Genomic DNA, 87,544 nt, shown 5'->3' with positions numbered 1-87,544 from the left:
TTCATGTAAGGGATGTGAGTGCAAAATCATGGATGTTTTTAGGAGGGACAAGAGCATCTGGCCGCGCAAAGCAGCGGTCAGTTCCTTTTCCTGCCACATACGAGGTTTAAAACACAAAGAGAAAGCGAGTGCATGGCATTTTTATTCCGCATAGTAGCGACTTATATGACGAAAAATTAAAATGGATTCATACATATAATATGATACGCTTTAAATTAAACAAATTTTCTTAAATAAACTAATTGTATTGTATGCTTTATACATTGTAACAGCATACAATATTTTCTCCATTAAAACATACAAAATCTTTTACACTTTTAGAGGAAGGCGCTTGGCTTAAAGCTTGCTTATCAGAAACAAATTATACATCGATTACAGTTATTGCTTTCAAACTTACAACAAAGAAAAAATACGCTAAAATCTTTCTCAAAATGAAGATTTTTTTCGACGAGCATAGGAAATTTATGTTATGATAAAAAAGATAAACTTTCATAAACTAATCAAGAATCTATAAAAGAAAGCAAGGGATCAGATTTTGTACAGAGCAGCCATTCCAAACTTATTTACGCTCGGAAATTTATATAGTGGATTTCTATCTATCGGCTACGCTTCATTAGGATACTACAAATCAGCGGCAATTTTAGTTTTAATCGGAATGATGCTAGATAGCCTCGATGGAAGAATTGCACGCCTACTTCGCGTCGATTCACAGCTCGGAAAAGAACTTGATTCATTAGCAGACGTAGTTACATTTGGTGCTGCACCCGCAGTATTGATGTATTACACATCCTTCTCTAATTACGGTATTATCGGATTATACATAGCAGGACTTTTCCCTCTATTTGGAGCATACAGATTAGCTCGCTTCAATGTAACACCATCATCAACATCTATGAAATATTTTACTGGTGTACCAATTACAGCTGCAGGTGGCCTTGTTGCCTTCCTTACTTTATTTTCACATACGATTCCAAAAATCGTACTCATTACAGTATTCGTGACATTCGCTTTCCTTATGGTTAGTCGTATTCGTATTCCAAGCATGAAAGATGTACCAATTCCAAAATATAGTATTATCGTGACACTCTTTTTAATTGGAGTCATTTATACGCTGTATAAAACAAGCTACGGTAATATTTCAGTGTTTTTATTCATCGCTATTCCGCTTTATATTTTGTATATGCTGTCACAATTTCTGAGACAACGTCCAACACAAAAAAAACGAGCAAACAAAGAATAATAAAGAAACCTTCCTAATCATAAGGAAGGTTTCTTTTTCATTTCGTCACAAGTTCTTTTTTATACACTGGCGTTAACGGTTCATTTCCTTCTAATACTGCTAAAATATTGCGTACTGCCATTTCTGCCATTGCATCGCGTGTCTCAATCGTTGCGTTTCCAATATGCGGTGTTAGCACAACATTTGTTAATTCTTTCAATCTCTCTGTAATTTTCGGTTCAAATTCAAAGACATCCAGCGCTGCTCCTTCAATTTCCTTTGTTTCTAAAGCATGAGCAAGCGCGGATTCGTTCATAATTGGCCCACGTGCCGCATTAATAATATAAGCCGTTTTTTTCATTAGTCTAAACTGTTCTTCAGCAATCATGTGATGCAACTTCGGATTATACGCACAGTTAATCGTAACAAAATCCGCTGTTTGTAATAGTTCTTCTAGCGTTACATATGTTGCCCCTAATTCTTGCTCCGACTCATATTTACGACTTGGTCCTGTATACACAATGTTCATCCCAAATGCTTTCGCTCGCTTGGCTACTGCCTTTCCAATTTCTCCAAGACCAATAATTCCAATCGTTTTCCCGTATACTTCACGCCCTAAGAAAAAGAGCGGTGCCCAGCCATTAAAACCAACTGTACGACATAGTGTATCTCCTTCTGGAATACGGCGCGCTGCCGCTAACAGAAGTGCAAATGTTAGCTCTGCTGTTGCCTCTGTAGAAACTTTAGGTGTGTTCGTGACCACTATATCCTTTTCCGCTGCATATTTATAATCAATATTGTCATATCCAGCTCCGTAGTTTGCAATAATTTTTAAATGCGGTGCTGCATCGATGACTTCTTTCGGAACTTTTGTTGAAAGTAAGCTTAATAATGCATCTTTATCTTTTACACGTGCTACTAGCTCTTCTGTGCCAATCAATTCTTCTTTATCATACATTTCCACATCGTAATCTCGTAACAACTGTAGTCCGATTTCTGGAATTTTTCCTGCTATTAAAATTTTCGCCATGTTTAAGCATCCTTTCTTTTTCACATAAAAATATGCTCATTCAATATTATTGTAAAAAATTCCGCCGAAAAAAGACAAGGAATTTGATCACATTATCATTAATCTAATCACTCTTTTTTACAAAATCGTGAAAAAAAGGCTGAATCTATTCAGCCCCTCACTACTATATATTCATTTTAATTTTTGACATTTAAGTCGCTGCTATGCAGAATTTAACATGGCCGCGACTTGCTTCCTTCTTTTGTTATAAACCTTGCATGTGGCAGAAAAAGGCCCTGACCGCTTCTATGCATGGCCAGATGCTCTCTCCCACCTAAAAAGAAATAGGGCTTTTAGGTCTAATTTGTATTTATATAGAAGTTTGTTTCACTTTATTTATCTCTTCCTTGTCCCAGCTTCACATCAATTGTTCCTTCTGCTACTGTATCACTAATTTGTTCTTGTATAACCGATTGCTCTGACTGATCTTTTTGTATGGCATTGCTCTGATTTGTTAACTTCCCAGTATCTTTATATTGTTGTTTTGCCATAAGAAAAACCTCCTTTTTTATTCAACGTTAGTGTAAACAAAGAAGGAGGTTTTCATCCTGCTATTCGCGAGCAGTAAGGAATAAAGCCTTCACTTCTGATGAAAGTTTCACTTTATCATAAAACATTCTCTTTTACATATTCGAGGGGTTTCATGCTTCGAATTCTTTTTGCAAATGTTGCAATATGCGTCACACCGTGATTACGAAGCGATTCTATATTTTCTTGTACGTAACTTCCTAAATCATTCGGAAAATGTGCATCTGACGAGATGGTAATCGGAACACCATGATGGACTAAACGCTGTAAAAATAAAGGACTCGGGCACATTTCCCTTACAGGATATCGATAATATAATCCAGCATTCACTTCCGTAGCTGTATTCGTTTCAATTAACGCTTTCGCAATTTTTTCGTAATATGGTAATTGCTCATTTTCATCTATGCGATAATTAAACACTTTTATATTATCTAAATGTGCAACAATATCAAATAAGCCAGAACGTATTGCTTTTTCTAACGTTTGAAAAAATGTCTCATATAACGCATGCAAATCATGCTGTCTAAAATAATTATCTGTATCTGGATTATCAAATCCCCATCCATTAATAAAATGAACAGAACCTATTACATAATCCCAATTTCCTAACGTTAATAGTTTCGCTAGTTCTTCTTCCCCGCCTATGAAATAATCTGCCTCTATCCCAAGCCGTAATGTCACGCCTCGTTTGCTCCATCTTTCTTTCGCCTCTTCAATTGCCATTGTAAAGTTTGTAATCGATTCTACCCTAACTTGATCTAGCCATTCTTTTTGCAGCTGTCCTAATTCTGTATTACGAATATCGACATAGCGCTCATAGTATTCCTTAGCTTCGCAAAAACGATATAAGTGGTCAACTATTCCAACTTCTCGTATTCCTTTCTGCACTGCTTCCTCTAAATATAAATCAATCCACTCCTGTGAAAATGCGCCTTCCTTTACACGCTTTTGCAAACGTTCCCCAGCTTTCAATATCCATTCCATTGAATGTTTCTCTTCCTCAATCGGTGTAAAATACTCGAGCGCTTCATTTGTACGAGATAACCACCGCATAGAATACGGTCCTTCTTCTAAATGAAGGTGATAATCTACTTTCATGTTTCTCCCCTCCTATAAGGCATCAATGTCTTTTCGTTCGCCCACTTTTGATAATTGACCTTGCCGCTTTTGTAATTCTTTTGTTATTTCTTGTAACGAGACATTTTTTTCTACGAGTAACACTAAGCAATGATACGTAAGATCCGCAACTTCTTTTATCAACTCGTCTTTTGTATTATTTTTCGCTGCAATGATAACTTCCGTACATTCTTCCCCTAACTTCTTTAATATTTTATCTTCTCCTTTTGTAAATAAGTAATTTGTATATGACTCAGAAACAAGATTATCTTTTCTCTGCTCAATCGTTTCATACAACTGTTGCAACACATCGTTCATTTTCTTGCCCCCTTATAGCACCTTATTATGAAAACATGATTTTTCTCCTGTATGACAAGCTACACCTATCTGCTGGACAACTACCATAATCGCATCTTGATCGCAATCTAAATATAATGATTTAACATACTGAAAATGCCCTGAAGTTTCTCCCTTATTCCACAAACCTCTTCGTGAGCGCGAATAAAACCACGTCGTTTTTGTCTCTACTGTTTTCTCATACGCTTCTTCATTCATATAAGCTAACATCAAAACGTCTTTTGTACCCTCTTCAATCACAACAGCTGGCAATAATCCTTTTGAAAAATCTGGTTTCACAATCTCACCTCAATTTGTTCTTTTTGCAACTTTTGTTTCGTTTCTTGAATCGTTGCCTCGCCGTAATGAAAAATGGAAGCTGCTAACGCGGCATTTGCCGATGTTCGCTGAAAAACCTCTGCAATATGTTCAATGGATCCACATCCCCCCGAAGCAATCACCGGAATACCAACCGCTTTTGAAACTGTTTCTGTTAACAATAAATCATAGCCATCTTTTGTTCCATCAGCATCCATGCTCGTTAACAGTAATTCACCAGCCCCTAGGCGTTCCACGCGCTTTGCCCATTCGACTACATCCATTCCTGTATCAATGCGGCCGCCATTTACATATACATTCCATTTGTTTTCTCCACTCTTCTTCGCATCAATTGCAGCAACTATACATTGAGAACCAAATTGCTCTGCACCTTCTTCAATTAATGCTGGCCTTTTCACTGCCGCTGAGTTTAATGAAACTTTATCTGCACCTGCCCGAAGTAATCCATACATATCTTGAACAGTGGAAATCCCGCCTCCTACTGTAAGAGGAATAAATACTTGATTTGCTGTACGCTCTACGACATCAATCATTGTTTTCCTATCTTCGTGTGTTGCTGTTATATCTAAAAACACAAGTTCATCCGCACCCGCTTCGTTGTATGCAGCAGCGATTGCAACAGGATCTCCAACATCTTGCAATCCTACAAAATTTACTCCTTTTACAACGCGACCATTTTTCACATCTAAACACGGAATAATTCGCTTCGTTAACATGCTCCTGTCACCTGCAATGCTTCTTCTAACATAACTTTTTTATCATATAGTGCTTTCCCTATAATCACGCCGTACAAGTTCATATTCTGTAACTTCTCAACGTCAGCAAGAGAACTCACACCACCAGAAGCAACAATTTGAAGTGAAATCTCATCTTTTAATTTTTGTAATTGTTCGAAATTTGGACCGGCGAGTGTTCCATCTTTAGAAATGTCAGTAAAAACAAGTGTCTGTACACCTACTTCCTCCATTTCCTTTGCTAATTGTACATATGACGTTTCAGATATATCTAGCCATCCTCGCGTTGCTACATATCCATTTTTCGCATCAATTCCAACGATAATTTTGTCGCCGTATAAACGAACTGCCTCTTCTAAAAATGTGCGATCATTCAATGCCGCCGTTCCAAGAATTACTTTCATCACTCCAACTGATAAAAGTGTTTCGATCCCAGCAAGCGAACGAATCCCTCCTCCAACTTGCACTGGAATGCGCACTGCTTTGCAAATGTCTTCAATGACAGAAAAGTTCTCTGAACGACCAGCAACTGCGCCGTCTAAATCGACAAGGTGCAATGCACGTGCACCTAGTTGTTCAAATAACAACGCCTGAGCAACAGGGTTTTCATTCATTACTGTTTCTTGTTGAAATTTCCCTTGATATAAACGAACGCAACGCCCATTTTTCAAATCAATAGCTGGGAAGACCTTCATGACTCGATAACCTCCTTAAAATTTCGTAACATTTGAATTCCTATTTCTCCACTTTTTTCAGGGTGAAACTGAGCTCCGAATACATTTTCTTTTGCAACAAGCCCTGGTACAAAATTACCGTACTCACTCCCACCAACTACAACTTCAATTGGACATTGTACATAATAAGAATGAACATAATAAACAAAGGGCTCTTCCTCTATTTCATTCCATAAAGGATGTTCCATTTTCTTTTGCAGCTGATTCCATCCCATATGGGGAATTTTATACGGCACATTTAATTTCCTTACTCTTCCTGGCAGCAAACCTAACCCTTTCGTTCTCTCAATCTCTTCACTTTCTTCAAACAAAAGCTGCATGCCTAAACAAATTCCTAAAAGCGGTTTTCCTGTTTGAGCAACCTTTTGTATAACAGAAATAAGTCCTTTTTCTTGTAAACAGCGCATCGCTCTTGGAAATGCACCAACTCCTGGCAAAATAACACCATTGCTATTTACAATTCTTTCTGCTTCATCTGTTACAACATACGTTGCACCAATATGCTTTAATGCTTGCTCGACACTTCGAATATTGCCCATTCCATAATCTACAATTGCAATCAAATTACAACAGTCCTTTCGTAGAATTTACCCCGGCAATTTTTTCATTTTTCTCAGTAGCCTCACAGAGTGCACGTCCAAATGCTTTAAAGAGCGCTTCAATTTTGTGATGCGTGTTGCTTCCATATAAAACACGTACATGTAATGTGATGTTCGCCGCATGAGCAACTGCCCGAAAAAATTCTTCTGTTAGCTCTGTATCAAAGTCACCAAGTTTGGGATTTGCAAATTCACCATCAAATACCAGATGCGACCTTCCGCTTATATCAACCGTAACAAACCCTAATGCTTCGTCCATTGGTACATAAGCTGTACCGTAACGGTTAATTCCCGCTTTATCACCAAGTGCTTCTTTTAAACAATTCCCCAGAACAATTCCAACATCTTCTACTGTATGATGAGCATCAATATATACATCACCATCGGCTTCAATTTGCAATCCGAAACGACCATGCTTTGCAAATAAAGTCAGCATATGATCAAAAAAACCAACTCCTGTTTGAATTGAAATTTCTTGATTCCCATCTAATTGCAGTGCTACTGAAATTTTTGTTTCTGTTGTACTTCTCGTTTGTTTTGCAGCGCGCATCACTTTTCTCCTCCCTTAAAACGAATCTCAATTGCTCTTGCATGGGCTTGTAACCCTTCTTTTTCCGCTAAATTGACAATATGATGTTGCACCTTTCCAAGAGCCTCTTTTGTATAAAATAAAAAGCTCGATTTTTTCATAAAATCATCAACAGATAATGGGGAAAAGAATCTTGCTGTTCCGCTCGTTGGTAACACATGATTCGGACCTGCCATATAGTCACCTAACGGCTCCGGCGCATATGGACCTAAAAATATAGAGCCTGCATGTTGAATTGACGAAAGAGCTGTCATTGGTTCCTTTATATGCAGTTCTAAATGTTCCGGCGCGATTTCATTCGAGAGATGAAATGCTTGCTCCAGCGATTCTACAACAAGAATTGCTCCGTTTCTATTAATGGATTCACGAGCTATTTCACTTCTCGGTAGGTTCATCAATTGTTTTTCTATTTCCCTATTCACTTCCTGTGCTAATTCCAAACAAGTTGTGATGCAAATAGCAGTTGCTCGTCTATCATGCTCTGCTTGTGATAATAAATCAGCCGCAATATATGCCGCATTTCCCGTTTCATCAGCAATAACAACAATTTCAGAAGGACCAGCAATCATATCGATATGAACGGAACCAAATACTTCACGTTTCGCTAATGCAACATATATATTTCCTGGTCCGACAATCTTATCAACACGCGGAATCGATTCCGTTCCGTATGCTAACGCAGCAATTGCTTGCGCTCCTCCCGCCGTATACACCTCATCAACCCCAGCAACTTTTGCGGCTGCTAAAATATGAGGGTCTACTCCTTCACGGTTTGGCGGTGTTACCATGACAATTTTATTGACGCCCGCAATTTTTGCTGGCAAAACATTCATTAGAACCGATGATGGATATGCTGCCGTTCCCCCTGGTACATACACGCCAACGGTTTGTAGCGGCCTAACAACTTGACCTCGAATTATCCCTTCTTCCTCTGTATCAATAAATGCCTGTCTTTTTTGCTTTTCGTGATATGAAATGATATTCTTTTTTGCTTCTTGCAATGCTGCTAAAAATGCTGAGTCGACACGTCTATATGCGATTTCCAATTCTTCTTCTGAAACTTGAAATTGAGCCAACTCTACTCCGTCAAAAGCCTTTGTATACGAAAAAAGCGCTTCATCTTTCTTTTCCTTTACATTTGTAACAATTTCCTTCACATCTTGTTGAATCGTTACTTCTACTGTATTTGCTTGTTCGCGAAGCTGTTTCACTTTACATAAAATAGTAGAATACTCCTCATATATAACGTCCATCTTTCCTTCCCCCTTTACTTCTTTTCTGCTACAACATTCTCTATTTTATTTATAATATTGAATATTTCGTCTTTTTTCATTTTTAAAGATGCTTTATTTACAATGAAACGTGCTGAAATGCCGCAAATTTCTTCGAATACGACTAAGCCGTTTTCTTTCAACGTTTGTCCTGTTTCTACAATATCGACGATTGCATCTGCTAATCCTAATAAAGGAGCAATCTCAACAGAACCTTCTATTTTAATAATCTCTACATCTTCTCCCTTCTTACGAAAGTATGCAGAAGTAATATTCGGATATTTAGTTGCAATCCTTTTTTTGTTATAACCATTTGGATTATAAGACAAAGTGGAAGCAACACAAACTTTACAACAGCCTACTCCTAAGTCAATCATTTCATATATATCATTCTCATATTCAAGTAAAATATCTTTCCCAACAATACCAATATCAGCTATACCATGCTCGACATATGTTACGACATCAACTGCCTTTACAAGAATAAATGAAATGTTTGCGTTCTTACTTTGAAAGACGAGCTTCCTTCCTTTATCTTTTAGCTCCGAACAATCAATACCAATTCGTTCAAATAGGGGAATTACATGTTTTTCTAACCTTCCTTTTGTTAACGCAATTTGAATGTTACGCATGAGGATTCTCCTTTTTTCCGCATAATCCATTTCCCTTTCCATACATACTGAGTTAACGTATCTCCTGATACATCAATTACCGTTTTTACATCGAGTTTTCTTGCAAATTGAAAAGTATCTTGTAAATTGTCTAACATGGATAGTTCTGCTTTCACACCATCTTTCCTAAATAAAGTACGTAATTTCTCTGCTTCTGAAATCACATCTAATGAGTAATATATGAGAGCGTCGATTTGTTTTTGATATGGTGTTTCCTTCCGTTCTTGTAAAGTCCGAACAATTTGATTTACTTGTATCGCTAATCCTACTGCAGATAAAGACCCTCCAAAATTCCCAATAAGTTCATCATATCTCCCGCCACTGACAATCTCTTCTCCAATATCACTTATATATCCACGAAAGATCACACCCGTATAATAATGAAGATGTTGAATCATCCCCAGATCAATCGAAATATACCCACCATACCCAAGACGTTCCATGTTTTCATATATATCTTTGATCCGTGTAATGGCTCGCTGCATCTCTTGACTGACAGCAAGTTTCTCAGCTTCTTCAACCACTTCTAATCCACCAAATAAACGAGGTAACTTTTGTAATAATTGCACCGTTTCATCTTGCATATCTAATTGCTGTTCTTGGAGAAACTGAGACAAAGCAGCATAATTTTTACTCTCAATACATTCTCGCAATGTATATTCATCTTCTTCTCGTAAAGACAACTTTTTCACAATGGACTTATACAGTTCCACTTGACCAATTTCAATTTTAAATGATTGAATACCTACTGATTGCAAGGCGACAATTGTGCTTACAATACACTCGATTTCAGCACGTATATTATCGATGCCGATAATCTCAATTCCAGTTTGTGTCATTTCGTTATATTTTCCTGTTAAAGATTCATTTGCCCTAAAAACATTTCCACTATAGGTTAATTTCAAAGGAGCTTCCATTCTTTTTGTTCCAATTACACGTGCCAGCGGGATTGTCATATCAGGTCTAAGAACGAGGATGCGTCCCTCAGAATCAAAAAACTTATACATCTTCTCCTCGTCAATCGGACGATTTTGAAACGCAAATACATCATAAAATTCGATCATAGGTGTCCGTATTTCTTCGTATCCCCTCTCAATAAATGTACGCCTTAACCTTTGTTCAGTCTCCTCCATTAATGTACATTCTTGAAACAGAAAATCTCTCGTTCCGTTTGGATTGGCTCGTTTCCATTTTTTCATCATCACACCTCCACTTTCTTAACACATGTATTTAAAAAATCTACAAAGATAACATATTGAACATGATTCTCTTATATGTCCCTTTTTCATTTCTTGAACTTCGCTCACTAGCGGTTTCATCTTCACCATAACTCATACATCCATAACTTAGCGCTTAGAAAACGAAAAAAGAGCTATGTAGATAAAAATACCTACATAGCTCTTTGGAGAATGTAGGTACAACAGGAATAACCCTTGTACCTACACGTTTTTTCACGCTAGGTTCAAGGGTTTACGTATGATGATGTTGTGTAAATAAAATGACTGATTGGAAAGTAAACATTGTCATTACTCCCTTTCTCCTCTTAATTTTAGGTCAGTATACTACCAATTAAACTGAAAGTAAATAATTTTCTTTTAACTTCCAACAAAATGTGGCATTCATTTTGTAATTCTATCCATTAACGACATATTTTCATTTCATATTCAGTAATCGCATTCTCATACTGAAGTGTAACCCCAATATCATCTAAACCGCTCAGCAACTTTTCTTTCCACATGCGTTCAATAGAAAAAGAAAAACGATTCTCAGGAGTTATTATTACTTCATTCTCTAAATCTATTTCTATCATTGTCTGCGGAGCTATAGATGCAAGTTGCTTACGAATGTCCTTTTCCATTACAATCGGAAGAATTCCATTTTTTGTACAATTCATATAAAAAATATCCGCAAAACTTCCCGAAATAATAACCCGAAATCCGTAATCTGCAAGCGCCCACGGGGCATGTTCTCTAGAAGATCCGCAACCGAAGTTTTCTCCTGTAATTAAAATCGTAGCTCCTTTTCGCTCAGGAGCGTTCAGCGGAAATGCAAGGTTTTCTTGACGGTTATCTAAATAACGCCATTCATCAAACAGAAACTCTCCAAACCCTGTCCTTTCAATCCGTTTTAAATACTGCTTTGGAATGATTTGATCGGTATCAATATTATCATGCATCAACACCGCAATTTTCCCTTTATGAATATGAAATGGCTTCATCGTAGTTCTCCTTTCTCACATCAACAAAAGAACCATGAATTGCTGCGGCTGCAGCCATAGCTGGGCTAACGAGATGTGTTCTTGCTCCTTTTCCTTGCCTTCCTTCAAAATTCCGGTTTGAAGTAGAAGCACAATGTTCACCTTCTGGCACTTGATCTGGATTCATGCCAAGACACATTGAACATCCAGGTTCTCGCCATTCAAATCCCGCTTCTTCAAAAATAAGGTGTAATCCTTTTTTCATTGCTGCATCTCTCACTTGTTTTGATCCTGGGACAACAAGAGCTCGCACGCCCGTTTTTACCTTCCTCCCCCTTACAACCACAGCAGCAATTTCTAAATCAGACAAACGGGAATTTGTACAAGAACCGATAAACACGTGTTGAATTGGAATATCCGTTACACGTTGTCCTGGTTGAAGGCCCATATATGCATAGGCACGTTCATCGTTTTTATCATTCGGTGCCGGAAGTACCTCGTCAATGCGAAGGCCCATTCCTGGATTGGTACCCCATGTTACATACGGCGCCAAATTTGACACATCAATTGTAAAGACTGCGTCATACACTGCATCTTCATCCGTGTATAATTCACGCCAGTTTTCCACTGCTTGTTCAAATTCTTTCGGTGCATATTGGCGCTCTCTTACATAAGTAAACGTCGTTTCATCCGGAGCAATCATGCCTGCTTTTGCTCCTCCCTCAATCGCCATATTACAAAGCGTCATTCGCTCTTCCATTGTCATTTCTTCTACAGCGTCTCCATAGAACTCTATTACATGTCCTGTCCCAATAGACACACCATATGTAGCAAGTAAATGTAAAATAATATCTTTTGCATATACACCATTTGGCAGCGTTCCTTTTAATTCTACTCCCATCGCTTTCGGCTTTCGCTGCCACAAAGTTTGAGTCGCTAATACATGTTCAACCTCGCTCGTACCAATCCCGAACGCCAGCGCTCCAAACGCTCCATGTGTCGCTGTATGACTATCGCCGCACACAATCGTTTTTCCCGGTTGTGTTAATCCAAGTTCCGGCCCAATCACATGCACAATTCCTTGCCCTTCATCTCCCATATCCGCTAATTGTACATGGAATTGTTCGCAATTATGACGAAGCGTATCCATCTGTTGTTTTGCGATTTCATCTGTAATGTTCCATACATCCTTTGTCGGGACATTATGATCCATTGTCGCAAACGTTAAATCTGGACGCCGTACAGTTCGATTTGCAAGCCGCAAGCCCTCAAAGGCTTGCGGTGATGTTACTTCATGAACGAGATGAAGGTCAATATATAATAAATCCAGTCCATTCTCATCTGTTGCTACAATATGCCGTTCCCATAGTTTATCAAATAGTGTCTTTCCCATTATCGCCATCTCCCCACTAGTGCCTGCTCTTCCATCGCCTGTAATACATACTTTGTAAACGAAGTTGTCGTTTCATTCCCGCCTAAATCTGCAGTACATTTTCCAGAACGAAGTACTGTAGAAATAGCTTCTTCAATTGCTTCTCCTTCTTTTCTTAATCCAAATGATTGCCCAAGCATCATTGCGACTGAGCGAAGCATAGCGATTGGATTCACTTTATTTTTCCCAGCAATATCTGGCGCTGATCCATGAATTGGCTCATAAAGAGATGGGCCATTCTCCGCATGACTTGCAGACGGTAACATGCCTAATGAACCTGCTAATACAGATGCTTCATCACTTAAAATATCACCAAATAAATTTTCTGTAACGATCACATCAAATCGCCTTGGGTTACGAATGAGTTCCATTGCAGCAGCATCTACTAATAAATGTTCTAGCTCTACCTCAGGATGACGAGCTGCTACTTCTTCTGTAACTTGTCTCCACAGTTTACTAGATTCTAAAACATTCGCCTTATCAATAGAAGTTACTTTTTTACGACGTTTTTTCGCTAATTGAAATGCATAGGAAACAATTCGTTCTACTTCACGTCGATGATAAGTAAGTGTGTCTGTTGCCACTTCTTCTGTCCGCTCTTTCGGAAACGAAAAATAGATGCCACCTGTTAATTCCCGAACGACAACAAAATCAACTTGCTCCGCTGCTTTTAACGGTGATAAGTGCGCTGTTGCTTCTTCTACAGAAACTGGGCGAACATTCGCGAATACACCTAAGCCTTTTCGCAGAGTTAGAAGCCCTTGTTCAGGACGTTCTTTCGCATGATCCCAATATGGTCCTCCAACTGCACCTAATAATACCGCGTCACTTGCTAAGCATGCTGTTAATGTGCGGGACGGAAGCGGCTGACCCAATGCATCGATTGCCGCTCCTCCAAATAATTCATCTTGCAGATAAAACTGATGACCATATAATCTTTCTACCATCTCTAGTACTTGCTTGGCACTCGTCATAATTTCCGGGCCAACACCATCACCAGCTAAACATACAATTCGTTTTTCCATCTTCAAGCACTCCTTTACGATTTTGTAAGTGATCGCAATGCTTTTAATTTCCCGGCTGCATATACGTAAGCACGGGCCGAAGCTTCCAGTACATCTTGCGCTACGCCAAAACCAGAAATTTGATGCCCATCTTCTTTCAATTCAACATGAACATGGGCTAACGCATCTTGTCCTTGCGTAATGGATTGAATACGATAGTCAGCAAGCTCACATCGTAAATGAAGAATTCTTTGAATTGCATTATAAATAGCTTCAATACTACCAGCTCCAGTCGCCGCATCCTCTAGCTCATTCCCTTCACTATCTTCTAAGCAGACGGTTGCACTTTGAATGCTGTTCGATACAAAATGAACTTGCAACTGTTTAATATCGTACTGTTGCTTAGCAAATGTAGTTTCTCCTAAAACAAGCGCTCGCAGATCTTCTTCTGTAATTTCTTTCTTTCGATCCGCTAACCGTTTAAATGCACGAAATGCTAAATCCCTCTCTTCTTCTGTAAAATCATATCCTAACTCTTTCATCTTCTCTGTAAAAGCATGTCGTCCAGAGTGTTTCCCAAGTACAAATTGATTTCGTTCTTCTCCTACAAGAGAAGGTGAAATAATCTCGTAAGTAGATGCTTCCTTTAAAACTCCATCTTGATGAATACCAGATTCATGGGCAAACGCATTGGCACCAACAATTGCTTTATTTTTTGGAACAACCATTCCCGTTAATCGACTTACAAGTGTACTCGCCCTTTTAATTTCTTTTAATTGTATGGAAGATGACGCCCCGTAATAATCATTTCGAATATGAAGTGCAACTGCAACTTCTTCGAGAGCAGCATTACCAGCACGTTCTCCAATGCCATTAATCGTTCCTTCTACTTGAAGTGCACCGCCTTCAATTGCCGCTAATGAATTGGCTACTGCCATGCCAAGATCATCATGACAATGACAAGAGAAAAGAGCTTTCTCATAAGATAGAACATGTTCTTGCAAATATCGGAAAAGAGAATAATATTCTTCTGGATTTGTATATCCTACTGTATCAGGAATATTAATGACATCCGCCCCGGCGCGAATCGCCACTTCTACAGCTTCCGCTAAAAAAGAAGAGGTTGTGCGCGTTGCATCTTCTGCTGAAAACTGCACCGCTGGAAATAATGATTTTCCAAGTTTTACTGAGCGATAAATTGTATCTAATACTTCCTCCTTTGACATACGGAGCTTATATTTCATATGAATATCACTCGTTGCGAGAAAGACATGTAACCGGGGAGATACACCTCCTTTTAACGCTTCATATGCAGTACGAATATCACTTTCCTTTGCTCGGGCCAGACTCATAACAGAAGCATTTTGAATGGTTTCAGCAATTTGCTTAACCGACCGAAAATCACCTTCGGAAGCGGATGCAAACCCCGCTTCCATCACATGAATGCCAAGTCTCTCTAATTGCTTTGCAATTTGTAGTTTTTCTTGTTCATTTAAGTTTACTCCAGGTGATTGCTCCCCATCGCGAAGCGTTGTGTCCATGAACAAAATTTGCTTCATATTACTTAACCTCCATTTTCACTCTCGGCTTTACAAACGGCATCATCTCACGCAATTTCCGTCCAACCACTTCAATTTGATGCGCATTCTCCTCTTCATTAATTGCATGGAAGTTTTGTCTTCCTGCTTTATGTTCCGCAATCCATCCTCTAGCAAATGTTCCATCTTGAATATCTTTTAGCACTTCTTGCATCGCTTGCTTCGTATGCTCTGTCACAACGCGAGGCCCCGATACGAAATCCCCCCACTGTGCTGTATCCGAAACCGAGTAGCGCATATTTTCTAATCCGCCTTCATACATCAGATCGACAATAAGCTTTAGTTCATGTAAACATTCAAAATAGGCAAGTTCCGGTTGATAGCCGGCTTCTACTAATGTTTCAAAACCTGCTTTCACAAGAGCAGTTGCTCCTCCGCAAAGTACTGCTTGCTCTCCGAATAAATCTGTTTCCGTTTCTTCTTTAAATGTTGTTTGGAGTACACCAGCGCGAGTTGCTCCGATTCCATCTGCATACGATAGTGCTTTTTCATAAGCGGTTCCTGTTGCATCTTGGTAAACTGCAAATAATGCTGGCACAGCTGCTCCTTCCACAAATGTGCGGCGTACAAGATGCCCCGGTCCTTTTGGTGCTACAAGGAATACATCTACATCTTCAGGTGGTGTAATTTGATTAAAATGAACGTTAAATCCATGAGCAAACACAAGTGAATTTCCTTCTTGCAAATTTGGTGCAATTTCTGTTTCATATACTTCTGGCTGCTGTTCATCTGGAAGCAATACCATTACAACATCTGCTAGTTTTGTAGCTTCAGCAACCTTATATACAGAAAATCCATCTTCTTTCGCCTTTTCCCATGACTTTCCTTGCCGTAGACCTACCACAACATCAAAACCGTTATCGCGTAAATTTTGCGCATGAGCATGACCTTGAGATCCATAGCCAACAATTGCTACTTTCTTTCCTTTTAATACATTTACTGTTACATCCTTTTCATAATAAACTTTTGCCATCTTCTTTCTCCTCCTATATTTTAAAAATTAGTTAATTAACATTACTTGTTGTTTATCTTGCTTTTTCATACTTCTTGTAAAAGCCGTTACTCCTGTTCTTGCAATTTCTTTTAAACCATATGGACGTAACAATTCAATAAGCGCTTCTACTTTATCTTGCGTTCCTGTTACTTGAACAACAATGGAATCCTTTCCAACATCGATAACAGCAGCGCGAAATGGCTCGATTAAACTATATAATTCCGATCTTGAAGCAATTGATGTAGACACTTTAATGAGTGCAAGTTCTCTTGCAATCATTGCTTCTTCTGTAATATCAGATACTTTTAATACATCAATTTGTTTATGAAGCTGTTTAATCAACTGTTCGACTTGCTGGGCATTTTCAACATGAACAACAAATGTCATTCTTGAAATATGGGCCGATTCTGTATGGCCTACTGAAATACTTTCAATATTAAATTGCCTCCTCGCCATCACGCCGGTAATCCGATTTAAGACCCCACTTTGATTCCGAACTGTCGCTGTCACAATCCGTTTCACTATTCCACCCCCTCCATTTGATGAACACCTTTGCCCGGGGCAACCATAGGCGTAACTTTTTCTGATTGTAAAACGCGGCAGTCAATTAGCACCGGTTCTTGTAAATTCATCGCCTCTTTTAATTGTTCTTTTGCTGTTAATAGATGTTCAATCCGGATCCCTTTTATTCCATACGCATGGGCTAACATGACAAAATCTGGTTGACAAGAAAGTACTGAATGCGAATAACGCTGATTATAAAACTCATCTTGCCATTGCCGTACCATTCCAAGTGCTTCATTGTTTAAAATAAGCACTTTCACAGGAAGGCAATGTTCCTTTAAAACACTTAATTCTTGTAATGTCATTTGAAAGCCGGCATCACCTACAATTGCTACAACGAGTTCATTTGGCTCGGCAATTTGCGCCCCTATCGCAGCTGGCAAGCCAAACCCCATTGTTCCAAGACCTCCAGATGTGATCCACTTATCAGGTTGTTTTAGTTTATAATATTGAGCGGCCCACATTTGATGCTGTCCAACATCCGTCGTTATAATGGCATTTCCATTTGTAACTTCATAAAGCATTTGAATTGCAGCTTGCGGTTTTAACATTTGTGAATCGTCTTCATAACAAAATGGATAACGATTCTTTCTTTTTTGCAGAAGTCGTAGCCATTCTTTATGATTTTGTTTCTCTCCTTTACACGCTAGCAACGCTTCTAAAGCATACTTCGCACTGGCTACAATTGGAATTTCCGCCACAACGTTCTTTCCAATTTCTGCAGGATCAATATCAATATGGGCTACCGTTGCTTCCTTTGCAAAATACGTTAAATTTCCCGTCAGACGATCATCAAAACGGGCCCCTATATTTATTAACAAATCACATTCATACAAAGCCATATTTGCTGTGTATGAGCCGTGCATGCCCCCCATCCCTAAAAACAATGGATCATCTGCTGGAAATCCTCCAAGACCAAGCAATGTATGAACAACCGGAAGATGATACATTCGAGCAAATGCGGTTAATTCATTTGCCGCTTTCGCATGCAGTACACCAGCTCCCGCTAAAATAAGTGGTTTCTTTGCCGTTTCAATTGCTTGCATTAGCTTTGTAATTTGTAATTGATTCGGATGATAATTCGGCTGATATCCAGGTAAATCCATCTCAGCATCGCTACATCGCTCTCCGGTTTCTACAACCATATTTTTCGGAAGATCAATGACGACCGGACCTGGTCTACCTGTTGCAGCAATATGAAATGCTTCTTTTATAATTCTTGGTAAATCCGATACATTTCGCACTTGATAATTATGTTTTGTGACAGGCATCGTAAGTCCGATAACATCCGCTTCTTGAAAGGCGTCACTCCCTATGAGCGTTGTTGCAACTTGACCAGTAAACACGACGAGCGGTAAAGAATCCATCATCGCATCCGCTAAACCAGTAATGACATTTGTCGCTCCCGGCCCGCTTGTAGCAATTACAACACCAGGCTTTCCAGTAATTCTTGCATACCCTTCTGCCGCATGGATCGCTCCTTGCTCATGCCGAGTTAAAATATGAGGAATTTCACAATCGTAAAGTGCATCATATAGCGGCAAAACAGCTCCTCCTGGATAGCCAAAAATGACTTCTACCTTTTCCTTTCTAAGCGCATGTAACAACAGCTGTGCACCGGTTGCCATTTTCTCTTCCGTTTTTGAAGACATCGTTTCTACAAACCTCCTTTATAAAATACCTATATAAATAAAAAAGTCTTTCGCCCACACTTCAGCTATGTGCTGAAGGGACGAAAGACTCGTGGTACCACCCTTCTTTGCAAGAAAGATTCTTGCCTCAGTGACTCTAATAGAATCAAGCTAATAACGGAGCTACCGTCCAAACCTAGGCAAGTGCTTCAGTTTGGCACTCAAGGGCGATGTTCGTCAACGTGAACCATCGGTTTCCACCAACCACCGACTCTCTGTGAGGCTTCACAATCAACTACTACTCCCTATCAACGCTTTATCCATCCGTGAACGGAAGTTTCACTTTATACTTTCATAATTCCTCCTGTGTTTGCCGAGGTAACAAGCTTTGCATATCGTGCTAAATAACCAGTTTTTACTTTTGGCTCTGGAGAAATAAATTGTTTTTTTCGCTCTTCTAATACTTCGTTAGAAATTTCCCAATGAATACTGCCATCTTTTACATTAATGATGACCGGATCGCCGTCTCTCACATATGCAATTGGTCCTCCTTCAGCCGCTTCAGGCGATACATGCCCAATCGCAATCCCCCTTGTTGCTCCGGAGAAGCGGCCATCGGTAATCAACGCAACCTTTGTTCCAAGTCCTCTCCCAACGATTGCTGATGTTGGAGCTAACATTTCCGGCATACCAGGTCCTCCTTTTGGACCTTCATAGCGGATGACTACAATATGCCCTTCTTTCACAATGCCACTATGAATCGCAGCAACAGCTTCATCATGAGAGTCAAAGCAAATTGCTTTCCCAACAAATGAACTAACTGATTCATCAATCGCTCCAACTTTAAGAACAGAGCCATCTGGTGCTAAATTTCCAAAGAGAATGGAAAGACCACCTGTTTTACGATAAGGCCGTTCTTTCGGACGAATTACTTTTTCATCTAAAATTTTTCCATCTTCTACTGTTTCATAGATGCTTTTACCTGTAATTGTCATGCGCTCAGAATGAATTGCCCCTGGAATTTGCGATAGCTCTTTAATAATAGCTGCCACCCCTCCAGCTTCATGTACATCATGCATAGAATAATGAGAAGCCGGGCTAATTTTCGCCAAGTATGGAACACGCTTTGCAATATCATTAATACGCTGCAAGTCATAATTAATTCCTGCTTCATTCGCGATGGCTAACATATGTAAAACGGTATTTGTTGATCCACCCATCGCCATATCTAATGCAAAGGCATCATCAATTGCTTCTTTCGTAATAATGTCACGCGGCTTTATATCACGCTTAATTAAATCCATTAAATGAGATGCAGCTTGACGAATTAAGTTATGTCTTTCTTCACTTGTAGCGACAATTGTTCCATTTCCAGGAAGTGCAACACCGAGCATTTCCATAATGGTATTCATAGAATTTGCTGTAAACATCCCTGAACAAGAACCACACGTTGGACATGCTGATTTTTCCATATCAATCAGCTGCTCTAAACTTAACTTCCCTGATTTATGAGCGCCAACTCCTTCAAATACAGATGCTAATGAAAGAGGAGTGCCATCTTTTGCTTTTCCAGCTTCCATCGGTCCCCCTGAAACAAAAACAGAAGGAACATTCGTCCGAACAGATGCCATTAACATTCCCGGTGTAATTTTGTCACAATTCGGCATAAACATAACTCCATCAAACCAATGAGCTTGAATTACAGTTTCTGCCGCATCTGCAATGATCTCCCGGCTTGGAAGTGAATACCGCATTCCAATGTGACCCATTGCAATTCCATCATCTACACCAATGGTATTAAATTCAAAAGGGACACCTCCTGCCGCGCGTATGGCAGCTTTCGCTACATCAGCAAGTTCCCTTAAATGAATATGTCCTGGAACAATATCTATATATGAATTACAAATTGCAATAAATGGTTTATGAAAATCTTCTTCTTTAACGCCTGCCGCATGAAGCAAACTTCGATGCGGCGCCCGGTCAATACCTTGTTTAATCATATCGCTTCGCATCGGTTATTCTCCTATCAACTTACTTGATTTTCTTCATAAATTTTTTCACCATCTTCTACAACTAGCTTACGGAATTCTTCTAATAAACGATTTGTATGAATTCCTGGTTTCCCAGCACCAATTTCTCTTCCGTCAACCTTTGTTACCGCAATAACTTCAGCTGCTGTACCTGTTAAAAATACTTCATCCGCTACATACACATCATGGCGAGTAAATAATTCTTCCCTTACGTCATAGCCAAGCTTCTCACCAATTTCCATAATCGCGTTTCGCGTAATTCCTTCCAGTGCTCCCGCAGAACTTGGAGGTGTAATTAATTTATTTCCTTTTACAATAAAGACATTGTCACCTGAACCTTCTGCAACATACCCTTGCTCATTTAACATCAGCGCTTCCTGCACACCAGCAAGCTTCGCTTCAATTTTAACTAAAATATTATTGAGGTAATTCAATGATTTCACTTGTGGTGGTAATACGTCTGGTCGATTCCGTCTTGTTGCAACTGTCACAATCGGGATGCCCTTTTCATAATATTCCGCTGGAAACAGTGCGAGTTGTTCCGCAATTACAACAACATTTGGCTTTAAACACGAATTGGGATCTAAACCAAGGTTTCCAGCCCCGCGTGATACAACTAGACGAATATACCCATTGGATAATTGATTACGCCTTATTGTTTCAACAACAATATTGGTCACTTCTTCCAACGTATATGGAATTTCTAGTAAAATGGATTTTGCTGATTCGTACAAACGAATGAGGTGTTCTTTCAACCGAAAAACATTCCCGCTATAAACACGAATGCCTTCAAATACCCCATCACCATATAAATATCCATGATCATAAACAGAAACTTTTGCTTCATCTTTTGGAACAAATTCTCCATTTAAGAAAATCCATTGCTCGTTCACTTGAAAGCGCCCCCCTGTATCCTTGAAATTTTTATTGTTTCCTAGTTTACGCTCCCTTTTCAAATAAATCAAAGAAATTTTTGAAAATTTTAAATCTTTAAACTTAAGGACAACCCGTTATATATTGATATATCAACATTGTTAACGTTTACAAAATGTCAAAAAATATTTTTCGACATTTTTTTCAACAAAAAAATAATTTTTAGCGAGAAGGATTTTTGTCTACAGATGCGAATGTATTGTATTCAATAAACGGACGTCCTATCTTTTTTTACGAAAAATAGTAGTAATAAAGCGAGGTGGAAAAATAAAAAATAAAATTTGAGGATAACACTCATATTTTTTCCTTATTACTCATAATCCTATTTTCAAAAATCATTTTGACAAATTTAAGGGGGCTAAATCATATGGCATGTTTACAAATTAAAGGAACAAGACAAGAGGTAATGGAAATGCTTCAGTTATTTGATTTAATGAATACAAAAGGGCTGTGTAAATTAGAGGATTATGTAGAATTACTCCCAGATGTAGAGCAACATAAAATGACACAAAATCCGATGTATATCGCTTCTGTTGATGTACAATCAAATGATTATACGATGCAAGATGCGCAAAATGATCGCTTTGTATGCGATATGTTAACAGGAGTTTATAACGACTAGTTTATTCCTTCTCCTGCCACACATGTGAACTCTTCTGCTATTTAGTGAATATTCTTCCGAAAAAGGAACATATTACTAGATGGCAGGAGGTGAATAACATGGCGAAAATTGGCGTAGAAAATTCTTTAACAAACGTACAACAAGCCTTGCAGCAAAAAGGGCATGAAGTAGTCTCATTACAATCTGAAAATGATGTGCAAGGATGCGACTGCTGCGTTATAACTGGTCAAGATTCTAACGTAGCGGGGATTAGCAATGCTGTAATAAAGGGATCTGTTATTGACGCAAGAGGATTAACAACCGAAGAAATTTGTCAACAAGTCGAAAGTAGAATTCAATAAAGCGAAATCTTAAAGAGTAAGGAACCGTAAAGAAAGCTTCACTTTGCGATCCCATCACATGCTCGAAGATGGGAACTTCGTTCGGAAATACATTAAAAGAAGGCTACCATTTATTAATAAGTAGCCTTCTTTTCTATATTTAACTAACGGGAAAGTAACATATACTGGATGAAAGCCCTACCTCTCTTCCATCATTACGGCTCCAACGACCGCTCCTGATACACTAGTATGTGTATACAGTTTACAAATACAATCCATCATATTCGTAATCACTAAAGTTGTTGGCATGATCGCCCGATCTTTAGCAATCCAGTGACTTGTACTAGTAAAGAATAACCAATATATACTAGCTGTAACCGAGACACGAAAATAAATTATACATCATTAAAATAACAATGTCAACAATTTCTTCAAAATAAAAACAGGCTAACATATGAGCCTGTTTGCTAAAATTGCGCTTTTTCCTTTAGTACGTATACAACAAATCCGCTCACTAACATACATAAACCGACAACAAAATTTTTAATGTTAATCATTGATACCTCTCCCTTAGTCCTTCATAAATCATCATTCGCTATATATTTTCATTTACCTTATATTCATATCATTTTTAAGCACACTTCATCTACTATATCATAATTCCCTTAAAATGCAAGTATCTTATTAAAGCTTATTTACCAATTTCTGCATAGCACTTGGCACTGTTTCTAATGCTTTTTCTATAAGATGTGTACCACTATGTAAGTGCATTACTTGGATCCCTTTTTCCCCAACCACTAAAAATGCAACAGGATTAATGGAAACCCCAGCACCACTTCCGCCTCCAAATGGATGTAAGTTCTGTGCCTCTGTTTTTTGTTCATTTACATTAAAATCACTTCCACCTGCGCCAAAGCCAAAGGCAACTTTGGAAACGGTTAAAATAATACTGCCATCTGCTGTTGATACCGGCTTACCGACAATCGTATTCACATCAACCATTTCTTTTAAATTTGTCATTGCTGTTTTCATTAAGTTTTCAATTGGATGTTGCATCATAGAAAGCACCTCTTTTTCCTTTCAATTCCTTTTTATCGTTTCCAAAAACGATAAAGACATACCAATTTTTACAACTTAATAATTTTGAAAGTAAATCTTCCTTGCAGAACATCCTTCTCCAAAAGATTACTTGTGCTAAAAGCATGGCCTACTGTTTGCGAGCAATAGGATAAAAAAACAGAAGTAGCTCATACTAAGCATGTAGCTCTTTATGAAAGGAGATATCACATTGACTGATAAACATGAAGAACGTTATAGAGAAAACGAAGATCATTTCGAAGAAGAATATGCGGCTGAAATTGCACCGAACGGTGTGCCTTATACTGACGACAGAGAACGAGAAACGACAAAGGCCGGCGGAGGAACAGCTGGATTTATCGCACTTGCTCTTGCCGTCTTATCTTTATTCACTTTCCCAGTACTCTTTGGGCTTCTTTCTGTCCTAGTTGGTATCTATGCTTATAACCGCGGCGCTACTGTTACAGGTGGAATCGCTGCAGTCATGGGCGGCATAGCAGCAATTGTCGCATTAATATTCCGAGCAGCTCTGATTGGTTTATTCTTCTCTCTTTTTTAAACACAATAAAAGGTATCTTGCTCATGCAAGATACCTTATCCTGTAAATACATCCTCAGATGGATAGCGAATTTTTTGTTTTGCTGGCCGCGCAAGTGAAAATACAAGTGTTAGCGGCCCAATTAATCCGCAGAACATAACAAACATAATCACACATTTTCCAAATGCTGATAATTTAGCCGTAATCCCCATTGTTAATCCAACTGTTCCAAATGCTGAAATTGTTTCAAATAAGACTTCTATAAAACTAAAATTTTCAGTAAGCATTAGTATAAATACTGCCACAAAAATTAAAAATTGACTGGCAATGACAATCGCCAACGCTCTCGTCACTGTCGACATTTTTATCGTACGACGAAATAAAACCAAGTCTTCTTTTTTCTTGAAAAATGAAAGCACAGATGTAATTAAAATAACAAAAGTGGTGAGCTTAATACCGCCTCCAGTCGAAACGCTGCCTGCTCCAATAAACATGAGCACCATCGTAAAGAATAGCGTTGACTCTCCCATACTTCCGTAATCAATTGTATTAAATCCAGCTGTACGTGGTGTAATTGCTTGGAAGAACGATGCCCACAACTTCTCACTAAATGATAAAGAACCTAATGTTTTTGCGTTATTATACTCTAATACAAATATGATAAGCATTGCAGCTGCAATTAACACAATCGTACCAATAATCATGATTTTTGAATGAAGCACTAGTTTTCGAAAACTGCGGCTATACCATATATCAATGAGTACGGTAAAACCTAAACCGCCTGTTACAATTAACGAACAAATACCAATATTAATAATAGGATCGCCAACATATCTCGTTAAATTATCTGGCCATAATGCAAATCCAGCATTATTATAAGCAGCCACGACATGGAACAAGCTGTAATATAGTCCTTTCCCAAGTCCAAATTCAGGAACTAAGCGAATAGATAAAAATACAGCACCTATTAATTCAATACAAATCGAGAAGAAAAACACACGTTTCACTAATTTTACAAGCCCGCCAATGTTCGTTTGGTTTAATGCCTCTCCAATAAGAAGGCGATGACGCAACCCTATCTTTTTACCTAACACCCAAACTATTAAAATAGCTATTGTCATTAAACCTAAACCACCAGTTTGTATAAGAAACATAATGACAACTTGTCCAAATATAGTAAATGTACTATTCACATCTACTACACCTAAGCCAGTTACAGTCGCAGCTGACGTCGCTGTAAAAAATGCATCTACCCAGTTAATAGACGTTTTTGTTGAAATTGGTAATTTCAACAATATTCCCCCAACGATAATCAAAGCAAAAAAGCCAATTGCTAAAATTTGCGGTGGACTTAATCGTATAAAACGATCGTTTAAGTCTCGTTTTTCTATCATTTTCATAGCACTAACTCCCTTAATCCGTCCTCCAAAATATGTAACATAGTTGAGCATAATCTTTTTTCTTATGAATTTCAACTTTTATTTCCAATTGAACTACCCCCACCTACCGTTTCACGCTTGAGGTGAGGATCTTCTCGCCAGATATGATAAAAAAATAGAAAATTCCTAATTCCTTCACTCCAAGTTCACATTGAATTCACATCAGTCTTTTATAGTATAACTATCGAAGCTGTTCCTCCCTAATAATGAGACATCCCCAATGTCTCGAACAGCTTTCTGTCCCTAACTTAAATTGACATAAATTGTCCCCCTTCCTATGCCATCTTGTAATAAAGATGGCTTTTTTTTATTTCACTACTTATATTCCCTTCTCGTATATATCCATTTGAAATTTCCAACCAATAAGTCCCCGTTAAGCAGAATACACCCTAACCGCTACTTGCCTTCTCTTTGTGTTTTAAATCTTGCATGTGGTAGGAAAAGGCCCTGACTGTTTCTATGCGCGGCCAGATGCTCTTGTCCATCTAAAAAACAGGGTTTTTAGATCACTTTTTCTTTATATATACAAAGAAAAAAGAAGTGAATGTACTTCACTCCTTCCTTGATTTGCTTCCTTTTTTCGAACGATATTCTTTTCCTTTGTTATTATCACCACCACTAAACTCTGTACCAAATTCCTGTTGATATTGGCCGGCTTTAGGCGCTCCTTGATTGTCGCTCCCTTTACTACCATTACGATTCGTCATACAACTTCCTTCCCTTCTTTATCATAATATTGTTAGTATGCTTCGTTTCATTCAAAATACACATGAAAAGCCTTCGCTGGGGTGCGAAGGCTTTAACGGTTCCCTAATGCAAGATACATAAAAGATTTTCCCTAAATTAATTTTTGTGAAATAGCAATCATAACCTTCATCTCTTCTTCAGATAAAGTTGAAAATCGTTCTTTCAAATACAACTTGTTCTGTTTTTCCATCTCAGCTACTAACTCTTTTCCTTTATCAATAATCTCCAAATACACAACGCGGCGATCTGATGTACTACGCGAACGCGTTACGAGTCCTTTTTTTATTAATTTTTCTGCAACAGCCGTAATATGACTATTCGATACATTCAATTCATTCGCAACACGAGAGACCATTTCTTTTTGGTTTCGATTTAAAATACGTAACACGAGAAATTCATTCCACGGAATATAATCCTCAAAAATTTTGTTCATATCATTACGGATTGTACGAAACATAGCAAAAAAATTTGTCGACAAATTCTCGATGAGCAACTCGCGATTGTTAACCATTTTATACAGCACCCCTATGTATTTAATATAGTTAAATAAAAACATTATGAACTATATTAACGTACTTTTTTCATTTTGTCATCCTTTTATTTGGAAATTCATGTATCTTTTCTTTTTTGTATGGATATAGATGATAAAGGTTGCTTTTAAAAAATGCTGTAAATAGAATCAGCGCGAAAACAGGGTGCTTCTATGCATCCTATTTTCATTTTATCCCGCTATTCGTGGGCAGTAAGACCTCCCACTGATGAAAGTTTCACTTTATTACAAATTTCTTTAGACTGGATTACATTTCATATCGCAGACGAATGGATAGATGATGTTACTATTTCTAATACAGCAGAGCTATTAATTGTGTTGTTCTTTTTTACACTCGATAAAATATGGCTTACCGATAAAAAGGAAAAGTAATTTTACAAGCTTTCCACAAAAAAACTTGATACAATATGAGAAAATATAGAAAGGAGTGTCATGTATGACATTACAACAATGGTTTGAAAAAGGCATGTCCTTTGATACATATGTAAATAATATGACAGTAAACCAGTACGAATTACTACACATTTACAATAACTTCTTAATTCCTAATGAATTTCTTCCAATTTTAGAAACACGCCAAAATGACAATTTAAAGGTTATCGTTTTAACCGCAGATTGGTGCGGTGATGCCCTTCTTTGCGTACCAATTATGAAACGCATTTGCGAAGTTGCTGGCATCGAGATGAGTTTACTCATTCGTGATGATCATTTAGAGTTAATGGATCAATATTTAACAAATGGTACAGCACGTGCAATTCCAATTTTTATTTTTACCGATCAAGATGGGAATGAACAAGCCGTATGGGGACCTCGAGCACCAAAAGTACAAGAGCTGGTTACCTCTATGCGTGCAACACTTCCTAATAAGGAAGATCCAGAGTTCGAAGAAAAACAGAAAAACATGTATGCAGAATTCCGTAAAACATTAGCTTCTGACACAGCAATTTGGGAACACGTAATGGAAAATATAATAGAAAGAATAGCAAAATAAAAAACTGCCAAATGGCAGTTTTTTCATTATAAAACAAAGAAATAAAACACCGCAGCAAGAATGAAACGGTAATATGCAAATGGTGTTAATTTCACACGAGATAATAATTTTAAGAATGAAACAATCGCTAACATCGCAACTACAAAGGCAGTAATAAATCCGCTCGCAAATAACGGAAGGTCTGCTGCACTTAATTCATTCCAACTCTTAATTAAATCAAGACCTGTTGCTGCAACCATCATTGGTACTGCAAGAATAAATGTATATTCAGCAGCTGCTGTATGAGATACACGAGCTAATAACCCACCACTAATCGTAGATCCAGAACGTGAAAACCCTGGCCATAGTGCTAAACATTGGAACATTCCAATTGTGAATGCTTGTTTATAGGTAATCTCATCCAATGTTTTTGCTGTGCTTGGTTTTGAAAACTTCTCAGCAATAATCATTAAAATACCACCAGCAACTAGACTAATAACAACCGGTCCTGTTCCAAATAAAACTGCCTTAATTTTGCTATGAAATAAAAAACCAAGTAAACCAGCTGGAATCATTCCGATAATAATATGTAATAAGTTTAAAGATGGCCCTTGCTTTACCCGTCCAATTCCAACTAGTGACCATAATCGTTTCCAAAATACAACAACAACCGCTAAAATGGACCCTAATTGCACAACAACTTCAAATGTTTTTGCCTTATCTCCTTCAAACCCAATTAAATGCCCTGTTAAAATCATATGTCCTGTTGATGATACAGGTAAAAACTCCGTCAATCCTTCAACAGCACCCATGATTAATCCAATTAACCAATCAGCCACATTCGTGCCTCCTTAATACCTTTTAATGCTTTATTCACACTTTATCATAATACCTCATCTTTACAAAACACGCATCGTTTTTTTCAAATTCATTCTAAATACATGGATACGTATTACTTTTCTAAATCCTTATTCAATAGTATGATTAAAGCGGTTTGTTTGTATGTTAGAAAGGAGTATATATGAAAGAAACTACATTGATATCACAAAAAATAAAACAATTTGTCTTATTATTTTTCCCTATATTTGTTACACAAATATCATTATTTTCCATGAGTTTTTTCGATACTACGATGTCAGGTCATGCGAGTGCTACGGACTTAGCTGGTGTTGCAATTGGAACAAGTATATGGATTCCAATTAGTACAGGATTAACAGGTATTTTAATGGCAACCACTCCGATTGTCGCCCATCTTATCGGTTCCAAACAAAAAGAAAAAGTCGCTCCCGTTGTGACACAAGCTGTATATTTAGCGATTTTTGTCAGCTTTATCGTTATACTTATTGGTTTTTTTGCAGTTTCACCTATTTTACAGGCCATGCATTTAGAGCAACAAGTAGCTCAGATTGCTAGTCAATTTTTAAGCATTATCGCATTTGGTATCATTCCACTGTTTGTTTATACCGTACTCCGCGGTTTTATTGACGCCTTAGGAAAAACACGGACTACAATGATTATCACTTTACTATCTTTACCGATTAATATTGTGTTGAACTATGTACTCATTTTTGGTCATTTCGGTTTCCCTAAACTCGGAGGAGTCGGAGCTGCGATTGCATCTACAACCACATACTGGTGTATTTTGCTAATCACAATTATCATTGTTCGCACGAAAGAACCGTTCTCCCCCTATGGTATCTTTCGATGTCTATATCGTCCCTCTCTATCTAGTTGGAAGGAATTATTAAAACTCGGAATACCTATTGGATTTGCAATCTTTTTTGAAACAAGCATTTTTGCTGCTGTTACGTTATTAATGAGTAATTATAATACAACAACAATCGCTGCTCACCAGTCGGCAATAAATTTTGCGTCTCTTTTATATATGACACCACTCAGCTTATCTATGGCAATGACAATTTCTGTTGGATTTGAAGTGGGTGCATCTCGGTATAAAGACGCTAAGCACTATAGCTTTATAGGGATTGGCTTGGCACTAGCTTTTGCATTTGTTTATTCGCTCTTACTATTTGTATTTGATGAAAATATCGCTTCTATTTATACAAATGATCCTGTTGTACACGACTTAACGAAACAATTTCTAGTATTCGCTATTTTATTCCAATTTTCTGACGCCGTTGCCACACCAGTACAAGGGGCACTTCGCGGTTATAAAGATGTAAATGTCGCTCTTATTATGACGCTCATCGCCTATTGGGTCATAGGTCTGCCGCTTGGTTATATCCTTGCAACCTATACACCTTTAGCCGCAAAAGGATATTGGATTGGACTTATTTTAGGATTGGCTTTCGGAGCAATCTTTTTACTCGCTCGTCTATTACAAGTACAGGAAAAATATATTACAATAAGAAGCCGCTAAATAGCGGCTTTTTGACATTTTAAAAATACAAAAAGAACAATTCTCTACTTTTTGCATACATTTATTTTTCTAATATATTAATTTTTATCTATAATATTAAAAAAAAGAATAGGATTCCTTATCAAAGAGAGCTATAATAGATTTTGATATTTCTAAAAAGGAGATTAATTGAATATGAAGAAAATTATGATTGCACTACTACTACTCTTTTCTTCTATGCTTCCTATCAAAGCAGTCAACGCAGAGACAAATCAGCCAGATCATTTGATAACTGTCAATGTCGCGACGAATAAGATGGCATATTATGAAAAGGGTAAACTTATTAAAGAGTTTACAGTTGCTACTGGCAAAAGCAGTACAAAAACGCCATTAGGAACGTACAAGATTGTTAACAAAATTAAGAATCGTCCATACTACAAAAGACACATTCCTGGCGGTGATCCACGTAACCCATTAGGAGATCGTTGGCTCGGTCTTGATGTAAATGGAACGAAAGGAACAACATATGCCATCCATGGAACCAATAACGTAAATGCGATTGGAAAATGGACTACACTTGGTTGTATTCGCATGTATAATGAAGATGTGCGTTGGTTATTTGACCGCGTTCCTGTCAATACAACTGTAATTGTTACAAACAAATAAGCAACAACATATAAAGCAATTACTGTTTCATATGAATATATAGTTACATAATGCTTTTTTTTGAGGAAAAAGGTTCTTACGAAAGAACATTTTTCTTCATTTAGAAACTATATTAAGAACTCGTTATAATAGGATATTTAAACATTACTTCCCTTTTATTTTTAAACTCCCCCTTCTCTACAATCTCTTTTCCAATATTTTTTCCTTTTCATTCAAACCTTACCATATTTAGTGTATATTTCTTCCTTATAGCGCGTAACCTATCCATACAGTGAAAGGAGTTGCAACAATGGACGAAACAGAAGAACAACAATCTTATCAAGAAGAGTTTGCACCAGAAATTTCACCTAGTTATCGCCAAGATGTACATCCCCCCTCTCGTTTTTCGAATATGACGTTTTTAGTAGGGATTGTCGTATTTGCAGCTGTATTATTATTGCTAATTACCTTCGTATATTTTAGATAAAAGACAGGAGGAGTAATATGGATAACAACCGAGCAAGTACAAGCAAACGAGTTGTAAAAACGCAAAAGGGTTACGCCGGAGACTCTTTGGACAAACACCGGGCTATCGAAAATGCAAATCTTGTTTTGGCTAAAAAGGAGATTGGGCAACAAAACGAGAATTTATAAAGCGAAATAGCAAAAGAAGTCCCTAAATTAGGGACTTCTTTTGTATGATTAATGAACGAGAGAGGCGAAACAAGTGATAAACTATACGGACTACATTCAAAAAACACTCCCCCATTTACCTATCCATTCCTTTCATAAAGATGAAAGCGGCTGGGATAATGTTGCGATTCTCGTAAATGATGAATGGTTATTTCGATTTCCTAGAAAAATTGAATATGCGAAAAAAATTCCCCGTGAAAAGCAATTGTACAAAGCACTATTTTCTAAACTGCAAGCTAAGCAGATTGAAGTACCGAACTATCATATTTTATATGAAAACGAAGCAGATTCTATTCCTGTTTGTAGTTACTATAAAATGATTCACGGTGAACCATTCAAATCTTCTTACTTACATAATCTCTCAGCCAATGAAAAAGCGCACATTGCCGCGCAACTAGCATCATTTCTTGCTGCTTTGCATACGGTTCCTACTACACTTGCAAAAGAATGGGGATTTCAAGTTGAACAAACTATTAAATATTGGAAGGAATTATATATAAAACTAAAAGATTATCTGTTTACCACATTTACAATAGAAGAAACTAATCGATTGAATACACTATTTCAAACATTTTTAGAACAACTATATACACTTACTTCCTTACAAACCGTTATACATGCCGACTTCACACATAATCATATTCTATTTCATCCTCATACAAAGAAAATTGCTGGCATCATTGATATAGGAGACGCACAAATTGGTGATCCTGCATTTGATTTTGCTGGATTATACGCTGACTATGGGCATGATTTTACATTAGAAGTTTACAACAACTATATTGCCTTAACGAAGAGCAAGGATAAAACCTTTTTCGATCGGATTGTCTCCTTTTATCAATACAGCCCTATACTCCATGATCTCATTTATGGTTTCGAAACAAATAACGAAAAAATAATCGAAAGAAACAAACAACAATTATTACATATTTTAAACAAATAAAAAGGTGCTTCTTTGCACCTTTTTTCCTGTTCATGCTCCTCATCTCGCGTTCACCATTAAGAAAGGTGATGTACAAACTCTGTACCAAAACGAAGGCACACCTCAACATCTTCATCTTCTGGCGTTAATTCCACCTTTAACCCTTCGAGTACGACTTTAGCTCCGCATTCTTGTAATTTTTCAATTAAAATGTCAACAGCTGCTCCGTATTTCGGATATGCAGAATCACACGAACCAAACACTGCTGCTATTTTCCCTGTTAAATCCACTTTATCCATTTCATCATAGAAATCTAAGAAATCATCCGGTAAATCGCCGTCTCCCCATGTGTATGCCCCTATTACAATTCCATCATACTCTTTTAGAATAGACGCTTTCGGTGACGACATAATATCAATGACTTCAATTTCTTTTCCCGCCTCACGAATCGCCCCGGCAATATGATCTGCCATCTCCTCTGTATTTCCACTCATACTTGCAAAAATCATTACTAACTTACTCATTAGACTCTCTCCCTTTATTATGTATCTTATTCTATTTATTTTTTGCACTCTTTTATAATAGACAGATGATAATGATAACCGTTATCAAATATAACACTACTAGATTAATTGATAACAATTATCAAAGTCAATGACCATTTTTGAAAAATTGATGAAAAGATACAAGCTTGTCCGGAAGACATACATATACTATAAATGAGCATAGTTCTTTCTTAACCCTCTCTAACGGAAAGAAATAGAAGCAACTGCGAATATCGCAGTTGCCTTTTTTTATGCTGGAATATACAGTGAAACTTCCATTTATCCCGCTATTCGTGGGCAGTAATACTCCCACCTCAAAATTCGGCAAAAGCAAAGAAGTTAAGTGGGAGATAAACTGCCCGTAAAAGCCCGATTGGTAAGGGCTAATAATCAGTGGGGGATGAAGAACCCCCCCACTGATTAAAGTTTCACTTTATCCTTTCAATAGTTCCATCGCCGTTTGCAAAAATAATTGTGCACCACGAATTAACGCTGTTTCATCTACATCAAATTTCGGATGATGATGTGGGTAGCATGTTTCTTTCTTTTTATTCCCTGTTCCTAGTTTTATAAAACAGCCCGGAGCCTTTTGTAAATATGCAGAAAAATCCTCTCCCCCCATAGAAGGTGACAGTGAGGTAATACTTTCTTTTCCAAACAATGTAATTGCACTATTTTCTACTATTTTTGTCACATACGAATCATTTATGACTGGATTATATCCATACCGATACGTATATGTGTACGCTGCATCATGCGCTGCTGTAATTCCTTTTACAATTTGCTCAATTATCCCTTCAGATTCTTGCCTTAATCTGTTCTCAAAGCAACGCACCGTTCCTATAATCGTTGCTGTCTCGGGAATAATATTATCAGCTGTTCCAGCATGAAATTGTGTAACCGAGACCACTCGTTGTTCAAATGCATCAGTCCGCCTTGAAACAAGATGCTGTAAATTTGTAATAATTTGTGCACCAATTACAATTGGATCCACTGTTTGCTTCGGATGAGCAGCATGTCCTCCTTTTCCTTTAATTTCAATCGTAAATACATCAGGTGATGCCATCATCGGTCCATAAGAAATTCCTATTTGTCCACTATTTAGTCCTGACATGACATGTAAACCGATCACATAATCTACGCCATCCATAACACCTGCCTTGACCATCTCTTGTCCTCCACCAGGGTATTGTTCTTCAGCGTGTTGAAACAAAAGACGAATTTCCCCTCCCCAGTCATTATCATGATTTGCTAAAGCTTCTGCCGCGCCTAATAAAATTGCTGTATGTGCATCATGACCACAAGCATGCATAACTCCTGGTATAGTTGATGCATATGGCTTCATTGTTTGCTCTTGAATTGGAAGTGCATCTATATCTGCGCGGATTGCAATGGTCTTACCTGGACCTTTTCCTTTTCGCTTCGCCATTACACTGCATGCTGTTGGTCTTGTTAGATCAAAATAAGAAAATGAATCCAATGTGTCATATACAAACTGTGATGTATGTCTTTCCTGAAATGACAATTCAGGGTGCTGATGCAAATAGCGTCGCCACATTCGAATATTGTCTTCAGAAAGGTAAGATAACCAATCTACTTGAGATGTTTTCATCCGCTTCAACTCCCTATTCTATTTTTAACAATCTTATTCCATCATGAATGACCGTATTCCCTTGTTTAATGAGAGTTTCAGTACTATCTTAGTTAGAAGTGGCATATTCTTGTCTCTTTCCTTTGCAAAGGAATTACAATTCTATCTGGAATGTAATATAATTGTTAAGTTAGGGATTTTCTTTTTTAACATTTAGTGCTACTATCAGAAAAGAGCCTTTTCGTCTTACATTTACCTAAAATGTGGAAATTTTTTGTTTTTTAAAGTGATGTAGGATATGATACTTACATACGGATACTATTTCAAAGAGGGGGACAGACATGAAAATATTAAAAGAAATATGGTCTCAACCACTCACGCAATGGATTGCAAAAACTTGTTACTACCTTGCGATTTTACTTGCTTTACTATGGTTGTATGGATTCCAAGATACAAATACAAGTACATTTATTTACAATGAATTTTAGGGTGGGAGCGTTATGAAGTTATTAGAACAGATTGAAAAATGGGCGCTTGAAACGCCTGACCAAACTGCTTTCGTTTGGCGAGATGCGAAAATTACGTACAAACAATTAAAAGAAGACTCTGATGCATTAGCACATTGGATTTCTTCTCAATATGAAGATGACCGTTCACCAATTATGGTATACGGACATATGCAACCAGAAATGATTGTCAGTTTCCTAGGGTGTGTCAAAGCTGGTCATGCGTATATTCCAGTAGACGTCTCAATTCCAGCTGATCGTGTATTGCGTATTGCGGAAAGTTCTGGTGCAAAGCTGCTTTTATCTCCAACTGATGTTACAGTGGCTGATTTACCAGTTGATATTATTGATGGAAATAAATTAGAAGATATTCTTCTTACTCATAAAGGAAATGTCCCAAATCCTGAACATGCAGTAAATGACGAAGACAACTTCTACATCATTTACACGTCAGGTAGTACGGGAAATCCAAAAGGTGTACAAATTACGTATAACTGCCTTGTAAGCTTTACAAAATGGACGGTTGAAGACTTCAACTTACAAACAGGACAAGTCTTCTTGAACCAAGCACCTTTCTCATTTGACCTATCTGTTATGGACATTTATCCATCATTAGTAACCGGTGGGACACTATGGGCAATTGATAAAGATATGATTGCACGTCCAAAAGATTTATTTGCTTCTTTAGAACAATCAGATACACAAGTTTGGACATCTACGCCGTCCTTTGCAGAAATGTGTTTAATGGAGCCGTCTTTCTCAGAAGGTATGCTTCCAAATATGAAAACATTCTTATTCTGCGGTGAAGTATTATCTAATGATGTTGCAAGAAAACTGTTAGAGCGTTTCCCGAAAGCTACGATTATGAATACATATGGACCAACAGAAGCAACTGTTGCGGTGACTGGTATTCATGTAACAAATGAAGTAGTGGAGAAATATAAATCTCTTCCAGTCGGTTACTGTAAATCAGATTGCCGCATCATCATTATGAAAGAAGATGGTACAATTGCGGCTGATGGTGAGAAGGGTGAAATTATCATTGTTGGTCCAAGTGTAAGTGTTGGATACTTAGGAAGCCCTGAATTAACAGAAAAAGCATTCACTGTTATTGACGGCGAACGCGCTTATAAAACAGGTGACGCTGGCTATTTAGAAAACGGACTTCTTTTCTATAACGGTCGTCTTGATTTCCAAATTAAACTACACGGTTATCGTATGGAATTAGAAGAAATTGAACATCACCTTCGTTCTTGTTCATATGTGGAATCGGCTGTTGTACTTCCAATTAAAAAAGGTGAAAAATACGATTACTTATTAGCAGTTGTTGTTCCAGGTGAACATTCTTTTGAAAAAGAATTCAAATTAACATCTGCGATTAAAAAAGAACTCAATGAACGATTACCGAATTACATGATTCCACGAAAGTTCATGTATCAATCTTCTATTCCAATGACACCAAATGGAAAAGTAGATCGTAAAAAATTATTGAGTGAGGTTACAGCATGACCCCATATGCATCATTTTATTTTTTCGCTATTGTAGGCATTTTGCTTATTCCTACCATTATTGCTGGGTTACGAGGGAAAATGCTGCGCAAATATAATGCAGTTGTAACACTTATTATGTTGGCTGTTATCTTTTCAGATAAACCAATACAAGCTGTTGCACTAGCAATATTTGTAATTTGGCAATTTATTTTGGTTAAAGGTTATTTAACGTTAAGGCAGCGTAATAACAAAACGAGCATCTTTTGCACCGCTGTTGTTTTATCAATTTTACCGCTTATTTTAGTAAAAATTATACCTGCTGTACCAGCTTTAAAATCACTCGTACTTTTTGATATACCTGTTAGCAATTTGGTTGTATTTCTTGGTGTACCAAATGGAACATTTACTGTTAGCAATTTGGTTGTATTTCTTGGTATATCCTACGTAACATTTAGAGCTGTACAAATGATATTTGAAATTCGTGATGGTCTGATTAAAGAAATATCACTATTTAAGTTTTGGGAGTTTCTTTTATTCTTCCCAGCAATTTCAACAGGTCCGATCGATCGTTATCGTCGATTCCAAAAGGATGTAGAGAAACCACCAACAGCGGATGAGTATAAAGCATTGCTTTATACAGGAATCAATCGTATTTTCCAAGGTTTTCTTTACAAATTTATTATCGCTTATTTAATTAACAAACACCTTTTAGATACACCACTAACGAAACAAACTACATTTGCATCAGCTATGACTGATATGTATGCATATAGTTTCTACTTATTCTTCGACTTTGCAGGATATAGTGCGTTTGTAATTGGTGTAAGTTACTTAATGGGAATTAAAACACCTGAAAACTTTAATAAACCGTTTATAAGTCGTAACATTAAAGACTTTTGGAACCGTTGGCACATGAGTTTATCATTTTGGTTCCGCGACTTTATCTATATGCGCTTTGTCTTTTTTGCGACAAAGAAAAAACTAATTAAAAACCGCTATACAATTTCTTATATCGGTGCTTTTTTAAACTTTTTCATTATGGGAGTTTGGCACGGACTAACGTGGTATTATATTGTCTATGGCCTATATCATGCAATTTTGTTTATTTCATTTGATATATTTGAACGAAAAAACAAAAAGCATAAGTTTTGGCCTAACAATAAGTTCACACACGTCCTGGCGATTATTATTACATTCCATTTTGTTTGTTTTGGTCTTCTGATCTTCTCAGGTCACCTAAACAAATTCTTTAGTTAAGCACTTCTTAGTATAAAGACTAAGAAACTACAAATTATGATTATAAAGGAGAATAAACAATGGCTGAATTTAAAGATCAAGTATTAGATATTTTAGAGGAAGTATGTGAAAATGACATCGTAAAGGAAAATACAGATGTACAATTATTTGAAGAAGGAATTCTTGATTCTTTCGGTACAGTATCCTTATTAGTAGAATTCCAAGAACGCTTAGGCATTGAAGTGTCTATTTCTGACTTTGACCGTGACGAGTGGGCAACACCAAACATGATTATTAAGAAACTGGAAGATATGCGATGAAACAACCAACGTTTGGCCCGATGCTTCTAGCATTTGCTCTTTTTTGCGTGGTGTTATTTATTCCATCACGCTTCCTTTTACCACTTATCGGGGAGCAAAAGGTCGACGATGCCGCAACATCTTTAAAGAAAGAAATGTTTCAAGGCATTGCAATGCAACAAAAGATGCTAGAAGATCCAAAATTCCTTCCGATGTATGGTTCATCGGAATTTTCTCGATTGGATGTGTACCATCCATCTAACTACTTTAAAGTAAAAAATCAAGAATTTACACCGTTTCTTATCGGTCGCGGTGGAACACAAAGTCTTACTCATGTATTAAGTCTAGCCTCCTCTATGGATCAGTTAGAAAATCGCAAAATTGTCATTGTCCTATCACCACAATGGTTTGTAAAAGAAGGTTTAGATGAAGTGCATTTTGCACCAAACTTTTCGTCTCAACAAGCGTACCATCTTATCTTTAACAATGACTTAAAGCCTGAGATGAAAAAGCAAATTGCTGAGCGTTTATTAAACTTTGAAATTGTTCGTAAAGATACACTCCTAAAAACTTCTTTAGAAGGAATTGTGTATGACGATACAAAACATAATGTGAAGGCAGCAGCGGCTAAACCATTTGCATACGTATATCGTAATATTTTAGACCGCAAAGACATAGTTACATCAATATTTGATATTAAACCGCGAAAAACACATGTAGATCCTGAATTAAAATCGCTTGCTTGGGAAGAAATTCGTAAGCGAGCAGAAAAAACTGGTGAAATAGAATCTAAAACAAATCCATTTGGCATTGAAGATCCGTACTATAACAAAGGAATTAAGAAAAAATTAGAACGTCTAAAAGGCTACCGATCAAATGAATCATTCAATGAATCACCAGAGTATGACGATTTCCAATTAGTCTTAGACATTTTAAAACAATCGCATGCAAAACCATTGTTTATTTCTGTTCCTGTTAATGGTCCATGGTACGATTATGCTGGATTCCCGAAAGAACGCCGTGATGTATACTATAAAAAAATTAATGAACAAATTACCAAAGCTGGATTCCCAGTTGCAGACTTTTCGAGCCATGAATATGATAAGTATTTCTTAAAAGATACGATGCATTTAGGTTGGAAAGGCTGGGTATACGTCGACGAGACACTTCAACAGTTTTATAAAAGTAACTAGGAAGAACGCTTGAATTTTTCAAGCGTTCTTTTTTTACTGTAACTACTCAGCCATACATTGCTTTTAGAAGTTTAGTAAGGGGGATAATTGCTGCCATGAAGGTTAAAATGGACTTACACCTGGCTATCTTTCTTTGTTTTAAAACTTTGCGCGTGGCGGGAAAAGGCACTGACCGCTTCTATGCATCGCCAGTCCCACTCGCCCATTTAAAAAAATGCTTTTCTTTCTTTTTTACAGAGTAACTGAGTCGTTACTTTTTACTTATAAACCGTACTTTGTAATCTAGTTAGTGTTTCCTCTGCCTCTTTCATCACTCGCATGATAGTTTGCTGCGCTCCTTCTATTTGTGCTAAAGACGAAGCCTGCCCTGCCCAAAGTGACATGTACTCACGATTATTTTGTTTTGCTGCTACTTTGCGAATTTCTGTTGTTAATGCATTTTGAATTGGATATGCAGGAAATTTCTCTTCTTTATTTTTTAATTGTTCGATAAAACGATTTTGAATTCCTCTTGCATATTTACCTGAAAATGCACGTGTCATTGTCGTACTTTGGTCTGCACTCTTTATAATTGCCTCTTTATGTTCCTTATGAGCTGCACTTTCATAGCAAGTTAAAAATGCTGTTCCCATTTGTACTCCTTCGGCACCGAGTGCATAAGCCGCCACTACGCCCCGTCCATCCATAATTCCACCTGCTGCAACAATTGGCATATGAGGAATAGCGTCAACAAGCTGTGGAATCAATGCAGTTGTTCCAATCATAGAATCCTGTTCTTTCCCTAGAAATGTTCCGCGATGTCCTCCTGCCTCACTTCCTTGTCCTACAATAATATCTACGCCTAAATGAGCCAATACTTTCCCTTCTGCCACATTTGTTGCCGTACCAATTATTTTTATCCCATTCCTTTTTAACAGCTCTATTTCTTCCTGTTTTGGTGTATCAAAAGTAAAACTAAAAACCGGTACGTTCTCCTCGATAAGAACTTTCAGCTGTTCTGTATAGCTCTCTGGTGACTGTATCGTCTGCTTTACGGTCTCCAATTGCAATTGTTCACGAATAGGTTGTAATAAATGGTGTGCTTCTTCTACTTGCTTTTCATTCATTTGCATGTCTTTTGTAATAAACAAGTTCACTGCAAACGGTTTATCTGTTAACTGACGAATAGCACGCACGGCAATGCGAATTTCTTCAGAACTCATATATCCTGCACCTAATGTTCCTAATCCTCCACTATTAGACACAGCGGCTACTAACTCTGGTGTTACAACTGTTCCTGCCATGCCGGCCTGAATAATTGGATATGTAATTTGCAGCTTCTCACATACTCGGCTATAAAACATCTTTTTCTCCCCTTTCTCTATATACTTTCTTGCCCATCAAAACGATTTCCTTCTTTCCTTAATTATTGAGAATATAGTGTAAGAAAGGAGGGAATTTGATGCAGTACCCAAAACCGTTACAATACGGAGATGCCGTTATGATCATCGCTCCAGCAGGTCCCCCATCTATAGAGCACATTCTTCAAGCAAAACAAAAATTCGAAGAGATGGGCTTATTCGTTATCATTGGAAAGAGTGTACATGAAAAACGAGGCTATTTAGCTGGTGATGATGCCGTTCGTCTTCATGATTTACACGAAGCCTTTACAAATCCATATGTGAAAGGGATTTTTTGTGCTAGAGGAGGATATGGGGCTGGTCGACTTCTACCTTCTATTAACTTTGAACTCATTCGAGATAACCCAAAAATTTTCTGGGGTTATAGTGATATTACAGCTTTACACATCGCTTTTGGCCAATTGGCAAGGCTCGTTACTTTTCATGGTCCTATGATGGAAGAAGTCGGCAAAGGGCTCGATACTCTCTCTTTTTCCTCTTTCAAACAACTTTTTCGTCCGCACTCCATTATTCTAGAAGGAGCAGCATTTCTTCACTCTTTCAATTGTTGTATCACTGCTCCTCTTGTCGGAGGAAATTTAGCTGTCATTACAAGTACTCTTGGTACACCGTATGAAATTGATACAAAAGATAAATTATTATTATTAGAAGAAATCGGCGAAGAGCCTTATCGCGTTGATCGTATGTTAAACCAATTACGCTTAGGAAAGAAACTTGAACAGTGTGCAGGCGTTATCTTTACAAGTTGTCATAAGTGTACATCTTCAAAACCAGCTTTATCTATTTCTGAAATTTTATATGATTACATTATCTCTTATCATATTCCCCTTTTGTATAACCTACCAATTGGCCATATACAACCAAATATAGGAATCCCTCTAGGTGTCCCTGCTACAATAAATGGGCAACAAAAAACACTTTCTATCTCTTCTGGTATAAAGTGAAACTTCCATCAGTGAGGAATCCTTCATCCTCCACCTATCAATCTTGAAGTGGGAATCTCATATTTCCCATTAATGCGAGGTAAATTTGAATAGAAATAATAAAGGAGAAGCTTTTTGCTTCTCCTTTATTATTTCTATTCAGTTATTCTTGTTGTTGTTATTGTTGTTATTTTTGTTATTCCAGTAATTCCAATAATTCCAGCAACAGTTGTATTTGTTTTTGTTATTATTATCATTATTGTTATTATTATTGTTGTTATTGTTGTTATTACGGTTTTTCCAATTGTATAAGTTATCCCAGCAGCAGTTGTTATTGTTATTGTTATTGTCAGCCATATATCTCCATCCCCCCTTGGTCAAGCTACTAATACTATATGACGCAAAGGAAAAATGGTAACGGTACTTTATTGATAATAGTTAAAAATTCTTCCGGAAGCAATGTCAGCAATTTCTGGAGGTGTAAATGTTTTATCAAGATCTGTGCCAATATTTAAGACCGCTGTCGCTTCCACATCAATGCTTTCAAATAACTCTTTTCCACGAATCGAAATAACAGGTACATCTTCAGGCAATGCAGCTTGTAAAAATTCAAGTTGCGTAAAAAATGGTAAAATCCATCTTCCGTCTCCCTGAAAATAGCGTAGATGCACTGTTCCTTGTGAATCACCTTCTTCTATATCAACTGTTCCTGCAACATAAACGTGTGTTGTTAATAACGTTTCATAAAATTCTTTTTGTTTTTGTTTATCTTCATCAGCTAATACTAATAATGTCTCTAGTTTTTTTACTGGAATATGTGCCATACGCCGCCACCCTGCTTTCAAAATTATTGTAATGTAATTATACAAAATATTCTCATTTTTTTCTATAAAATTATTTTTTACTATAACATCAACAATCATTAAAACTAAGTTACTTCTTCCTTCTCTCTCCTCTAACAATGTTAATTCTAGCTGTAATTGAAACATTCGATAACAGTTTTTCACATTGTCTTTTCAAAAATACATGACAACTGATATGGAACATGCCTTCTCTAAATGAAAAAAATTTGTTAAGTTTATTCAAAAAAACACATTAAAACCTCTTACATAAAGCATAAAAATGTTTTATTATGTATTAAAATACAAAACGAAGAAAGGGGCATCACTGTGAAAATTTGGTTTTATGAAAAAACAAAAAACACAAATGATCTACTCGGTATTTGGGATAACGTCCCAACCATTCCGCGAATCGGTGAGAAAGTAGAGCTTTTAAAGAAAGTACGGACTGTAACAGACATTAAATATACAAAAAATGGGAATAACTTTCATGTTGAAATTTTTATTTACTAAAGAAAAAAGCTCTCCATGCTTTTTAGGAGAGCCTTTCTCTTTCATCTGCTTTTTTTATCACAATCGTATCATTCACCAGTTCCACTTTTACATAATCACTTTCTTCTAATCCTAAATGATTGACCGCTTCATCAGGTAATTCAACAGCCATGTAACGCTCTGTGAAGACAACTTGACTATATGTAGCTTGCTCTGCAAGTATATCATCTTGTTTTTCTTCTTGAATGATTCCTAATGATGGCAGTCCAACTTCTTTTACAGTGCGCCAATTACGACGAATAAAGGGAACAAGCCACAGTAAGCTAATAACGATGATAATAAGACCAATCCATAAATTACTCTGTGCTTGCAATTCAGCAATGTTTACTGGTTCTTGTGCGCTGCTATCAGTAAATTGAATAATACTAACAACAGTATTGTTTAAAGCGTGCACGATAATATTTGTCCATAGGCTTTTCGTCTTTATGTATAAAAGACTCATCACAACACCAAACAAAAAAGCACCGATTATATCAACATGCCCAAATCCAAAAATCAGTGAAGAAATGATAATTGCACGTTTCACACCCCACTTATACGCCATTCGATTTAAGAAAAAGCCCCGAAAAATCACTTCTTCCATAATTGGAGCAAATATACAAGCTGAAATGACACTCAAAATCTTTGTAAAAGTAGTGCTCATATCAATAACATTTCCATCACTTAATAAATCAACTAGAAAGTCAGGAATGAGCTGAGCTAGTATGTAAAATTGAACAAAAGAAACGCCGAATGAAAAAATCATTCCCATGGCCGTTGCAATTAATATAAGTCGCCATGGAATAGATGTTGGTTTATCAAAAAAACTGGTAAATACTGCGTTATTTTTTTTCATCTTATAAAACAACCAAAGTAATGGAAAAACAAAGAAGGCTAAAGTGTCTGAGACAAATTCGAACGCATCATTTCCATCACCTACCATATCTAGTGGAAGATATGCAATGAACGCACCTAAAATCATCCATCCAAAAAAACTGCGAAGTCGAATACGAGAAAATGCAAGGTTAATAGAAAACACCTCCAACTTGATATATTTATATTATAGTATCAATATGCTGTAATTTCTTCCTTTATTTATCAACTTAGCCTTGTATAATCCTACAACTCTTCAAAATAAATCCCCGCTTAAGCGAGGATTTATTTTTTATTCCGCATCAACTTGGGATGAAGCACCCAACTGATGGAAGTTTCACTTTATAGCACATCGCGTTTTTGGAACAATGCACTGGAAGCAACGAGCAATATAATAAAATGAGCTAGCACAAATAACAAAGAAGTTGTAAAGTTAAACTCTGTAAATATTGGTTTGGTCCCTTGACTGAGCAACACATTACTATCATACATATTTAAATTCAAGTGAAACATTACAATGTATTTTGCTATACCTTGAGCAAATTGGAATACTAGCATTTTTAACATTCCCTCTAAGAAAAAGAAAAACAGTGTAATAACTAATGGTAAAACTGATTTTCTAAAAACATTAGCTAACAAGAATGCAACTGTTGGATAAAAGAATATCGGTAAAATATTATATACAAACCGTTTTAACAAAATTGCAAAAGTTATTTCTCCAGTGCCCCCGCCAAATGCAATGAGACCAATTAACATGGCTGTAAGTAAAGAAGCAATACATACCAATAATATAGCTAAGAGAACTGTAATATACTTTGAAAATAAGATCGTAACTCGTTTTCTTGGTCGAATCAATAACTGTTTAATTGTCCCTTTTTGAAATTCCTCTGTAATTGTTCGGGATGCTAGCGTAATTCCAAAGATTGTTGCAAATGTAGCAATCATGCCGATATTTTGCTCTGCAAACATCATGAACCCTTCAATTTTGATTTCAGGCGGAGCCCATTTTTTGATAATAACTGCCCCTGCACTTTCTAATACTGCTATCACGACTAACAAAATATACATACTCTTTTTCGCATGTAACTTTAAAAATTCATTTTGTATTAATTTTATCATTATGCTTTCACTCCCCCTGTAACTGCTAAGAATTCATCTTCTAATGATTTATTTTGAACTGTTACACTGTATACAAGAACATCATCATACACTAATTTTTTCACAAGCTGCGGAATTTCTTCTCTCATGACAGATGCAATAATTTTGTTTTCTTGTATGTTTCCTTTTAACAGTTCATTCGCTTTCTCTACTTGATCCACTTCAAATGCTACCATAATCTTGGCATCACTTTTTACCTGTTCACGTAAACTATACTCTTGCACAAATTGTCCATTCTTAATAATAACGACACGATCACACATCAGTTCAATTTCACTTAATAAGTGACTGGATACAATGACTGCAATGTTTTCTTCTTTTGCTAAACGCTGTAAGTAATCGCGAATTTCACGAATTCCTGCTGGATCTAAACCATTTGTCGGCTCATCTAAAATTAAGATTTTCGGATTATGTAGTAGCGCTTGTGCAATCCCTAAACGTTGTTTCATACCAAGTGAATATGTTTTTACCTTTTTTTGAATTGCATGTTCTAATTCAACAAGCTTTACAATTTCAGCAATGCGTTCTTTACGAATTGGTGTAACCGCCATATTCGCAAAATGCTTTAAATTTTGCATTCCTGTCATATATTCATATAGCTCCGGGTTCTCTACAATCGCTCCAATGTACGCTAGCGCTTTTTCACGCTCAGTACGTATACTGTGACCACAAATTGCAATATCGCCTTCTGTTACTGAAATCAGCCCTGTCATCATTCGAATTGTCGTCGTCTTCCCGCTCCCATTTGGTCCAAGAAAACCGTACACTTCCCCTTCCTGTACTTCAAAAGAAAGCCCCCGAATAATTTCAGCACTACCTATTTTTTTGTGTACATTTTCTAATTTTACTACTACATTTCCCAATGCCTATTCCTCCTTTAAACTTCTAATTTTTTGTCGATGATGTAAGATGTCATGAATATGAAAAGAACGGTCGATAACAAAAGAAAGCATACATACGAAATACTTGCCCCTTCACTAACATAAAATGACGTTTCAAAAAAACCATTTTGATCCATCAATCTAATGCTTTTCTCGTAAAATACACGCTTATCTATATGTTGTAAAAAGTTAGTTATATAGAATTGAATTGTCCCAAGGATGACACAAAAAAAGAAAAATAATACCTTACTTAATAAGGAGTTCACATTAAAAAGTTTTATAATTGCCATTATAAAATATATAGAAGCCAAGAAACTAGTTAAATCTATAATCCATAAAAAGATAGAAAAGAAATGATGAAGCAACCCAAATTTATAAAAGTATTGCATCGCTCGTTGAATCTCTCCATTGGTGTTTTTCCCGTAAATATCTAATGAAAAAAAATGAACAAATCCTAAAGCTATTAATGACAGTAAAACAACCATTATTGTAAAAAACAATAGGTTGGCACATATATATTTTTTAGCAGGAATTGCTGTATATCGAATCATAGAATTTTTTAACATTCTTCGAAAAGATAAGGCGGCTATTAAACTAATAGAAAATACTGTTATGCTAAATAATAATATAAACAAAATTAATATTACATTTTGTTTTGTTGGAGTCATGCGCTTAGCAGAACCCATAAAATTAAATAAAAGAATAAGCGAAATCGTAATAAACCCTACGTAAATAACCCATATTTTCTTTTTATTACAGTTATATAAATAATGAAGAAGTGGATTCATTGCCCAAAAACCTCCTTGAACAACTCGTGTATTGCTTTTCCTCTTTGAAAACGAAGATCTTCTACATTTTCATATAAAACAATCTCCCCGTCTTTTAAGAAAATCACTTCATCGAACAAGTTTTCAATTTCACCAATTAAATGAGTAGAAATTAAAATTGTACAATCTTCACGGTAAAATTGAAGAATTAATTCCAGTACATGCTCCCGCGAGACGAGATCGATTCCGCCCAGCGGCTCATCTAACACATATAGTTTGGCATGTCTTGAAAAGGTTAAAATAAGCTGCAGTTTTTCTATCATTCCCTTTGATAAAGCATTAATTTTTTCTTCTAATGGAATTTTTAATTTCGCGATTGTATCTACCGCTTTTTGAATATCAAAATCTTCAAAAAAATCACGATAAAAAAACAAAGCATCCTTTACAGTCATCCACTCTTCAAATATAGGACGGTCGGACATGAATGAAACAATTTTTTTCGTTTCTCGACTTACTTTCTTACCAGAAACAAAAATATCTCCTTGAGAAGGATGCTGTAAACCGACAATCATTTTCAGTAGCGTCGTTTTTCCACTGCCATTATCTCCAACAAGACCAATAATTTTTCCTTCTGTTATTGTAATGTTTACATCTCTAATAACAGCTTTTAAATCGTAACGTTTCCATAAATTTTCTATTTTTACTAATTCTCGCATTCGTCCGCCCCCTTTTTCTCTTCTAATGAAGAATGAAGAATGGACAACATTTCCTCTTCTGAAAACCCTAAGTTGTTCATTCCATTTATAAAGGCATGAAGCAACTCTTTCGCCATATCTTTTCGCAGCTCCATAATTTTCTCTCCTTCAGTTGCTACATATCTTCCCATTCCTCTACGCGTCACAACGATACCCTCGCGTTCTAGCTCTTGAAATGTACGTTGAATTGTATTCGGATTCACTTGTAACTCACCCGCTAATTCACGTACAGAGGGAATTTTACTACCAGGCGATAAATGACCTGTTACAATTTCCTTTTTTATAAATTCCATCACCTGAATGTAAATTGGGATGTTGGGAGAAAATTCAATTTTCATTTCTTCCTCCTATTGTTTTAGTGTACTAATCAAATAGTACACTATGATACAAAAAATGTAAACAATAATTTGGAACATATATCTATTTTAATATCTCAACATATAAGTCACTGCCGTACAAAATACTACGTGTCCATTACTTGCTTTCTCTTTTTGTTTTAAACCTTGTAAAATCCCTAACCGTTTCTATGCATGGCCAAATGCTCTCGCCCACCTAAAAAGAAAGGTGGTTTTGATTTGCATTTATATAATTGCTCCTCGTAATATATCATCAACAAAATCATACGAAATAACCATGTTATGTAAACTTATTTCTCACAAAAAAAGAGTGCCCTATACATATAGAGCACTCACTTTATTAAAAGTTAAATACAAAATCATCATCTGATAATTTTTCAACATTTGTCGCTTTCACGTAACCATTTCCTTTTACAGAGAAAAAGTCATGGTTTTTTGTATCCGTACGTAAACCGTTTAATACGATTGGATTAATTTCTTCTTCTTCAAAGTGCGGTTCTAATCCTAAGTTCATTAATCCTTTATTCGCATTGTAACGAACGAAACGATTTACCTCTTCTACAAGACCAATCGATGTATAAATTTCATCTGTATACGCTGTTTCAATGTCATACAGCTCTAATAACAGATCTTTCGTTTCTTTTTGTACTTCTTGTTGTTCTTCCGCAGAAAGCTCTGTAAACACTTGCTGTGCTAAAATACCGACGAATACGCCGTGGATGGACTCGTCCCTGATTATTAAATTTATAATTTCTCCACTCGCCGTTAATTTTCCTTGCCCTGCTAAATACAGCGGATAGAAGAATCCACTATAGAACAAGTAGCTTTCTAAGAACACACTTGCTACCATTGCCATGTATAGCTCTTTTTTCGTTACTTGAGGCTTTAATAAACGACGGTAGTAATTTGTAATGATACTTGATTTTTTCTGAAGTAACGGATGTGTATCTACCCATTCAAAAATTTCATCAATTTCTTCTTCAGTTGCGAGTGTTGTAAAAATATGACTGTAACTTTTCGCATGTACTTCTTCCATAGCTCCCATGAACGCAAGCACACTTTTTGCTTGTAAGTTCTCAAGGTGCACAAGAATGAGTGGCATTCCCTCGCCGCCTTGCTTCGTATCTAGAAGTGTTAGCCCCCCAAGTACACGCTTATAAGCAATTTGTTCTTCCTTAGATAACTGCACCCACGTATTTTTGTCAGAAGAAACAGCGATCTCTTCTTCTGTCCAAAACTGAGCGATGTTTTGCTTCCAAAACATTAAACTAAAATCGTCTTCTTTCTTGTTCCAGTTTACCGCGCGCATTGAATCGCCCCTTTATTATATTGTTGCATCGTTCTAACGTGCGGTAAAACTTCCATTTCATAATGAAAATCTCACCGCACGCTAGAACGTAACTTTGATCACTTAGCATGAGCAGGGTTTTTCTAAACCCTGCTCATCCTGTTTTTTATAATAACTATCAACTGTATGCTCTTCTACTAAAGATTGCATTATACTGTGCAGGCTACACACTCTTCCACACTTAATTTACGTGTTCTTGTGTAGTACAAGCTCTTTAATCCTTTTTTATGAGCATAAATATAATAACGTGCTAATTCACGAGTAGAAATATCACTATTTACATAAAGAATTGTACTAATCCCTTGGTCAATATGCTCTTGAACTTCTGCGATTAAATCAATGAGCTTAAACTGATTCATATCGTAAGAAGATTTATAGTACCAGAACGTATCTTTTGATAAATACGGCATTGGATAATATGTCGTTGCATTCGCATACGTTCTAGATTCAATTTGGCTTACGATCGGCATCACAGATGAAGTGGCATTCTGCACGTAACTGATCGATTGTGTCGGAGCAATTGCTAATCTATATGAATTATATAAACCATGTTTCTGTACTTGTTCTTTTAAGCTTGTCCAATCTTCTTTTGTTGGAACATGGATTCCTTCAAATAACTGCTGTACTTTCTCAGTTACCGGACTATAATCCGTTGTTTCATACTTCTCAAAGTATGTGCCATTTGCATAATCTGACTTCTCAAAGTCTTTAAAGGTTTCACCTTTCTCTTTCGCAATTTCCATACTCTTTTCGATGGAGTAATAATTCAGCATCATAAAGAACGTACGAGCGAATTCTTTCGCATCTGCACTTTCATAAGCGATTTTATTTTTCGCTAAATAACCGTGTAGGTTCATTGCTCCAAGACCGACAGAATGAAGCTCCTCATTTGCTTTTTTCACAGTCGGTGCATTTGGAATAATTGTCATATCAGAAACAGCTGTTAAAGCTTCCATTCCCGCATGAACCGCTTCACGTATTTCTTTATTCTCCATCACGTTTACGATATTTAGTGAACCTAAATTACAATTAATATCGCGGCGGATAATGTCATCTGTACCATAATCATTTATTTCAGATGTTTCTTGTAGCTGGAAGATTTCTGTACAAAGATTCGACATCTTCACAGTTCCAATACCCTTTAACGGATGTTGCTTATTCGCATTTGATTTAAACATTAAGTATGGATAGCCAGACTCAAGCTGAATCATTGCAATTTTAATGAGCATATCGCGCGCACTAATATCAAGTGGTTTCTTTTTGATATTTGGATTGCTCATCAGTTCGTCATACATTTCATCAATATCGATATCGTCTAAATGTTTTCCGTACTCTTTATACACTGTATAAGGCGCGAAAACATGGAATGGTTCGTTTTTCTCAGCAAGCTCAAAGAACTTGCTTGGAACGATAATTCCGATGGAAAGAGATTGAATACGGCTCTTCTCGTCGGCATTTATTTTTTTGGTCAACGTGTCTTCATATTTCTATGAAGGTTGGACTATATCATCAACCTGTAACTGGCTGCCTTGCACTTCGACTGGTGCCTATCTCCAGCCTACTCTACTTGCTTTCGTCTATTGACGCGCGTTCGATAGTCTCTACACCTTCTTGCTAGATAACAACTTCTAACAAGCTTGGCACGGTATTACCTGCTATCCACTTATAATGGACCGTAGGCTCTCTTAGTCAGCTTCTTCGCGAGCTTTTTCTTTACTCCTTATTCAACTGATACCGTTAGCCGCTAATGCGACACCCTAATGGCTAGGTTCACAAGGTTTTCTCATATACATTACTGTATAGAGGGACTACCAATTAATCCAAAAACTCAATAATGTCCCAATGGAAAATATTTAAATATACAGCGCCGGCACCTTTTCGTTGGCCCAACTGATTCGCATACGAAAACGAATCTTCAAGTAATTTCATAACTGGTACGACACCACTTGCTGCATTTTCAATACCTTTAATTTGCTCACCACGTGCTCGTAGTTTGCTCAAGCTGAGCGCTACGCCGCCACCGATTTTTGATAACTGCATTGCTGTATTAATATTAAACCCAATCGAGTTTAAGCTGTCGTCCATCTCTAACAAGAAACAAGACACCATTTCTCCTCTTCTGCTTCTACCTGCATTTAAAAAGGTTGGTGTCGCTGGTTGATAGTTTTGTTTGACAATCATGCTTGCGAATTGTTTCGCCTTCTCTACGTTTCCTCGTCCTAAGTATAACGATACAATTGCTACGCGATCAGGATAACTTTCTAAGTATTGCTTTTGATCATTCGTTTTTAACGCGTAATCTTTATAAAACTTAGATGCTGCCATATAAGATTGAAACTCAAACTTTTCGCCATATGCGATATCGTATACAGCTTCCACCTCGTCCATCTTATATTCGCTTAACACATCATAGTAGTAGTCATGCTCTAACATATACTCGATGCGTTCTGCCACGCTATCAAAACGAACGGTATTCTCTTTCGCCTCTTCCATAAAGACAGCCAGTGCCTCTTTATCTTTGTGAAGCTGATAGAACCCGTCCTGCATTTGCGTGATCTCATTATTCAATTCAATGTGTCGCAATCTCCAGCACCCTCTCTTTAAAAAATTCTACATCTTTATTTGTTCCAGATAACTCAAATTTTGATACAACCGGCACTTCATATCTCGTTGCAATTTTGTCTGCACTTGCTCCAAACATATCTCCCCAATTGCGATTTCCGCTTGCAGCTACTCCTTTCAAGCGTTCATGATTACGCTCTAAAAATTGCAAAACACGTTCCGGCACATTTCCAAAACCTGTTGTATACGTAATAAGGACATATTCTTCATCTAATACGAGATTTTCATTAATTTGAACGGCCGGCATATTTAATTTGTGAATGAAACGCTTCACGTTTCCTGTCATAGAATCATATGCAATTAACATCTCCGACCCTCCTTTTACATCTTTTTACATCATGTTCGTTCTTGATGAATTCTCTATATATTGTATTACTTTTTAAAAAAGGACACAAGATATATGTATAATTTCTTTCTTTTTAAAAATTTGTTTTTTCGACAAAAAAGGCCGATCTTTTTTCAATACAAAGAATATGAAACAACATTCTAAAACACATGTCAATAAAGTGTATTTCAAAAAAGTTGTCAACGGATTTACCCACATTTCCAAAAAAGTTCATCGTATCAAATTGTCAAAAAAAGAAACATACATGCGAAAACTATTGATCATTTGTCATAAAAAAACGAACAGTTTCCCTATTAGAAACTGTTCGAAACCGGTTACACATTTTTTCTATCGTTTCATTTGTATGTATACTCTTATTCTTGATGTTCTACGCGCACGATATCACTCAAAAATATATGATAGAAAATCTCATCTTTACATTGCATCGTAAAAACAGGTGATTCTTCATCGAAATACGCAATCGTACCTTTAACTTTTTGAATCGAATTTTGAAGTCTTGCTACTACAAGCACACTTCGTTCTTGTTCATATGCTTTTTTTAATTGCCCTATGATTTCCTTCATTCGCTTTCGCTTTTCTGGAAACATAACCATCCCAACAAATTTTCTTCCTTTTTCATCTTTCCAAAAACAGTCCCAGTGCGGAAGTATTCCTTGCTTAAACTCTCCCAAATAAACTCCTCTCCCTTCTCATTATCCGACTTTTCGCAAGCAGTTTTAATAGGTAATTCTTTTCCTTACGAGCGCGGCATTTCCATATATGTATAAATGATTTTCCCGCCATGCTGTGCGTTACCTCGAAAATGTTTAAAGTCTTCTCGCTCTACTAAAACTTCACGAAATGTATAAAACACTTCTTTTGTTACAATGTATTCTTGTATTTCATTATTTTTCAGCTGATCTAAAATCATATTTACTTGTTGTTTATCCATACTAATCACCTCTCTGTCGTATTTTTAGTTCACGACTACTTCTATATATAGCAAATCATTTCTTATCATCCTAACTCTTATGATACAATAAAATGGACACTAGGAGGGATAACATGATTCGGAAAGCAAAACAAACAGATGCTCAAGCAATATCTCCATTATTGTACAACGCACTGCATGAAATTGCTGAAAAATTAACAGGTGGCACAAATGAAACGGAAGTTTTAGAAGGTTTAGAATATTGGTTTTCGAAAAAAGAAAACCGACTTAGTTATGAAAATTGTTTTGTTGAAGAACGAGATGGAAAGGCTGTTGGTATTATTGTAGCCTACCACGGAAGTGAAGCAACTCAACTAGATGAACCAATTGTAAAACAGTTACGAGACATGAAACAAGATTCTTCTATTATATTAGAAAAAGAAGCAGAAGAAGATGAATATTATATTGATACTCTATCTGTTTCATCTACATATGGTGGACAAGGTATCGGTTCAAATTTAATTCTTGCAGCTGAAACATACGCTCAAGAAGAAGGGCATGAGAAAATCTCATTGCTAGTAAACTTAGAAAACAAACCTGCGTTTTCTCTTTATAAAAAACTCGGCTATACACAAGATAACACACTTATGCTTGTGGGCGAACCATATGCCCATCTAGTTAAACATATATAATACAACGGCACAATTATTATTTCATAATTGTGCCGTTGTATTATATATAGAGTATGACACCTTTATGTATATGTTACAAATGCATTTCCTTCCATTACTTCATGAAAAGTATAAATTGTACATCCCCACGGTTTATTTTGAAATAGCAGTGGTCCGCGCCACCCCCGCATACGTAACTCTTTCCCGATCATCGTATTAAAATAACTATGCCCAACAAGGGAAACCCGCTGATATACATTTGCATATCCAACTAACACATCGGCCGCTTGTTTTGCTCTTCTTTGTACTTCTACATAGGATTCAACATCCTTCGAATAACCAATCGTCCATAGCGCCCTGCCCAAAAACAGCCATACTTCCGGTTTACACTTTACCCATTTCGGAACAGGTAGAAGAGAAGGAACAGCCGCTTCACGAAAAAGCGGATTCTGTATAAACATAACATTGCTAGTCAACATCGTGGCTGATTGAACAGCTATTTTTTGATCACTCGATACGATAAATTTAGAGGATTCAACGACTTCCATCGTTTTAATTGGAATTTCCATTTCTCTCATAATATCTTCATTCTCGTATCTTTGCTGCCACCCTTGAAATCCCTGCACTGTAATCGCTTTCTTTTGAACATTAGAGCTTCCATGACGTATGAAAGAAATTTGCATCTTTCTCACTCCCCGTTCAATATTTTCCTAATATATATCCATTTTAATCTTCCGCCATCTTTGTCTAGCTCTGCTATGCAGAATACAGCATGACTGCTACTTGCTTTCTCCTCTTGTTTTAAACCTTGCCTAAAAAAGAAAGGATTTTTATGTCGATTTTTTAATTTAGATTTATCTAGAAACACACTTATATCATTCAGCACTTCCATCTTCATGACTAGAAAGAGAAGAAATACTATCAGCTCCCTCATAGTATATGTATGTTCCATGTTCACGAATCACTTTTAATTTCGTATATGCAAATAAAAACAACACAATAGCTATAAAGCTCCCCACAATCTCAAATACCATTTTATCGTCTCCGTTTCATAACACTCCTATATTCACCTTACAATAAATGTGAGAATCTTACTATAAATTAATTGTGAAAAATTAGTATTTTTTTCAAAAAAATATCATGGAAACATTTACAAAATAGAAAATATCGTTCAAAATAAAAAGAAATACAAAAAGAACGAAACTTGTTCTCTTTTTCGTAAAAATGTAACAAGGAGAGTTGCTTATGAAAATTGCAGAAACTGGAGATATCATTGAATTTAAAAACGGTTTACAAGGGCGCGTTCAAAAAGTAAATACAAACTCCGTTATCGTTGATGTAACAATTATGGATAACTTTAGAGATTTAGATTTGGAACCTCTTACTGTTGTCAATCATAAAAACTATACTATTATTACACAACATACATAGAATACTAGAAAAGAGGGGGCAAGCCCCCTCTTTTCTTAACGATTATCTACTGTTTCTGGATATAAATCGTGATTCATTAAACGATATTCAGCCATTTTTTCATATTTTGTACCAGGACGTCCATAGTTACAATATGGATCAATAGAAATACCACCACGCGGTGTAAACTTGCCCCACACTTCGATATAGCGTGGATCCATCAGTTTAATTAAGTCATTCATAATGACATTCATACAATCTTCATGGAAATCTCCATGGTTACGGAAACTAAATAAATATAACTTTAAAGATTTACTCTCTACCATTTTTTGTTCTGGAATATAGCTAATATAAATTGTCGCAAAATCTGGTTGACCTGTTTTCGGACATAAACTTGTGAACTCTGGACAATTAAATTTTACAAAATAATCACGATTTGGATGATTATTATCAAACGTCTCTAAAATTTCTGGGCTATATTCAAATAAATATTTTGTATTTTGATTTCCTAATAATGTTACATCTTTTAAATCTTCATCTTTTCTTCCAGTCATCTAAAAATCTCCCTTCACTTACACACCGCGTTTATTTCCCCACACTAAAGCGTGGAGCTGCGGTAATACTTTTGCATCATTCATTTCCTTACATTGCACAGCTTTATCAATAAGCCACTCATATTTCATAAGAAGACGCTGAATTAATGAAACATCATCCGTCGTCTTCGTATCATCATTTCCAACTTGTAAGAAAAACGGAACGTGCGGATAACGTTCATGCACTTCTTTTGCATATACAAAATCTTGATCATCAAATACAACTACTTTTAAGCTAAACTCTTTTCCATCTAACCGCTCGATAATTGAATCTAACATACTAAAATTCGTTGACATCTTTGAACTCGGCGGCTTCGGCGAAATTGTCACCTCATCTATATGAAGTAACCAATCTTGCCATTTACTTCCTTGCGTTTCAATTGCTGTACGAATGCCGTTCTTTTTTAATAAAGAGATCAATTCTCCTAAATGCTTCAACAATGCAGGGTTTCCACCAGAAATGGTTACATGTGAGAAATTTTCCTCACCAATTTGCACGAGTTCAGAAAAAATCTCTTCTGGCGACATTTGACGAATTTGCTCTTTCGCAGAACCATCCCATGTAAATGCAGAATCACACCATGCACAGCTATAATCACAACCTGCTGTACGAACAAACATTGTTTTTTGGCCAACAACCATTCCTTCTCCTTGAATTGTCGGTCCAAATATTTCCAAAACAGGAATGTTACTCACCAATCATCCACTCCCGTCTTACTTCTGCATAGCTTGTTGGTGTTTCAAATAAGCGCACAAACTCAACACGCGCCCCTTTATATTCATTTTGTCGATCACCTTTTGTTAGTGCCTCTTCCATTTTCTCAAAAATCCATACAACCATATTTTCAGCAGTTGTATTCATAGCTGGAAGTGTTTCATTTAAGTAACGATGATCTAAATATATTTCAATTTCATTTTTCCAAATTTCTTTTATATCACCAAAATCAATCGTTAAGCCAATTTCATTGACATAACCACTAATTCCAAAAATTACTTTATACGTATGTCCATGAAGGTTTTTACATTTCCCTTCATAACAGTGCAGATGATGGGCAGCATCAAACGTAAATTCTTTACTAACCATAACACGCTTATTATGATACTTCAGTTGCTTACGCTCGATATCCTGATCTATTTTTTGTAAATTTTCAACAATGCGAAATCCAAAGAAGTCTTGTGTCATTATGCTTTCGCTCCTTCACGTTCTTGTACATATTTATCAAGTCCTGCTTTACGAAGCTGACACGCTGGACATTCACCGCAGCCATCACCAATAATTCCGTTATAGCACGTTAACGTTTTTTCACGGACAAATTCAAAAGCTCCAAGTTCATCTGCCAGTTTCCACGTTTCTGCTTTATCAATCCACATAAGTGGTGTATGAATAACGAATGGATAATCCATCGATAAATTTAATGTAACGTTTAACGATTTCACAAATACATCACGGCAATCTGGATAACCACTAAAGTCTGTTTCACACACACCTGTTACGATATGACGTGCCCCTACTTGTTTCGCTAGTACAGCCGCAAACGATAAAAACAATAGGTTACGTCCATCCACAAATGTCGACGGCAACTCGCCATCTTCATGTGTAATTTCCATATCTGTACGTGTTAATGCATTAGGAGCGAGCTGATTTAACAAGCTCATATCAAGTACAGTATGCTTTACACCTAGTTCTTTTGCGATTTCCGCAGCACAGTCAATTTCGAGTTTATGACGTTGATTATAATCAAACGTCACTGTTTCTACTTCTTCAAACTGTTCAAGTGCCCAAAATAAACATGTTGTACTATCTTGACCACCGCTAAAAACAACAACCGCTTTTTCCTTTTTCATTTCACTCATTCTCCTCTTTTTTCGATTACAAGAAGAAAGAGCGTTCTTGAACTGTCATACTAAAAAAAACAAAACAATATCAAAAAGGACATTGTTCTCTTCTTAGTTTTTTATAGAGGGAGTTCGCGAACCTCTCCCATGCTAGGCATGGATTGTCTTCTTTAACTTGCACCTTACATTGTAACACACCGAGTATACGAGTGAAAAACGTCTATTTTTTCTGTCTTTTCTAAAAATAACATTTCATTTTTTTCCATATTAATAGTATGATGATTTATATAAATCCATTTTAATTTTCCGACATCTAAGTCGCTGCTCCCCAGAACAAAACATGCCCGCTACTTGCTTTCTCTCTTTGTTTTAAACTTTGCACGTGGTAGGAAAAGGAACTGACCGCTTCAATGCATGGCCAGATGCTTTCGTCCCCACTAAAAAGAGAGGGGTTTTTATGTCATTTTTTCAATTTGTATTTATATGTAGATATCAACCCTTTTATTTCTCGCTACAAGGAGGTTTTAAAGCTGAAGCTTTTTATTATGTACCTCTTCATAAATATATTATTTATTTTAGTCACAATGCTAATTTATCATTTGTTTTGGAGCGAAAAAGGAAATCGCTCTCCAAGGCTCAATTCATTTGTATTTATTCTCTCTTGCAGCCTTACTACTATTGTTTGTATGTCGTTTGCTGCAAAAGTTGAATACGGTTTTCAATTTGACTTCCGACATATTGTGCTTGTTGTCGGCACATTATCTGGAGGACCATTCGCAGGTGGTGCAATTTTAGGTGTTATGAACATTTATCGTTTTTTTATTGGCGGCAGCGGGTTCATCCCTTCTCTTATTGCATCTTTTATGTTGTACATTTTTCTCATCACAACATACAAAGTATACATAAAAGGGAAAATCAAAACAAAAATGTATTTGGCTTTTTTTTACAGCCTTATATACGGCAGTGGCTGGATTCCCTATTTTCTATCTATCGCTCCAAACCCAAAGGACTATACACCTTATTTTGTTACATATGAGTTATGCACAATTATAGGAACAATTTTAATTTTATATTTAATGGAAGTTTTACAATCACAAGTCCGTCTTGCACAAGAACTTGTAAACGCCGAAAAATTTCAACTCATCGGTGAGATGGCTGCTTCTATTTCACATGAAATTCGAAACCCTCTTACATCAACAAGAGGATTCCTTCAATTACTACAATCAAAAAACTGTTCAGAACAAGAAAAACTTTTATATTTAGACATCGCTATGGGCGGTATCGATCAAGCAAACCATGTATTAACAGACTACTTAACATTTGCAAAACCAAGTATTGAAAAAGTACAACTATTACAGTTAGAAGAAGAATTACTTCATGCAATTACACTCATGACACCATTAGCAAACCTTTCTAACGTTCGTATACATTATACGAAACAAAGTAAAACATTTTATATAATGGGAGAAAAACAAAAGCTCAATCAATGCCTTTTAAACATTTTAAAAAACTGTATTGAAGCAATGCCAAACGGCGGTGACCTTACATTTACTGTAACACCCGCTAATAAACATATCCAATTACATATTCAAGATACCGGAATCGGCATGAGTACCGAACAAGTAAAACGTCTCGGTTCCCCTTTCTACTCTACAAAAGAAAAAGGAACAGGCCTTGGAATGATGGTTGTCTTTAGTATTATAAAAGCAATGAATGGTAAAATTGACATTACTAGTAAGAAAAATATTGGTACAACTTTTCTCCTTACATTTCCCTTAACAAAAAAAACGTGATGCAGGCGCATCACGTTTTTTTTGTTTCATCTACAAGTTCCGCAAAAGTCTTCACTTTCCCATGCGGCTGCTTCTGTTCTTTTCGGGCTCTCCATTGCCTCTCTTGCTCCCGTTTTTTATTTCCCATTATTTCAACTCCTTTTCAGATGTCCTTATATATGTTCCAACATATGAAGTAGGAATATACATATACTGAATGATGCTAAAAATACAAAAAATCCATCAGCTAACAAATTAACTGATGGAAGTTTCACTTTATCCCGCAGTAACGGGCAGTATGACCCTCACCAATATTCAGAGAGAAACAAAGAAGATAGGTGAGGATCACTGCCCCTAAATGCCCGATTGGTTCAACTAACCATCAGAACACCACTGATGGAAGTTTCACTTTACCTTTGTAAAATGGCATGTTTTGCTTCTTTTAACTGTGTAAGATGGCGCTGTTCGTGTAAGTCTAAGAATTGCACCCATTGATATAAATTAAGCTCATCAAATACAGGATGTTTGAGCGATTTTTCAAATAGTTCTTTTTCATTTACAATGCTATGAAGAACATGTAAAAGCTTTTCTCTTGAACTTTTCAGCAATTGTATCATTTGTGCTTTTTTCATTAACGTTTCTGTTGGTTGCATTTGTTGAGGGGCTTCTCTCTTTCTTGTTCGATCGAGTGTAGCTTGAAGGTCTTTTGGTGGCACAACTTTTCTTTCAGTTTTATGAAGCGCATACACAATAGCAGATGTAACAGATTGTTCAACAAGATGAAGGTGATGTAACACTTGCATAATGCTCCATTTATCACGGCGCGGTTTCATATTAATTTCTGTATCAGTTAACATTTCAATTTCTGATAAAAGTTTCTGTCTCGTAGACGCCATCCCACGTAACAACGTTTCCATATTCATATTTGCATATGATTGCATCATATTTCTCCCCCCTTATTTGGTTAAAAAGAGGCGCTTCTTTTCAAGAAACACCCCTTAAGTTTTATTATTCTAAATTTTCTTTCATTATCTCATTTTCCCAAATAATTGTCGATTGCAAATTCATAAAAACTAATGCATATTTTTTACAATTCTGTGTCATCTACTCCATTTAACCAACCGTGAATCTCATCGATTACACCTTTCACACACCCATCAGCAAATGGTGATGTTAAATTAGCTGTTTCAACTAATTGTAAGAATGATTTACTACCGCCTTGACGGCAAAGATGAACATAATCTTCCCATGCCTCTTGACGATTCTCTCTTGAACGTTTCCAAAATTGGAACGCACAAATCTGTGCTAACGTATAGTCAATGTAATAAAATGGTGAGTTATAAATATGTGCTTGACGTTGCCAAAAGCCACCGCGCTCTAAATAATCATTTTCCTCATAATCACGATGTGGCAAGTACTTTCTTTCAATATTACGCCACGCTTCTTTGCGCTCAGCCGGTGATGCTTCTGGATGTTCATATACAAAATGCTGGAATTCATCAACAGATACACCATATGGTAAAAATAGCAACGCTGAACTTAAATGTGAGAAATAATATTTCTCTACATCTTCTTCAAAGAATAAATTCATCCATGGCCATGTGAAAAATTCCATACTCATTGAATGAATTTCACACGCCTCATATGTTGGCCAGTTATACTCTGGAATTTCATAGTGACGGCTTTCATATACCTGGAAAGCATGCCCTGCTTCATGCGTTAACACATCAATGTCACCAGACGTCCCGTTAAAGTTTGAGAAAATAAACGGTGCTTTATAATTTTCAATATATGTACAATAGCCTCCGCCAGCTTTTCCTTTTTTCGCAACAAGATCTAATAAATTATTTTCTAACATAAAATTAAAAAATGTATTTGTTTCTTCTGATAGTTCTCTATACATCGTTTTGCCATGATTCACAATCCAATCCGCATCACCTTTTGGCACTGCATTACCAGATGGATATTCAAAATTCTCATCATAATAAGCAAGCTTCTCCACTCCAATACGAGCCTGTTGTTTTTGTCTAAGTTCAGTTGCAACAGGTACAATATAATCAAGTACTTGTTTGCGGAAATTCGCAACCATCTCTGCATTGTAGTCTGTACGGTACATTCTTGCATATCCAAGCTCAACAAAATTGTTAAAACCAAGTTTCTTCGCAATCGTTGTTCTAACTTTAACAAGTTCATCATAAATACGATCTAACTCTTCTTCATGCTCCGCTAAAAATCCATAATATGCTTCACTTGCTTGTTTACGCATATTACGATCTCTGTTCTCCATAAACGGAACAAGTTGTGATAATGTTCTTTCTTCACCTTCAAATGAAATTTTAGCTGCCGCTATTAACTGTGTGTACCCAGAAGACAATTTGTTTTCTAACTGTAAATCTGCAACTACTTCATCTGAATATGTTTTCATTTCAGCCTCTGCAAGTGCAAATAACTGTATGCCATAATATTCTTCTAATTGTTTTCGAAATGGAGATTGTGTTAATGCTTCGTAATATTTTGTCACATATCCCTTCACAATTGGTGAATATTCATCAAAGAAATCTTGTTCTTCCTTATAAAATTCATCCGTCGTATCGACACTATGACGAATATAACATACGTTATACATCGTGCTAAAATCATTACGGATTTCATTAATCTGTGCAATTACTTCTTTTTGTTCTTCCACTGTTTTAGCACTCTTAAACTGTTGTAAAGTCTCCGCAAATCTGTCTTTCACTTCATCCATATTCGGACGTTTATATGCATAATTCTCAAACGACATACAAATAACCCCTTTCTTTTCTAAAAAACATTCCCTTACTATAATTCCATATATTTCGTAAATTCCCTTTATTCATTAATAAATTTCATCCTACTTATTGCCGGGAGTACTATATATTCATTTTCATTTTCCGACATACATCATGACCGCTTCTATGCGCGGACAAATCCTCTCGTCTCCCTCTAAAAAAAGAGATTTTATGTCGCTTTTTAAACTTATATAAAGAGCGTTTTTTCTGCTCACGGATAGCAGAAATAATAAAAACTTTGAAGTATACATTCAAAGTTTTTATTATTTCTCATATTTCCCTATCTTTTTTAACAACACTAAAAGTTGATCTTTTTCATCATTTGATAACATATGTAATGATTCATGTATGACTTCCTCATGGTTTGGAAAGATACTAGAAATTAATTGTATCCCTTGTTCTGTTAAATGAGCATAAATGACACGACGGTCATTTTGGCTAGGTTTTCGCTCAACGAGTCCTTTTTTCTCTAATTTATCAACAACATATGTAATGCTGCCACTTGCAATTAAAATTCTTTCCCCAATTTGCTGCAACGGTTGAGTTCCCTTATGGTATAACAATTCTAGTACGGCAAACTCAGTTGGGTTTAATCCATTGCTTTGAATAGACTTATTGGCAGTATCCATAACAGAGCGGTGTACGCGTGATAAAGCGATAAATACTTTTAATGATTTCGAAACATCTTCCTCTTCATACTGAGATGTCATAACACTCCCACCCTTTACTAAATCTCTTTTCAAATAGAGATATTCTTTCTCATTTGAAAAATACTGTCATATTTCAACATGTTACAACAAAAACCACAAAAAAACACTACACATTTCCGAATGTTTTTATATAATAAAATTAAAAACAGAAGGAGAAGCAATTTTGAATGTAAAACTACGCAACACATTTTTATATATTTTGCTTGTTATATTTCCAACACTTTGTATAAGTTCTATCTTATTTTTGTACGAAAAATATACAATGGAAAAAGAAAATAAACAAGCCGCTCATACAGTCGTATTTTTATATAGAGACTACTTAGATCGTTATCTAGGAGAATCAACATCTGCATTAGAAATGCTGGCGATGGTTATTAGCGCAAAAGCGCAAAATGATACTGAAATACAACAAGTGCTACATAGTACAGATGAAACTGACGAACGATTTGATGGCCTGTATTATGCAAATACAGATTTGAAAGTTACATTATCATCATCGAAATTAAAAGATTCTATCGATATTACTGATCGTTCTTACGCAAAAGAAGCTTTTAAAAATAAACAGACGACGGTTTCATCTGCAATTACAGATCGTGCTTCTGGCCATAAAGTGATTGTGATTGCCACTCCTGTTTTCAATAAAAACAAAGATATTTCTGGACTTCTATTAGCAAGCTTGCGGTTTGACTATATTGCAACGTCTTTAAATGCAATCAAACCAGAATATCATTTTGAAGTACTCGATAAGCATGGAGTTACATTTTTACACGATAATAATCCCAAATTCGCCCCAACAAACACACAACAAATTACTGTTCCATTAACAAGATTGCCGTGGAGCGTTGCTATTTATCCATTACCTATTGAAGAAACCATTTTATGTCATAACGTCTTTATGGATTGTTTAATAACATTATTTCTTATGACCATTTTATTTTTATTTATAAAATACATTCTTCTACAAAGACAAACAAAATTAGAAAGAAAACAAAATGAAATACAAAAACTAGAATTAGTTGGTTCCTTCGCTGCAAGTACAGCTCACGAAATTCGTAATCCTCTTACAGGTATTAAAGGACTCATTACTCTTTTGAAAGAAACACATACAAATGAAAAAGACCAATTTTATTTTTCTGTTATTGAGAAAGAAATTGAAAGGATTAATGAGATTGTCAGTGAATTCCTTATTCTCGGGAAACCAACTGCTATTATTGAAAAAACATACGATTTAAGAGATATTGTTAAAGAAGTTTCATTGATTATTCAATCCGAGGCAAATTTACATAACGTTCAACTTTCCATACATATGCCTGAACATCCAATTCCGATTCGTTGTTCAAATGATCATATTAAGCAAGTTATTTTAAATATTACAAAAAATGCTTTTGAAGCAATGTCACTTGATGATACATTGACAATTACAATCGAAGCGAATGAAAGTACGGCACAATTGCAAATCAAAGACACAGGAAAAGGAATTCCAAAACACATTCAAAAGCAAATTTTCCATCCGTTTTTCACAAACAAAGATACAGGAACGGGACTAGGGCTTGTCGTATGCAAAAGAATCATTGAAATTTATAATGGTCAAATTACGATTGAAAGTACAGAAAATATTGGAACAACCGTATGCATTATACTCCCGCTTTATTCACGGTAATCATCCCTTCTCCTTATGGGATGATTACTTTATAAATGTTGTCCAAAACGCATTCGATTTCTCATTGTGTGCGATTTTAAAAAATGATGTTTTTATCATTAAAAACCATTTCGACAACTTATTCTCTTTGTAACGTTGATATTTCACAATAAGTGTGTCCAATTCTTGACTTACTTGAATTGTCTCCAAGCTATTAAATCCATTTGTAAGTCCTAAATGAATCATTTCTTCACGCTTCACATGAATATCATACAAAAGCTTGTCCATTGTAGATTTTCTTTTTACTACAAACATGCGTATATCCCCCTCGATATCCTTTCATAATCTGTATCCCATTCTTATAAAGAATGAAACTTTCTGTTTCTCTCCTTATTACATACAAAAGTTCAGAAAATTAAACATTTTCTCCCTATAATTTACAAATCTTTATCCTCACCTTGAGAATTATTACAAATTATTCTATCTTTGTAAATACATTCGCAATAATAGACATTTTTTTTGTCTTATTTTAATAAAAATCCCTCTCAAACAAAGAACTCCCACTTTTCACAATTTTATTTTCGACATTTTGTGCGTTTAAATTCATTCAAAACGTAAACGATAACAGTAAATTATCATTTATACCACACCACTGAGCTCAATTACTTCAACTTACCGTTAGTAGATGAAAATATGGATGCTTTGTATGATCCGAAGGGAGACTTGTACATGCGAAAATATATGATAATCTTTTTCCTTACCGCTCTACTGCCAATCGTAACTTTTTCTGTGCCAACCTACGCTCACACAAACAAAGTAGCGATTGTCATTGATGACTTTGGAAATAATATGAAGGGTACGAAAAAAATGATCTCACTGCCTATCCCGTTAACTGTTGCAGTTATGCCATTTCTTCCATCTACAAAACAAGATGCGACATCAGCTCATCAAAAAGGACACGAAGTGATTATTCATATGCCAATGGAACCGGTAAAAGGAAAAAAAGAGTGGCTTGGCCCAAAAGCTATTACAACCGATTTAAGTGATGCTGAAATTAGAAGTCGTATCAAACAGGCAATTGAAGAGGTTCCATTCGCAATTGGAATGAATAATCATATGGGTTCAAAAGCAACGGCTGATGAAAGAGTGATGCGCATTATACTATCAGTTTGTAAAGAGCATCGTCTCTTTTATTTAGATAGTAAAACAAGTCCGCACAGCGTTGTCAAAAAAATTGGGGAAGAGATTGGTGTACCTATTGTCGAAAACAAACTATTTTTTGATGATTTATATACTTCGGCTCACGTAACAAAACAAGCAAATATTCTCTTACAAAAAGTGAGAACTGAACCTGTTATGGTAGCGATTGGTCACGTTGGTCCTCCAGGAGAAATTACATCTTCTGTCATTCGATCTTATATTCCTAAGATTCAAGAAAAAGCTGATTTTATCTTCTTATCTGATCTTGTAGCGCCAGCCCCACCTGTTTCTTCACAAAAATAGAGAGAGGCATCTGCCCCTCTCTATTTCTAAATGCGGTCTACATGACTAACTCGAAAACCCCTTTTTTCTAATTTTGCTATTAATGCTTCTATCTCTTGCTGATTTAAATCATCTGTTAAATTAACGATAACGCGTCTAATATATTGATCTCCATTATCTAACGTAAATAACCCACCGATATTATATAGCTTTAATAATCTACCAAGCTCTTTAATGATTCCTTTCGACTCATGCGTCGCTAATGTTAATATATATCCACCTGTATGCATTCCAAACGAGTCTTCAATCACATCAAAAATATTAGAATGTGTTAAAATGCCTATAAACTCATGATAATCATTTAATACAGTTAAAAAAGGCAATCTACGAATCGTATAAAAAGCTCTAAAGAAAGAATCACGTTCAAAAATAAAAGCCTGCTCATCTTTCATTAGCTCAGAAACACTTTCTTTCTTTTCTACTTGCTCCTTACACCTATTCTCTAGCACATCCACTTTATAAATAATCCCTTTAAATGCCTTACCGTCCTCTGCTAAAACAGGAATCGCTCTATATCCACTGCGTTCCATTATCTCTAAAGCTCGCTCCGCCTCTTCGTATTCGAAGCAGGTTACAACTTGTTGCTTCAGAAGAAAATGATTTTTAACTCGCAAAATACGTTCCTCCCCACATGACGACATGTAATCTATATATAATAAGGAGGGCCGTATTTTATGAGTAAAACTTCATAAGTAAAACGCTTTCATTTTTTTAATTACTTCCTAACTGTTTGTCATTCTCTTTAGGTACTTCTACCTAAAGAGATCCCTCGATTACATCACCGAACTTTTTGTTCCTTTAATCATTAACAATTTTACGTGGTAATTCATTAAGTACTCTAATCCCTCTAACCATTTTTTCGTTTCTTCTGGCGTTGTTCCCCAAACAAGTAATCCATAATTGTGAACAAGCACAGCTCCGCCTCCTTTTGTAAAGCAAGGCACACTCTCTTCTAACAAATTCGCAAATTTACTTTCATCTTCTACGATTGGAATTGTAATACTTGTAATTCCTTCTTTTCCAAAAACACGTTCTACATTTCTCTGTTCAAATGTTACTTCTCCTTCTTTTCCATATAACTCCGACATTAAGTGACTATCAACTGTTTGTACTTGTAAAATACATTCTGCCTGACTTTTTTTATAAATATCTGCGTGCATAAATGATTCAGAAGCCGGTTTCTCATCGAACGCAAATACCGGTTCACATGTACTATTAACCACAATAAAATCATCTTCTACAAATAGGCCTTTATCTTTTCCTGCTATATTAACTAAAAACGTAAGCGGATCTTTTGACGTTCGCATCGATAAACTAATTTTTGTCCCATAAAACCAATCGCGAAGAGCCAATTCCATCTTAATATCCCGTAATTCTTTCCATTTTTTCAAAAACAATAACACATTGTCACCCCCGTATTGTTATCTTCTATTTCTATGTAAAGGCGATATTTTTTGATAATTCTAAAAATTTAATTGAATTATCACATGATAAAACCTTTTTGTCAATATGCTTTTGCCATGTTCCCTAAACTTTATCCAAATAAAAAGAGCCCTATTATAGAGCTCTTTTATTCATCATAATTTGCAGCATAGCATTCTTCTCTTGTTCATTAATAATCCGTAATTTTCGCAGTATATATGCATATAAAATGATCTTCTCATACACTCTTCTCTTCACCCCTGCTCCCTTCTTTCCTTTAACCAACTTTTTTTCTATTGGTAAATTATATGAGCGATAAGAGAAAAAGTGTCCTGTTTTGTGTAAATTCAACTTCTTGTGAATGTTGTTTTTTTCCATATATATGCCTATACTAAAAAATGTAATTTCAAATTAAAGTTGAGGGTTAAAATATGAACATTATTATTAGTACGTTAAACGCAAAGTACATTCATACAAATCTAGCAATTCGTTATATTAAGGCATATGCCCAGCCAGAATTTGATCTTGAGATGGCTGAATATACGATTAACGATCCTGCCATGAATATCGTTACAGATTTACATAGGCGCAAACCTGATGTAATAGGATTTAGCTGTTATATTTGGAACATAGAAGAAACAATTGAAGTCATTCAAATGCTTAAAAAGATTAATCCAAATTTGATTATTTTTGTTGGTGGTCCAGAAGTTACATACGATGTGCCCTATTGGCTAAAACGTGTTCCTGAAATTGATTTTATTATTATCGGTGAAGGAGAAATTGCTGTAAAAAATCTTCTAGTTGAAATACAAGGTACACAACAATTTGAAAACCTTGACGGTATTGGATTCAAAAAAGATGATGGCACCTATGTAATCAAACCACAACGTGAGAAACTAAATTTAAAAGAATTACCATCTCCATATCGTTTCCCGGAAGATATTCCACATTTAAGTAAACGCATTACCTATATCGAAACGAGCCGGGGTTGTCCGTTTAGCTGCCAATTTTGTTTATCTTCTATTGAGGTCGGTGTCCGTTACTTCGATCGTGAACGGATTAAAGAAGATATTCGCTATTTAATGCAAAATGGTGCACGTATTATTAAATTCGTCGATCGTACTTTTAACATTAGCCGTAGCTACGCAATGGAAATGTTTCAATTTTTAATTGATGAACACGTAGAGGGGACTGTATTTCAATTTGAAATTACAGCCGATATTATGAGGCCTGAGGTCATTGAATTTTTAAATACAAATGCTCCTCCAGGTTTGTTCCGTTTTGAGATCGGTGTACAATCGACAAATGATCAAACAAACGATCTTGTAAAACGACGTCAAAACTTCGAAAAGTTAACAAGAACCGTTACAATGGTTCGCGATGGACAGAAAATCGATCAACATTTAGACTTAATTGCCGGACTTCCTGAAGAAGACTATCAATCCTTCCGAAAAACATTTAATGATGTCTTTGCATTAAAACCAGAAGAATTACAACTTGGCTTTTTAAAATTGCTACGTGGTACAGGCCTTCGACTTCGAGCAAATGATCATCAATATGTATACATGGAAAATGCACCGTATGAAATGCTTGGAAATAATGTACTATCATTCGATGATATTATTCGAATTAAACAAGTTGAAGATGTCTTAGAAAAATATTGGAATGCTCATCGTATGGACAACACTGTGTCATATATCATATCCCATGCATTTGATACACCTTTTGACTTCTTCCAAGAATTTGGCTCTTACTGGGATACACAAGGGTGGATACGAATTGGACACCAACTAGAAGATTTATTCCAACGTCTGTATCAGTTTTTACAATCAAGAAAAACTGCAAAGCTCCCGATCATTAAAGGGTTAATGACAATCGATTATTTACAAAATCATAAATATCGCCCGCGTAAATCATGGACAACAGAACAAAGGAAAAAAGAAGAAATAAATGCCTTCTATAAAGGAATTCTAGAACATCCAAACATTCTAGGAGATAAGTTTGCTGCTCTTCAATTGGCAGAAAAAGACTTGTATAAACACACAATTGTAGAGCATATACCATTTGATTACCACCATTACATGAAGCATGGGGAAGTGATTTCAAACCCTTCTTTCCTTGTTGCCTACTACAATCCGAAAACGACACAATGTGAATTATACGCAGCTAGTGTCAGCGAATTATCAACAATAATATAAAAAATGAGGCGTTTGTAAAACGCCTCATTTTGTCTTTCCTTTTTTTGAATTACGATTTGCATATTTTGCAACATCTTCATTTTCGTACTCTACTGCAAATTCCGCATCCGGCAAACTTTCTTTTGGAGTTTGGTTGTTCTTTGCAGCTGCGTTACGACTCACCTTTCGTTTTACCATACGAAACACTCCTCAATCCTTTATGCTTACAGTATTAATATGGACATTGAAACCACGCTCTATAGATGGTAACTGTTAACAAGTTGCGAATATGCAATGTGAGGAAATGCTATAAAACAGGAGGGGCTATACACCTTTCCACTTTAATAAACAAGGAGCGATGAATGTGAAGGAAAAGCAACCTATCGACTCTCCGATTCTCGATGAAACCATTCCGCACTAAATGAATTTCCCTTCGTTTAAAGGAACTGGCATCACAATGCCACAACCATTCATCAATGAATATGACGTGATTATTGGTGATAGCCAATATAATTCAGAAAATAGCCCCCTAAATAATTGGAGCGATGATATTGATCCTGCTATTATGGCCGGAGACCAATGGGTGCATCCAACGAATGATATCGGTTGGATTGCTGAAGAAAATCAAGAATTACTATCTAAAAATAATAATGATGCAGAAGATATTTTTATGCATCCACAGTTTGGTATTAATGATTAACATAGAAAAGCGATTCTATTTTAGAAAATAGAATCGCTCTTCTTATCCAATAATAATCCGTTCTTTCGGATATTTATATCGAGGAGGCCTCTCTCTTCCCCCAATCACCAATATGAACGCTAAAATACCAATCCGCCCGATAAACATCAGCACAATTAATATTAACTTTCCAATTGCTGTGAGTTCTGATGTAATTCCTGTCGATAATCCTGTTGTTCCAAATGCTGAACACACTTCTACGACGAGGTTCATTAATGGAAATGGTTCGGTTATACATAGAATAAATATTGCTACAGCACATAGCAATGCACCCATCAATGCAACAACAAATGATTTTACAATATCTTCTTCATGTAATTGTCTCCCAAATACACGTACACTTCTACTACCTTTTGCAAAGTTATACAATACGAGAATACTGACGGCAAATGTTGTTGTACGAATGCCTCCGCCAACAGAACTTGGAGAAGCTCCAATAAACATTAATATACTCATAAAGAAAAGTGTCGGGGGCGAAAATTCTTGAATATCCATCGTTGCTAAGCCGCCACTTCTTGTCGTAACAGATTGAAACAATGTATAAAACAGCATTTCATCCCATGATTTACCGTGCAAAAAATGATTCCATTCTAACAAAAAAATAACGACTGTTCCAACAATGACTAAAGAAAAGAACGTTGTCGCTGTAAGTTTTGTAAATAACGAAAAGCGAAATAATTTATCTTTCTTTCTACTCATATATTGCTTTACCTCAATTAATACAGGAAAACCAATTGCACCTAAAATAATGAGAAACATATGTATAATTTGTACGATATAATCCTTTTGATACGGTATAAGCGATTGACCCGTCAAATCAAATCCACCATTCGTTGTCGCACTAACAGCTGCAAAGAAACCATGAAAGTACGCTTCCTTCCATCTAGGAAAGTAATGTAAAAATCTTGTTCCTAATAAAAGGGCACCAAGCACTTCAATCGAAACAATTAATATTAAAATGGAGCGCATTAAATGAACAAGTCCAGCTAAATTCCCTTGATTTTGATCTGCCATAATTAATCGCCGCTGCTGCAAACCTATTTTCTTCCCTGTAATCATCCAAACAAACGTGCCAAGTGCCATAATACCAAGTCCGCCTAATTGTAAAACAAGTGCTAATATCACAATACCTGCTGTATTAAATGTATCTGGAATCGACACAGTAGATAACCCCGTTACACTTACCGCACTAACGGATATAAATAAAGCATCGATAAATGGCAAATTCACTCCTGGTTTTAAAACAAATGGCATGCTTAATAATAGAACAGATACAATTACAGCGATGCCATAAAATACAGCGATGAGCTGCACTGGCCTTAAACGTTGTAACCAATTTCTAATAAGTTTCATTCCATCACTTCTTTAACTTTTTTTTGAGTAAAATACTTTAAAATCAGAACTACTACGAATAATGAGCACATCACATATCATATCATTTTCCAACATTTCATAACAAGGAATAGACATTTCTTAACGTTCGAGCAATAGGCAGTATAACCAATATACTCTGTAACAGTTGCATGCCCTGCTGTTCCATAAAGTGAAACTTCCATCAGTGCGGGTTACTGTCTATTAATGCGGGATAAAAAAATCCAGCTAGTTTTCACTAACCGGATTTTTTCATATCAATTCCTAGTTTGAGCGTTCTTCAAGCCAATTCCCAACTGTTGGATATGTTTGCTTTACCGCTGTTCCGCCGTACACAATTGACATATGTCCCGTTGGAATACACACATACTGCTTATCAACACTCGAAATATGATCTAATAAAGCTTCCACCTGACATGGAAGTGCAATATGATCACGTTTCGCCGAAATATTTAATACATTTGCCTTAATATTTTCCAACTTCACCTGTTGGCCGCGAATCACAAGCTCACCTTTTACTAGCTTATTTTTTTGATAAAATTCTCGAATCCATTGACGATATGATTCTCCCGGAAACGGAATCCCATCTGCAACCCATTTTTGAACTAATCTCCAACTTTCTACAAACTGCTCATTTTCTGAACGATCAAGAAGCGCTACATAAGGACCGACAAAATTTGAAATCGGCTTTAACATTTTATTTCCAAAGTCAATCATTTCCGGAGGGATATTTCCAAATGTATCCACCGCTTTATCTAAGTTAAAATATTTTTCATCTAATAGCGGTCCATATAACCCTGTATCTGAGAAGTCAAATGGGCTCGTCATAAAAATTAAATTTCGAATCGGCATATGTGGGTGAAGTGCAGCATAAATAGACGTTAATGTTCCACCCATGCAATAACCAAGCAAAGAAATTTCTTCTGCCTTTGCTGTACGCAGTACCTTTTTCACGGCTTTTGCAATGTAATCAAGAACAAAATCATCAAATTTCAAATGACTATCTTCTAAACCAAACGTTCCCCAGTCTAGCATATACACATCAAAACCACGGTCCACTAAATATTCCACTAAGCTATTCCCTGGCGTTAAGTCCATAATGTAAGGCTTATTAATAAGAGCATAAATTAACAAGATAGGAACAGAATGTGTCTTTTCTTTCTTTGGAATGTAACGATATAACTTCGTCTTATTTTTCGTCCAAATCACTTCTTTCGGCGTTAAACCTACTTGTGGCTCTGGTTCACGAAGCAACACTTCACTCGCTCGTCTAAAGCGTCGATATGCTTTTCGATATTCCTCTGGATACAACTCTAATTGCTTTTCCCATTCTGCTCTGAGCATTGTCATGTTCACAACTCCTTTATATTTTTATTCCATTTAGAAAGAAAGAAGTGCATACCCATCATAGACATGCACTTCTTTGTTGTTAGATTACATATATAAACCGCCATTAATATTTAATTGCTGACCTGTAATGTACGCACCATCTCGGCAAAGGTATATAACACCTTTTGCAATCTCATCAGCTTGACCGAAACGTTTCTTCGGAATTTTCGCTACAATTTGCTCACGAACGTTTTCTGGAACTTCTGCTACCATCTCTGTATCAATAAAGCCTGGGCAAATCGCATTTACTGTTACATTTGTTCTTGCAAGTTCTAATGCTAACGATTTTGTAAATCCAATCATCCCAGCTTTTGCAGCTGAATAATTCGTTTGTCCAAATCCGCCAGCTTGGCCAATAATAGAAGAGATACTAATAATTCGTCCCTCTTCAGCTTCCGTTATGTATGGAAGTGCCGCACTTGATGTGTTAAATACGCTACTTAAATTCACATCGATAACGCGATCCCAATCTTCACGATTCAACTTTTTAAATGTACGATCTCTCGTAATTCCAGCATTATTAACTAAAATGTCCACTTTTCCAAAGTGCTGTACTGTTTCTTCTACAAGACGCTTTGCATCTTCTAACTTAGAAACATCTGCTTGACAAGCATACACATCATGTCCTTCTTTTGCGAGCTCATTCACAAGGTTCTCCGCAGCATCTTTACTGCTATTGTAGTTAATTACTACCTTTGCACCTTCTGCCGCTAGCGCCACTGTAATTGCTTTTCCAATTCCCTTTGCTCCACCCGTTACAATTGCTACTTTTCCATGTAATTGAGCCATTTTTGCTCCCCCTTTGTTATAATTTGCGGCTACATGATGGATGGATTTCGCCTAGATGTACACCGCATAATGCATGTATACATTTATAAATAAGATACCGTCCTAGAAAGACCCTTCCACTTTCTGAACGAGTATATATTTAACGAAATTATTTTTTTGGATCTTGTTTCGCTTGTACAGCTGGTACTTGTAGTTTTTCTAATATTGCATTCTGCCCTTCTAATAGCTCTAAAACTTTATCTAATTTATTTTCTAGTGTACGAATATCTTGTTTCACTTTTGTTACATCACGTTTTATTGTAGGTGATTGCCCGAGAGATTCTGTATTTTCCTCTAAAAACTCTTCAATATTGTCAACTTTGTTTTCTAAATTAATAACAAGAGAGGCAACTCGTGCAATATCTTCTTGCGTTGGAATATTCACCTTTTCTAAATACCCTTTCGTTGCATCGTTCATCATCTTTTGATAAAACAAGTTCAAATCTAAAACGCTTCCCATCCATGCAGAATACTCTTCTGTCTTGACTGTTTCATTAAGCGTTTTTCCCCAAAACTTTTCTGTCTGTTCGTAAACTTCCTTCCAAGCTTGTAGTGGATCGAGTTTTTGTTCAATCAATTCTCCTACACTCCTTCATTTCGTTATCAAAACCAATAAAGCAATTGAAATAATTCAATCTATTCATTATTTTCTAATATTCTGTCTAAAAGTTCAAGGGTGTATTTATTTTTTCTATTTTCAAAAAAATGAATTGACAAAAAATACAGATAGGTGTAAATTGCACATATAAGAAATAATTCCCAACTAACTGATTCATGAGGTGATGCACAATCATGCTACAAAATGAACCAGAAAAAAAAGAAAGTTTGGAAACATCCCAAACGAAACAACCAAACTCCATGCCAAAAAACTTCTTAGTTCCATTCCTACTTCTCTGTCTTAAAGACTGGAGTCTTCACGGTTACAAACTCATTCAAATGCTAATGGATATTGGCTTTTCTTCTATTGATCAAGGTAATGTATATAGGACTTTGCGAAAGTTAGAAAAAGAAAACCTCATATCTTCCACTTGGGATACAAGTGAAGGAGGTCCAGCAAAACGAATTTATTCTTTAACGGAATATGGAGAGGAATATTTATCTTCTTGCGCTACGTCATTTGAACAATACCAAAAGATGCTGCGTACATTTTTTAACCTATACACCAATGCATTCTTCCCATTTTCCACGGTTTCAGTAAAGGATGAGAAATCTTCATCATCTTCTGGTGACACAGCAGAATAAACTGCGTTCACAATATGTAAAAATTTTATTTGGAGGTCAAGTCATGGAAACGAAACCACACGAACTTGTTGATGCATTCTGGAAAAATTGGTCACACTCTCTTTCCCTATTCTCTTCAGCGGGAAAACAAATGGAACAACTTACATTAGAAACGTTGAAACATCAGCAGGAAGCTTTGCATAAATTAACAGAAAGTACGAAGGATATCGAAAAAGAAATCCAGCAATTTTCAGCACAAGCAAACGCACAATACAATGAGTATGTAAAGCAATTCGCCGGAACTTCTTTCAATGAACAAATTGATGGATGGCAAGAAAAATGGAATGAACTTTCCAATCATATGCAACAGCTCACTGTGTCTCCAACAAAAACATCTCTATCTTTACTTTCACAAACAAGCGAACAATTCGAAGAAGCGGTGAAACAACTAATTAACCAACAACAGCAACAACGTGAAGAGGTTCAAAAACAAATGGAAAGTTTTTTAGAAGAATTCAAATCCATGCAACTAGACCTCGTAAAAAAGTTCGAGGAAAACTCAAAAAATCTATTTACTTCCATGAAGTAAGAAAGATGTGGCAGCTGACTGCAAAAAATACTCTTTCCTTTCTTTCTCCCTTTGCATCTGGATGGCTCACATTTTTCAACATGGAAAAGAAGGAGGAAGAAATGAATCCTTTTCGAGAAGCAGAATCTGTTCATGAGCTTCATTATGATGACATTCACATAGGGGATCAAGTTTCTTTAACAAAAACGATTTCAAATGAAGATATCGTTACGTTTGCAAAACTTACGGGTGATGTAAATCCAATTCATCTCCTTGATTCTTTTGCAAAAACAACAATGTTCAAAGAACGCATTGCTCATGGAATGCTCGTCTCTAGTTTTATTTCAACAATACTTGGCACAAAGCTTCCTGGAAAAAATACCATTTATTTATCACAAAATATTGCATTTCGTGCCCCGGTAAAAATCGGAGATACACTGCGTGTTGTCGCTGAAGTCATTGAGAAACGCGATGATAAAAGAATTATTACCTTACAAACAAACATATATAATCAATACAATAAAGTTGTTGTCGAAGGTACGGCAACTGTTATGAAAAAAGAGTAGCGCTGCTACTCTTTTTTCATTTCATCCAAGAACTGCTAGTCTGTCCGATTACTTCCGCGTATGAGTAAAAATCAAACACATACAATAATATCATCAGCTTCTATAGGCTGAAAATGAAAAAAGGGGTATTATACTATGGCGAAAACAAATAAATTACTTGTTCCTGGTGCTGAACAGGCATTAGAGCAGTTTAAGTATGAAATTGCACAAGAGTTTGGCGTGAATTTAGGATCTAGCACAGCTGCTCGTTCAAATGGATCTGTCGGCGGCGAAGTGACAAAACGTCTCGTTTCCCTTGCACAACAGCAATTACGTGGATAAATAAAATAAACAATGGATTTGAGGCAGATATTCTCTGCCTCTTTACTATTTACAACTCCACTACTCATGAGCGCTTCCCTCTCCTCATAGAAAGTACAAAAAATGAAATATTCACACAAAAATCTTTTAACAGGTTGACAGACTATAGTATTACTTATATACTGTACGTAATAGCATATTTCCAAAGGGGAGTAGCGTCAGAGAAAATATTCTCTGAAACAAAGTCGTCATTACGTGGAACCATGTTCCTCCGGCTTTGTTGGCATAGTTTATTACATATGTCTAGCAAGACCTTTGCCTATTAATGGCAGAGGTCTTTTTTGCATTCATTCCTAAATTCCTTCGCCGTTAATAGAGCTTATTTTTTGGAAAGCTAAACAATGGGGATTTTTTTCTTATTGTTTAGCGCCTATACAAACGAGAGGAGAATGTAAATGGAACTATCTTTATTATTGCAGTATGGTTGGGTATTACTTATTTTAGTCGCTTTGGAAGGAATTTTAGCAGCAGATAATGCACTTGTCCTTGCAATCATGGTAAAACACTTACCGGAAGAAAAACGAAAAAAAGCTTTATTTTACGGACTTGCAGGAGCATTTGTATTCCGATTTGGATCATTATTTATGATTTCATTTCTTGTCGATGTATGGCAAGTACAAGCAATTGGTGCTGTTTATTTAATGTTTATCGCTGTGAATCACCTTATAAAAACGTATGTAAAAAAGAATACAATTCATCAAGAAACAGAGAAAAAAGAAAAAGAGAAAAAACAAGAAAACTTTTGGTGGACTGTATTCAAAGTAGAAGTTGCTGATATTGCGTTTGCTGTTGACTCTATTTTAGCAGCGGTTGCATTAGCAATGACATTACCGAAGACAAACCTTGGTACAATTGGCGAACTTGATATCGGACAGTTTGCTGTTATTTTCGCAGGCGGTATGATTGGATTAATTATTATGCGCTTTGCCGCATCCGCTTTCGTAAACTTACTGCAACGTAAACCTGGATTAGAAACTGCTGCATTCATGATTGTAGGTTGGGTTGGTGTAAAATTAGCAATCTATACGTTAGCTCACCCTGCATTAGGTGTCATTCCACATGAATTCCCAGAATCAACTACTTGGAAATTGATCTTCTGGGGTGTATTGCTTGCAATTGGTGCAGGTGGTTGGTTCTTATCAAAAGAAACAAATCCAAACGTACAACAAGATTCGAAACAATATAACGAAAAAGCGCTGTAATCTCAGCGCTTTTTCTTTTTTCTTCAAAAACAGGTAAGATTTCTCAATTGTTGAAAATGTATTATATTATACAATAATTTGTTAACGCTTTCATTAGAATTGGTGTCCTTTTTGTGAATTGTTACACAAACTTATTGAAAGAAAGAGTAAATACGTGTACTTTATTTATATAAAGTATATTTATAAACGATTTATTGAAGGAGCGTAATGTTTTATGCTAGAACAAGGAGTAGATTACCTAGTACAGCTCGCAAAGAAAAAGAAAAAGATGTTAGATAACAATCCAATGCAATATTTCCTTCGGGCGGCGCTAGCTGGTGTCTATATGGGTTTTGTTATTGTACTATGTTCTAAATTAGGAAATTTCTTTCATGATGCACATTCACCCGCAACATATTTTGCATTCTCTATCTTTTTTGGAATTGCACTTATTTTAATTATATTTGGTGGAGCTGAATTATTTACAGGAAATACAATGTATTTCACCGTTGCAACTTTACGTAAAGAAACAACTGTTATCGATACACTTCGCAACTGGGGTGCTTGTTATGTAGGAAACTTAGTAGGAGCAGTATTTTTCGCATTCCTATTTTATGCAACTGGTATTTTTGAAACAATAAGTCACAATCACTTATTAAATGAAGTTGCCACAACAAAGATGGGCGCATCAACAATGCACATATTTTTCAAAGCTATTTTATGTAACTGGCTCGTTTGTCTTGCATGTTTCCTTCCATCTCAAGTAAAAGGAGATACAGCTAAAATACTTATGATATTTTTAACTGTATTTACTTTCTTCATGTCAGGATATGAACATAGCATCGCAAATCTATCTATATTTTCAATTGCTTTACTTGTTCCACATCCTGATACAGTTTCTTTTGCAGGTGCGATTCATAACTTAATTCCAGCTACAATCGGTAACATAGTTGGCGGATCTGTATTTGTTGGTATGGTTTATCATTATTTGACTAAAACAAAAGATGAAACAAAATCTACAAAATCAGAAATCGAATCTGAACAAACTGAAGAAATCATTCCATTACCAGCACAGGTAAAATAACGCACATGTCGAAAGCATGCATTCCAAATTAATTGGAATGCATGCTTTTTTAATAACTTCCCACACGTCTAATCATAATAGATGAAGAAATTTCTCCAGATTCTTTTCCTTTTTGGATCCGATCTAACATATAATGTTGTCCTATCGGATCATTCGTATGAAAATGAATTTCTTCCACATGTAATCGTTCCCGGCAAAATGCATCTACGAAATACAACCCATTTCTCTGACGAAATCCCATATTATAATCGAGCGATAAGGTATGTACCTTATTATTTCGAATAGGCTCCAGTGCCTGTTCGGCTGTCGTCGCTAGTGTAAAGCCAGCAGGGCACGGTCTTTGGTCATCCATATATACATTCATATTATCCCTCCTCTACATACTGTATGTACATATTGTACCAAGTGCAATAAAAGGTGCAAAGGGAAGCGGTTCGTTATATGTCATGCGTTTAAGAATAATGAAAATGATAAGAAAACAAAGACCAAATAAGGATGAGAACAATAGTGACAACAGTATCGCTTTTGTTCCAATGACAAACCCAAGTAAAGTAAATAATTTCACATCCCCTCCTCCGATTCCTTTTGGATAAATAGCTTGAATGATATATAAGAGCATAAACATAACCAGTGCCGCTAACAAGCCATCCCACCATAGCGATGGCTGTATAAAAAAACGTTCGATTAAAAATAGTCCTGTAAAAAAGCATAAAATTCGATTTGGAATTACCATATAAAGAAGGTCTGTAATGGAAACAATGAAAAGAAGTGATAACAGCGTCCACGCGATAATCAGCTCCTCATTGAAACCAACAGAAACTGCCGCAAGAAGAAACAATACCCCTGAAATGCCTTCAAATAAAGGATGCAAATATGAAATTTTTCTATTACAGTACGTGCACCTTCCTTTTTGGATACAAAACGATAAAATGGGGATTAACTCTTTTAGTCGTAATACGTGGGAACAATGAGAACAATGTGAGCGTGGTTTTATAATGGAATATCCGAGCGGAACACGATAAGCAACAACGTGATAGAAAGAACCTAATATCAAACCAGTGAAAAAAGCATATACATAAAATAGCATTCATAAAACCCCTTTTCTTTTTAGATGGACAAGAGCGTCCGGCCATGAGTAGAAGCGGTCAGGGCCTGTTTCTGCCACGTGTGATGTTCAAACATAGAGAGGAAGATAGTGGAAGGTTACTTTTTGCTTGGCATGGCGGCGACTTGTGATCGGTAAGTCACGTTGGTTTTACATAGTATAACAAGAAAAAGTAACACATTGTATTTTCAAAAATATATCTTTCTTCATAAAAAAACAGGCCCTTATTAGGCCTGTTTTTCTATTTTATACAACAAAATAAAATGCTTTTAATGGTCCATGTACACCAACAACTAGATTCATTTCAATGTCAGCAGAGTTACTTGGCCCTGTAATAAAATTAATACAAGAAGCTGGTGCTTCTCCATTTTCAACGCGTGTATTCAAATCACGTACCGCTTGTGTAATACGAGGCACAATTGTTTCACGTGGAATAATCGCTACATAAATAGTCGGTAAAAAGTGTAGTGAACGTCCTCTTCCTTTATGACTTTGCACAACAATTGTACCTGATTCCGCTAATGTATAATCACTAAACGAAATTCCAATATTTGCTTTTTCCGCTAACTTCATGTTTTCTTCTTTCTTCGCTGGATCCCAAGTATTTACTTCTACGTTTTCACCAGGAAGCTCCGTTTCAAACAATCGCCCAAGTCCATACTCTTCAAAACGCTCATCTTGAGATAACATAATTGGTCCGCCGCCGTTTTCAGTGATAACGTTCTTAATCGCAGCACTTAATTCATCTCGATTCGTTTCAATAACAGTCGTATGAATGTTGTTACATTGCTTTTTAAATACTTCTAATAACTCTTCTTGTGAGTAATCATTTAACGTTTCTACATTTATATTGTTTTTCCATTCAGGGCGCTGCACCCCTTCTGTTTTGCGTTCACGTCCAAGCTGCTTTGCGATATTTTCTAAAAATGAATCGCGGTTTTGAATCGTTCCTGCCATTAGTTATTCCCGCCTTTCTTATGATCTTTATACCAATCACGGAATCTTTCTTTGCTTGGCGCTGGGAATTCACGAATTTCCGTCCAATTTTTAAGCGGTCCAACACCTTTAGAAACGCGGTTTCCGGATGTGAATGGGCTCATTGCGGCTGGCGCCATTTTCGATCCCATTTTGTATAAAGCCGCAGAAGAAGCGCCCATACTAAACATCTTCATTGCAAGTTTTTCTGCAAGCGGTGCACGTCCTTCTTTTTCCACAATTACTTGGCGGTGTTTTAACAATAAGTCATGCAATGGAATTTTTACTGGACAAGCTTCTGTACATGCTCCGCATAAACTCGATGCATACGGAAGTTCTTTATAGTCATCATAGCCACCTAAAAGCGGTGTTAATACCGCTCCAATTGGTCCGGGATAAATGGATCCATAAGAGTGACCGCCAACATGACGATACACTGGACATACATTGATACATGCCGCACAGCGAATACATTGCAATACTTGACGGAACTCAGAACCTAAAATTTCAGAGCGACCATTATCCACAACAACTAAATGGAATTCTTCTGGTCCATCTATTTCGTCCTCTTGAATTGGTCCCGCTACGGTTACATAACTTGTTAATTTTTGACCAACAGCACTGCGACAAAGTAACCCGACAAGAACATCAAGCTCTTCCATCGTTGGAACCATACGTTCCATACCCATTACCGCAATTTGTGTTTTCGGAATAGACATAACAAGGTCTGCGTTCCCTTCATTTGTTACTAAACAAAGAGAACCTGTGTTAGCAACCGCAAAGTTACATCCTGTTACTCCAATTTCTGCATCCATAAATTTTTCACGAAGAATTTTACGAACAAATTTCGTCATCTCATATGGATCATCCGATTTTTCATATCCTAATTTTTCTTTAAAGACATCACGAATTTGCGTTCTATTTTTATGTAGTGCAGGCGCAACAATATGAGATGGCGGATCATTGTCTACTTGTAAAATATACTCACCTAAATCACTCTCAACAACTTCACAACCGATTTCTTGAAGGACATGGTTCATACCAATCTCTTCTGTTACCATTGATTTTGATTTCACAACTTTTTTCGCTTGTTTCTTTTCAGCTACTTGTTTAATATATTCAGCTGCCTCTTCCTTCGTTTTCGCAAAGAAAACATGGCCGCCTCGTTTTGAGACATTTTCACTTAGTTGCATTAAATAATAATCTAAATTTTCTAATGTATGCTGACGAATTTGTTCACCAAGCTCACGCCACTCTTCCCAGTTACCTAACTCTTCAGCTGCTTCTAAACGTTTTGTGTGCAAACGCGTTTGTGCAGATGATACTGCTCCGCGCATAAACGAATCTTGAAGATTTTCCCCGACACGATCATTAAATTTTTTATCACTTGTTTTCATAGACATAGCTTACTTCCCCCTTCATCAGCGGCTATTCAATACTTCAGCAATATGCATTACTTTCACATTTTTTCCTAAACGCTCGATACGCCCGCCAATGTTTAACAAACACCCACAGTCCGCTCCGATTAAATAATCAGCACCTGTTTCCATAACACTATCAACTTTTTCATCTACCATTTGTTCAGAAATTGGCGTCATTTTTACCGAGAACGTTCCTCCAAAACCGCAACAATTTTGTACATTTGGCAGTTCTCTCACTTCTAAGCCTTTCACATTTGATAATAAAATACCTGGAGCTTCTTTTACTCCTAGTATACGCGTCATGTGACAAGATTTATGAACTGTTGCTACGCCATCCAAACGAGCACCAACGTCAGTAACTTTTAACACGTCAACAATAAATTGTGTCAATTCATATGTTTTTTCAGCTACTTTTTTCGCACGTGGTCCCCATTCTAGATCATCTTTAAATACATGTGGATACTCGTGAAACATTGTCGCACAAGAACCAGAAGGTGTAACGATATACTCAGCATTTTCAAATGTGCTAATCATATGCTTCATTGCTTCTTTAGCCGCTTCTACATGGCCGCTATTGTAAGCAGGCTGCCCACAACAAACTTGCGCTTCCGGAAATTCAATTTCACAACCTAATCGCTCTAAAATTTCAACCGTCGCTTTGCCGACATTTGTTTCAAACATATCGACTAAGCATGTAACAAACAATGTAACTTTCATATTATAGTTCCCCCTCATTTCAACTCAGCCAACATTCATATGGTCATCAGATGACTTGTTAAAAAAGAAAGAAGTGAGACATGAACTGCTCATATTCTTCCTTTAGAAAACGCTTTCTTATACTTTCTCCATTTCAGCAAATACATAAAGTTTTAAAAGCATAAAATTACGAATTTGTTTCTTCAGCGCCTGTGACCATACATTCTACTTTCGTTAGGTGATCTTGCATCGCTTGCTGCGCTGCTGCAACATCATTCTCTAACACTGCTTCATAAATTTTTCGATGCTCTTCTAGAAGTCGTTCTGCTGTTGTTTGTTCACCATATAAAATAATTTGTCTTGTTTCACCGATTGCTTCAGCAATCATTTCAGAAACATGGTTCATCAACTCTAACAAAATATTGTTATGTGAAGCTTCCGCAATTGCCATATGGAAATGAAAATCTGCTTTTTCACCAGCTCGTTCATCTCCGACTCCTTTTTGCATCTCATCTAACCAACGCTGCATATTGTATAAATTTTCTTCTGTGCGTTTTACTGCTGCTGCACCAACCGCTCCTACTTCAAGCACTTTTCGCACTTCCAATAAATTCACAATATCTTCTTGCTTCATTAGCAACGTTGTATTTAGTGACGATGTTAAAGCAGAGGCATTGAAATTCTTCACATACGTACCTTCACCTTGTTTCATCTCAATTAAGCCCATTGCTCGCAATGCGCTTAACGCTTCGCGCACAGCAGATCTGCCAACTTGAAACTGCTCTGCTAATTGATGAACAGGAAGAAGTTTGTCACCAGGCTTTAATGTACCATTTTTAATCATTCCTAAAATGGCTTCCGATACTTCTTCGTAAATTTTTTTTGGTTTAATAGATTTGTATTCCAGTTGTATCACCCCAGTATCATCCAAACAACAATGACAACAATTTATCCCGCGCTAACAGGTAGTAAAGCTCTCACCTCAAGATTCTGAGAAGTGAAAAAAGATAGGCAAGAGATACCTACAGCGAGTTTCACTTTATACAGAAAATAGCATCCCTATCTATTTTAGAACTAAACGCGCAGAAGTACAAACATTTTGTTCATAAAATAGACAAAAAAAGTTATTGCACTACTTTAGTAAAGAAAAAACCTATCTCTTCATTATGAAGAAATAACCGGTAGGTCAATGGAAATCGTCGTTCCTTTTCCTTCTTCACTTTCAATGTGCCACGTTCCATCGTGAATGTGCACAATTTGTTTTACAATCGCAAGTCCCAGTCCCGTTCCACCGTTGTGACGACTTCTCGCTTTATCCACTCGGTAAAAACGCTCTCCTAATTTTTCGAGATGTTCAGCGCCAATGCCAATCCCGCTATCTTTCATTTGCAATTTACATTGCCCTGCTTGTTGCTCTAATTGGACATGTATCATCCCATTCTCACCTGTGTAGCGAATCGCATTATCTATGATATTATGAAGCACTTGTTGCATCCTATCTTCATCAATGTTGACAATGACATCTGGATCAAGAGTTGTCTGCAATGTAATTTGTTTTTCTGTCAATTGTAATTCATATGTCTCTAGTACATCTTCAATTAACTGCGCAAATACAGTAGGCTGCTTTTTAAGAGGGAAACGTTCTCCTTCAAGCTGCGCTAAATCTAATAAATCATGAACAAGACGTTGCATGCGCCCTGCTTCTTTATGAACAAGCCCGGTAAATTTCAACTGTTGCTCGCCCTTTGCTACGCCGTCAATAATGGCTTCGCTATATCCTTTAATATAACTAAGGGGAGTTCGCAGCTCATGTGACACATTTGCTAAAAATTCTTTTCGCTGCACATCCTCTTCTTCTAGTGAACTTGCCATCTTATTAAATGCTTTACCAAGCCGACCAATTTCATCTTCTGATGAAATTGTAATTCGCTGCGAAAAATCTCCTTTTGCCATATGATTCGCAACTCGCTCCATTTGTGAAAGCGGTTTTGTAATGGCAATGACAATCTTTCGGCCAATCCATACAGTTAAAACAATCATAACAAGAGCAAGAGGTGCTAAAATGAGTCCCATTTCATAAATTAAATCTTTAATGCTCTTTAAAGGAATATAAGAATATACAATACCGACCAATTTTTTATTGTCTAGTACAGGAATAACAATACCCATAATGTTACGCTGAAAATGCTCTTCATATCCCAGCTTTGTAATCGTCTTTCCTTCTAACAATGATTGCCGGTCATCCTCGCTAATAATTGAGTTGTAATGAACATCAAACGGAAGACATGCACTTAAATCGCGCGGATTATTCACAAACAATACATCAGCACTCGCAATTTTATCGAATGATTTTACTCTTTCCTCAAATACATCTATAGGTTCATCTGCTTTATGTTGCGCTACAAGACGGTTTCCCTCTGCTTTTAATGTGTCTTCAATATTTTGGACATATAATTTTTCATACGAATATAATGAAACAAAATATAAAAACGAAACTGTTATACAAACCGCGCATGCAATCGTAAGCCATAACTTTTGTACCATCGTAAACATTTTACACCTCAAATTTATAGCCTACACCCCAAACAGTTTGAATACAATTTCCATGTTCCCCAAGCTTTAAGCGCATTGTTTTCACATGCGTATCAACTGTTCGAGTGCTGCCGGCGTAATCATATCCCCAAACTTTTTCAAGCAACTGCTCCCGGCTAAATACTTGGCCGTTATGTTGACAAAGGAAATAAAGTAAATCAAATTCTTTCACAGTTAATGAAATACCCTCCCCATCTATTTCAACGCGGCGACTTTTCTCATTAATAACAACTGGTCCAAATTCTATTTCCTCTTGTTCCTCATATTTCGTATATCTCCTTAACACTGCTTCCATACGTGCAATTAATTCTCCTGGACTAAATGGTTTAACAATATAATCATCTGCCCCTGTACGCAATCCGTTTACGCGATTCCATTCCTCTCCTTTTGCTGTCAAAAAGATAATCGGAATATCAGATGTTTTTCGAATTTCTTTGCAAACAGTCATCCCATCCATTTCTGGCATCATGATATCCAAAATAACAAAATCAAAGTTGTCTATTTCAAGCATGTGCAGCGCCTGTTTTCCATTTTCAGCTTCTTTCCACTCATAACCGAAGTTGTCCAAATACATACCGACAAGCTGCCTCATATCACTTTCATCATCAACAAGCAGTACTTTATACTTACTCATTTCTTCTCCCCTACTCTTTGCGTAAATTGAAATGGACCTTTTCCAACTGAAATTGTCTGTTTTATTTTCATTTCATTTAAATCTAAAACATACACTTCATCGCTATCATAGCTTGCAACATACCCTTCACTATCAATTTGCCAAAATGCAAATGGATTCGAGCCTACTTCTAGCGAGCCTACTTCTTTATATGTTTTCCCATCAAATTTTCTCAGCGTGTTCGACCCGTGACTAAGTACATATATAAATCGTTGATCTGTAGACAGACTGACCGGCATAAATGGTGCATGTAACGATTGTAACATCTGCCCATCTTGTACAGAATACTCGAGTACTTTTTCATTTACTTGTTTTCCGTCACCATGCCCGCCAATAAATATGTCCTTTCCATCTTCGCTAAGAAAAGCACCTGTTGAAGCTGGTGGAATCATAAAAGAGTTCACAACCTTCTTTTGTTTCACATCAATACTAGACAATTTCGTATCATAAAAATTAAGAACATATAACATATCATGATGCTGCACCATCGTCAGCGGACCCTTTCCAACCGAAATGCTCTCTGTTTCTTTTCCATCGGTCGTAAACACGCGAATTTTTTGCTGATTTTGATCCGCCATAAATAACTCTTTTCCGTTTTCAGATAATAATATATTGGCTATTCCTTTTCCTGTATTCCATTTTTCAAGTTGCTTTCCATCTTTCAAAGAATATACATAGATATACTCAAGCTGTTTTCCATATACAAGTAAGCGATTCTTATCTGGTAACAACGTTGTTCCCGTAATTGTTTCATTTAAATGCCACGTTGTCATTGTTTTTTTCGTATCCGTATCAATAAAACTAATACTTCCTTCTTTTATATTTGTCGTTATAAGAAGAGGTTTTTTTGGATCAATAGATCGATATGCCCCTCCCTTACACCCTGTAAATAATAGTACGATACAAAGTGAAATAAGCCACCTTTTCAAAAGACTACCTCCAGTATGGACAGTTTCGTTATACTTGTAAAATAACAAATAATTGTGAGGAAAGTGTGAAATCTTTTTCTTACTATATAATATATGAATGGAAATTAAAAAACCGCTTTTTTAGGCGGGCGAGAGCATCTGGCCGTGCATAGAAGTAAAATGTACCCTATAGAGTAGACACTAAAAAAGTCTCTCTCTGTATGGTACATTTTTGTATAATTAAGA

The 87,544-nt window shown here is 36.4% G+C and carries 100 protein-coding genes, 3 pseudogenes, 1 riboswitch and 1 other annotated feature; of the genes and pseudogenes, 32 read left to right on the top strand and 71 right to left on the bottom strand.

The window, feature by feature from the left end; translation table 11 throughout:
• Positions 1 to 535 precede the first annotated feature (535 nt).
• Positions 536 to 1,240 carry a CDP-diacylglycerol--serine O-phosphatidyltransferase gene (gene pssA, locus Q9306_RS12935; RefSeq protein WP_306199008.1) on the top strand — a complete coding sequence of 235 codons (705 nt, stop codon included), beginning with the start codon at positions 536 to 538 and terminating at the stop codon, positions 1,238 to 1,240.
• Positions 1,241 to 1,277: 37 nt separating this feature from the next.
• On the opposite strand, the gene Q9306_RS12930 is transcribed toward pssA, so the two are convergent.
• The 21 genes from Q9306_RS12930 to ilvE all read right to left on the bottom strand — a co-directional run bounded on the left by Q9306_RS12930 (position 1,278) and on the right by ilvE (position 21,548).
• On the bottom strand, positions 1,278 to 2,249 hold the full coding sequence (locus tag Q9306_RS12930; RefSeq protein ID WP_306199006.1) for an NAD(P)-dependent oxidoreductase: 972 nt from the start codon (positions 2,247 to 2,249) through the stop codon (positions 1,278 to 1,280).
• 371 nt (positions 2,250 to 2,620) lie between these two features.
• On the bottom strand, positions 2,621 to 2,779 hold the full coding sequence (locus tag Q9306_RS12925; RefSeq protein WP_306199005.1) for a DUF4025 domain-containing protein: 159 nt from the start codon (positions 2,777 to 2,779) through the stop codon (positions 2,621 to 2,623).
• A gap of 115 nt (positions 2,780 to 2,894) precedes the next feature.
• Positions 2,895 to 3,914, bottom strand: coding sequence for a histidinol phosphate phosphatase domain-containing protein (locus Q9306_RS12920; RefSeq protein WP_306199003.1), 1,020 nt, complete (start codon positions 3,912 to 3,914; stop codon positions 2,895 to 2,897).
• Between the two features lie 12 nt (positions 3,915 to 3,926).
• The gene (locus Q9306_RS12915) at positions 3,927 to 4,250 is read right to left on the bottom strand and encodes a phosphoribosyl-ATP diphosphatase (RefSeq protein ID WP_306199001.1); all 324 of its coding nucleotides are present in this window, start codon (positions 4,248 to 4,250) and stop codon (positions 3,927 to 3,929) included.
• A 12-nt stretch (positions 4,251 to 4,262) separates the two neighbouring features.
• On the bottom strand, positions 4,263 to 4,568 hold the full coding sequence (gene hisI, locus Q9306_RS12910; RefSeq protein ID WP_306198999.1) for a phosphoribosyl-AMP cyclohydrolase: 306 nt from the start codon (positions 4,566 to 4,568) through the stop codon (positions 4,263 to 4,265).
• A complete protein-coding gene (hisF, locus tag Q9306_RS12905; protein ID WP_306198997.1) occupies positions 4,565 to 5,323 on the bottom strand; it encodes an imidazole glycerol phosphate synthase subunit HisF in 759 nt (252 codons plus the stop codon). Before hisF ends, hisI begins: the two co-directional genes overlap by 4 nt.
• Entirely contained in the window at positions 5,317 to 6,036 is a 720-nt protein-coding gene (gene hisA, locus Q9306_RS12900) for a 1-(5-phosphoribosyl)-5-[(5-phosphoribosylamino)methylideneamino]imidazole-4-carboxamide isomerase (RefSeq protein WP_306198995.1), read from the bottom strand. Before hisA ends, hisF begins: the two co-directional genes overlap by 7 nt.
• On the bottom strand, positions 6,033 to 6,638 hold the full coding sequence (gene hisH / locus Q9306_RS12895; protein ID WP_306198993.1) for an imidazole glycerol phosphate synthase subunit HisH: 606 nt from the start codon (positions 6,636 to 6,638) through the stop codon (positions 6,033 to 6,035). Before hisH ends, hisA begins: the two co-directional genes overlap by 4 nt.
• A gap of 1 nt (position 6,639) precedes the next feature.
• A complete protein-coding gene (gene hisB, locus Q9306_RS12890) occupies positions 6,640 to 7,224 on the bottom strand; it encodes an imidazoleglycerol-phosphate dehydratase HisB (RefSeq protein ID WP_306198990.1) in 585 nt (194 codons plus the stop codon).
• Positions 7,224 to 8,516 (bottom strand): histidinol dehydrogenase, encoded by a 1,293-nt coding sequence (gene hisD, locus Q9306_RS12885; protein ID WP_306198989.1) that lies wholly within the window; start codon positions 8,514 to 8,516, stop codon positions 7,224 to 7,226. The genes hisB and hisD overlap by 1 nt, the downstream gene beginning before the upstream one ends.
• Before the next feature lie 14 nt (positions 8,517 to 8,530).
• Complete coding sequence (gene hisG, locus Q9306_RS12880) at positions 8,531 to 9,166, bottom strand: ATP phosphoribosyltransferase (protein ID WP_306198987.1); 636 nt, start codon at positions 9,164 to 9,166, stop codon at positions 8,531 to 8,533.
• Entirely contained in the window at positions 9,142 to 10,404 is a 1,263-nt protein-coding gene (hisZ, locus tag Q9306_RS12875) for an ATP phosphoribosyltransferase regulatory subunit (RefSeq protein WP_306198985.1), read from the bottom strand. The genes hisG and hisZ overlap by 25 nt, the downstream gene beginning before the upstream one ends.
• Before the next feature lie 440 nt (positions 10,405 to 10,844).
• Complete coding sequence (gene leuD / locus Q9306_RS12870) at positions 10,845 to 11,423, bottom strand: 3-isopropylmalate dehydratase small subunit (protein WP_306198983.1); 579 nt, start codon at positions 11,421 to 11,423, stop codon at positions 10,845 to 10,847.
• The gene (gene leuC, locus Q9306_RS12865; protein ID WP_306198981.1) at positions 11,401 to 12,795 is read right to left on the bottom strand and encodes a 3-isopropylmalate dehydratase large subunit; all 1,395 of its coding nucleotides are present in this window, start codon (positions 12,793 to 12,795) and stop codon (positions 11,401 to 11,403) included. Before leuC ends, leuD begins: the two co-directional genes overlap by 23 nt.
• Positions 12,795 to 13,859: a 3-isopropylmalate dehydrogenase gene (gene leuB, locus Q9306_RS12860; RefSeq protein WP_306198979.1), complete on the bottom strand. Its 1,065-nt coding sequence runs from the start codon at positions 13,857 to 13,859 to the stop codon at positions 12,795 to 12,797. The genes leuC and leuB overlap by 1 nt, the downstream gene beginning before the upstream one ends.
• Positions 13,860 to 13,873: 14 nt before the next feature.
• Entirely contained in the window at positions 13,874 to 15,397 is a 1,524-nt protein-coding gene (locus Q9306_RS12855) for a 2-isopropylmalate synthase (RefSeq protein WP_306198977.1), read from the bottom strand.
• A gap of 1 nt (position 15,398) precedes the next feature.
• Entirely contained in the window at positions 15,399 to 16,409 is a 1,011-nt protein-coding gene (gene ilvC, locus Q9306_RS12850; protein WP_306198975.1) for a ketol-acid reductoisomerase, read from the bottom strand.
• Positions 16,410 to 16,436: 27 nt separating this feature from the next.
• Positions 16,437 to 16,952 carry an acetolactate synthase small subunit gene (gene ilvN, locus Q9306_RS12845; protein ID WP_306198974.1) on the bottom strand — a complete coding sequence of 172 codons (516 nt, stop codon included), beginning with the start codon at positions 16,950 to 16,952 and terminating at the stop codon, positions 16,437 to 16,439.
• Positions 16,952 to 18,646 (bottom strand): acetolactate synthase large subunit, encoded by a 1,695-nt coding sequence (gene ilvB / locus Q9306_RS12840; RefSeq protein WP_306198972.1) that lies wholly within the window; start codon positions 18,644 to 18,646, stop codon positions 16,952 to 16,954. Before ilvB ends, ilvN begins: the two co-directional genes overlap by 1 nt.
• Positions 18,647 to 18,719: 73 nt before the next feature.
• Positions 18,720 to 18,946 (bottom strand) — a binding site (T-box leader).
• A 23-nt stretch (positions 18,947 to 18,969) separates the two neighbouring features.
• On the bottom strand, positions 18,970 to 20,637 hold the full coding sequence (ilvD, locus tag Q9306_RS12835) for a dihydroxy-acid dehydratase (protein WP_306198970.1): 1,668 nt from the start codon (positions 20,635 to 20,637) through the stop codon (positions 18,970 to 18,972).
• Between the two features lie 14 nt (positions 20,638 to 20,651).
• A complete protein-coding gene (gene ilvE, locus Q9306_RS12830) occupies positions 20,652 to 21,548 on the bottom strand; it encodes a branched-chain-amino-acid transaminase (protein WP_306198968.1) in 897 nt (298 codons plus the stop codon).
• 407 nt (positions 21,549 to 21,955) lie between these two features.
• On the opposite strand from ilvE, the gene Q9306_RS12825 reads away from it, so the two are divergent.
• The gene (locus tag Q9306_RS12825) at positions 21,956 to 22,210 is read left to right on the top strand and encodes a DUF3911 family protein (RefSeq protein ID WP_306198966.1); all 255 of its coding nucleotides are present in this window, start codon (positions 21,956 to 21,958) and stop codon (positions 22,208 to 22,210) included.
• Between the two features lie 98 nt (positions 22,211 to 22,308).
• Positions 22,309 to 22,551, top strand: coding sequence for a YkuS family protein (locus Q9306_RS12820; protein WP_306198964.1), 243 nt, complete (start codon positions 22,309 to 22,311; stop codon positions 22,549 to 22,551).
• A gap of 446 nt (positions 22,552 to 22,997) precedes the next feature.
• On the opposite strand, the gene Q9306_RS12815 is transcribed toward Q9306_RS12820, so the two are convergent.
• Together Q9306_RS12815 and ytfJ are read right to left on the bottom strand one after the other, a co-directional pair.
• Positions 22,998 to 23,087 (bottom strand): hypothetical protein, encoded by a 90-nt coding sequence (locus Q9306_RS12815; protein WP_020063024.1) that lies wholly within the window; start codon positions 23,085 to 23,087, stop codon positions 22,998 to 23,000.
• Between the two features lie 127 nt (positions 23,088 to 23,214).
• The gene (gene ytfJ, locus Q9306_RS12810; RefSeq protein ID WP_306199016.1) at positions 23,215 to 23,586 is read right to left on the bottom strand and encodes a GerW family sporulation protein; all 372 of its coding nucleotides are present in this window, start codon (positions 23,584 to 23,586) and stop codon (positions 23,215 to 23,217) included.
• A gap of 214 nt (positions 23,587 to 23,800) precedes the next feature.
• On the opposite strand from ytfJ, the gene Q9306_RS12805 reads away from it, so the two are divergent.
• The gene (locus tag Q9306_RS12805; protein WP_306198961.1) at positions 23,801 to 24,166 is read left to right on the top strand and encodes an imidazole glycerol phosphate synthase; all 366 of its coding nucleotides are present in this window, start codon (positions 23,801 to 23,803) and stop codon (positions 24,164 to 24,166) included.
• A gap of 35 nt (positions 24,167 to 24,201) precedes the next feature.
• On the opposite strand, the gene Q9306_RS12800 is transcribed toward Q9306_RS12805, so the two are convergent.
• From Q9306_RS12800 to Q9306_RS12790, 3 genes are all read right to left on the bottom strand, one after another.
• Positions 24,202 to 25,545, bottom strand: a complete 1,344-nt coding sequence (locus tag Q9306_RS12800) for a TrkH family potassium uptake protein (RefSeq protein ID WP_306198959.1) — start codon at positions 25,543 to 25,545, stop codon at positions 24,202 to 24,204.
• A 590-nt stretch (positions 25,546 to 26,135) separates the two neighbouring features.
• Entirely contained in the window at positions 26,136 to 26,291 is a 156-nt protein-coding gene (locus Q9306_RS12795; RefSeq protein WP_306198957.1) for an imidazoleglycerol-phosphate dehydratase, read from the bottom strand.
• Positions 26,292 to 26,422: 131 nt separating this feature from the next.
• On the bottom strand, positions 26,423 to 26,842 hold the full coding sequence (locus tag Q9306_RS12790; RefSeq protein WP_306198955.1) for a MarR family winged helix-turn-helix transcriptional regulator: 420 nt from the start codon (positions 26,840 to 26,842) through the stop codon (positions 26,423 to 26,425).
• Between the two features lie 270 nt (positions 26,843 to 27,112).
• Between Q9306_RS12790 and Q9306_RS12785 the strand changes: the two are divergent.
• Positions 27,113 to 27,253: pseudogene (locus Q9306_RS12785) on the top strand (YrvL family regulatory protein); the annotation flags it as partial.
• 64 nt (positions 27,254 to 27,317) lie between these two features.
• On the top strand, positions 27,318 to 27,872 hold the full coding sequence (locus tag Q9306_RS12780) for a thioredoxin family protein (RefSeq protein WP_306198953.1): 555 nt from the start codon (positions 27,318 to 27,320) through the stop codon (positions 27,870 to 27,872).
• 26 nt (positions 27,873 to 27,898) lie between these two features.
• On the opposite strand, the gene bacA is transcribed toward Q9306_RS12780, so the two are convergent.
• Positions 27,899 to 28,690: an undecaprenyl-diphosphate phosphatase gene (gene bacA, locus Q9306_RS12775; RefSeq protein WP_306198952.1), complete on the bottom strand. Its 792-nt coding sequence runs from the start codon at positions 28,688 to 28,690 to the stop codon at positions 27,899 to 27,901.
• Between the two features lie 182 nt (positions 28,691 to 28,872).
• On the opposite strand from bacA, the gene Q9306_RS12770 reads away from it, so the two are divergent.
• The 5 genes from Q9306_RS12770 to Q9306_RS12750 all read left to right on the top strand — a co-directional run bounded on the left by Q9306_RS12770 (position 28,873) and on the right by Q9306_RS12750 (position 32,491).
• Positions 28,873 to 30,231, top strand: a complete 1,359-nt coding sequence (locus Q9306_RS12770) for an MATE family efflux transporter (RefSeq protein WP_306198950.1) — start codon at positions 28,873 to 28,875, stop codon at positions 30,229 to 30,231.
• A 174-nt stretch (positions 30,232 to 30,405) separates the two neighbouring features.
• Entirely contained in the window at positions 30,406 to 30,876 is a 471-nt protein-coding gene (locus tag Q9306_RS12765) for a L,D-transpeptidase (RefSeq protein WP_306198948.1), read from the top strand.
• 289 nt (positions 30,877 to 31,165) lie between these two features.
• The gene (locus tag Q9306_RS12760; RefSeq protein ID WP_306198946.1) at positions 31,166 to 31,342 is read left to right on the top strand and encodes a 2-isopropylmalate synthase; all 177 of its coding nucleotides are present in this window, start codon (positions 31,166 to 31,168) and stop codon (positions 31,340 to 31,342) included.
• 17 nt (positions 31,343 to 31,359) lie between these two features.
• Positions 31,360 to 31,509, top strand: coding sequence for a hypothetical protein (locus tag Q9306_RS12755; RefSeq protein WP_020061860.1), 150 nt, complete (start codon positions 31,360 to 31,362; stop codon positions 31,507 to 31,509).
• Positions 31,510 to 31,582: 73 nt separating this feature from the next.
• A complete protein-coding gene (locus Q9306_RS12750) occupies positions 31,583 to 32,491 on the top strand; it encodes a phosphotransferase family protein (protein ID WP_306198943.1) in 909 nt (302 codons plus the stop codon).
• A 56-nt stretch (positions 32,492 to 32,547) separates the two neighbouring features.
• Here Q9306_RS12750 and Q9306_RS12745 read toward each other — a convergent pair whose 3' ends face one another.
• Together Q9306_RS12745 and Q9306_RS12740 are read right to left on the bottom strand one after the other, a co-directional pair.
• A complete protein-coding gene (locus Q9306_RS12745) occupies positions 32,548 to 32,994 on the bottom strand; it encodes a flavodoxin (protein WP_306198941.1) in 447 nt (148 codons plus the stop codon).
• A 454-nt stretch (positions 32,995 to 33,448) separates the two neighbouring features.
• A complete protein-coding gene (locus Q9306_RS12740; RefSeq protein WP_306198940.1) occupies positions 33,449 to 34,627 on the bottom strand; it encodes a M20 metallopeptidase family protein in 1,179 nt (392 codons plus the stop codon).
• Between the two features lie 320 nt (positions 34,628 to 34,947).
• On the opposite strand from Q9306_RS12740, the gene Q9306_RS12735 reads away from it, so the two are divergent.
• From Q9306_RS12735 to dltD, 5 genes are read left to right on the top strand one after another with little or no spacing between them, the layout of a single operon-like run.
• Entirely contained in the window at positions 34,948 to 35,094 is a 147-nt protein-coding gene (locus tag Q9306_RS12735; RefSeq protein ID WP_035435359.1) for a teichoic acid D-Ala incorporation-associated protein DltX, read from the top strand.
• 12 nt (positions 35,095 to 35,106) lie between these two features.
• The gene (gene dltA / locus Q9306_RS12730; RefSeq protein WP_306198937.1) at positions 35,107 to 36,621 is read left to right on the top strand and encodes a D-alanine--poly(phosphoribitol) ligase subunit DltA; all 1,515 of its coding nucleotides are present in this window, start codon (positions 35,107 to 35,109) and stop codon (positions 36,619 to 36,621) included.
• Complete coding sequence (dltB, locus tag Q9306_RS12725) at positions 36,618 to 37,859, top strand: D-alanyl-lipoteichoic acid biosynthesis protein DltB (protein WP_306198935.1); 1,242 nt, start codon at positions 36,618 to 36,620, stop codon at positions 37,857 to 37,859. Before dltA ends, dltB begins: the two co-directional genes overlap by 4 nt.
• A gap of 59 nt (positions 37,860 to 37,918) precedes the next feature.
• Positions 37,919 to 38,158, top strand: a complete 240-nt coding sequence (dltC, locus tag Q9306_RS12720; protein ID WP_020061867.1) for a D-alanine--poly(phosphoribitol) ligase subunit DltC — start codon at positions 37,919 to 37,921, stop codon at positions 38,156 to 38,158.
• A complete protein-coding gene (dltD, locus tag Q9306_RS12715) occupies positions 38,155 to 39,330 on the top strand; it encodes a D-alanyl-lipoteichoic acid biosynthesis protein DltD (protein ID WP_306198931.1) in 1,176 nt (391 codons plus the stop codon). Before dltC ends, dltD begins: the two co-directional genes overlap by 4 nt.
• 257 nt (positions 39,331 to 39,587) lie before the next feature.
• Here the strand turns inward: dltD and Q9306_RS12710 are convergent, their stop codons facing one another.
• On the bottom strand, positions 39,588 to 40,673 hold the full coding sequence (locus Q9306_RS12710) for an NAD(P)H-dependent flavin oxidoreductase (RefSeq protein ID WP_306198929.1): 1,086 nt from the start codon (positions 40,671 to 40,673) through the stop codon (positions 39,588 to 39,590).
• Positions 40,674 to 40,771: 98 nt separating this feature from the next.
• On the opposite strand from Q9306_RS12710, the gene Q9306_RS12705 reads away from it, so the two are divergent.
• Positions 40,772 to 41,674 carry a S66 peptidase family protein gene (locus tag Q9306_RS12705; RefSeq protein ID WP_306198927.1) on the top strand — a complete coding sequence of 301 codons (903 nt, stop codon included), beginning with the start codon at positions 40,772 to 40,774 and terminating at the stop codon, positions 41,672 to 41,674.
• A 114-nt stretch (positions 41,675 to 41,788) separates the two neighbouring features.
• Positions 41,789 to 41,965 carry a hypothetical protein gene (locus Q9306_RS12700; protein ID WP_306198925.1) on the top strand — a complete coding sequence of 59 codons (177 nt, stop codon included), beginning with the start codon at positions 41,789 to 41,791 and terminating at the stop codon, positions 41,963 to 41,965.
• A 113-nt stretch (positions 41,966 to 42,078) separates the two neighbouring features.
• Here the strand turns inward: Q9306_RS12700 and Q9306_RS12695 are convergent, their stop codons facing one another.
• Positions 42,079 to 42,477, bottom strand: coding sequence for an SseB family protein (locus Q9306_RS12695; protein WP_306198923.1), 399 nt, complete (start codon positions 42,475 to 42,477; stop codon positions 42,079 to 42,081).
• 345 nt (positions 42,478 to 42,822) lie between these two features.
• Between Q9306_RS12695 and Q9306_RS12690 the strand changes: the two genes are divergently transcribed.
• Entirely contained in the window at positions 42,823 to 43,005 is a 183-nt protein-coding gene (locus Q9306_RS12690; RefSeq protein ID WP_306198921.1) for a DUF3913 family protein, read from the top strand.
• Positions 43,006 to 43,027: 22 nt separating this feature from the next.
• Here Q9306_RS12690 and Q9306_RS12685 read toward each other — a convergent pair whose 3' ends face one another.
• The 12 genes and pseudogenes from Q9306_RS12685 to Q9306_RS12630 form a co-directional block, all read right to left on the bottom strand.
• Positions 43,028 to 44,053: a type II CAAX endopeptidase family protein gene (locus tag Q9306_RS12685; protein ID WP_306199014.1), complete on the bottom strand. Its 1,026-nt coding sequence runs from the start codon at positions 44,051 to 44,053 to the stop codon at positions 43,028 to 43,030.
• A gap of 185 nt (positions 44,054 to 44,238) precedes the next feature.
• On the bottom strand, positions 44,239 to 45,015 hold the full coding sequence (locus Q9306_RS12680; protein ID WP_306198919.1) for an ABC transporter permease: 777 nt from the start codon (positions 45,013 to 45,015) through the stop codon (positions 44,239 to 44,241).
• A complete protein-coding gene (locus Q9306_RS12675; RefSeq protein WP_306198917.1) occupies positions 45,015 to 45,917 on the bottom strand; it encodes an ABC transporter ATP-binding protein in 903 nt (300 codons plus the stop codon). The genes Q9306_RS12680 and Q9306_RS12675 overlap by 1 nt, the downstream gene beginning before the upstream one ends.
• Before the next feature lie 14 nt (positions 45,918 to 45,931).
• Complete coding sequence (locus Q9306_RS12670) at positions 45,932 to 46,723, bottom strand: ABC transporter permease (protein ID WP_306198915.1); 792 nt, start codon at positions 46,721 to 46,723, stop codon at positions 45,932 to 45,934.
• Positions 46,720 to 47,418 (bottom strand): ABC transporter ATP-binding protein, encoded by a 699-nt coding sequence (locus tag Q9306_RS12665; protein ID WP_306198914.1) that lies wholly within the window; start codon positions 47,416 to 47,418, stop codon positions 46,720 to 46,722. Before Q9306_RS12665 ends, Q9306_RS12670 begins: the two co-directional genes overlap by 4 nt.
• Complete coding sequence (locus Q9306_RS12660) at positions 47,406 to 47,795, bottom strand: GntR family transcriptional regulator (RefSeq protein ID WP_306198912.1); 390 nt, start codon at positions 47,793 to 47,795, stop codon at positions 47,406 to 47,408. The genes Q9306_RS12665 and Q9306_RS12660 overlap by 13 nt, the downstream gene beginning before the upstream one ends.
• Before the next feature lie 358 nt (positions 47,796 to 48,153).
• Positions 48,154 to 49,122, bottom strand: coding sequence for a class 1b ribonucleoside-diphosphate reductase subunit beta (nrdF, locus tag Q9306_RS12655; protein ID WP_306198910.1), 969 nt, complete (start codon positions 49,120 to 49,122; stop codon positions 48,154 to 48,156).
• 188 nt (positions 49,123 to 49,310) lie between these two features.
• Positions 49,311 to 50,630, bottom strand: a pseudogene (locus tag Q9306_RS12650) (ribonucleoside-diphosphate reductase subunit alpha); the annotation flags it as partial.
• Positions 50,631 to 50,979: 349 nt separating this feature from the next.
• Positions 50,980 to 51,744 (bottom strand): annotated as a pseudogene (locus Q9306_RS12645) (ribonucleotide reductase N-terminal alpha domain-containing protein); the annotation flags it as partial.
• Positions 51,731 to 52,090, bottom strand: coding sequence for a class Ib ribonucleoside-diphosphate reductase assembly flavoprotein NrdI (nrdI, locus tag Q9306_RS12640; RefSeq protein WP_306198908.1), 360 nt, complete (start codon positions 52,088 to 52,090; stop codon positions 51,731 to 51,733). The pseudogene Q9306_RS12645 and the gene nrdI, both read right to left, overlap by 14 nt.
• Positions 52,091 to 52,482: 392 nt before the next feature.
• Positions 52,483 to 52,800 (bottom strand): hypothetical protein, encoded by a 318-nt coding sequence (locus Q9306_RS12635; RefSeq protein WP_306198906.1) that lies wholly within the window; start codon positions 52,798 to 52,800, stop codon positions 52,483 to 52,485.
• A gap of 65 nt (positions 52,801 to 52,865) precedes the next feature.
• Complete coding sequence (locus tag Q9306_RS12630; RefSeq protein ID WP_306198904.1) at positions 52,866 to 53,060, bottom strand: abortive phage infection protein; 195 nt, start codon at positions 53,058 to 53,060, stop codon at positions 52,866 to 52,868.
• A 113-nt stretch (positions 53,061 to 53,173) separates the two neighbouring features.
• On the opposite strand from Q9306_RS12630, the gene Q9306_RS12625 reads away from it, so the two are divergent.
• The gene (locus Q9306_RS12625; RefSeq protein ID WP_306198902.1) at positions 53,174 to 53,731 is read left to right on the top strand and encodes a GNAT family N-acetyltransferase; all 558 of its coding nucleotides are present in this window, start codon (positions 53,174 to 53,176) and stop codon (positions 53,729 to 53,731) included.
• Between the two features lie 62 nt (positions 53,732 to 53,793).
• Here Q9306_RS12625 and Q9306_RS12620 read toward each other — a convergent pair whose 3' ends face one another.
• Positions 53,794 to 54,393 (bottom strand): histidine phosphatase family protein, encoded by a 600-nt coding sequence (locus Q9306_RS12620; RefSeq protein WP_306198901.1) that lies wholly within the window; start codon positions 54,391 to 54,393, stop codon positions 53,794 to 53,796.
• Between the two features lie 192 nt (positions 54,394 to 54,585).
• Positions 54,586 to 54,744, bottom strand: coding sequence for a hypothetical protein (locus tag Q9306_RS12615; RefSeq protein WP_306198899.1), 159 nt, complete (start codon positions 54,742 to 54,744; stop codon positions 54,586 to 54,588).
• A gap of 211 nt (positions 54,745 to 54,955) precedes the next feature.
• Here Q9306_RS12615 and Q9306_RS12610 point away from each other — a divergent pair, with 211 nt between their 5' ends.
• Positions 54,956 to 55,141: a YkvS family protein gene (locus tag Q9306_RS12610; RefSeq protein ID WP_306198896.1), complete on the top strand. Its 186-nt coding sequence runs from the start codon at positions 54,956 to 54,958 to the stop codon at positions 55,139 to 55,141.
• A gap of 35 nt (positions 55,142 to 55,176) precedes the next feature.
• Here the strand turns inward: Q9306_RS12610 and queF are convergent, their stop codons facing one another.
• Genes queF through queC form a run of 4 tightly spaced genes read right to left on the bottom strand, consistent with a single transcriptional unit; the run spans position 55,177 to position 57,558 of the window.
• The gene (gene queF, locus Q9306_RS12605; RefSeq protein WP_035435424.1) at positions 55,177 to 55,674 is read right to left on the bottom strand and encodes a preQ(1) synthase; all 498 of its coding nucleotides are present in this window, start codon (positions 55,672 to 55,674) and stop codon (positions 55,177 to 55,179) included.
• An 18-nt stretch (positions 55,675 to 55,692) separates the two neighbouring features.
• Positions 55,693 to 56,409 (bottom strand): 7-carboxy-7-deazaguanine synthase QueE, encoded by a 717-nt coding sequence (queE, locus tag Q9306_RS12600; protein ID WP_306198892.1) that lies wholly within the window; start codon positions 56,407 to 56,409, stop codon positions 55,693 to 55,695.
• A complete protein-coding gene (queD, locus tag Q9306_RS12595; RefSeq protein WP_306198889.1) occupies positions 56,402 to 56,896 on the bottom strand; it encodes a 6-carboxytetrahydropterin synthase QueD in 495 nt (164 codons plus the stop codon). Before queD ends, queE begins: the two co-directional genes overlap by 8 nt.
• Positions 56,896 to 57,558, bottom strand: a complete 663-nt coding sequence (gene queC / locus Q9306_RS12590; protein WP_371932381.1) for a 7-cyano-7-deazaguanine synthase QueC — start codon at positions 57,556 to 57,558, stop codon at positions 56,896 to 56,898. Before queC ends, queD begins: the two co-directional genes overlap by 1 nt.
• A gap of 96 nt (positions 57,559 to 57,654) precedes the next feature.
• Positions 57,655 to 57,698, bottom strand: a riboswitch (PreQ1 riboswitch).
• A gap of 435 nt (positions 57,699 to 58,133) precedes the next feature.
• Between queC and Q9306_RS12585 the strand changes: the two genes are divergently transcribed.
• Positions 58,134 to 59,342, top strand: a complete 1,209-nt coding sequence (locus Q9306_RS12585) for an ATP-binding protein (RefSeq protein ID WP_306199012.1) — start codon at positions 58,134 to 58,136, stop codon at positions 59,340 to 59,342.
• Between the two features lie 10 nt (positions 59,343 to 59,352).
• Here the strand turns inward: Q9306_RS12585 and Q9306_RS12580 are convergent, their stop codons facing one another.
• From Q9306_RS12580 to Q9306_RS12565, 4 genes are all read right to left on the bottom strand, one after another.
• Positions 59,353 to 59,469: a DUF6254 family protein gene (locus Q9306_RS12580; protein WP_306198885.1), complete on the bottom strand. Its 117-nt coding sequence runs from the start codon at positions 59,467 to 59,469 to the stop codon at positions 59,353 to 59,355.
• Positions 59,470 to 59,731: 262 nt separating this feature from the next.
• Positions 59,732 to 60,265, bottom strand: coding sequence for a DinB family protein (locus tag Q9306_RS12575; protein ID WP_306198884.1), 534 nt, complete (start codon positions 60,263 to 60,265; stop codon positions 59,732 to 59,734).
• 143 nt (positions 60,266 to 60,408) lie between these two features.
• Positions 60,409 to 62,103 (bottom strand): M3 family oligoendopeptidase, encoded by a 1,695-nt coding sequence (locus Q9306_RS12570; protein ID WP_306198882.1) that lies wholly within the window; start codon positions 62,101 to 62,103, stop codon positions 60,409 to 60,411.
• A 291-nt stretch (positions 62,104 to 62,394) separates the two neighbouring features.
• The gene (locus tag Q9306_RS12565) at positions 62,395 to 62,841 is read right to left on the bottom strand and encodes a MarR family winged helix-turn-helix transcriptional regulator (RefSeq protein WP_306198880.1); all 447 of its coding nucleotides are present in this window, start codon (positions 62,839 to 62,841) and stop codon (positions 62,395 to 62,397) included.
• Between the two features lie 163 nt (positions 62,842 to 63,004).
• Between Q9306_RS12565 and Q9306_RS12560 the strand changes: the two genes are divergently transcribed.
• On the top strand, positions 63,005 to 64,501 hold the full coding sequence (locus Q9306_RS12560) for a PAS domain-containing sensor histidine kinase (protein ID WP_306198878.1): 1,497 nt from the start codon (positions 63,005 to 63,007) through the stop codon (positions 64,499 to 64,501).
• 24 nt (positions 64,502 to 64,525) lie between these two features.
• Here the strand turns inward: Q9306_RS12560 and Q9306_RS12555 are convergent, their stop codons facing one another.
• Positions 64,526 to 64,795 carry an aspartyl-phosphate phosphatase Spo0E family protein gene (locus Q9306_RS12555; RefSeq protein ID WP_306198876.1) on the bottom strand — a complete coding sequence of 90 codons (270 nt, stop codon included), beginning with the start codon at positions 64,793 to 64,795 and terminating at the stop codon, positions 64,526 to 64,528.
• 414 nt (positions 64,796 to 65,209) lie between these two features.
• Here Q9306_RS12555 and Q9306_RS12550 point away from each other — a divergent pair, with 414 nt between their 5' ends.
• Positions 65,210 to 65,983 carry a divergent polysaccharide deacetylase family protein gene (locus Q9306_RS12550; RefSeq protein WP_306198874.1) on the top strand — a complete coding sequence of 258 codons (774 nt, stop codon included), beginning with the start codon at positions 65,210 to 65,212 and terminating at the stop codon, positions 65,981 to 65,983.
• A 26-nt stretch (positions 65,984 to 66,009) separates the two neighbouring features.
• Here Q9306_RS12550 and cbpA read toward each other — a convergent pair whose 3' ends face one another.
• The 3 genes from cbpA to Q9306_RS12535 form a co-directional block, all read right to left on the bottom strand.
• The gene (cbpA, locus tag Q9306_RS12545) at positions 66,010 to 66,636 is read right to left on the bottom strand and encodes a cyclic di-AMP binding protein CbpA (RefSeq protein ID WP_306198872.1); all 627 of its coding nucleotides are present in this window, start codon (positions 66,634 to 66,636) and stop codon (positions 66,010 to 66,012) included.
• A 159-nt stretch (positions 66,637 to 66,795) separates the two neighbouring features.
• Positions 66,796 to 67,425 carry a class II aldolase/adducin family protein gene (locus Q9306_RS12540; RefSeq protein WP_306198870.1) on the bottom strand — a complete coding sequence of 210 codons (630 nt, stop codon included), beginning with the start codon at positions 67,423 to 67,425 and terminating at the stop codon, positions 66,796 to 66,798.
• A 154-nt stretch (positions 67,426 to 67,579) separates the two neighbouring features.
• On the bottom strand, positions 67,580 to 67,702 hold the full coding sequence (locus Q9306_RS12535; RefSeq protein ID WP_306198868.1) for a hypothetical protein: 123 nt from the start codon (positions 67,700 to 67,702) through the stop codon (positions 67,580 to 67,582).
• A 173-nt stretch (positions 67,703 to 67,875) separates the two neighbouring features.
• On the opposite strand from Q9306_RS12535, the gene Q9306_RS12530 reads away from it, so the two are divergent.
• Complete coding sequence (locus Q9306_RS12530) at positions 67,876 to 69,642, top strand: B12-binding domain-containing radical SAM protein (RefSeq protein ID WP_306198866.1); 1,767 nt, start codon at positions 67,876 to 67,878, stop codon at positions 69,640 to 69,642.
• 24 nt (positions 69,643 to 69,666) lie between these two features.
• On the opposite strand, the gene Q9306_RS12525 is transcribed toward Q9306_RS12530, so the two are convergent.
• Positions 69,667 to 69,819 carry a hypothetical protein gene (locus Q9306_RS12525; protein ID WP_306198864.1) on the bottom strand — a complete coding sequence of 51 codons (153 nt, stop codon included), beginning with the start codon at positions 69,817 to 69,819 and terminating at the stop codon, positions 69,667 to 69,669.
• A gap of 223 nt (positions 69,820 to 70,042) precedes the next feature.
• Between Q9306_RS12525 and Q9306_RS12520 the strand changes: the two genes are divergently transcribed.
• Positions 70,043 to 70,321, top strand: coding sequence for a DUF3905 domain-containing protein (locus Q9306_RS12520; RefSeq protein ID WP_306198862.1), 279 nt, complete (start codon positions 70,043 to 70,045; stop codon positions 70,319 to 70,321).
• 42 nt (positions 70,322 to 70,363) lie between these two features.
• On the opposite strand, the gene Q9306_RS12515 is transcribed toward Q9306_RS12520, so the two are convergent.
• The 4 genes from Q9306_RS12515 to phaR all read right to left on the bottom strand — a co-directional run bounded on the left by Q9306_RS12515 (position 70,364) and on the right by phaR (position 74,525).
• The gene (locus tag Q9306_RS12515) at positions 70,364 to 71,713 is read right to left on the bottom strand and encodes a TrkH family potassium uptake protein (RefSeq protein WP_306198860.1); all 1,350 of its coding nucleotides are present in this window, start codon (positions 71,711 to 71,713) and stop codon (positions 70,364 to 70,366) included.
• A gap of 282 nt (positions 71,714 to 71,995) precedes the next feature.
• Complete coding sequence (gene phaC / locus Q9306_RS12510; RefSeq protein WP_306198858.1) at positions 71,996 to 73,081, bottom strand: class III poly(R)-hydroxyalkanoic acid synthase subunit PhaC; 1,086 nt, start codon at positions 73,079 to 73,081, stop codon at positions 71,996 to 71,998.
• An 84-nt stretch (positions 73,082 to 73,165) separates the two neighbouring features.
• Complete coding sequence (gene phbB / locus Q9306_RS12505) at positions 73,166 to 73,909, bottom strand: acetoacetyl-CoA reductase (protein ID WP_306198856.1); 744 nt, start codon at positions 73,907 to 73,909, stop codon at positions 73,166 to 73,168.
• Between the two features lie 148 nt (positions 73,910 to 74,057).
• On the bottom strand, positions 74,058 to 74,525 hold the full coding sequence (gene phaR, locus Q9306_RS12500) for a polyhydroxyalkanoic acid synthase subunit PhaR (RefSeq protein WP_306198854.1): 468 nt from the start codon (positions 74,523 to 74,525) through the stop codon (positions 74,058 to 74,060).
• 215 nt (positions 74,526 to 74,740) lie between these two features.
• On the opposite strand from phaR, the gene phaQ reads away from it, so the two are divergent.
• From phaQ to Q9306_RS12470, 6 genes are all read left to right on the top strand, one after another.
• Positions 74,741 to 75,190, top strand: a complete 450-nt coding sequence (gene phaQ / locus Q9306_RS12495) for a poly-beta-hydroxybutyrate-responsive repressor (RefSeq protein WP_306198852.1) — start codon at positions 74,741 to 74,743, stop codon at positions 75,188 to 75,190.
• A 43-nt stretch (positions 75,191 to 75,233) separates the two neighbouring features.
• The gene (gene phaP, locus Q9306_RS12490; protein ID WP_306198850.1) at positions 75,234 to 75,758 is read left to right on the top strand and encodes a polyhydroxyalkanoic acid inclusion protein PhaP; all 525 of its coding nucleotides are present in this window, start codon (positions 75,234 to 75,236) and stop codon (positions 75,756 to 75,758) included.
• A gap of 101 nt (positions 75,759 to 75,859) precedes the next feature.
• A complete protein-coding gene (locus Q9306_RS12485; protein ID WP_306198848.1) occupies positions 75,860 to 76,303 on the top strand; it encodes a MaoC family dehydratase in 444 nt (147 codons plus the stop codon).
• Between the two features lie 135 nt (positions 76,304 to 76,438).
• On the top strand, positions 76,439 to 76,624 hold the full coding sequence (locus Q9306_RS12480; RefSeq protein ID WP_306198846.1) for an alpha/beta-type small acid-soluble spore protein: 186 nt from the start codon (positions 76,439 to 76,441) through the stop codon (positions 76,622 to 76,624).
• Positions 76,625 to 77,058: 434 nt separating this feature from the next.
• Positions 77,059 to 77,865: a TerC family protein gene (locus Q9306_RS12475; RefSeq protein ID WP_306198844.1), complete on the top strand. Its 807-nt coding sequence runs from the start codon at positions 77,059 to 77,061 to the stop codon at positions 77,863 to 77,865.
• Between the two features lie 214 nt (positions 77,866 to 78,079).
• A complete protein-coding gene (locus tag Q9306_RS12470; RefSeq protein ID WP_306198842.1) occupies positions 78,080 to 78,928 on the top strand; it encodes a formate/nitrite transporter family protein in 849 nt (282 codons plus the stop codon).
• A 49-nt stretch (positions 78,929 to 78,977) separates the two neighbouring features.
• Here the strand turns inward: Q9306_RS12470 and Q9306_RS12465 are convergent, their stop codons facing one another.
• The 9 genes from Q9306_RS12465 to Q9306_RS12425 all read right to left on the bottom strand — a co-directional run bounded on the left by Q9306_RS12465 (position 78,978) and on the right by Q9306_RS12425 (position 87,319).
• Positions 78,978 to 79,292 carry a cyclic-phosphate processing receiver domain-containing protein gene (locus tag Q9306_RS12465; protein ID WP_306198840.1) on the bottom strand — a complete coding sequence of 105 codons (315 nt, stop codon included), beginning with the start codon at positions 79,290 to 79,292 and terminating at the stop codon, positions 78,978 to 78,980.
• 12 nt (positions 79,293 to 79,304) lie between these two features.
• Positions 79,305 to 80,015 (bottom strand): prepilin peptidase, encoded by a 711-nt coding sequence (locus Q9306_RS12460; RefSeq protein ID WP_306198838.1) that lies wholly within the window; start codon positions 80,013 to 80,015, stop codon positions 79,305 to 79,307.
• 264 nt (positions 80,016 to 80,279) lie between these two features.
• Positions 80,280 to 80,990 carry a LutC/YkgG family protein gene (locus Q9306_RS12455; protein WP_306198836.1) on the bottom strand — a complete coding sequence of 237 codons (711 nt, stop codon included), beginning with the start codon at positions 80,988 to 80,990 and terminating at the stop codon, positions 80,280 to 80,282.
• Entirely contained in the window at positions 80,990 to 82,411 is a 1,422-nt protein-coding gene (locus tag Q9306_RS12450; RefSeq protein WP_306198834.1) for a LutB/LldF family L-lactate oxidation iron-sulfur protein, read from the bottom strand. Before Q9306_RS12450 ends, Q9306_RS12455 begins: the two co-directional genes overlap by 1 nt.
• 18 nt (positions 82,412 to 82,429) lie before the next feature.
• Positions 82,430 to 83,146 carry a (Fe-S)-binding protein gene (locus Q9306_RS12445; RefSeq protein WP_306198833.1) on the bottom strand — a complete coding sequence of 239 codons (717 nt, stop codon included), beginning with the start codon at positions 83,144 to 83,146 and terminating at the stop codon, positions 82,430 to 82,432.
• 166 nt (positions 83,147 to 83,312) lie between these two features.
• The gene (locus tag Q9306_RS12440; RefSeq protein WP_306199010.1) at positions 83,313 to 84,002 is read right to left on the bottom strand and encodes a FadR/GntR family transcriptional regulator; all 690 of its coding nucleotides are present in this window, start codon (positions 84,000 to 84,002) and stop codon (positions 83,313 to 83,315) included.
• A 287-nt stretch (positions 84,003 to 84,289) separates the two neighbouring features.
• Positions 84,290 to 85,678, bottom strand: coding sequence for a sensor histidine kinase (locus Q9306_RS12435; RefSeq protein ID WP_306198831.1), 1,389 nt, complete (start codon positions 85,676 to 85,678; stop codon positions 84,290 to 84,292).
• A 1-nt stretch (position 85,679) separates the two neighbouring features.
• Positions 85,680 to 86,351, bottom strand: a complete 672-nt coding sequence (locus Q9306_RS12430; RefSeq protein WP_306198829.1) for a response regulator transcription factor — start codon at positions 86,349 to 86,351, stop codon at positions 85,680 to 85,682.
• A complete protein-coding gene (locus Q9306_RS12425; protein ID WP_306198828.1) occupies positions 86,348 to 87,319 on the bottom strand; it encodes a YncE family protein in 972 nt (323 codons plus the stop codon). The genes Q9306_RS12430 and Q9306_RS12425 overlap by 4 nt, the downstream gene beginning before the upstream one ends.
• Positions 87,320 to 87,544 lie beyond the last annotated feature (225 nt).

The organism is Bacillus multifaciens (assembly GCF_030756675.1).
Classification (GTDB): domain Bacteria; phylum Bacillota; class Bacilli; order Bacillales; family Bacillaceae_G; genus Bacillus_A; species Bacillus_A multifaciens.
Note: the sequence above shows the minus strand (reverse complement) of the source record. Positions and strands in the feature narration are given on the sequence as shown.

What these genes read in the sequence shown, in the direction of transcription:
- Q9306_RS12930 (WP_306199006.1), bottom strand. Translation starts at nt 2,249, where the DNA reads ATGGCGAAAATTTTAATAGCAGGAAAAATTCCAGAAATCGGACTACAG.
- Q9306_RS12925 (WP_306199005.1), bottom strand. Translation starts at nt 2,779, where the DNA reads ATGGCAAAACAACAATATAAAGATACTGGGAAGTTAACAAATCAGAGC.
- Q9306_RS12920 (WP_306199003.1), bottom strand. Translation starts at nt 3,914, where the DNA reads ATGAAAGTAGATTATCACCTTCATTTAGAAGAAGGACCGTATTCTATG.
- Q9306_RS12915 (WP_306199001.1), bottom strand. Translation starts at nt 4,250, where the DNA reads ATGAACGATGTGTTGCAACAGTTGTATGAAACGATTGAGCAGAGAAAA.
- hisF (WP_306198997.1), bottom strand. Translation starts at nt 5,323, where the DNA reads ATGTTAACGAAGCGAATTATTCCGTGTTTAGATGTGAAAAATGGTCGC.
- hisA (WP_306198995.1), bottom strand. Translation starts at nt 6,036, where the DNA reads ATGAAGGTCTTCCCAGCTATTGATTTGAAAAATGGGCGTTGCGTTCGT.
- hisB (WP_306198990.1), bottom strand. Translation starts at nt 7,224, where the DNA reads ATGCGCGCTGCAAAACAAACGAGAAGTACAACAGAAACAAAAATTTCA.
- hisD (WP_306198989.1), bottom strand. Translation starts at nt 8,516, where the DNA reads ATGGACGTTATATATGAGGAGTATTCTACTATTTTATGTAAAGTGAAA.
- hisG (WP_306198987.1), bottom strand. Translation starts at nt 9,166, where the DNA reads ATGCGTAACATTCAAATTGCGTTAACAAAAGGAAGGTTAGAAAAACAT.
- hisZ (WP_306198985.1), bottom strand. Translation starts at nt 10,404, where the DNA reads ATGAAAAAATGGAAACGAGCCAATCCAAACGGAACGAGAGATTTTCTG.
- leuD (WP_306198983.1), bottom strand. Translation starts at nt 11,423, where the DNA reads ATGAAGCCATTTCATATTCATAAAGGGAAAATTGCGGTGTTGATGCAT.
- leuC (WP_306198981.1), bottom strand. Translation starts at nt 12,795, where the DNA reads ATGGGAAAGACACTATTTGATAAACTATGGGAACGGCATATTGTAGCA.
- leuB (WP_306198979.1), bottom strand. Translation starts at nt 13,859, where the DNA reads ATGGAAAAACGAATTGTATGTTTAGCTGGTGATGGTGTTGGCCCGGAA.
- Q9306_RS12855 (WP_306198977.1), bottom strand. Translation starts at nt 15,397, where the DNA reads ATGAAGCAAATTTTGTTCATGGACACAACGCTTCGCGATGGGGAGCAA.
- ilvC (WP_306198975.1), bottom strand. Translation starts at nt 16,409, where the DNA reads ATGGCAAAAGTTTATTATGAAAAGGATGTAACAGTAAATGTATTAAAA.
- ilvB (WP_306198972.1), bottom strand. Translation starts at nt 18,646, where the DNA reads ATGTCTTCAAAAACGGAAGAGAAAATGGCAACCGGTGCACAGCTGTTG.
- ilvD (WP_306198970.1), bottom strand. Translation starts at nt 20,637, where the DNA reads ATGCGAAGCGATATGATTAAACAAGGTATTGACCGGGCGCCGCATCGA.
- Q9306_RS12825 (WP_306198966.1), top strand. Translation starts at nt 21,956, where the DNA reads ATGGCATGTTTACAAATTAAAGGAACAAGACAAGAGGTAATGGAAATG.
- Q9306_RS12820 (WP_306198964.1), top strand. Translation starts at nt 22,309, where the DNA reads ATGGCGAAAATTGGCGTAGAAAATTCTTTAACAAACGTACAACAAGCC.
- Q9306_RS12815 (WP_020063024.1), bottom strand. Translation starts at nt 23,087, where the DNA reads ATGATTAACATTAAAAATTTTGTTGTCGGTTTATGTATGTTAGTGAGC.
- ytfJ (WP_306199016.1), bottom strand. Translation starts at nt 23,586, where the DNA reads ATGCAACATCCAATTGAAAACTTAATGAAAACAGCAATGACAAATTTA.
- Q9306_RS12805 (WP_306198961.1), top strand. Translation starts at nt 23,801, where the DNA reads ATGAAAGGAGATATCACATTGACTGATAAACATGAAGAACGTTATAGA.
- Q9306_RS12800 (WP_306198959.1), bottom strand. Translation starts at nt 25,545, where the DNA reads ATGAAAATGATAGAAAAACGAGACTTAAACGATCGTTTTATACGATTA.
- Q9306_RS12795 (WP_306198957.1), bottom strand. Translation starts at nt 26,291, where the DNA reads ATGACGAATCGTAATGGTAGTAAAGGGAGCGACAATCAAGGAGCGCCT.
- Q9306_RS12790 (WP_306198955.1), bottom strand. Translation starts at nt 26,842, where the DNA reads ATGGTTAACAATCGCGAGTTGCTCATCGAGAATTTGTCGACAAATTTT.
- Q9306_RS12780 (WP_306198953.1), top strand. Translation starts at nt 27,318, where the DNA reads ATGACATTACAACAATGGTTTGAAAAAGGCATGTCCTTTGATACATAT.
- Q9306_RS12770 (WP_306198950.1), top strand. Translation starts at nt 28,873, where the DNA reads ATGAAAGAAACTACATTGATATCACAAAAAATAAAACAATTTGTCTTA.
- Q9306_RS12765 (WP_306198948.1), top strand. Translation starts at nt 30,406, where the DNA reads ATGAAGAAAATTATGATTGCACTACTACTACTCTTTTCTTCTATGCTT.
- Q9306_RS12760 (WP_306198946.1), top strand. Translation starts at nt 31,166, where the DNA reads ATGGACGAAACAGAAGAACAACAATCTTATCAAGAAGAGTTTGCACCA.
- Q9306_RS12755 (WP_020061860.1), top strand. Translation starts at nt 31,360, where the DNA reads ATGGATAACAACCGAGCAAGTACAAGCAAACGAGTTGTAAAAACGCAA.
- Q9306_RS12745 (WP_306198941.1), bottom strand. Translation starts at nt 32,994, where the DNA reads ATGAGTAAGTTAGTAATGATTTTTGCAAGTATGAGTGGAAATACAGAG.
- Q9306_RS12740 (WP_306198940.1), bottom strand. Translation starts at nt 34,627, where the DNA reads ATGAAAACATCTCAAGTAGATTGGTTATCTTACCTTTCTGAAGACAAT.
- Q9306_RS12735 (WP_035435359.1), top strand. Translation starts at nt 34,948, where the DNA reads ATGAAAATATTAAAAGAAATATGGTCTCAACCACTCACGCAATGGATT.
- dltA (WP_306198937.1), top strand. Translation starts at nt 35,107, where the DNA reads ATGAAGTTATTAGAACAGATTGAAAAATGGGCGCTTGAAACGCCTGAC.
- dltB (WP_306198935.1), top strand. Translation starts at nt 36,618, where the DNA reads ATGACCCCATATGCATCATTTTATTTTTTCGCTATTGTAGGCATTTTG.
- dltC (WP_020061867.1), top strand. Translation starts at nt 37,919, where the DNA reads ATGGCTGAATTTAAAGATCAAGTATTAGATATTTTAGAGGAAGTATGT.
- dltD (WP_306198931.1), top strand. Translation starts at nt 38,155, where the DNA reads ATGAAACAACCAACGTTTGGCCCGATGCTTCTAGCATTTGCTCTTTTT.
- Q9306_RS12710 (WP_306198929.1), bottom strand. Translation starts at nt 40,673, where the DNA reads ATGTTTTATAGCCGAGTATGTGAGAAGCTGCAAATTACATATCCAATT.
- Q9306_RS12705 (WP_306198927.1), top strand. Translation starts at nt 40,772, where the DNA reads ATGCAGTACCCAAAACCGTTACAATACGGAGATGCCGTTATGATCATC.
- Q9306_RS12695 (WP_306198923.1), bottom strand. Translation starts at nt 42,477, where the DNA reads ATGGCACATATTCCAGTAAAAAAACTAGAGACATTATTAGTATTAGCT.
- Q9306_RS12680 (WP_306198919.1), bottom strand. Translation starts at nt 45,015, where the DNA reads ATGATAAAATTAATACAAAATGAATTTTTAAAGTTACATGCGAAAAAG.
- Q9306_RS12670 (WP_306198915.1), bottom strand. Translation starts at nt 46,723, where the DNA reads ATGAATCCACTTCTTCATTATTTATATAACTGTAATAAAAAGAAAATA.
- Q9306_RS12665 (WP_306198914.1), bottom strand. Translation starts at nt 47,418, where the DNA reads ATGCGAGAATTAGTAAAAATAGAAAATTTATGGAAACGTTACGATTTA.
- Q9306_RS12660 (WP_306198912.1), bottom strand. Translation starts at nt 47,795, where the DNA reads ATGAAAATTGAATTTTCTCCCAACATCCCAATTTACATTCAGGTGATG.
- nrdF (WP_306198910.1), bottom strand. Translation starts at nt 49,122, where the DNA reads ATGCGCGCGGTAAACTGGAACAAGAAAGAAGACGATTTTAGTTTAATG.
- nrdI (WP_306198908.1), bottom strand. Translation starts at nt 52,090, where the DNA reads ATGTTAATTGCATATGATTCTATGACAGGAAACGTGAAGCGTTTCATT.
- Q9306_RS12630 (WP_306198904.1), bottom strand. Translation starts at nt 53,060, where the DNA reads ATGGATAAACAACAAGTAAATATGATTTTAGATCAGCTGAAAAATAAT.
- Q9306_RS12625 (WP_306198902.1), top strand. Translation starts at nt 53,174, where the DNA reads ATGATTCGGAAAGCAAAACAAACAGATGCTCAAGCAATATCTCCATTA.
- Q9306_RS12620 (WP_306198901.1), bottom strand. Translation starts at nt 54,393, where the DNA reads ATGCAAATTTCTTTCATACGTCATGGAAGCTCTAATGTTCAAAAGAAA.
- Q9306_RS12615 (WP_306198899.1), bottom strand. Translation starts at nt 54,744, where the DNA reads ATGGTATTTGAGATTGTGGGGAGCTTTATAGCTATTGTGTTGTTTTTA.
- Q9306_RS12610 (WP_306198896.1), top strand. Translation starts at nt 54,956, where the DNA reads ATGAAAATTGCAGAAACTGGAGATATCATTGAATTTAAAAACGGTTTA.
- queF (WP_035435424.1), bottom strand. Translation starts at nt 55,674, where the DNA reads ATGACTGGAAGAAAAGATGAAGATTTAAAAGATGTAACATTATTAGGA.
- queD (WP_306198889.1), bottom strand. Translation starts at nt 56,896, where the DNA reads ATGACACAAGACTTCTTTGGATTTCGCATTGTTGAAAATTTACAAAAA.
- queC (WP_371932381.1), bottom strand. Translation starts at nt 57,558, where the DNA reads ATGAAAAAGGAAAAAGCGGTTGTTGTTTTTAGCGGTGGTCAAGATAGT.
- Q9306_RS12585 (WP_306199012.1), top strand. Translation starts at nt 58,134, where the DNA reads ATGCTAATTTATCATTTGTTTTGGAGCGAAAAAGGAAATCGCTCTCCA.
- Q9306_RS12580 (WP_306198885.1), bottom strand. Translation starts at nt 59,469, where the DNA reads ATGGGAAATAAAAAACGGGAGCAAGAGAGGCAATGGAGAGCCCGAAAA.
- Q9306_RS12575 (WP_306198884.1), bottom strand. Translation starts at nt 60,265, where the DNA reads ATGATGCAATCATATGCAAATATGAATATGGAAACGTTGTTACGTGGG.
- Q9306_RS12570 (WP_306198882.1), bottom strand. Translation starts at nt 62,103, where the DNA reads ATGTCGTTTGAGAATTATGCATATAAACGTCCGAATATGGATGAAGTG.
- Q9306_RS12565 (WP_306198880.1), bottom strand. Translation starts at nt 62,841, where the DNA reads ATGACATCTCAGTATGAAGAGGAAGATGTTTCGAAATCATTAAAAGTA.
- Q9306_RS12555 (WP_306198876.1), bottom strand. Translation starts at nt 64,795, where the DNA reads ATGTTTGTAGTAAAAAGAAAATCTACAATGGACAAGCTTTTGTATGAT.
- Q9306_RS12550 (WP_306198874.1), top strand. Translation starts at nt 65,210, where the DNA reads ATGCGAAAATATATGATAATCTTTTTCCTTACCGCTCTACTGCCAATC.
- Q9306_RS12530 (WP_306198866.1), top strand. Translation starts at nt 67,876, where the DNA reads ATGAACATTATTATTAGTACGTTAAACGCAAAGTACATTCATACAAAT.
- Q9306_RS12525 (WP_306198864.1), bottom strand. Translation starts at nt 69,819, where the DNA reads ATGGTAAAACGAAAGGTGAGTCGTAACGCAGCTGCAAAGAACAACCAA.
- Q9306_RS12520 (WP_306198862.1), top strand. Translation starts at nt 70,043, where the DNA reads ATGAATTTCCCTTCGTTTAAAGGAACTGGCATCACAATGCCACAACCA.
- Q9306_RS12515 (WP_306198860.1), bottom strand. Translation starts at nt 71,713, where the DNA reads ATGAAACTTATTAGAAATTGGTTACAACGTTTAAGGCCAGTGCAGCTC.
- phaC (WP_306198858.1), bottom strand. Translation starts at nt 73,081, where the DNA reads ATGACAATGCTCAGAGCAGAATGGGAAAAGCAATTAGAGTTGTATCCA.
- phbB (WP_306198856.1), bottom strand. Translation starts at nt 73,909, where the DNA reads ATGGCTCAATTACATGGAAAAGTAGCAATTGTAACGGGTGGAGCAAAG.
- phaQ (WP_306198852.1), top strand. Translation starts at nt 74,741, where the DNA reads ATGCTACAAAATGAACCAGAAAAAAAAGAAAGTTTGGAAACATCCCAA.
- phaP (WP_306198850.1), top strand. Translation starts at nt 75,234, where the DNA reads ATGGAAACGAAACCACACGAACTTGTTGATGCATTCTGGAAAAATTGG.
- Q9306_RS12485 (WP_306198848.1), top strand. Translation starts at nt 75,860, where the DNA reads ATGAATCCTTTTCGAGAAGCAGAATCTGTTCATGAGCTTCATTATGAT.
- Q9306_RS12480 (WP_306198846.1), top strand. Translation starts at nt 76,439, where the DNA reads ATGGCGAAAACAAATAAATTACTTGTTCCTGGTGCTGAACAGGCATTA.
- Q9306_RS12475 (WP_306198844.1), top strand. Translation starts at nt 77,059, where the DNA reads ATGGAACTATCTTTATTATTGCAGTATGGTTGGGTATTACTTATTTTA.
- Q9306_RS12470 (WP_306198842.1), top strand. Translation starts at nt 78,080, where the DNA reads ATGCTAGAACAAGGAGTAGATTACCTAGTACAGCTCGCAAAGAAAAAG.
- Q9306_RS12465 (WP_306198840.1), bottom strand. Translation starts at nt 79,292, where the DNA reads ATGAATGTATATATGGATGACCAAAGACCGTGCCCTGCTGGCTTTACA.
- Q9306_RS12460 (WP_306198838.1), bottom strand. Translation starts at nt 80,015, where the DNA reads ATGCTATTTTATGTATATGCTTTTTTCACTGGTTTGATATTAGGTTCT.
- Q9306_RS12455 (WP_306198836.1), bottom strand. Translation starts at nt 80,990, where the DNA reads ATGGCAGGAACGATTCAAAACCGCGATTCATTTTTAGAAAATATCGCA.
- Q9306_RS12450 (WP_306198834.1), bottom strand. Translation starts at nt 82,411, where the DNA reads ATGTCTATGAAAACAAGTGATAAAAAATTTAATGATCGTGTCGGGGAA.
- Q9306_RS12445 (WP_306198833.1), bottom strand. Translation starts at nt 83,146, where the DNA reads ATGAAAGTTACATTGTTTGTTACATGCTTAGTCGATATGTTTGAAACA.
- Q9306_RS12435 (WP_306198831.1), bottom strand. Translation starts at nt 85,678, where the DNA reads ATGTTTACGATGGTACAAAAGTTATGGCTTACGATTGCATGCGCGGTT.
- Q9306_RS12430 (WP_306198829.1), bottom strand. Translation starts at nt 86,351, where the DNA reads ATGAGTAAGTATAAAGTACTGCTTGTTGATGATGAAAGTGATATGAGG.